The sequence below is a fragment of the Streptomyces sp. NPDC037013 genome (assembly GCF_055607265.1).
In genome coordinates this window covers 676725-788338 of record NZ_JBVJRV010000004.1, presented here as the reverse complement: position 1 = coordinate 788338, position 111614 = coordinate 676725, and the positions used below count along the sequence as shown (strand labels likewise).

General features: G+C 72.6%; 100 protein-coding genes and 1 pseudogene (2 of these 101 cut by a window edge). 51 read left to right on the top strand and 50 right to left on the bottom strand.

Annotation, left to right across the window (positions count from 1 at the left end; translation table 11 throughout):
* Positions 1 to 62, top strand: the final stretch of a protein-coding gene (gene purB / locus ACZ7DY_RS18065; protein ID WP_471136264.1) for an adenylosuccinate lyase. Its footprint begins 1381 nt before the window's first position; only the last 62 of its 1443 coding nucleotides appear in the window; its start codon lies off the left edge, out of view; it ends in the stop codon at positions 60 to 62.
* A 73-nt stretch (positions 63 to 135) separates the two neighbouring features.
* Here the strand turns inward: purB and lysA are convergent, their stop codons facing one another.
* Both lysA and ACZ7DY_RS18055 read right to left on the bottom strand, forming a co-directional pair.
* A complete protein-coding gene (gene lysA, locus ACZ7DY_RS18060; RefSeq protein WP_471136262.1) occupies positions 136 to 1590 on the bottom strand; it encodes a diaminopimelate decarboxylase in 1455 nt (484 codons plus the stop codon).
* A 25-nt stretch (positions 1591 to 1615) separates the two neighbouring features.
* Entirely contained in the window at positions 1616 to 1954 is a 339-nt protein-coding gene (locus ACZ7DY_RS18055; protein WP_471136260.1) for an SAV_915 family protein, read from the bottom strand.
* A gap of 369 nt (positions 1955 to 2323) precedes the next feature.
* Here ACZ7DY_RS18055 and ACZ7DY_RS18050 point away from each other — a divergent pair, with 369 nt between their 5' ends.
* From ACZ7DY_RS18050 to ACZ7DY_RS18030, 5 genes are all read left to right on the top strand, one after another.
* The gene (locus ACZ7DY_RS18050) at positions 2324 to 3112 is read left to right on the top strand and encodes a GNAT family N-acetyltransferase (protein WP_471136258.1); all 789 of its coding nucleotides are present in this window, start codon (positions 2324 to 2326) and stop codon (positions 3110 to 3112) included.
* A gap of 173 nt (positions 3113 to 3285) precedes the next feature.
* A complete protein-coding gene (gene mutA / locus ACZ7DY_RS18045) occupies positions 3286 to 5133 on the top strand; it encodes a methylmalonyl-CoA mutase small subunit (protein WP_471136255.1) in 1848 nt (615 codons plus the stop codon).
* Positions 5133 to 7334, top strand: coding sequence for a methylmalonyl-CoA mutase (gene scpA, locus ACZ7DY_RS18040; protein WP_471136253.1), 2202 nt, complete (start codon positions 5133 to 5135; stop codon positions 7332 to 7334). Before mutA ends, scpA begins: the two co-directional genes overlap by 1 nt.
* Positions 7335 to 7352: 18 nt before the next feature.
* Positions 7353 to 8345, top strand: coding sequence for a methylmalonyl Co-A mutase-associated GTPase MeaB (gene meaB, locus ACZ7DY_RS18035; protein WP_471136250.1), 993 nt, complete (start codon positions 7353 to 7355; stop codon positions 8343 to 8345).
* 42 nt (positions 8346 to 8387) lie between these two features.
* Positions 8388 to 9440: an enoyl-CoA hydratase/isomerase family protein gene (locus tag ACZ7DY_RS18030; protein WP_471136248.1), complete on the top strand. Its 1053-nt coding sequence runs from the start codon at positions 8388 to 8390 to the stop codon at positions 9438 to 9440.
* Between the two features lie 3 nt (positions 9441 to 9443).
* Here ACZ7DY_RS18030 and ACZ7DY_RS18025 read toward each other — a convergent pair whose 3' ends face one another.
* The 3 genes from ACZ7DY_RS18025 to ACZ7DY_RS18015 are packed head-to-tail and all read right to left on the bottom strand — an operon-like array spanning position 9444 to position 11615.
* On the bottom strand, positions 9444 to 9899 hold the full coding sequence (locus ACZ7DY_RS18025) for a hypothetical protein (RefSeq protein WP_471136246.1): 456 nt from the start codon (positions 9897 to 9899) through the stop codon (positions 9444 to 9446).
* 34 nt (positions 9900 to 9933) lie between these two features.
* On the bottom strand, positions 9934 to 10686 hold the full coding sequence (locus ACZ7DY_RS18020; RefSeq protein ID WP_471136700.1) for an ABC transporter permease: 753 nt from the start codon (positions 10684 to 10686) through the stop codon (positions 9934 to 9936).
* On the bottom strand, positions 10683 to 11615 hold the full coding sequence (locus ACZ7DY_RS18015; protein ID WP_471136243.1) for an ATP-binding cassette domain-containing protein: 933 nt from the start codon (positions 11613 to 11615) through the stop codon (positions 10683 to 10685). Before ACZ7DY_RS18015 ends, ACZ7DY_RS18020 begins: the two co-directional genes overlap by 4 nt.
* A gap of 108 nt (positions 11616 to 11723) precedes the next feature.
* Here ACZ7DY_RS18015 and ACZ7DY_RS18010 point away from each other — a divergent pair, with 108 nt between their 5' ends.
* From ACZ7DY_RS18010 to ACZ7DY_RS18000, 3 genes are all read left to right on the top strand, one after another.
* Positions 11724 to 12938: a sensor histidine kinase gene (locus ACZ7DY_RS18010; protein ID WP_471136240.1), complete on the top strand. Its 1215-nt coding sequence runs from the start codon at positions 11724 to 11726 to the stop codon at positions 12936 to 12938.
* Between the two features lie 14 nt (positions 12939 to 12952).
* Entirely contained in the window at positions 12953 to 13615 is a 663-nt protein-coding gene (locus tag ACZ7DY_RS18005; RefSeq protein ID WP_471136237.1) for a response regulator transcription factor, read from the top strand.
* Between the two features lie 97 nt (positions 13616 to 13712).
* Positions 13713 to 14870 (top strand): ROK family transcriptional regulator, encoded by a 1158-nt coding sequence (locus ACZ7DY_RS18000; RefSeq protein WP_471136234.1) that lies wholly within the window; start codon positions 13713 to 13715, stop codon positions 14868 to 14870.
* A 117-nt stretch (positions 14871 to 14987) separates the two neighbouring features.
* Here the strand turns inward: ACZ7DY_RS18000 and ACZ7DY_RS17995 are convergent, their stop codons facing one another.
* Entirely contained in the window at positions 14988 to 15734 is a 747-nt protein-coding gene (locus tag ACZ7DY_RS17995) for a GntR family transcriptional regulator (protein ID WP_471136231.1), read from the bottom strand.
* Between the two features lie 306 nt (positions 15735 to 16040).
* Entirely contained in the window at positions 16041 to 16931 is an 891-nt protein-coding gene (gene sigJ / locus ACZ7DY_RS17990) for an RNA polymerase sigma factor SigJ (protein ID WP_471136228.1), read from the bottom strand.
* Between the two features lie 202 nt (positions 16932 to 17133).
* On the opposite strand from sigJ, the gene ACZ7DY_RS17985 reads away from it, so the two are divergent.
* On the top strand, positions 17134 to 17964 hold the full coding sequence (locus ACZ7DY_RS17985) for an alpha/beta fold hydrolase (protein WP_471136698.1): 831 nt from the start codon (positions 17134 to 17136) through the stop codon (positions 17962 to 17964).
* Between the two features lie 39 nt (positions 17965 to 18003).
* On the opposite strand, the pseudogene ACZ7DY_RS17980 reads toward ACZ7DY_RS17985, so the two are convergent.
* Positions 18004 to 18840: pseudogene (locus ACZ7DY_RS17980) on the bottom strand (DMT family transporter); the annotation flags it as partial.
* A gap of 152 nt (positions 18841 to 18992) precedes the next feature.
* Here ACZ7DY_RS17980 and pdxR point away from each other — a divergent pair.
* Positions 18993 to 20477, top strand: coding sequence for a MocR-like pyridoxine biosynthesis transcription factor PdxR (gene pdxR, locus ACZ7DY_RS17975; RefSeq protein WP_471136226.1), 1485 nt, complete (start codon positions 18993 to 18995; stop codon positions 20475 to 20477).
* Here the strand turns inward: pdxR and ACZ7DY_RS17970 are convergent.
* Positions 20435 to 20845 carry a VOC family protein gene (locus ACZ7DY_RS17970; RefSeq protein ID WP_471136224.1) on the bottom strand — a complete coding sequence of 137 codons (411 nt, stop codon included), beginning with the start codon at positions 20843 to 20845 and terminating at the stop codon, positions 20435 to 20437. The genes pdxR and ACZ7DY_RS17970 overlap by 43 nt on opposite strands.
* 323 nt (positions 20846 to 21168) lie before the next feature.
* Here ACZ7DY_RS17970 and ACZ7DY_RS17965 point away from each other — a divergent pair, with 323 nt between their 5' ends.
* Together ACZ7DY_RS17965 and ACZ7DY_RS17960 are read left to right on the top strand one after the other, a co-directional pair.
* The gene (locus ACZ7DY_RS17965; protein WP_471136222.1) at positions 21169 to 22749 is read left to right on the top strand and encodes an alkaline phosphatase D family protein; all 1581 of its coding nucleotides are present in this window, start codon (positions 21169 to 21171) and stop codon (positions 22747 to 22749) included.
* Positions 22750 to 22856: 107 nt separating this feature from the next.
* Positions 22857 to 24329 carry a GNAT family N-acetyltransferase gene (locus tag ACZ7DY_RS17960; RefSeq protein WP_471136219.1) on the top strand — a complete coding sequence of 491 codons (1473 nt, stop codon included), beginning with the start codon at positions 22857 to 22859 and terminating at the stop codon, positions 24327 to 24329.
* Here ACZ7DY_RS17960 and ACZ7DY_RS17955 read toward each other — a convergent pair.
* A complete protein-coding gene (locus ACZ7DY_RS17955; protein ID WP_471136217.1) occupies positions 24253 to 25542 on the bottom strand; it encodes a trans-sulfuration enzyme family protein in 1290 nt (429 codons plus the stop codon). The two genes, ACZ7DY_RS17960 and ACZ7DY_RS17955, sit on opposite strands and share 77 nt — an antisense overlap.
* Positions 25543 to 25602: 60 nt before the next feature.
* On the opposite strand from ACZ7DY_RS17955, the gene ACZ7DY_RS17950 reads away from it, so the two are divergent.
* Together ACZ7DY_RS17950 and ACZ7DY_RS17945 are read left to right on the top strand one after the other, a co-directional pair.
* Complete coding sequence (locus ACZ7DY_RS17950; RefSeq protein WP_471136214.1) at positions 25603 to 26139, top strand: Lrp/AsnC family transcriptional regulator; 537 nt, start codon at positions 25603 to 25605, stop codon at positions 26137 to 26139.
* A gap of 32 nt (positions 26140 to 26171) precedes the next feature.
* Complete coding sequence (locus tag ACZ7DY_RS17945) at positions 26172 to 27890, top strand: DUF885 domain-containing protein (protein ID WP_471136212.1); 1719 nt, start codon at positions 26172 to 26174, stop codon at positions 27888 to 27890.
* Between the two features lie 105 nt (positions 27891 to 27995).
* Here the strand turns inward: ACZ7DY_RS17945 and ACZ7DY_RS17940 are convergent, their stop codons facing one another.
* A complete protein-coding gene (locus ACZ7DY_RS17940) occupies positions 27996 to 28532 on the bottom strand; it encodes a rhodanese-like domain-containing protein (protein WP_471136210.1) in 537 nt (178 codons plus the stop codon).
* Between the two features lie 603 nt (positions 28533 to 29135).
* On the opposite strand from ACZ7DY_RS17940, the gene ACZ7DY_RS17935 reads away from it, so the two are divergent.
* From ACZ7DY_RS17935 to ACZ7DY_RS17925, 3 genes are all read left to right on the top strand, one after another.
* Positions 29136 to 29873, top strand: a complete 738-nt coding sequence (locus ACZ7DY_RS17935; protein WP_471136207.1) for a S1 family peptidase — start codon at positions 29136 to 29138, stop codon at positions 29871 to 29873.
* A 196-nt stretch (positions 29874 to 30069) separates the two neighbouring features.
* Positions 30070 to 30516, top strand: a complete 447-nt coding sequence (locus ACZ7DY_RS17930) for an Lrp/AsnC family transcriptional regulator (protein ID WP_471136204.1) — start codon at positions 30070 to 30072, stop codon at positions 30514 to 30516.
* A gap of 4 nt (positions 30517 to 30520) precedes the next feature.
* Positions 30521 to 31282 carry an aminoglycoside adenylyltransferase family protein gene (locus tag ACZ7DY_RS17925; protein ID WP_471136202.1) on the top strand — a complete coding sequence of 254 codons (762 nt, stop codon included), beginning with the start codon at positions 30521 to 30523 and terminating at the stop codon, positions 31280 to 31282.
* Here ACZ7DY_RS17925 and ACZ7DY_RS17920 read toward each other — a convergent pair.
* From ACZ7DY_RS17920 to ACZ7DY_RS17905, 4 genes are all read right to left on the bottom strand, one after another.
* Positions 31279 to 31680 (bottom strand): PPOX class F420-dependent oxidoreductase, encoded by a 402-nt coding sequence (locus ACZ7DY_RS17920; protein ID WP_471136200.1) that lies wholly within the window; start codon positions 31678 to 31680, stop codon positions 31279 to 31281. The two genes, ACZ7DY_RS17925 and ACZ7DY_RS17920, sit on opposite strands and share 4 nt — an antisense overlap.
* Positions 31681 to 31820: 140 nt before the next feature.
* Positions 31821 to 32570: a sulfite exporter TauE/SafE family protein gene (locus ACZ7DY_RS17915; RefSeq protein ID WP_471136198.1), complete on the bottom strand. Its 750-nt coding sequence runs from the start codon at positions 32568 to 32570 to the stop codon at positions 31821 to 31823.
* A 144-nt stretch (positions 32571 to 32714) separates the two neighbouring features.
* Complete coding sequence (locus ACZ7DY_RS17910) at positions 32715 to 34106, bottom strand: rhodanese-like domain-containing protein (RefSeq protein WP_471136195.1); 1392 nt, start codon at positions 34104 to 34106, stop codon at positions 32715 to 32717.
* A gap of 84 nt (positions 34107 to 34190) precedes the next feature.
* Positions 34191 to 34883, bottom strand: coding sequence for a rhodanese-like domain-containing protein (locus ACZ7DY_RS17905; RefSeq protein ID WP_471136192.1), 693 nt, complete (start codon positions 34881 to 34883; stop codon positions 34191 to 34193).
* A gap of 206 nt (positions 34884 to 35089) precedes the next feature.
* Between ACZ7DY_RS17905 and ACZ7DY_RS17900 the strand changes: the two genes are divergently transcribed.
* Complete coding sequence (locus tag ACZ7DY_RS17900) at positions 35090 to 35491, top strand: hypothetical protein (protein WP_471136190.1); 402 nt, start codon at positions 35090 to 35092, stop codon at positions 35489 to 35491.
* 26 nt (positions 35492 to 35517) lie between these two features.
* On the opposite strand, the gene ACZ7DY_RS17895 is transcribed toward ACZ7DY_RS17900, so the two are convergent.
* The 3 genes from ACZ7DY_RS17895 to ACZ7DY_RS17885 all read right to left on the bottom strand — a co-directional run bounded on the left by ACZ7DY_RS17895 (position 35518) and on the right by ACZ7DY_RS17885 (position 40575).
* Positions 35518 to 38679 (bottom strand): AAA family ATPase, encoded by a 3162-nt coding sequence (locus ACZ7DY_RS17895; protein ID WP_471136187.1) that lies wholly within the window; start codon positions 38677 to 38679, stop codon positions 35518 to 35520.
* Positions 38676 to 39839: an exonuclease SbcCD subunit D gene (locus ACZ7DY_RS17890; RefSeq protein WP_471136184.1), complete on the bottom strand. Its 1164-nt coding sequence runs from the start codon at positions 39837 to 39839 to the stop codon at positions 38676 to 38678. Before ACZ7DY_RS17890 ends, ACZ7DY_RS17895 begins: the two co-directional genes overlap by 4 nt.
* 109 nt (positions 39840 to 39948) lie before the next feature.
* The gene (locus ACZ7DY_RS17885; RefSeq protein WP_471136181.1) at positions 39949 to 40575 is read right to left on the bottom strand and encodes a YigZ family protein; all 627 of its coding nucleotides are present in this window, start codon (positions 40573 to 40575) and stop codon (positions 39949 to 39951) included.
* 110 nt (positions 40576 to 40685) lie between these two features.
* On the opposite strand from ACZ7DY_RS17885, the gene ACZ7DY_RS17880 reads away from it, so the two are divergent.
* Complete coding sequence (locus ACZ7DY_RS17880; RefSeq protein ID WP_471136178.1) at positions 40686 to 41414, top strand: 4'-phosphopantetheinyl transferase family protein; 729 nt, start codon at positions 40686 to 40688, stop codon at positions 41412 to 41414.
* Positions 41415 to 41427: 13 nt separating this feature from the next.
* Here ACZ7DY_RS17880 and ACZ7DY_RS17875 read toward each other — a convergent pair whose 3' ends face one another.
* Positions 41428 to 42126, bottom strand: coding sequence for a transcriptional regulator (locus tag ACZ7DY_RS17875; protein WP_471136175.1), 699 nt, complete (start codon positions 42124 to 42126; stop codon positions 41428 to 41430).
* A gap of 151 nt (positions 42127 to 42277) precedes the next feature.
* Between ACZ7DY_RS17875 and ACZ7DY_RS17870 the strand changes: the two genes are divergently transcribed.
* Positions 42278 to 42733 carry a tellurite resistance TerB family protein gene (locus ACZ7DY_RS17870; protein ID WP_150182057.1) on the top strand — a complete coding sequence of 152 codons (456 nt, stop codon included), beginning with the start codon at positions 42278 to 42280 and terminating at the stop codon, positions 42731 to 42733.
* Positions 42734 to 42776: 43 nt separating this feature from the next.
* Here the strand turns inward: ACZ7DY_RS17870 and ACZ7DY_RS17865 are convergent, their stop codons facing one another.
* Both ACZ7DY_RS17865 and ACZ7DY_RS17860 read right to left on the bottom strand, forming a co-directional pair.
* Positions 42777 to 43709, bottom strand: coding sequence for a M56 family metallopeptidase (locus ACZ7DY_RS17865; protein WP_471136172.1), 933 nt, complete (start codon positions 43707 to 43709; stop codon positions 42777 to 42779).
* Positions 43710 to 43732: 23 nt separating this feature from the next.
* Positions 43733 to 44140 (bottom strand): BlaI/MecI/CopY family transcriptional regulator, encoded by a 408-nt coding sequence (locus tag ACZ7DY_RS17860; protein WP_471136169.1) that lies wholly within the window; start codon positions 44138 to 44140, stop codon positions 43733 to 43735.
* Positions 44141 to 44289: 149 nt separating this feature from the next.
* Between ACZ7DY_RS17860 and ACZ7DY_RS17855 the strand changes: the two genes are divergently transcribed.
* Both ACZ7DY_RS17855 and ACZ7DY_RS17850 read left to right on the top strand, forming a co-directional pair.
* Positions 44290 to 44865: a TerD family protein gene (locus tag ACZ7DY_RS17855; protein WP_471136166.1), complete on the top strand. Its 576-nt coding sequence runs from the start codon at positions 44290 to 44292 to the stop codon at positions 44863 to 44865.
* Between the two features lie 52 nt (positions 44866 to 44917).
* Positions 44918 to 45325: a CoA-binding protein gene (locus ACZ7DY_RS17850; RefSeq protein WP_471136163.1), complete on the top strand. Its 408-nt coding sequence runs from the start codon at positions 44918 to 44920 to the stop codon at positions 45323 to 45325.
* 54 nt (positions 45326 to 45379) lie between these two features.
* Here the strand turns inward: ACZ7DY_RS17850 and ACZ7DY_RS17845 are convergent, their stop codons facing one another.
* On the bottom strand, positions 45380 to 46456 hold the full coding sequence (locus ACZ7DY_RS17845; RefSeq protein WP_471136160.1) for a PucR family transcriptional regulator: 1077 nt from the start codon (positions 46454 to 46456) through the stop codon (positions 45380 to 45382).
* A gap of 224 nt (positions 46457 to 46680) precedes the next feature.
* Between ACZ7DY_RS17845 and ACZ7DY_RS17840 the strand changes: the two genes are divergently transcribed.
* A complete protein-coding gene (locus tag ACZ7DY_RS17840; protein ID WP_471136157.1) occupies positions 46681 to 47121 on the top strand; it encodes a nitroreductase family deazaflavin-dependent oxidoreductase in 441 nt (146 codons plus the stop codon).
* A 70-nt stretch (positions 47122 to 47191) separates the two neighbouring features.
* Here the strand turns inward: ACZ7DY_RS17840 and ACZ7DY_RS17835 are convergent, their stop codons facing one another.
* The 6 genes from ACZ7DY_RS17835 to ACZ7DY_RS17810 form a co-directional block, all read right to left on the bottom strand.
* Complete coding sequence (locus ACZ7DY_RS17835; protein ID WP_471136154.1) at positions 47192 to 47782, bottom strand: CGNR zinc finger domain-containing protein; 591 nt, start codon at positions 47780 to 47782, stop codon at positions 47192 to 47194.
* 95 nt (positions 47783 to 47877) lie between these two features.
* On the bottom strand, positions 47878 to 49047 hold the full coding sequence (locus ACZ7DY_RS17830; protein ID WP_471136151.1) for an NADH:flavin oxidoreductase: 1170 nt from the start codon (positions 49045 to 49047) through the stop codon (positions 47878 to 47880).
* Between the two features lie 80 nt (positions 49048 to 49127).
* Positions 49128 to 50180 carry an LLM class flavin-dependent oxidoreductase gene (locus tag ACZ7DY_RS17825; protein ID WP_471136148.1) on the bottom strand — a complete coding sequence of 351 codons (1053 nt, stop codon included), beginning with the start codon at positions 50178 to 50180 and terminating at the stop codon, positions 49128 to 49130.
* Positions 50180 to 50716, bottom strand: a complete 537-nt coding sequence (locus ACZ7DY_RS17820) for an SRPBCC family protein (protein WP_471136145.1) — start codon at positions 50714 to 50716, stop codon at positions 50180 to 50182. Before ACZ7DY_RS17820 ends, ACZ7DY_RS17825 begins: the two co-directional genes overlap by 1 nt.
* A 137-nt stretch (positions 50717 to 50853) precedes the next feature.
* Positions 50854 to 51351, bottom strand: a complete 498-nt coding sequence (locus ACZ7DY_RS17815; RefSeq protein ID WP_471136143.1) for a winged helix-turn-helix transcriptional regulator — start codon at positions 51349 to 51351, stop codon at positions 50854 to 50856.
* Between the two features lie 110 nt (positions 51352 to 51461).
* The gene (locus ACZ7DY_RS17810; protein ID WP_471136140.1) at positions 51462 to 51941 is read right to left on the bottom strand and encodes a hypothetical protein; all 480 of its coding nucleotides are present in this window, start codon (positions 51939 to 51941) and stop codon (positions 51462 to 51464) included.
* A 177-nt stretch (positions 51942 to 52118) separates the two neighbouring features.
* Between ACZ7DY_RS17810 and ACZ7DY_RS17805 the strand changes: the two genes are divergently transcribed.
* The 4 genes from ACZ7DY_RS17805 to ACZ7DY_RS17790 all read left to right on the top strand — a co-directional run bounded on the left by ACZ7DY_RS17805 (position 52119) and on the right by ACZ7DY_RS17790 (position 55676).
* Complete coding sequence (locus tag ACZ7DY_RS17805; RefSeq protein WP_471136137.1) at positions 52119 to 52859, top strand: hypothetical protein; 741 nt, start codon at positions 52119 to 52121, stop codon at positions 52857 to 52859.
* 269 nt (positions 52860 to 53128) lie between these two features.
* Positions 53129 to 53263, top strand: coding sequence for a hypothetical protein (locus ACZ7DY_RS17800; RefSeq protein WP_471136134.1), 135 nt, complete (start codon positions 53129 to 53131; stop codon positions 53261 to 53263).
* Between the two features lie 125 nt (positions 53264 to 53388).
* The gene (locus tag ACZ7DY_RS17795; RefSeq protein WP_471136131.1) at positions 53389 to 54258 is read left to right on the top strand and encodes an AAA family ATPase; all 870 of its coding nucleotides are present in this window, start codon (positions 53389 to 53391) and stop codon (positions 54256 to 54258) included.
* Positions 54255 to 55676: a VWA domain-containing protein gene (locus ACZ7DY_RS17790; RefSeq protein WP_471136128.1), complete on the top strand. Its 1422-nt coding sequence runs from the start codon at positions 54255 to 54257 to the stop codon at positions 55674 to 55676. The genes ACZ7DY_RS17795 and ACZ7DY_RS17790 overlap by 4 nt, the downstream gene beginning before the upstream one ends.
* Before the next feature lie 21 nt (positions 55677 to 55697).
* Here ACZ7DY_RS17790 and ACZ7DY_RS17785 read toward each other — a convergent pair whose 3' ends face one another.
* The gene (locus ACZ7DY_RS17785; RefSeq protein ID WP_471136126.1) at positions 55698 to 56642 is read right to left on the bottom strand and encodes a tellurite resistance/C4-dicarboxylate transporter family protein; all 945 of its coding nucleotides are present in this window, start codon (positions 56640 to 56642) and stop codon (positions 55698 to 55700) included.
* A gap of 185 nt (positions 56643 to 56827) precedes the next feature.
* Between ACZ7DY_RS17785 and ACZ7DY_RS17780 the strand changes: the two genes are divergently transcribed.
* From ACZ7DY_RS17780 to ACZ7DY_RS17770, 3 genes are all read left to right on the top strand, one after another.
* Positions 56828 to 58141 carry an ATP-grasp domain-containing protein gene (locus ACZ7DY_RS17780; protein WP_471136123.1) on the top strand — a complete coding sequence of 438 codons (1314 nt, stop codon included), beginning with the start codon at positions 56828 to 56830 and terminating at the stop codon, positions 58139 to 58141.
* Between the two features lie 60 nt (positions 58142 to 58201).
* Complete coding sequence (locus ACZ7DY_RS17775) at positions 58202 to 60250, top strand: CocE/NonD family hydrolase (RefSeq protein ID WP_471136122.1); 2049 nt, start codon at positions 58202 to 58204, stop codon at positions 60248 to 60250.
* 120 nt (positions 60251 to 60370) lie between these two features.
* A complete protein-coding gene (locus ACZ7DY_RS17770; RefSeq protein ID WP_471136120.1) occupies positions 60371 to 61921 on the top strand; it encodes an FAD-dependent oxidoreductase in 1551 nt (516 codons plus the stop codon).
* Here the strand turns inward: ACZ7DY_RS17770 and ACZ7DY_RS17765 are convergent.
* The 8 genes from ACZ7DY_RS17765 to ACZ7DY_RS17730 all read right to left on the bottom strand — a co-directional run bounded on the left by ACZ7DY_RS17765 (position 61916) and on the right by ACZ7DY_RS17730 (position 70481).
* Positions 61916 to 63145: a carboxylesterase family protein gene (locus ACZ7DY_RS17765; RefSeq protein WP_471136118.1), complete on the bottom strand. Its 1230-nt coding sequence runs from the start codon at positions 63143 to 63145 to the stop codon at positions 61916 to 61918. The genes ACZ7DY_RS17770 and ACZ7DY_RS17765 overlap by 6 nt on opposite strands.
* An 88-nt stretch (positions 63146 to 63233) precedes the next feature.
* Positions 63234 to 64205: an anti-sigma factor RsbA family regulatory protein gene (locus ACZ7DY_RS17760; protein ID WP_471136116.1), complete on the bottom strand. Its 972-nt coding sequence runs from the start codon at positions 64203 to 64205 to the stop codon at positions 63234 to 63236.
* Complete coding sequence (locus ACZ7DY_RS17755; protein ID WP_471136113.1) at positions 64202 to 65086, bottom strand: MEDS domain-containing protein; 885 nt, start codon at positions 65084 to 65086, stop codon at positions 64202 to 64204. The genes ACZ7DY_RS17760 and ACZ7DY_RS17755 overlap by 4 nt, the downstream gene beginning before the upstream one ends.
* Before the next feature lie 124 nt (positions 65087 to 65210).
* Positions 65211 to 65585, bottom strand: coding sequence for a VOC family protein (locus tag ACZ7DY_RS17750; RefSeq protein WP_471136110.1), 375 nt, complete (start codon positions 65583 to 65585; stop codon positions 65211 to 65213).
* Between the two features lie 61 nt (positions 65586 to 65646).
* Positions 65647 to 66822 (bottom strand): XdhC family protein, encoded by a 1176-nt coding sequence (locus tag ACZ7DY_RS17745; RefSeq protein WP_471136108.1) that lies wholly within the window; start codon positions 66820 to 66822, stop codon positions 65647 to 65649.
* A complete protein-coding gene (locus tag ACZ7DY_RS17740; protein ID WP_471136105.1) occupies positions 66815 to 68953 on the bottom strand; it encodes a xanthine dehydrogenase family protein molybdopterin-binding subunit in 2139 nt (712 codons plus the stop codon). The genes ACZ7DY_RS17745 and ACZ7DY_RS17740 overlap by 8 nt, the downstream gene beginning before the upstream one ends.
* Positions 68950 to 69942, bottom strand: coding sequence for an FAD binding domain-containing protein (locus tag ACZ7DY_RS17735; RefSeq protein ID WP_471136103.1), 993 nt, complete (start codon positions 69940 to 69942; stop codon positions 68950 to 68952). Before ACZ7DY_RS17735 ends, ACZ7DY_RS17740 begins: the two co-directional genes overlap by 4 nt.
* Positions 69939 to 70481 carry a (2Fe-2S)-binding protein gene (locus ACZ7DY_RS17730; RefSeq protein ID WP_471136100.1) on the bottom strand — a complete coding sequence of 181 codons (543 nt, stop codon included), beginning with the start codon at positions 70479 to 70481 and terminating at the stop codon, positions 69939 to 69941. Before ACZ7DY_RS17730 ends, ACZ7DY_RS17735 begins: the two co-directional genes overlap by 4 nt.
* Before the next feature lie 234 nt (positions 70482 to 70715).
* Between ACZ7DY_RS17730 and ACZ7DY_RS17725 the strand changes: the two genes are divergently transcribed.
* A complete protein-coding gene (locus tag ACZ7DY_RS17725) occupies positions 70716 to 71294 on the top strand; it encodes a TetR/AcrR family transcriptional regulator (protein ID WP_471136098.1) in 579 nt (192 codons plus the stop codon).
* Here the strand turns inward: ACZ7DY_RS17725 and ACZ7DY_RS17720 are convergent.
* On the bottom strand, positions 71257 to 72138 hold the full coding sequence (locus tag ACZ7DY_RS17720; RefSeq protein ID WP_471136096.1) for a DNA-binding protein: 882 nt from the start codon (positions 72136 to 72138) through the stop codon (positions 71257 to 71259). The two genes, ACZ7DY_RS17725 and ACZ7DY_RS17720, sit on opposite strands and share 38 nt — an antisense overlap.
* Positions 72139 to 72379: 241 nt before the next feature.
* On the opposite strand from ACZ7DY_RS17720, the gene ACZ7DY_RS17715 reads away from it, so the two are divergent.
* A complete protein-coding gene (locus ACZ7DY_RS17715) occupies positions 72380 to 73075 on the top strand; it encodes a type 1 glutamine amidotransferase domain-containing protein (protein ID WP_471136093.1) in 696 nt (231 codons plus the stop codon).
* Positions 73076 to 73118: 43 nt separating this feature from the next.
* Here the strand turns inward: ACZ7DY_RS17715 and ACZ7DY_RS17710 are convergent, their stop codons facing one another.
* The 3 genes from ACZ7DY_RS17710 to ACZ7DY_RS17700 form a co-directional block, all read right to left on the bottom strand.
* A complete protein-coding gene (locus ACZ7DY_RS17710; protein WP_471136091.1) occupies positions 73119 to 73781 on the bottom strand; it encodes a M15 family metallopeptidase in 663 nt (220 codons plus the stop codon).
* 287 nt (positions 73782 to 74068) lie between these two features.
* Positions 74069 to 77212 (bottom strand): AfsR/SARP family transcriptional regulator, encoded by a 3144-nt coding sequence (locus ACZ7DY_RS17705; RefSeq protein WP_471136088.1) that lies wholly within the window; start codon positions 77210 to 77212, stop codon positions 74069 to 74071.
* A gap of 247 nt (positions 77213 to 77459) precedes the next feature.
* The gene (locus ACZ7DY_RS17700; protein WP_471136086.1) at positions 77460 to 78824 is read right to left on the bottom strand and encodes an FAD-dependent oxidoreductase; all 1365 of its coding nucleotides are present in this window, start codon (positions 78822 to 78824) and stop codon (positions 77460 to 77462) included.
* Positions 78825 to 79216: 392 nt separating this feature from the next.
* Between ACZ7DY_RS17700 and ACZ7DY_RS17695 the strand changes: the two genes are divergently transcribed.
* The 3 genes from ACZ7DY_RS17695 to ACZ7DY_RS17685 all read left to right on the top strand — a co-directional run bounded on the left by ACZ7DY_RS17695 (position 79217) and on the right by ACZ7DY_RS17685 (position 83286).
* On the top strand, positions 79217 to 80557 hold the full coding sequence (locus ACZ7DY_RS17695; protein ID WP_471136696.1) for a hypothetical protein: 1341 nt from the start codon (positions 79217 to 79219) through the stop codon (positions 80555 to 80557).
* Positions 80558 to 80653: 96 nt separating this feature from the next.
* The gene (locus tag ACZ7DY_RS17690; protein ID WP_471136083.1) at positions 80654 to 81985 is read left to right on the top strand and encodes an AAA family ATPase; all 1332 of its coding nucleotides are present in this window, start codon (positions 80654 to 80656) and stop codon (positions 81983 to 81985) included.
* Positions 81986 to 82050: 65 nt separating this feature from the next.
* Entirely contained in the window at positions 82051 to 83286 is a 1236-nt protein-coding gene (locus tag ACZ7DY_RS17685; RefSeq protein WP_471136694.1) for a vWA domain-containing protein, read from the top strand.
* Between the two features lie 143 nt (positions 83287 to 83429).
* Here the strand turns inward: ACZ7DY_RS17685 and katG are convergent, their stop codons facing one another.
* A complete protein-coding gene (gene katG / locus ACZ7DY_RS17680; protein WP_471136080.1) occupies positions 83430 to 85658 on the bottom strand; it encodes a catalase/peroxidase HPI in 2229 nt (742 codons plus the stop codon).
* A gap of 312 nt (positions 85659 to 85970) precedes the next feature.
* On the opposite strand from katG, the gene ACZ7DY_RS17675 reads away from it, so the two are divergent.
* Complete coding sequence (locus ACZ7DY_RS17675) at positions 85971 to 86387, top strand: Fur family transcriptional regulator (RefSeq protein WP_471136079.1); 417 nt, start codon at positions 85971 to 85973, stop codon at positions 86385 to 86387.
* Between the two features lie 95 nt (positions 86388 to 86482).
* Here the strand turns inward: ACZ7DY_RS17675 and ACZ7DY_RS17670 are convergent, their stop codons facing one another.
* Positions 86483 to 86905, bottom strand: a complete 423-nt coding sequence (locus tag ACZ7DY_RS17670) for a secondary thiamine-phosphate synthase enzyme YjbQ (protein WP_471136076.1) — start codon at positions 86903 to 86905, stop codon at positions 86483 to 86485.
* Between the two features lie 101 nt (positions 86906 to 87006).
* Between ACZ7DY_RS17670 and ACZ7DY_RS17665 the strand changes: the two genes are divergently transcribed.
* From ACZ7DY_RS17665 to ACZ7DY_RS17645, 5 genes are all read left to right on the top strand, one after another.
* Positions 87007 to 87090 (top strand): putative leader peptide, encoded by an 84-nt coding sequence (locus tag ACZ7DY_RS17665; protein WP_362638461.1) that lies wholly within the window; start codon positions 87007 to 87009, stop codon positions 87088 to 87090.
* A 230-nt stretch (positions 87091 to 87320) separates the two neighbouring features.
* A complete protein-coding gene (locus tag ACZ7DY_RS17660; RefSeq protein WP_471136073.1) occupies positions 87321 to 88238 on the top strand; it encodes an ABC transporter permease in 918 nt (305 codons plus the stop codon).
* Positions 88211 to 88972, top strand: coding sequence for an ABC transporter ATP-binding protein (locus ACZ7DY_RS17655; protein ID WP_471136070.1), 762 nt, complete (start codon positions 88211 to 88213; stop codon positions 88970 to 88972). Before ACZ7DY_RS17660 ends, ACZ7DY_RS17655 begins: the two co-directional genes overlap by 28 nt.
* A 47-nt stretch (positions 88973 to 89019) precedes the next feature.
* Positions 89020 to 90060: an ABC transporter substrate-binding protein gene (locus ACZ7DY_RS17650; RefSeq protein WP_471136068.1), complete on the top strand. Its 1041-nt coding sequence runs from the start codon at positions 89020 to 89022 to the stop codon at positions 90058 to 90060.
* A gap of 2 nt (positions 90061 to 90062) precedes the next feature.
* Positions 90063 to 91271 (top strand): LLM class flavin-dependent oxidoreductase, encoded by a 1209-nt coding sequence (locus ACZ7DY_RS17645; RefSeq protein ID WP_471136065.1) that lies wholly within the window; start codon positions 90063 to 90065, stop codon positions 91269 to 91271.
* Between the two features lie 80 nt (positions 91272 to 91351).
* Here the strand turns inward: ACZ7DY_RS17645 and ACZ7DY_RS17640 are convergent, their stop codons facing one another.
* Positions 91352 to 92089, bottom strand: a complete 738-nt coding sequence (locus tag ACZ7DY_RS17640; protein ID WP_471136062.1) for a hypothetical protein — start codon at positions 92087 to 92089, stop codon at positions 91352 to 91354.
* Positions 92090 to 92229: 140 nt separating this feature from the next.
* Here ACZ7DY_RS17640 and ACZ7DY_RS17635 point away from each other — a divergent pair, with 140 nt between their 5' ends.
* On the top strand, positions 92230 to 93339 hold the full coding sequence (locus ACZ7DY_RS17635; RefSeq protein WP_471136060.1) for an NAD(P)-binding domain-containing protein: 1110 nt from the start codon (positions 92230 to 92232) through the stop codon (positions 93337 to 93339).
* A gap of 36 nt (positions 93340 to 93375) precedes the next feature.
* Here ACZ7DY_RS17635 and ACZ7DY_RS17630 read toward each other — a convergent pair whose 3' ends face one another.
* From ACZ7DY_RS17630 to ACZ7DY_RS17615, 4 genes are all read right to left on the bottom strand, one after another.
* Positions 93376 to 94689 (bottom strand): S8 family peptidase, encoded by a 1314-nt coding sequence (locus tag ACZ7DY_RS17630; protein ID WP_471136057.1) that lies wholly within the window; start codon positions 94687 to 94689, stop codon positions 93376 to 93378.
* A 133-nt stretch (positions 94690 to 94822) separates the two neighbouring features.
* A complete protein-coding gene (locus tag ACZ7DY_RS17625; protein ID WP_471136054.1) occupies positions 94823 to 95524 on the bottom strand; it encodes an antibiotic biosynthesis monooxygenase in 702 nt (233 codons plus the stop codon).
* 117 nt (positions 95525 to 95641) lie between these two features.
* Complete coding sequence (gene mltG / locus ACZ7DY_RS17620) at positions 95642 to 96457, bottom strand: endolytic transglycosylase MltG (RefSeq protein WP_471136051.1); 816 nt, start codon at positions 96455 to 96457, stop codon at positions 95642 to 95644.
* A gap of 43 nt (positions 96458 to 96500) precedes the next feature.
* The gene (locus tag ACZ7DY_RS17615) at positions 96501 to 98309 is read right to left on the bottom strand and encodes an ABC transporter ATP-binding protein (RefSeq protein ID WP_471136048.1); all 1809 of its coding nucleotides are present in this window, start codon (positions 98307 to 98309) and stop codon (positions 96501 to 96503) included.
* A gap of 94 nt (positions 98310 to 98403) precedes the next feature.
* Between ACZ7DY_RS17615 and ACZ7DY_RS17610 the strand changes: the two genes are divergently transcribed.
* From ACZ7DY_RS17610 to ACZ7DY_RS17600, 3 genes are all read left to right on the top strand, one after another.
* Entirely contained in the window at positions 98404 to 98847 is a 444-nt protein-coding gene (locus ACZ7DY_RS17610) for a MarR family winged helix-turn-helix transcriptional regulator (RefSeq protein ID WP_471136046.1), read from the top strand.
* Between the two features lie 69 nt (positions 98848 to 98916).
* A complete protein-coding gene (locus ACZ7DY_RS17605) occupies positions 98917 to 101853 on the top strand; it encodes an FAD-binding and (Fe-S)-binding domain-containing protein (protein WP_471136043.1) in 2937 nt (978 codons plus the stop codon).
* Between the two features lie 239 nt (positions 101854 to 102092).
* A complete protein-coding gene (locus ACZ7DY_RS17600) occupies positions 102093 to 103595 on the top strand; it encodes a Gfo/Idh/MocA family protein (RefSeq protein ID WP_471136041.1) in 1503 nt (500 codons plus the stop codon).
* 88 nt (positions 103596 to 103683) lie between these two features.
* On the opposite strand, the gene ACZ7DY_RS17595 is transcribed toward ACZ7DY_RS17600, so the two are convergent.
* Both ACZ7DY_RS17595 and ACZ7DY_RS17590 read right to left on the bottom strand, forming a co-directional pair.
* Positions 103684 to 105342 (bottom strand): peptide-N4-asparagine amidase, encoded by a 1659-nt coding sequence (locus ACZ7DY_RS17595; protein WP_471136038.1) that lies wholly within the window; start codon positions 105340 to 105342, stop codon positions 103684 to 103686.
* A 109-nt stretch (positions 105343 to 105451) separates the two neighbouring features.
* Positions 105452 to 106198 (bottom strand): L,D-transpeptidase family protein, encoded by a 747-nt coding sequence (locus ACZ7DY_RS17590; RefSeq protein WP_471136036.1) that lies wholly within the window; start codon positions 106196 to 106198, stop codon positions 105452 to 105454.
* A 203-nt stretch (positions 106199 to 106401) separates the two neighbouring features.
* Here ACZ7DY_RS17590 and ACZ7DY_RS17585 point away from each other — a divergent pair, with 203 nt between their 5' ends.
* From ACZ7DY_RS17585 to ACZ7DY_RS17565, 5 genes are all read left to right on the top strand, one after another.
* Positions 106402 to 108357 carry an ABC transporter transmembrane domain-containing protein gene (locus ACZ7DY_RS17585; protein ID WP_471136033.1) on the top strand — a complete coding sequence of 652 codons (1956 nt, stop codon included), beginning with the start codon at positions 106402 to 106404 and terminating at the stop codon, positions 108355 to 108357.
* The gene (locus ACZ7DY_RS17580) at positions 108354 to 110135 is read left to right on the top strand and encodes an ABC transporter ATP-binding protein (protein ID WP_471136031.1); all 1782 of its coding nucleotides are present in this window, start codon (positions 108354 to 108356) and stop codon (positions 110133 to 110135) included. The genes ACZ7DY_RS17585 and ACZ7DY_RS17580 overlap by 4 nt, the downstream gene beginning before the upstream one ends.
* Before the next feature lie 119 nt (positions 110136 to 110254).
* On the top strand, positions 110255 to 110974 hold the full coding sequence (locus ACZ7DY_RS17575) for a hypothetical protein (protein ID WP_471136029.1): 720 nt from the start codon (positions 110255 to 110257) through the stop codon (positions 110972 to 110974).
* A 129-nt stretch (positions 110975 to 111103) separates the two neighbouring features.
* Positions 111104 to 111490: a hypothetical protein gene (locus ACZ7DY_RS17570; RefSeq protein ID WP_471136027.1), complete on the top strand. Its 387-nt coding sequence runs from the start codon at positions 111104 to 111106 to the stop codon at positions 111488 to 111490.
* A gap of 114 nt (positions 111491 to 111604) precedes the next feature.
* Positions 111605 to 111614, top strand: partial view of an ABC transporter transmembrane domain-containing protein gene (locus ACZ7DY_RS17565; RefSeq protein ID WP_471136024.1) — the beginning only. 2018 nt of this gene lie beyond the right edge of the window; only the first 10 of its 2028 coding nucleotides appear in the window; it begins with the start codon at positions 111605 to 111607; its stop codon lies beyond the right edge, outside the window.

Here is a 111614-nt window from a genome sequence, read left to right as displayed (position 1 = left end):
TCGAGGCCCTGCTGAAGGAGCACCCCGAGGCCGCCGCCTACACGCCGGGCGCGATTCTCTGACCCTCTGACCTGCGGGAGCGCACGCTCCGCGACGGCCCCGGGGCTCCCCGCCCCGGGGCCGTCGCGCGTGCCCCTACAGGCCGACGTCCCGGCTGCGGAAGTCCTCCAGCGATTCGCGGCGCACCAGCAGCCTGGCGTGCCCGTCGCAGACGGCGACGACCGGCGGCCGGCCCACCAGGTTGTATCCGGAGGCCATCGAGAGGTGGTACGCCCCGGCGGCCGGCACGGCGAGCAGATCCCCCGGCCGTACGTCGCCGGGCAGCGGGACGTCCGAGGCGATGACGTCGCCCGCCTCGCAGTGCCGCCCGACGACCGTCACGGTGGCATCCTCCGCCGTGGAGCGCCGGCCGATCAGGCGGGGCACGTAGCGCACTCCGTAGAGGGCCGGCCGCGGGTTGTCGCTCATGCCGCCGTCCACGGCGACGAAGGTGCGCCCGCCGGTCTGCTTGACCGCGAGGACCCGGTAGAGCGCCACCCCGGCCGGGCCCACGACGGCCCGGCCCGGCTCCACGATCAGGCGCGGCACCCGCAGTCCGGCCGCCGCGCAGCTCTCGGCCAGCTCGGCCCGCACCTTGCGCGCGAGGGTGGTGGCGTCGAGCGCCGCCTCGCCGGGGCGGTACGCGATGCCGTGGCCGCCGCCGAGGTCCAGTTCGGGGAGGGTGACGCCGTGCTGGTCCTTGATCCGGGCCATCAGCCCGACCATGCGGCGCACGGCGGCCAGGAAGGGCTTCTCCGTGCAGATCTGCGAGCCCAGGTGGCAGTGCAGGCCCACCAGTTCGAGCGTCGGCCGGTCGAGTATGCGGGCGATCGCGTGCTGGGCGGAGCCGTCCGTGAGGGAGAGGCCGAACTTCTGGTCCTCGGTGCCCGTCCGGATTTTGGCGTGCCCGCCCGCGGCGATGCCGGGCACCACCCGGACCAGCACCTTCTGACGGCTGCCCGGCGGCACCGCGGCGGCGATCCTGGCGATCTCCCACGCGCTGTCGATGACGATCCTGCCGACCCCGAGCCGGAGGGCAGCCCGCAGGTCCTGCGGGCTCTTCGCGTTGCCGTGCAGCACGATGCGGTCCGCGGGGAAGCCCGTCGTGACGGCGAGTTCCAGCTCGCCGGCCGAGCACACGTCCAGGCCCAGGCCCTCCTGTGCGACCCAGTGCGCCATGGCGCGGCACAGGAACGCCTTGGCCGCGTAGAGGACTTCGCCGTCCGGGAAGGCGCGTACGTAGCCGCGGCACCGGGCACGCACGTCGCCCTCGTCGATGAGGTAGACGGGGGTGCCGAAGCGTTCGGCAATCTCGGTGAGCGGCACTCCCCCGACGGCGAGGTCACCGTGGGCGAGCCGGGCGGTGGAACCGGGCCAGACGGACAGCTCCTGGTCGCGGTCGGGCCGGGCGGCGGGTGCGGCCGGGGTGCTCCGCTGCGGCGGCGCGGCGGGCGTCGGGGCCGAGGAGGGCGGTGGGGCCGGTGCCGCCAAGGGAGCGGGTGCCTCTACGGGTGCCGGTGCCGGGAGGGGTGTTGCGCGCAGTGTGCTCATGGGGGCTTCTCTCTCCGTCCCGGCCTCAGCCGATCCGGTGGGTCGGGGCACTCGTCGGGGCCGCCGGACCGGTGACGACCAGCGCGTGGGGCGGCGGCGGGTCGACGGTGACCTCGCCGACGCCGAGCGGTTCGGTGAGCGACCTGAGCGCCGGCGCGGAGAGCCTGATCCACGCCTGCCGGGCGCCGAGGGCGGCGCTCAGCCGCTGCGGGGAGGTGAAGGCGACGGCGGTGCGGCCGCCCAGGGGTGTCCGGAACAGGCGGGCCACACAGCCCGCGGGTCCCGGCCGGACGGGAACGAACAGCAGCCCGGCCGGGCCGGGTTCACAGGGCTCGGGGTCCTCGCCGTACAGGAGCTCTGCCATGGATTCCTCCGGTGGAGACAGGAGAGGGGGAGGGAAACGAAAGATGGTGGGGCAGGTGGCCGTGGCCGGGGATCCGGTCCGCCGTCCGCGGCATACGGTGACGTTATGCCCGGCACACCGTGCCAACCGACCCTCCATGACGCCACGTTGACGCATCGACGCCGCCCTCTGACGCGATGCCGACGCGGCGGCCGTCCACTCGTATGGGTCGAGTCAGAGTCGACCGGGCGCTCTTGAGCGAGCGGGCGCGGGACAGTTGGATGTTGGACGGAGCGGGAACCCGGGGTCCGGAGTGGTCGGCCGCCGGCTACGGCCCGGCCCGGCGACGTACCCGTTTCACTCGAAGGTCTCACTCCGGAGGAGGGGCTGATGATTGAGCTTCTGCCGCACCACCTGCCCGCCGTGCCCCGCTGGTTCGCCCCCGGGACGCCCGGACCCGGCTCGCTGCCCGACCATGTCGCGGCCACGGGCGTCGGGCAGTGGTGGGCCGACCGCGCGCTCGACCCGCGGGCCGTGGCGGTCTCCTGCGCCGGCCATGTGCTGCTGCGCGGCGACGCCGCCGGTGTCGAGCCGGAGCTGCTGGCCCCCTTCGCGCACAGCCATGTCGAGGCCCCGGCCCGCTTCCTTCCGGTGCTCGGCGCCGCCTTCGACCGGCTCGTGCCGGACGAGCGGATGGTGTACGTCCACCAGGAGGAAGTAGCCCCGCCCCGTACGCCGCGGGGCGTGACCGTCCGCAGGCTGGTGCCGGAGGACGCGCCCGCGCTCGCCGCCCTCTCCCCCGACTCGTCCTGGATCCACGACAGTTGGGGCGGGCCCGACGGTCTCGCCGCCTCCGGGCACGGCTGGGCCGCCGTCGACCGCGGCGGCCGCGTCGCCGCCGTCGCCTGCAGCTACTTCACCGGGCAGGAGTACGAGGACGTGGCCGTGCTCACCGCGCCCGAGCGCCGCCGAGAGCGCCTCGCCCTCGCCTGTGTGACCGCGCTGTGCGGGGACATCGCCGCGCGCGGCCGCACCGCCAGCTGGTCCTGCGGCCGCGACAACCGTCCCAGCCGCCTGCTCGCCTGGACGGCGGGCTTCAGGCTGCGGCACGAGTACGTCCACTACGTCACGGGAAAGCCGCTCGCACGGCCCCGGCAGGCCGGCCGTGCCTCCGCGTGACGGGCCCCCGCCGTGCCGGGACCGGGGCGCCGCCCGGAGCTCGACGCCTGGTGCTCGATGCCCGCGGCAATCACTAGCCGTCCGCTCGTTCGAGATCAAGAGCGATCAGAAGAGGGCAAGGTCACAGCCCTGGATGGCACCGCGTGCCACCGGTTGCGCCCTAGCATCGGGGCATGACGGTCCTGCCTGACGACGGGCTTTCGCTGGCCGCCGAGTTCCCTGATGCGACCCATGAGCAGTGGCACCGCCTTGTGGAAGGCGTGCTGCGCAAGTCGGGTAAGGACGTATCGGGGCCGGCTGTCGAGGAAGCGCTGTCCACCGCCCTCGAGGACGGGCTCACCACCCGCCCTCTGTACACCGCCCACGACACCGCGCCCGATGTCGGACATCCCGGTTTCGCCCCGTTCGTACGGGGTGGCACACCCGGCGGCAGCGCGGCCACGGGGTGGGACGTACGACAGCGCCACGCGAGCACCGACCCCGCCCGGACGAACGAGGCCGTCCTCGCCGACCTGGAGAACGGCGTCACGTCGGTCTGGCTCGGCGTCGGCGCGAACGGCGTCCCGGTCTCCGGTCTCGCGACGGCACTGAAGGGCGTCTATCTCGACCTCGCGCCCGTCGCGCTCGACGCCGGAGCGGAATTCGCCCCCGCCGCCCGCGCGTTGCTCGGTCTGTACGAGACGGCGGGCGTCGCTGCGGAGTCGGCGCGCGGCACCCTCGGCGCCGACGTACTGGGCCACGAGGCCCGTACCGGCGAGGCGTTGGACGCGACCGAGGCCGTGGAGCTGGCCCGGATCTGCGCCGACCGCCACCCCGGGGTGCGCGCGCTCACGGTGGACGCACTCCCCTACCACGAGGCCGGCGGCTCGGCGGCGCAGGAGCTCGGCGCCTCCCTCGCCACCGGCGTCGCGTACCTGCGGGAGCTGACCGCGGCCGGCCTCGGCGTCCACGAGGCGTGTGCGCAGCTGGAGTTCCGTTACGCGGCCACCGCGGACCAGTTCCTGACCATCGCCAAGCTGCGTGCGGCGCGGCGGCTGTGGGCGCGGGTGGCCGAGGTGTGCGGCGCCGCCGACGCGGGCGCGCAGCGCCAGCACGCGGTGACGTCGCCGGTCATGATGACCCGCCGCGACCCGTGGGTGAACATGCTCCGCACGACGGTGGCCTGCATGGCCGCGGGCGTCGGCGGCGCCGACTCCGTCACCGTGCTGCCGTTCGACCACTCGCTGGGCCTGCCGGACGCGTTCGCGCGCCGCATCGCCCGCAACACCTCGACGATCCTCATCGAGGAATCACACCTCGCGCGGGTGATCGACCCGGCCGGCGGCTCCTGGTACGTGGAGCGCCTCACCGACGAACTCGCGCAGGCCGGCTGGGCGTTCTTCCAGGAGATCGAGCGTGCGGGCGGCCAGGCCGCGGCCCTGCGTTCCGGCATGGTCGGCGAACGTCTCGCGGCGACCTGGGCGGAGCGCGGCAAGAAGCTCGCCGCGCGCCGCGAACCCATCACCGGTGTCAGCGAGTTCCCGCTGCTCGCCGAGCGTCCCGTGGAACGCGACCCCGCCCCGGCCGCGCCGTCCGGCGGTCTGCCCCGGGTGCGCCGCGACGAGGCGTACGAAGCGCTGCGCGCCCGCTCGGACGCGCACCTGGCGCGGACCGGGGCGCGGCCGCGGGTCTTCCTCGCGGCGCTCGGTCCCGCCGCCGCCCACACGGCGCGGGCCACCTTCGCCGCCAACCTCTTCCAGGCGGGCGGCATCGAGGCCGTGCACGATCCGGCGACGGTGGATCCGGAGACGGCCGCCGAGGCGTTCCGGGCCAGCGGCGCGACGATCGCGTGCCTGTGCTCCGGCGACGCGCTCTATGCCGAGCAGGCCGAGGCGGTGGCGCGGGCCCTGAAGTCGGCGGGCGCGCGGCGGGTCTTCCTCGCCGGGCGCGGGGAGTACGCCGATGTCGACGCGTACGTCTTCGCGGGCTGCGACGCCGTCGCCGTGCTCTCCTCCACCCTCGACCGCATGGGAGTGGCGTAATGCGCATCCCCGACTTCTCCTCCATCGACCTGAGCGGCGGCGCGGGCGCGGCCGGCTCGCACGAGCAGTGGCGCACCGCCGTGAAGGAGTCCACCGGCAGGTCGGAGAGCGATCTGCTGTGGGAGACGCCCGAGGGCATCGCCGTCAAGCCGCTCTACACCGGCGCCGACGTGGAGGGCCTGGACTTCCTCGGCACGTACCCGGGCGTGGCGCCGTACCTGCGCGGCCCCTACCCGACGATGTACGTGAACCAGCCCTGGACGATCCGGCAGTACGCGGGATTTTCCACCGCCGAGGAGTCCAACGCCTTCTACCGCCGCAACCTCGCGGCCGGTCAGAAGGGGCTCTCGGTCGCCTTCGACCTGCCCACGCACCGCGGTTACGACAGCGACCATCCGCGGGTGACGGGCGACGTCGGCATGGCGGGGGTGGCCATCGACTCCATCTACGACATGCGTCAGCTCTTCGACGGCATCCCGCTGGACAAGATGACCGTGTCGATGACGATGAACGGCGCGGTGCTGCCCGTCCTCGCGCTGTACATCGTGGCCGCCGAGGAGCAGGGCGTACCGCCCGAGAAGCTGGCCGGGACCATTCAGAACGACATCCTCAAGGAGTTCATGGTCCGCAACACCTACATCTATCCGCCGAAGCCCTCGATGCGGATCATCTCCGACATCTTCGCGTACACCTCGCAGAAGATGCCGCGCTACAACTCCATCTCGATCTCCGGCTACCACATCCAGGAGGCGGGGGCCACGGCCGACCTGGAGCTGGCGTACACGCTCGCCGACGGCGTGGAGTATCTGCGGGCCGGTCAGGAAGCGGGCCTGGACGTCGACGCGTTCGCGCCGCGGCTCTCGTTCTTCTGGGCGATCGGCATGAACTTCTTCATGGAGGTCGCCAAGCTCCGCGCGGCGCGCCTGCTCTGGGCGAAGCTGGTCAAGCAGTTCGACCCGAAGAACGCCAAGTCCCTCTCGCTGCGCACCCATTCGCAGACGTCCGGCTGGTCTCTGACCGCGCAGGACGTGTTCAACAACGTCACCCGCACCTGCATCGAGGCGATGGCGGCGACGCAGGGCCACACCCAGTCGCTGCACACGAACGCCCTGGACGAGGCGCTCGCCCTGCCGACCGACTTCTCCGCACGCATCGCCCGCAACACCCAGCTCCTGATCCAGCAGGAGTCGGGCACGACGCGGACCATCGACCCGTGGGGCGGCAGCGCGTACGTCGAGAAGCTCACGTACGACCTGGCACGCCGTGCCTGGCAGCACATCGAGGAGGTCGAGGCGGCGGGCGGCATGGCGCAGGCCATCGACGCCGGCATCCCGAAGCTGCGCGTCGAGGAGGCCGCCGCGCGCACCCAGGCCCGCATCGACTCCGGCCGCCAGCCGGTCATCGGCGTCAACAAGTACCGGGTGGAGACGGACGAGCAGATCGACGTCCTGAAGGTCGACAACTCCTCGGTGCGCGCCCAGCAGATCGCCAAGCTGAAGCGGCTGCGCGAGGAGCGCGACGAGGCGGCCACCCAGGAGGCGCTGCGCGCGCTCACGGCGGCGGCCGAGCGCGGCCCCGGCCAGGGTCTCGAGGGCAACCTGCTCGCGCTCGCGGTCGACGCGGCCCGCGCCAAGGCGACGGTCGGTGAGATCTCCGACGCGTTGGAGAGCGTGTACGGGCGGCACGCGGGCCAGATCCGTACGATCTCCGGTGTGTACCGCACCGAAGCAGGCCAGTCCCCGTCCGTCGAGCGGACCCGTGCGCTCGTGGACGCGTTCGACGAGGCCGAGGGCCGCAGGCCGCGCATCCTGGTCGCCAAAATGGGCCAGGACGGTCACGACCGCGGCCAGAAGGTCATCGCCAGTGCCTTCGCCGACCTGGGCTTCGACGTCGACGTCGGCCCGCTCTTCCAGACCCCGGCGGAGGTCGCGCGCCAGGCCGTCGAGGCGGACGTGCACATCGTCGGCGTCTCCTCGCTGGCGGCGGGGCACCTGACCCTCGTGCCGGCGCTGCGCGAGGAGCTGGCCGCCGAGGGCCGCGAGGACATCATGATCGTGGTGGGCGGGGTGATTCCGCCGCAGGACGTCGACGCCCTGCACGAGGCGGGCGCCACGGCCGTCTTCCCGCCCGGCACGGTGATCCCGGACGCGGCGTACGACCTGGTGAACCGACTGGCGGCCGACCTCGGCCACGACCTGTGAGCCGGTGAGCGCCGACCCATGGCTGTGACGATCGACATCGACACGTATGTGAAGGGCGTGCTCGACGGGAAACGCGCGTACATCGCGCGGGCCATCACCCTCGTCGAGTCGACCCGGCCCCAGCACCGGGCGCTGGCGCAGGAGCTGCTGACTCAGCTGCTCCCGCACAGCGGGCGGGCGCGGCGGGTCGGCATCAGCGGGGTGCCGGGCGTCGGCAAGTCCACGTTCATCGACGCGCTCGGCACGATGCTCACCTCGCTCGGGCACCGGGTGGCGGTGCTCGCCGTCGACCCCTCCTCGACGCGTACGGGCGGTTCCATCCTGGGCGACAAGACCCGGATGGAGCGGCTCTCGCTGGATCCCGCCGCCTTCGTCAGGCCCTCGCCGTCCGCGGGGACGCTCGGTGGGGTGGCCAAGGCGACCCGGGAGTCCATCGTGGTGATGGAGGCCGCGGGGTACGACGTCGTGCTGGTGGAGACCGTGGGGGTCGGGCAGTCGGAGACGGCCGTGGCGAACATGGTCGACACGTTCCTGCTGCTGACCCTCGCCCGCACCGGCGACCAGTTGCAGGGCATCAAGAAGGGCGTCCTGGAACTGGCCGACGTGATCGCCGTGAACAAGGCGGACGGGCCGCACGAACGGGACGCGCGCTCGGCGGCGCGTGAACTGGCGGGCGCGCTGCGCCTGATGCACCCGGCCGACGCCTCGTGGACGCCTCCGGTGCTGACCTGCAGCGCCCGGGAGTCGAGCGGTCTGGACACGCTCTGGGAACGGCTCGATCAGCACCGCACGTTGCTCGACTCGACCGGGCGGCTCGCCGCCAAGCGCCGGGACCAGCAGATCGACTGGACCTGGTCGATGGTGCGCGACGAGCTGCTCGGGCGGCTCCGCGACGACCCCGCGGTGCGCGGTGTCACCCCTGAGCTGGAGCAGCGCGTCCGGGAGGGTACGTTGACGGCCACCTCGGCCGCCGAGCAGATCCTCGACGCGTTCCAGGGCCACCGCCCCTGACGCGTCCTGGCCGCGCCTCACGTGAACGGAGCCACCCCCACCATGAACACCACCCCCGCCGACTCCCCCGTCCTGCTGCGCCGCGAAGGCATCGCCGGGCACATCGTCCTGAACCGGCCCCGGGCCATCAACGCCCTGAACCACGCGATGGTCCGGATCATGGCGGACGCCCTCGAAGCGTGGGAGCACGACGGGGCGGTCTCCACGGTCGTCCTGACCGGCGCCGGGGAGCGCGGGCTGTGCGCGGGCGGCGACATCCGCTCCATCCACGACGACGTCCGCGCGGGGCGCCCGGAGGCGTCGGCCGCCTTCTGGTACGACGAGTACCGGCTCAACGCGCGCATCGCCCGCTTCCCGAAGCCGTACGTCGCGGTCATGGACGGCATCGTGATGGGCGGCGGGGTCGGTGTGTCGGCGCACGGCAGCGTGCGGGTGGTCACCGAACGCTGCCGGGTCGCGATGCCGGAGACCGGCATCGGCTTCGTGCCCGACGTGGGCGGCACCTATCTGCTCACCCGCGCCCCCGGCGAGCTCGGCACGCATCTCGCGCTGACGGGGTCGGCGGTGGGCGCGGGCGACGCGCTGCTGTGCGGGCTCGCCGACCATTACGTACCGTCCGAGCGGCTGCCGGAGCTCACGGCGGCCCTCGCGGGCGCCGACGCCGCCGACGTCGTGCGGGAGTTCGCGCTGCCCGCCCCCGAAGGGGAGCTGGCGGCGCATCGCCCGTGGATCGACTCCTGTTATGCCGCGGACTCCGTCGAGGAGATCGTCGAGCGTCTGCACGCGTCCGGGGACCGGCATGCGAAGGAGGCCGCCGAGACGATCCTCGCGAAGTCCCCGACGTCGCTGAAGGTCACGCTCGCGGCGCTGCGCCGGGCCCGGGAACTGCCCACCCTGGAGGCGGTCCTTGAACAGGAGTACCGGGTGTCCTGTGCCGCGCTCTCCTCGCCCGACCTGGCCGAGGGCATCCGCGCCCAGGTGGTCGACAAGGACCGCAGGCCGCGCTGGTCGCCCGCGGAGCCGGAGCGGGTGACCGAAGCCGATGTGGCCCGCTTCTTCGAGCCGGTCGACGGACAGGCCCTGCGCTTCGGCTGAGCCTCACGGCGGGTCGATCTCCGTGACGACGGCGAGGAGCTGGAAGGGCAGTTCCTTGTCCCACTGGGCGACGCCCAGGGCTATCCAGCGGCCGTCCGCCCGCCACAGATGCAGATCGGGCACGATCGCGCTCAACTGCGCCCACGGCTCCGGTATCTCCTCGGCCGTGTCGCCGTCTTCCGCCGCCAGGGTGCGCTCGAAGAGGCTCGCGAGGCCGAACACCTGCGGCGGGCCGAGGCGGTCGGCGAGGAGCACGCTCAGGCCGTCGCGCTCGGCCTCGTACTGCTCCTCGGTCAGCTCCCGGAGGCCGGCCTCGTCGTCCCAGAAGGTGTCGCTCGTCAGTAACTCGGCGATGTGGTACCCGGGTCCCTCGCTGCCCCACTCCGACCTGCCGTGCTCCGCGGGGAACTGCCGGGAGCGCAGCAGGTCGATGGCGGCGAGATGCTGTGCGGTGCTCATGAGATCCAGTAAAGCGGGCCCCACTGACAATGCGTCATGCGTCCCGGTACCGCACCGCCCACCAGCCGGCGAGCAGCGCGGCCGCCGCCCAGGCCGCCGTCACCCCGAGCCCGGCCCACGGGCCGAGGATGCCCGTCGGGTCCTCGTGCAGCACCTGCCGGCCCGCCTGGTCCGGCAGGAACCCCGCGACGCCGTCCGACAGATCGCCGACCACGAACGACACGATCAGGGTGAACGGGATGAGGATGCTCAGCACCGCGACCCCGCTGCGCAGCACCGCGGTCAGCCCCGCCGCGAGAAGGGCCATCAGCGCGAGGTAGATGCCGCCGCCGACGCAGGCCCGCACGGCTCCGGGATGTCCGAGACCGATGGCATGCTCGCCGAGGAAGGCCTGGCCGATGAGGAACGTGCCGAAGCTGGTGGCGACTCCGACGAGCAGGGCCAGTACGGCGACGACCCCCGTCTTGGCGGCGTAGAAGAGGCCCCGGCGCGGGACTGCGGCGAGGGAGATCCGCAGGGCGCCGCTCGTGTACTCGGACGAGACCGCGGTCGTGCCGAAGCTGATGGCGGCGATCTGGCCGAAGTTGAGGGCGTAGAAGGCGTCGAAGAGCGGCTCGGCGCCGGCCTCGTCCGCCTCGGCCCTGCCGACCGTGGCGAAGACCAGCGTGGTGATGGCGACGGTCGCCACGAAGACGACGATCAGTGAGACGAGGCTCGACCGCAGCGACCTGATTTTGATCCACTCGGACCGGGCGACGGGCAGCAGGGCGGAGTTCGACACGGTCAGACCTCCTGGCGGGACGGGGAAACGGCGGCCGCGAACTGGGTCTCGTCGGCCGTCAGGGCGAGGTAGGCCTGCTCCAGAGAGGCCTGTTCGTCGGCGAGTTCGAGGACCGGGATGCCGGCGCCCGCGGCGATGGCGCCGATCTCCTCGGCCCTGGCCCCGTCCACCGTCCACCGTCCGTCCACCGCCTCACCGAGGACGTAGCCCCGCCCCGTCAGAAGGGCTCGGAGCCGGTACGGGTCGGTCGTGCGCACGCGGGCCCGGGTGTGGCTGTGGTCGGCGATGAATCGGCGCATGGGGGTGTCGGCGAGGAGCCTGCCGCGGCCGAGGACCACGAGGTGCTCGGCGAAGGTGGCGGTCTCGTTCATGAGGTGGCTGGAGACGAGGACGGTCCGGCCCTCGCGGGCCAGCCGCCGCAGCAACTCACGGATCCAGATGATGCCTTCGGGATCGAGGCCGTTGGACGGTTCGTCCAGCATCACCACCTCCGGGTCGCCGAGGAGTGCCGCCGCGATGCCCAGGCGCTGCCGCATGCCCAGCGAGAACGTCTTGATCCGCTTGCCCGCGACGGAGGCCAGTCCGGCTTCGTCGAGGACCTCCTCCACGCGGTGGGCCGGGAGCCGGTTGGCGGCGGCGAGGGCGAGGAGATGGTTGCGGGCGGTGCGCGAACCGTGTGCGGCCTGGGCGTCGAGGAGGGCGCCGACATGGCGCAGCGGTTTCTCCAGCGCGGCGTAGGACCGGCCGCCGAGCGTGGCCGTCCCCGAGGTGGGGCGGTCGAGGCCGAGCACGAGGCGCATGGTCGTGGACTTGCCCGCGCCGTTGGGGCCGAGGAATCCGGTGACCTGGCCCGGGCGGACGCTGAAGGTGAGGGCGTCCACGGCGCGGGTGGTGCCGTACTCCTTGGTGAGCTCTTGGACGTCGATGCTGGTCATGGGCATCAGCCTGGTCTCCGCGCGGTCCGGGTGCCTCCCCCGCGCGGGGAGATCGTCTCCCCCGTGCGGGGGAGCCGAACGGCCGTGCGGGCCTGGCACGATGGCGCCATGCCCGGCCTCCTGAGACCCCTGACGCGTGCGGTGACCTATACGCGATGGCTGCATCTGCTCATCGGGTCGGCCGTCGCCTGGATCTGCGCCGCGATCTACCCGGGGCTCAGCAGTCCCACGACGACCGACTGGCTGCTCGTGCTGGCCGATCCCGTCCCGCTGCTCGTCCTCGCCGCCATGGTGCCGGCCGTGCGGCGGGCCGAGGGGCTCCAGGCACGGATGATGCTGTTCCCCGGCCCGCACGCGCGCGTGGCGCGCGAGGAGGAGGACCCGGGCATCTCGGTGGCCCCGTCCGCGTCGTGGCGCGACCGGGCGAGGACCGCGGCCTGGCTCGTGCTCCGGCTGGAAGCGGGCTGCGCCCTGGTCCTGGTCACCGGGCAGCTCATCGGGGCCGTCTTCGTGTCCTTGGGCGCGACCGATGAGCCCCCGCGGAGCGACGGGCTGCTCCTGCCGGTGCCGCTCCACGGCTGGGCCGGCCTCCCGCTCTGCCTGGCCCTCGTCCTCGCGGAGCTCACGGCGGTCGTGGCGTCGGGCCGGTTCATCACATGGGCGGCCCGCCACCTCCTCGGCCCCTCCCCCGCCGAACGCCTCGCCGCCCTGGAGGAGCGCACCGAGCGGCTCCTCGAACGCAACCGCATCGCACGCGAGTTGCACGACTCCATAGGTCACGCGCTGACCGTCGCCGTGGTCCAGGCCGGGGCCGCGAGGGCCGCGGCCGATCCGGAGTTCACCGACCGTGCCCTGGAGGCCGTGGAGGAGACGGGCCGGACCGCCCTGGAGGACCTCGAGCGCGTCCTGCGGGTGCTGCGCGAGGACGGGCCGCCCGTGGCAGGCCGGCCCACGCTCACCGACGCGGAGCGGCTCCTGGACTCGGCGCGCGCTTCGGGGGCCGAGGTGGCCGTGGAGATCACCGGCCCGGTGGAACGGCTGCCGGGTCCGGTCTCGCGCGAGGGCTACCGCATGCTCCAGGAGTCCCTGACGAACGTGTTGCGGCACTCCGGGCCGGTGCCGGTGCGGCTGCGCATCGCCGTCGACGACGCGCGCCTGGTGATGGAGGTGCGCAACACGCTGCCGGGCGCGACCGGTTCGACGGAGCGCGGCGGCAGCGGTCTGCGGGGCATCAGGGAGCGGGCCACGCTGCTCGGCGGGCGGGCCACGACGGGGCCCCTCGACGGCGAGTGGCAGGTGCACGTCGAGCTTCCCCTCGGGTGATCTACGCTGGCCGGATGCCGGTCACAGTGCTCCTCGTCGACGACGAGCCCCTCGTACGCGCGGGTCTGCGCGCCGTCCTTGAGGCACAGCCCGACATCCGCGTGGTCGGCGAGGCCGCGGACGGCGCCGCGGTGATCCCCCTCGTCCGCGAGCTGCGTCCCGACGTGGTCGCCATGGATGTCCGCATGCCGCTGCTCGACGGCATCGAGGCCACCCGGGCGGTGCTGCGCACGGTCCAGGACCCGCCGAAGATCCTGGTGGTGACGACCTTCGAGAACGACGAGTACGTGTACGAGGCGCTGCGTGCCGGCGCCGACGGGTTCCTGCTGAAGCGGGCCAGACCCGCGGAGATCGTGCACGCCGTCCGGCTCGTCGCCGCCGGGGAGTCTCTCCTCTTTCCCGCGGCGGTGCGGCAACTGGCGGGTGAGCACGGCAGGGAGCGGGGCAACGCCGAGGCGCGGGCCGCGCTGGACCGGGCGGCGCTGACCGAGCGTGAGGCGGAGGTGCTGCGGCTCGTGGCAACCGGTCTTTCGAACGCGGAGATCGCGGCCCGGCTGGTGGTCGGCACGGAGACCGTCAAGTCGCACGTCAGCGCCGTGCTGGCGAAGCTGGGGGCACGCGACCGCACACAGGCGGTCATCGTCGCGTACGAGTCCGGCTTCGTCTCACCGGGATGACGGCCGTACGCAGGGGAAATGCGGGCCCGGCCCTCGCCGCCGCCCCGTGCGGCGAGTACGATCCGGCCATCACGCGCACGAGCTGGGAGGACGTACGTTGGGGCAGCTGACCGGCGGGGACCCCTCTCTGTTGCGGCGTATCAACTCCGCGGTGGTGCTGCACGCACTGCGCGCCGCGGACTTGGCGACGCTCACGGAGATCACCCGCGTGACCGGGCTCTCCCGGCCCACCGTCGAGGGGGTCGTCGAGGGCCTCATCGAGGCCGGGCTCGTGGTGGAGTCCGCGGCCGAGGACAGCGGCACCCGCCGCCAGGGACGTCCCGCGCGCAAGTTCCGCTTCCGTGCGGAGGCGGGCCATCTGCTCGGCCTCGAGATCGGCCCGCACCGGGTGGCCGCCGTCCTCTCGGACCTGGACGGCAAGATCCTCGGCACCGCGTCGAAGGGCGTCAGCGAGGAGGCCTCTGCGGACGACCGGCTGGAGCGCATGCGTACGGTCGTCGCCGATCTGCTGCGGCGCGCCGGGATCGCCCGCAGTTCCCTGCGCGCCGTCGGGGTGGGCAGCCCCGGGATACTGGAGGCGGACGGCACGGTGCGGCTCAGCACGGCGCTGCCCGAGTGGACCGGTCTCCAGCTGGGCGAGCGGCTGCGACGGTCCTTCAAGTGCCCCGTGCTGGTGGAGAACGACGCCAACGCCGCGGCGGTGGCCGAGCACTGGAAGGGCGCGGCGGCGGGCGTCGACGACGTGGTGTTCGTGCTCGCCGGGCTGAGCCCGGGGGCCGGATCGCTGATCGGCGGGCGGCTGCACCGGGGCTACGGCGGCGCGGCCGGTGAGATCGGGGCGCTGCATCTGCTGGGCCGTGAGGTCACTCCGGAGACGCTGCTCTCCACCACCGACCAGCCGCTGCATCCCCTGGACGAGCAGGCCGTCGCCGAGGTCTTCGCCCACGCCCGCGAGGGTGACGAGCGGGCGCGGGCGGCGGTGGAGCGCTTCATCCAGCGGCTCGTGCACGACGTGGCCGCGCTGGTCCTGGCCCTCGATCCCGAGCTGGTCGTGGTGGGCGGCTGGGCCGCGGGTCTGGACGGCGTCCTTGAGCCGCTCCACCGGGAGCTGGCCCGCTACTGTCTGCGTCCGCCGCGGGTCGCTCTGTCGGTGCTCGGTGAGGCGGCGGTGGCGACCGGGGCGCTGCGGCTGGCGCTCGACCATGTCGAGGAGCAGCTGTTCGCCGTCGAGGGGACCGTCACCGCGCGGCGGTGAACGGCGCCCCGAGCTTCCGGGGCCGTCCGGTGAACGCGGCGCGCCCGGCACGTGGTGTGCCGGGCGCGTACGGATGCGTGGCGCGGCGCGCGCGGTGGGGCGCGGCCGCGTCAGGTTCTAGGAGTCGTGGTGGATCTCCACGCCTCCGGAGTCGCCGAAGGTGAGCCGGCAGGTGTCGGCGCGGTAGGTGGCCACGGAGACGGCGGCCGTGCGTCCCTCGGCGAAGAACCGGGTCGTCACGACCAGGACGGGGGCGCCGGGGAGCCGGTCGAGGGCCCTGGCGTCGTCGGCGCGGGCGGAGCCCAGCTCGACGGCGCGGTCCTGGCCCTCGAGGCCGTGCCGGGCCAGCTCGCGCAGGACCACGCGCGCGCGTGCCGCCCCGGAGGGCGCGTCCATGCCGGTCAGCTCGGCCACCGATGACACGGGGACGTAGAGCAGCTCGGCGGCGACGGGCTGGCCGTGCGAGACGCGGGTGCGGCGCACCACGTGCACCTGTTCGTCCGCGGCGGTCTCCAGCATGCGGGCCACGTCCGCCGGCGGCACCGCGGGAGCGCAGTCCGCGGGCTGCCAGGCGTCGCCGACCTCGCCCGGCCACGAGCCGTGCGCCGATCCGACGGCCACGCCCATCCGGGGCGGGGCGACGGTCGTGCCCACTCCGCGGCGGCGCTGGAGCCTGCCTTCGAGTTCCAGTTGTTCCAGGGCCTGCCGGAGCGTGGCACGGGCGACACCGAAGCGGGCGGCGAGATCGCGCTCGTTCGGCAGGATCTCCCCCACCGCGAATTCGGAGTCGAGCGCCTCACTGAGCACGGTCTTCAGATGCCAGTACTTCGGCTCCGGCGCCGTTTCGAGCTGCGTGGTCCCCACCCTGTCCTCCGCAATCGCCGTTGACCGGCGGCGTTTTAGCGCCCTTGTTTATTAAAGGTTCCTGCACTATCTCTGCGACCATAGGGCCGTACCTGACCTTGGTCAAGACCAATCCTCGATCCGTTACAGCCCGCACAGGGACGATGCCACAGAGCATTCATGCGGAGTTCGCATGGGGCCAAGCGTGCGTAATAGGCCACGCGCGCGTGAACGGCCGACACGGATCGCACGCCGGAGCCCCCGCCCTGCCGGACGGGGGCTCCGTGTCACACGGGCGCGCCGCGGCGCGCGATATGAGGCCGGAACTTACCGGGCGAGCGCCGCGAGCTTGTCCGGGTTTCGGATGATGTAGACGCTCTGGATGCGGCCGTCGGCCACGTCGAGCTGGAGGACGCTGTCGGGCTTGCCGTCGACGAGGACGTACACGGACTGGGCGCCGTTCAGTTCGACGAGGCGGAGCTCCAGGTCGCCGACGGTCCGGAACGCCTTCCCGAAGGCGCTGTGCACGAAGCGGCCCACCTTGTCGGCGCTCTCCAGGACGCGCAGCGGCGCCTTGGCCTTGCCGCCGCTGTCGCCGACCAGCCGGACGTCGGGCGCGAGGAGGGACATCAGTCCGTCGAGGTCCCCTTCGGCCGCCGCGGCCAGGAACCGCTCGGTCAGGTCGCGGCGCTCGGCGGGGTCGACCTTGTAGCGGGGCCGGCCCGCGTCGACGTGTTTGCGGGCGCGCCCGGCGAGCTGGCGCACCGCGGCCTCGGTGCGGTCGAGCGTGAGCGCGATCTCGGAGAACGGGAACCCGAAGGCCTCGCGGAGCACGAACACCGCGCGCTCCAGGGGCGAGAGGGACTCCAGGACCACCAGGACCGCCAGGGAGACGGAGTCGGCGAGCACGGCCCGCTCCGCGGTGTCGGGGACGGTCGGCCCGAACTCGGTGACGCAGGGCTCGGGGAGCCATGGCCCCACGTACGCCTCTCGGCGCGACTGCAGGTGGCGCAGGCGGTCGATGGCGAGCCGGGTGGTGACGCGGACCAAGTAGGCGCGGGGTTCGCGCACTTGGTCCCCGTCGGTCGCCGACCAGCGCAGCCAGGCCTCCTGGACGACGTCCTCGGCGTCGACCACGCGGCCGAGCATGCGGTAGGCGACGCCCATCAGGACTGAACGGTGCTCTTCGAAGACGTCGGTCATGCTGTCGGTAGCCACCCTCCCATCCCAGCCCACGCGGCAGCCCGTGTCCAGGCGCGACGGGTGCGGCGCGCGGCACACCTGCCGACGTCCGAGGCCCCTTCCGGGGAAGGACTGCCCGCTGCCCTCTTGAACTGGCGGCTACTGAGCGGTAATTGTTGCTGACAACGTGTCTAACGCAGCTGAGCAGCCGTCGTACGGCGGCAGGGACAGGAGCATCATGGCCGCAGAGGTGTCCTTCGGCGTCGCGTCGCCCGGCGGCCCGCGCACCGTGACGATCTCGTACGAACGGATGGGGGCGGGCGAGCCGTTGCTGCTGCTGCACGGCATCGGCCACCACCGGCAGGCCTGGGACCCGGTACTGGAGATCCTGGCCGCCGAGCACGACGTGATAGCTGTGGACCTGCCCGGCTTCGGCAGGTCGCCGGCGCTGCCGGACGGCTTGCAGCACGACCTCTCCACGGTCGTCCCGGCGCTCGCCGCGCTCTGCGACGCGCTGGAGGTGGAGCGCCCGCATGTGGCGGGCAACTCCCTCGGCGGGCTGCTCGCACTCGAACTGGGCCGCGAGAAGCTGGTCCGCTCCGTCACGGCCCTCTCCCCCGGTGGCTTCTGGTCACCCGCGGAGCGCCGGTACGCCTTCGCCACGCTCCTCGCGATGCGGCAGGGCGCCCGCCTGCTGCCGGTCCCGGCGATCGAGCGGCTCTCCCGCAGTGCGGCCGGGCGCACGGCCCTGACGAGCACCATCTACGCCCGCCCGTGGCGCCGTTCACCGCGGGCCGTCGTCGCCGAGACGCTCGCGCTGCGCGAGGCCACGGGGTTCGACGCCACGCTGGCGGCCGGGCGCGACGTCCTCTTCCAGGACGACGTGCCCGACCTGCCGGTCACCATCGCCTGGGGCACCCGCGACCGCCTGCTCCTGCGCCGCCAGGGGATCCGCGCCAAGCACGCCATCCCGGGTGCCCGGCTGGTCCGGCTGCCCGGCTGCGGCCACGTCCCGATGAACGACGATCCGGCGCTCGTCGCCCGCGTCATCCTCGACACCTGCCGCTGACCGGCGCCCGCCGAGGACACCGGACCCCAGCGCCACCCCGGCACCGACCAGCGCGCTGCCGACGGCCTGGGGCGTTCCGTAGGAGCCCGTCCCGACCAGGGGGGCGGTGCAGGCCGCCGCGACGGGGATGAGGCCGGAGAAGAGCGTGGCGCGTTCGGCGCCGATGCGCTGGAGCCCGATGTACCAGAGGACGAAGCCGACGACGGTGACGATCACCGCCTGCCACAACAGGGCGGCGCCTTCGGTGCGGTCGGGCCACCGCACGAAGCCGCCGCCGTCGGTCAGCATCCCCAGGAGAGCCGACTCGGCGGCGGCCACGGCACACACGGTCGCCGCGAGCAGCCGGGGCCCGAGGGGACGCAGCACCGGTACGGCGAGCACCGCGAAGCCGACCTCGCCGCCGAGCGCGCCGGCCGAGAAGAAGAGGCCCTGGGCATCCGTGCGGCCCCACCCCTGCACCACGAACGCCCCCGCCGCGACGAGGAACGCGCCGTACAGGACCACTCTCTGCGGGGTCTGCCCTTCCGAGAGCGGCACCAGGAGGGCCACGACGATGGGGGCGCATCCTACGAAGACCCCCGGTACGGCGGGTTCCGCCGAGCGTTCCGCGGCGAGGATCGCCATGTTGAAGCCGACCATGCCCACCGCCGCGAGCAGCGCGAGGCGCCCCCACTGGGAGAGCGTCAAGCTGCGCAGCGGCGCGGTGCCGCCCTTGCCGAGCCAGGGCAGGAGGATCAGACAGGCCAGGCCGTACCGGACGAACTGCCCTCCGGTGTAGGGGTAGTCGCCCAGCACGCTGTTCGCGGTGAAGGAGCCGCCGACGAGGAGACAGGCGAGGCCCGCGAGGAGCGCCCCGCGCGTGGAGTACGTGTTCATGCCCCCGACGCTAGGAAGCCGGGCGGCCCCCATTAAGGTCCACTTCCACGGCCTGTTCGGGGACCACTTCCCGTATCCGCGCGAGGGGCCGCCCCGACGGGCGGTGGCCCCGACGGTCCCCGGTGGCCCGCCGACCCAGGAGGTGCGTCGCGTTGCCGGCACAGAGTCCCGAGGACCCCGCGCGGTGGAGCGCCGCCTGGGAGCTGCTCCTGCCGGCCGCCGCCGCTCCCGCGCGCAGCCGCGGCCGCAGCCTCCGCTCCGCGCTGCGCGAGGCCGTCAGGTCGGGGCGGCTCACGGCGGGCACCCGCCTGCCCTCCAGCCGCGAACTCGCCGCCGACCTGGGCGTCTCGCGCGGTCTGATCACGGAGACGTACGAGCAGTTGACGGCGGAGGGGTATCTGCGCAGCGACCGCGGCTCGGGGACCTGGGTGGGCGACGCGGCGCGGGCCGCGGTCCCCGCCGTGCGCGATCGGGCGCCGCGCGACGGCCACGCGCGCGTGGACTTCCTGCCCGGGGTGCCGGACCTGTCGATGTTCCCGCGCGCCGCATGGGCCGCCGCCCACCGCCAGGTGCTCGCCCGGCTGCCGCACCACATGCTGGGTTACCCGGATCCGCGCGGGCTGCCGGGGCTGCGGACGGTCCTCGCCGACCTGCTGGCACGGCGCCGGGGCGTGGTCGCGGAGCCGGAACGCGTGATCGTCTGCTCCGGAGTGGCCCAGGCGATGACGTTGCTGGCCCTGGCGCTCCGCGCGCGCGGGCACACCGCGGTCGGCGTGGAGGACCCCGGCAGCCCCGAGCACGCGACGCTGCTCGCCGCGTCGGGGGTCGCCCCGGTGCCCGTACCGATGGACGGCCAGGGCGTGACGCCCGCGGCGCTCCGGGAGCGGGGCGTGCGGGCGGTCGTGACGACGCCCGCGCACCAGTTCCCCTCGGGCATCGCCTACTCCGCGCCGCGCCGCGCCGAACTCCTCGACTGGGCACGCTCCGTCGACGGACTGCTCGTGGAGGACGACTATGACGGGGACTTCCGTTACGACCGCGCCCCGGTGGGCGCGTTGCAGGGGCTCGACCCCGAACACGTGGCGTACACCGGCTCGGTCAGCAAGTCGCTCGCCCCGGGGCTGCGCCTGGGCTGGCTGCTGGTGCCGGACGGGCTGGCCGAGGAGGTCGTCGAACGCAAGCGCGTCATGGATCTGGGCAATCCTGCCCTCGACCAGGAGCTCCTGGCGCACTTCGTCGAACGGGGCGACTACGACCGGCACCTGCGCCGCTGCCAGCGGGCCTACCGGGAACGCAGGGACGTCCTGGTGGCCGCCCTGGACGAGCACTTCCCGGGCGTGCGGGTCAGTGGTATCGCGGCCGGTCTCCACGTCATCGCGCGGCTGCCGGGGCGGTGGGGGCCGCAGGACGCGTTCCTGGCCCGGGCCGCGGCGGCCGGCATCGCGCTCCGGCCTTTGAGCGACTACCACGCGTCACGTCATCCGGAGGCGACGGCCGGTGGCGCGGCCGGTGACGGGGTGCGTCTCGTCCTCGGTTACGCGCACCTGGCACCGGCCCGGATCACCGAGGGGGTGCGTCTGCTGGCGCGGGCGGTTCAGGAGTTGGACCACGCGCGCGTGCAGAGCACCAGCCGGTAGCCGTCGGGGTCCTCGACGGTGACACCCCACTCGTTCCAGTACGGGTTGGGGGACAGGACGCGCTTCCCGCCGTGCCGCTCCAGCCGCGCCACCAGCTCCTCGGGGACCTCTCCGTCGAGGTAGACGACGAGGAGGTCCTCTTCGGTGGCGCGCGGTTCGACGGGGGCGTAGGCCTCGTGGACGAGTTCGAGGTGCCAGGACGCGTCGGGCCATCCCACCATCAGCAGGTCGTGCTTCCCGGGCACGCCACCGCCCTCGACGCGGTAGACGACGCTCAGCCCGAGTCCGCCGACCCAGAACCGCTCGGCCGCCGCCAGATCGCGGGACGGGCGGGCGACGCGGATGTGACTCTGGCCGGTGAGCGGCACGGGGCTCCTCCTTCGACGTGGCACACCCGGTGGCGTGCGGTGTCCCGAGCGTAGGCAGCCGGGGATCTTGCGGACATCGGCCATATGTCCCCGGACGTCCGCCCCGGTGACGTACGACTGCGGGCCTAGGGCCCGCCTCAAGGACCGAATCGGGGTCCGGGTCCGGATCGGGGCCCGGACCGGTGGAGACGGTGCCCGCGCGGCGGTTCCCCCGCGCCCGCGGTCAGTTGTTCACTTGGGGTTCGTGCGGTCGCTGGGGCCCGGTACCGGCCGGGAACCCGTCACCCGCACACTGGTCGCACCCGTCAACTGGAGGCGCATTCATGTCGCAACGTCAGCCGAGCCCGTCCCCCCGCCGCCGCAGCGTGCTGCGCGGTTCGCTCGCCGTACCGGCGGCGCTCGCCGTGCCCGCCCTGGCCGGGGCGGCTCCTTCGCTCGCCCTCTCGGGACGGCCGAAGGCCGCGTGGGGCGTGCAGGCCGGGGACGTCAGCGCGCACGCGGGGCTCATCTGGGTCCGTTCGGACCGGCCGGCCCGGATGATCGTGGAGACGTCGGCGACCGAGGCGTTCCGCAATCCCCGGCGGTGGCGCGGCCCGTTGCTCGGCCCGGGCACGGACTTCACGGGCCGGACACGGCTGCACGGCCTGCCCGCCGGCGAGCAGATCCACTACCGGGTGGTCCTCGCCGACCCCGACGATCCGCGCCGGACGGGCAAGCCGGTCGAGGGCACGTTCCGTACGACGCCGAAGGGCCGCAAGGAGGACGTACGCTTCCTGTGGTCGGGGGACATCGCGGGGCAGGGCTGGGGCATCAACCCGGACCGCGGCGGCTACCGCATCTTCGAGGAGATGCGCAGGCGCGACCCGGACTTCTTCCTGTGCAGCGGCGACAACATCTACGCCGACGGCCCCATCCTGCCCAGTGTCACGCTGCCCGACGGGACCGTGTGGCGCAACGTCACCACGGAGGAGAAGTCCAAGGTCGCCGAGTCCCTCGCGGAGTTCCGCGGCGCGTTCCGCTACAACCTGCTCGACGAGAACCTGCGGCGGTTCAACGCGCAGGTGCCCTCCATCGTCCAGTGGGACGACCACGAGGTGCACAACAACTGGTACCCGGGGCAGATCCTGGACGACCAGCGGTACACGGAGAAGAACGTCGACGTCCTCGCTGCCCGTTCGCTGCGGGCGTTCAGCGAGTACTTCCCCGTCTCCACGCTGCCGCCGGGCGACGAGGACGGGCGGGTGTACCGGGTGATGCGGCACGGTCCGCTCCTGGACGTGTTCGTCCTCGACATGCGCACCTATCGCAACGCCAACTCGCCCAACAGACAGCCCGACGACGCCACCGGCATCCTCGGCGCGCGGCAGCTCGCCTGGCTCAAGCGCGAGCTGTCCCGCTCCCGGGCCGTGTGGAAGGTCATCGCATCCGACATGCCGCTGGGCATCGTCGTACCGGACGGCAGGGCGAACTTCGAGGCCGTGTCCCAGGGAGACCCCGGCGCCCCGCTCGGCCGCGAGCTGCAGATCGCCGAGCTGCTGCGGCACATCAAGCACCAGAAGATCACCGGCACGCTGTGGCTGACCACCGACGTGCACTACACGTCGGCCCAGCACTACGACCCCGCGCGCGCGGGGTTCAAGGACTTCGCGCCGTTCTGGGAGTTCGTCTCCGGGCCACTGGCCGCCGGCGGCTTTCCCGCGACGAAGCTCGACGGGACGTTCGGCCCCGAGCAGAAGTTCATCAAGGCGCCGAGCCGGGCCAACACCTCGCCGGCCGAGACCCCGCAGTACTTCGGCGAGGTCGACATCGACGGCGGCAGCGGCGAGTTGACGGTACGGCTGCGCCAGGAGGGCGGCACCGTCCTGTTCAAGCAGGTGCTGCGGCCTGGCCGGGTGGGGCAGTAGCACGCCACATGGGCCTCAAGGGGCCGGATGGCCTCTTTACCCATCAGTCACAGGGCGTTCGCGGTCACGCAACACCGGTCCAGCAGAGTGTCCGTATGAGAGCTGACATGTCTGATGTGACACGGACCAAGCACGGCCGGCCCGTTCACCACTGGCGGCGCGATGTGGTGGAGCTGGCGGCCCTGTTCACCGCCGTCGCGGTGGCCGACGCCGTGGCGAACCTGGTGGGGCACGGCCCGGACGGCCCCGGCCTGCTGGTGGTGTCGGCCGTGGTGCTCCTCGCCACGGTCGGCTTCCACACCTGGTGGGCACGGCGCCACGGCCACGCCCCGCCGCCGGCGCCCGATACCGGCGCCCGGCCGCCCGCGGACGCGGAGCAGGCCGGGCCCGGCGCGTCCGCCGTCACGGCACAGGGGCCCGCCGGTCGGGAGGCGGACGCGACGGCGCTGTGGCGGATGCGTACGACCGTGCGGGACGAGCCGGGATCGCTGGCCACCCTGTGCGCTGCGCTCGCCGGACACCGCGTCGACATCCTCAGCCTGCAGGCGCACCCACTGGCGGAGGGCACCGTCGACGAGTTCCTGCTGCGCGCGCCCACCGAGCTGACCGGCGCCGAGATCACCCGGTCGATCGCGGGGGCGGGCGGCACCGGCACCTGGATCGAGCGCGCGGACGCCCACGACCTGGTGGACGCCCCCACCCGCATCCTCGGCCTGGCCACCCGCACCGCGCTCGACGCGGCGGAACTCCCCCTCGCCCTGCGCCATTTGCTGGGCCGCTGCACCATCCGCTCCCTGCCCGCCGCCCCGCGGACCGGATCCCGCCGGGACGAGAGCGCCGCCGAAGGTGCGACCGTCGACGGCGTACTCGAAGGGACGGTGCTGCGCCTGAAGGGACCCGAGGGCGAGGTCATCACCGTGGAGCGGCCCTATCTGCCGTTCACGCCCACGGAATTCGCCCGCGCGCGGGCCCTCGTCGAGCTCGACACCCGGCTCGGCCCCCGCATCCCGCACAGCCAGGACGTCCTGACGCTCCCGGAGGGCAACGCCATCACCGTGCGGCGTGCCGACACCGCCGACATCGAGGCGGCCAAGGCCATGCACGAGCGCTGCTCGTCGCGCACGCTGGACATGCGCTACCACGGCCCGGTGCACGACGCCGACCGCTACCTCAACCACCTGCTCAGCCCGCGCTTCGGCCGCACGCTCGCGGTGCGCACGGCGTCCGGGCGGATCGTCGGCATCGGCCACCTCCTGTGGGACGGCGACGAGACCGAGGTCGCCCTGCTCGTCGAGGACGAGTGGCAGCGCCGCGGCATCGGGAGCCAGCTGCTGGGGCGCCTGGTCACGATGGCGGTCGAGGCCGGCTGCGAGAGCGTGTACGCGGTGACGCGGGCGTCCAACACCGGCATGGTGGCCGCCATGCGCGGGCTCGGCCTGCCGCTCGACTACCAGATCGAGGAGGGCACGCTGGTGATCACGGCCCGCCTCGACGCGACACCGGTCAGTTCGCGGCTGCCGTACGACCACGCGGGCCGCCCCGACGTGCGGGCCGACCGTCCCCAGCGGGCGGAACGCTGACCGCAGCGGGGGCCGGCACGGTGGCGGTGGCGGCCTTCGGGACGGCGCCCAGGGCCCGGTCCAGGTCGCGCCACAGGTCCTCGACGTCCTCCAGGCCGCAGGACATGCGGAGCAGGCGGTCGCTCACACCCGACGAGCGCCGGTCGTCGGGGTCGACCACGCGGTGGCTGATGGAGGCCGGGTGCTGGATGAGCGAGTCGACGCTGCCGAGGCTCACCGCTGGGGTGATCAGCCGTACGCCGGCGATCACCTCGTGCGGGTCGCCGTGCACCTCGAAGGCGACCATCGCGCCGCCGAGACGCGGATAGTGGACGCGGGCCACCCTCGGGTCGCCGGTCAGGCGGCGCGCCAGTTCCGCCGCGGTGGCCGAGGCGGCCCGTACCCGTACCGGCAGCGTGGCCAGGCCGCGCAGCAGCAGATAGCCGGCGAGCGGATGCAGCACCCCGCCGGTGGCGAACCGCACCTGGCGCAGGCCCCGCGCGAACTCCTCGTCGCAGGCGACGACGCCGCCGAGCACGTCGCCGTGGCCGCCCAGGTACTTCGTGGCGCTGTGCAGGACGAGACGGGCGCCGCTCTCGGCGGGCCGCTGCAGCACGGGTGTGGCGAAGGTGTTGTCGGCGAGCAGCGGAACCGTGCCGCAGGCGCGGGCGACCGCGGCGAGGTCCAGTTCGGCGAGGGTCGGGTTGGCGGGCGTCTCGACCATCACAAGGCCGGTCTCGGGACGGATGGCGTCGGCGATGCCGTCCGGGTCGACCCAGGTCACCTCGGTGCCGACCAGGCCCGCGGTGAGCAGGTGATCGCTGCAGCCGTACAGCGGCCTGACGGCCACGACATGGCGCAGGCGGGCGGCGCCGCGCATGAGGAGCACCGCGGTCAGCGCCGCCATGCCGCTCGCGAACGCGACGGCGCTCTCGGTCCCCTCCAGCCGGGCCAGGGCGGTCTCGAAGCGGGCCACGGTCGGATTGCCGAGTCGGGCGTAGACCGGCGGCCCGTCGTCGACGACGCCGTCCGCGGCGAAGGCGTCGATGCGCGCGGCCTCGGTCCGGCTGTCCCGGGAGGGGTACGTGGTGGAGAGGTCGATCGGCGGGGCGTGCAGGCCCATTTCGGCCAGATCGTCCCGGCCCGCGTGCACGGCCTCGGTGGCCAGGGCGCGCGGCGGTGACGCGGTGTCGGCGGCGGACTCGTACGGGGCTGTCCCGGTGTTCGCTTCCATGGCGCCCAGGCTGAACATCCACCGGGGACAAGCGCCGAAAGGCCGTGCTACGTTCGGCCGATGGCCGATTCTGTCGCACTGGACCCGGTGGACCTCCACATATTGCGTCTGCTGCAGAACGACGCCCGGACCACCTACCGCGATCTGGCCACGCAGGTCGGTGTCGCGCCCTCCACGTGTCTGGACCGGGTGACGCGGCTGCGGCGTTCGGGAGTGATTCTCGGACACCAGCTGCGGCTCGACCCGGCCAAGCTCGGCCGCGGTGTCGAAGCGCTCCTCTCGGTGCAGGTCAGGCCGCACCGCAGGGATCTCGTGGGGCCTTTCGTGGAGCGTGTCAGGGCGCTGCCCGAGTCGCTCTCCCTGTTCCACCTCACGGGTCCCGAGGACTTTCTGGTGCACGTGGCGGTGGCGGGTCCGGCGGATCTGCAGCGGTTGGTGCTCGACGAGTTCACGGCACGGCGCGAAGTCGCGCGCGTGGAGACCCGGTTGATCTTCCAGCAGTGGGCGTGCGGCCCGCTGCTGCCGCCCGACGCCGCGCCGGACGGCCCGCCGGGAGCCCGTAAGGAAGCGTCGGGACCCCGTACTGAATCATGGTGACGCGCACCCGTCACTCGTACGAGGATGTCCGCATGTCAGCCACGATGAACCCCCAATCGAACACCGGCCCCCTCCCCCGCGCCGTCGCGGACGCCTACGTCGACGAGCTCATCGCCCTCGACCCGATCACGGGCACCTATCTGGGCGTCGCGGAGAGCAACAGCAAGCTCCCCGACACCTCACCCGAGGGCCAGGAGGCCCTCGCGCGGCTGGCGCGCACGACGCTCGCCCGGCTGGACGAGGCGGAGCGCAGGCCGGGCGCCGAGAGCGAGATAGAGCGCCGCTGCGGCCGGCTGCTGCGCGAGCGGCTCACCGCACAACTGGCCGTGCACGAGGCCGACGAAGGTCTGCGCGCCGTCGGCAATCTGCACACGATGCCGCACCAGGTGCGGGAGATCTTCACCGTCACCCCGATGGAGACCACGGAGGACTGGGCGGCGATCGCCGAGCGCCTGCGGGCCGTGCCTGCCGCCTTCGAGGGGTACCGCGCGTCGCTGGAACTCGGCCTGGAGCGCAAGCTGTTCGGGCCGCCCCGCCCCACCGCCACCTTCATCGAGCAGCTCACCGAGTGGGCGGGCGAGGCCGGCGGGGACAGCGGGCGGCGCGGCTGGTTCGAGGACTTCGCGTCCGGGGGCCCGGACGCCCTGCGCGCCGAGCTGGACGCCGCGGCGGCGCGGGCGACCGCCTCCGTGGTGGCGCTGCGGGACTGGATGCGGGACGTCTATGCCCCGGCGATCCAGGGCGCCCCCGACGTCGTCGGCCGTGAGCGTTACGCGCGCCTGTCCCGCGAGTGCAACGGCACCGACCTGGACCTCGACGAGGCGTACGCGTACGGCTGGTCGGAGTTCCACCGGCTGCTCGGGGAGATGCGGGCCGAGGCCGAGAAGATCCTGCCCGGCGCCGCGACGCCGTGGGTGGCCCTCGCCCATCTCGACGAGCACGGGGCGCACATCGAGGGGGTGGACGAGGTCCGGGACTGGCTGCAGAAGCTGATGGACGAGGCCATCGACGCCCTGGACGGCACGCACTTCGAACTCGCCGAGCGGGTACGGAAGGTGGAGTCGCACATCGCTCCGCCGGGCGGCGCCGCGGCCCCCTACTACACGGCCCCGACCGAGGACTTCTCGCGCCCCGGCCGCACCTGGCTGCCGACGATGGGCGAGACCCGCTTCCCGGTCTACGACCTCGTCTCCACCTGGTACCACGAGGGCGTGCCGGGGCACCACCTCCAGCTGGCCCAGTGGGCACACGTCGCGGAAAACCTCTCGCGCTACCAGGCGACCGTGGGCATCGTCAGCGCCAACGCCGAGGGCTGGGCGCTGTACGCGGAGCGGCTCATGGACGAGCTCGGCTTCCTCACCGACCCCGAGCGCAGGCTCGGTTACCTGGACGCGCAGATGATGCGCGCGCTGCGGGTCATCGTCGACATCGGCATGCACCTGGAACTGGAGATCCCCGCGGACTCGCCCTTCCACCCCAGGGAGCGCTGGACGCCGGACCTCGCGCAGGAGTTCTTCGACGCGCACTGCAGCCGCCCCACGGATTACGTGGCGAGCGAGCTGACGCGCTACCTGACCATCCCCGGCCAGGCGATCGGCTACAAGCTGGGCGAGCGCGCCTGGCTCCTCGGGCGGGAGAACGCGCGACGCCGCCACGGTGACGCCTTCGACGCCAAGGCGTGGCACATGGCCGCCCTCTCGCAGGGTTCGCTGGGCCTGGACGACCTGGTGGACGAGCTCTCGAAGCTGTGACCGTCGGGGGCGGTGGGGCGGCCGGCAGCCGGGCCGCCTCCCCGCCGCCCCGCGCTTCCACTTCCGCTTCCGCCCGCCGACCCTCCTTTTGCGCCTCCCGAGGCCTCAGCAGCCGCAGTCCTCCCCGTCGACCGGCGCCGTCAGGGCGTCCGGGGCGCGCCGCTCCCTGCCCTCCCAGGTCTCGAACTCGAAGCCCTCACGCGCCCAGTACTCGAAGCCGCCCAGCATCTCCTTCACCTGGTACCCGAGTTGGGCGAAGGCGAGCGCCGCACGCGTCGCACCGTTGCAGCCCGGCCCCCAGCAGTACGTGACGACCGGCACGGACTTGTCGAGCAGCGCCCCGGCCTGCTCGGGGATCAGGGCGGTCGGCAGGTGGACGGCGCCCGGAACATGTCCCTGGTCCCAGGACGCGGTGGAGCGGGTGTCGATCACGACGAAGCCGGGGTCGCCACCGTCGGCGAGCGCGGAGGCGACGTCGGAGACGTCGGCGTGGAAGGCGAGGCTCGCCCCGAAGTAGGCGGCGGCCGCGGCGGGAGAGGCGGGCGGGACGCGCAGGACGGGGTTGTCCGCGGATCGCGTGTCCGTGCCGGTCAGGTCGTTGGTGGTGGTGGTCGGGCTGTCCGTGCCCGTGATGTTGTTCATGGCGAAAAATCTACGGGTGGCGGCCGGAACCCTGAAGGGATGATCCCCGGCGTCAGGGCCACCGGACCGTCGAATCCCCGGTGTTGTCCGGACGCGGCCGTCGCACTTCACGGCGGGTCACGGGAGCGGACCACGTGACGGCCACTTGGTGACACCGGCGGTTGCCCTGGTCCGGACCAGGATCGCTTCTCCATGCATCGATTCGCAAGAACACGCGGAAGGCTCCTTGGCGACCGCACCATCGACCGGAGGGTGCCCTGGCCCTCAACAGCCCTTGCGATCCGGCCACATGCCGACGTACGGGGACGAGCCCTCGAGGCCGGAGACTCACACTCGCCGAGCCCGACCGACGGGCCACTCGAAGGCCAACTATCGCCGTCTGTAGGCAAGTCAGCCGTACCGACACCCGCCGGACGCGGCGAAAACGGAATTCCGGCAGCCGACCTCTTGCGCCACCGGCGAGACCTCTGCCACATTCGCCGCAGCCAGAGATGGCATGCGCGCGACAGGAGATACCCGCCTGCTGTCCACGCACCCTCACTGCATACCTATGCAGTTTCGTCCTCATCCAGGACGTTCCACCCCCACACAATGGAGACGAACGTGCGAATATCCAGACTCGTCCCCGCGCTCGCGGCCACCGCACTCGCCGTCCTGGGGCTGGCCCCCACGGCAGCGGCCCAGAGCGCGGCGCGCGCGGACGCACCCGCAGTGGCATCCGTCGACTCCCCCCGGCCGATCATCGGCGGCGGCTACGCAAGCAACGCCCCCTGGGCCGCCAGGCTCTTCTCCAACGGCCAGCAGACGTGCAGCTCCACGATCATCGCCCCGACCTGGATCCTCACCGCCAAGCACTGCGTCAGCGGCGGCGGCCTCTCCTTCCGCATCGGCAGCCTCGACCAGACGTCCGGCGGCACGACGGCCAACGGCGTCGGCGTCCAGACCCACCCGAGCGCGGACCTGGCCCTGGTCAGGCTGGACCGCTCCGTCTCCGGCACCTACGCGCGCCTCGGCAGCCCCGGATCCGTCTCCGTGGGCCAGACCGTGCAGGTGTACGGCTGGGGCGCGACGTCCCGGTGCGGCTCGGAGATCAACTGCCAGTCCCGGCTCCTGAAGGTCGCCGACGTCGTCGTGACCGGCGGCTGCCGTGACGCCTACCAGGGCCAGGCCATCTGCGCCCGGCGCGGCAACGGCATCACGGCGGGCGGCGACTCGGGCGGCCCGATGATGGCCAACGGCTCGCAGGTCGGCGTGGCTTCCACGAGTGACCGCCAGACCACGACCGCGTACACGAACGTGACCGCGTACCGCTCCTGGATCCAGAGCATCGCGGGCGTCTGACACAGGAGGGGAGGCGGTCGGCGGACCGCCCGACCATCCCGGCTCCAAGCGTGCGTGTGTGCATGCGTGTGCGTGCGTGCTCGTCGGACGGAAGTTCCGGCGAGCACGCGCTCGCGCGGTTCAGAGCGGGACTAGTCGGTCACTTCCCCGGCCTCCCCTCTTGATCACCCGGGGATTTCCCTGTTACCTCTCGGACATGACCGGCTATTCCACGGACGCCACCGACTGGCGCATTCTCGAAGTCCTCCAGCGCGAGGGCCGCGCCAGCTACGCCGAACTCGCGCGTGCCGTCTCGATGTCGGCGAGCGCGGTCACCGAACGCGTACGACGCCTGGAGGAAGCGGGGGTCATCCAGGGGTACGCGGCCGTGATCGACCCCGAGCGGCTGGGAATGCCGATCCTGGCTTTCGTGCGACTGCGCTACCCGAACGGCAACTACAAGCCCTTCCACGACCTGGTCGAAGCGACCCCGGAGATCCTGGAGGCGCACCACGTCACGGGGGACGACTGCTTCGTCATCAAGGTCACGGCACGTTCCATGCAGCACCTGGAAGAGGTCTCCGGCAAGATCGGCGCCCTGGGCTCGGTGACGACGAGCGTCGTCTACTCCTCACCCCTCCCCCGCCGCCCCCTGGGCCGCTGACGCGATGAAGCAGCTTCAGGAGGTCTTGGGCTCCGTCGACGACGTGCTGGGGGGGGACGTGATCGGCGTCTACCTCCACGGGTCCTCGGTGGTCGACGGCCTCAGGCCGGCCAGCGACGTGGACGTGCTGGTCGTCTCGCGACGGTCGATGGACGAGCCGGAACGACGGGAGCTCGTCACCGACCTGCTCAGTGTCTCCGGCTCCCGGAACAACGCCCGCCCGGTCGAACTCACCGTGGTCGTCCACTCCGAGGTCCGCCCATGGCGATACCCCCCGACCTGCGACTTTCTGTACGGGGAGTGGCTGCGCGCCGAGTACGAGGCCGGGGAGGTCCCGCGGCCGGAGCCGATGCCCGATCTGGCCTTGCTGATCACAATGGCGCTGGCCGGAGACCACCCGCTCAGGGGCCCGAGCCTGAGAGAGGTCCTCGACCCCGTCCCGCAGGCGGACGTGGTCCGGGCAAGCGTGGCGGGCATCCCCGAACTACTCGAAGACCTCGACGACGACACGCGCAACGTCGTGCTGACCTTCGCACGCATCTGGACCACACTCGCCACCGGCGAGATCAGATCCAAGGACGCCGCCGCCGACTGGGCCCTGGCCCAACTCCCACGCGAACACCGCCCGATCCTGGCCCACGCCAGACACCTCTACCTCAACTGCGGCTACGCCGAGGAAACTTGGCCCGAGGCATTGCAGGCGCGGAAACGCCCGTACGTGACCCACGTGCTGGCCGAGATCGAGCGGTTGCACACCAGCGATTAGCGAGGGATGGAGAAGCCCGTGACCTTCTGCGGGGTCACCCGGACGATCAGCCGGAGCACGTCCGCCGACTCGGCCGGCGGGTCCTCGCCCAGGTACTTCTGCGAGAGCTTGCGCGGCAGCGTCTTCTCCGGGTCCTCGATCAGTTCGGCCGTGCCGCGGATGTCTATGGACTGGTACGGGTTCGCGGTGTCGTAGACCGTGAGGCTGACTCTTGGATCCCGTGCGAGATTGCGCGCCTTCAGGCGGCCGGCCGTCGTGGAAAACACCACCGTGTCCCCCTCCGTGGCGATCCAGACCACCGATGTCTGCGGCCCGCCGTCCCGGTTCAGCGTCGCGACGGTGGCGAAGTTCCTCCCGTCCAGCAACTTGCGCGTCTCCTCGTTGAGCAGCGTTGACACAGTCTCGCCCCTTTGTTCAGCGGTCTTGGGATCACCACATGCGGGATCACTATCTGCGCAGAACAGATGCGAACGCCGATTACTTCCCGCAGCCGACTGGCAAACCGGATCTCCGGCCGACCGCTGCGGGCGGCGTGCCGTCACGTCACGGCGTCGGCGAGCATGAACGCGGCCACGGCCAGCAGGATTACGGCGAAGATGCGTTGCAAGTGGGGCGCGGAGACCTTCGCGGCCAGGCGCTTGCCGTCCCATGCGCCCAGGATCGCGGTTCCGATGAACGGGCCGATCAGCCCCCAGTCGAGCGAGACAGCGGTGCCGGAGCGAGTGGCCAGGGAGGACAGGGAGTTGGCCGTGATGACCAGCAGGCTGGTGCCGACTGCCGCATCCATCTCGAAGGCGAGGACGGTGACCAGGGCAGGGACGGCGAGAAAGCCGCCGCCCACGCCGAGCAGTCCGGTCAGCGTGCCGAGCGCGGCACCGGCCCCGGCTGCCTTGCCCGGCCGTACACCGCCGTCTTTGGTGCGGGCCGTGTCAGCGGGCCAGAGCATTTTGACGGCGGAGATGGCGGCTATGCCGGCGAAGGCAAGAGTGAGGGCGGTTTGGGGCAGGCGGGCGGCAGCGGCTCCCGCGGCGGCCGCCGGAAGGATCCCGGCGGCCGCGAACGCCGATCCGGCCTTCCACCGCACCCGTCCGCCCCGGGCGTGCGCGTACAGAGCGGTCAGAGATGTGGCGGTGACGATGATCAGGGCGGCGGTGGTGGCCGCGGCGGGAGTGAAGCCGAGCAGGTAGATCAGCGCGGGCACCGCCAAGACGCTGCCACCACCGCCGAGGGCGCCGAGCACCAGCCCGACGACGGCTCCTGCGATCAGGGCCAGGATGAGGGCGGTCACGTCGATCGCCCACCGTGTCCGCTGTCGTGGGACCCAGGTCGTTCGATTCCGGTGAAGCGGGGGTGGTCCTGTACGGAGCCGAGGGGGCCAGGACTGCGGCGGGACAGGAACATCGCATGCCTTCTGTGCGGGTGGGACAGGGGGTCAGGGCCGGGTGATGCTCAGGCCTGCGTCGGCGGCGGCCTGGAAGCCGTCGTCTACGGCGATGACCTTTCGTCCGGTCGCGTCCAGGAGGGAGGCGGCGATCGCCGCCCGCATCCCGCCGGCACAGTGCACCCACACCGTGCCCTCCGGTACCTCGCCGGCCCGGCCGTGCAGTTCGTGGAGCGGAATGTGCACGGAGCCCTCGATGAAGCCGTTCGCACGTTCGGAGTCCCGGCGCACATCGAGTACCACCACGTCCTCACCGCACTGGTCGCGCTTACCGCGCTGACCGCGCCCGTGTGCAGCGGCGAGATCGGCGAAGACGGCGCGGGGAAAGGAGGCGAGCCGTTCCCCGTGACGGACCCAGGTGGCGGGGTCCCCGGTGGCGGCGCCGGCCGGGCGGTCGATGCCGACCCGGGTCAGCTCTCGCTGCGCGTCGGCGATCTGCGCCGGGGTGTCGCCGAGCAGGGTGACCGGCTTGCCCCACGGGATCAGCCAGGCGAGGTAGGTGGCCGGCTTGCCGCTGCCCTCGAAGTTGAACGATCCGGCCACATGGCCGTCGGCGAAGGCGACCCGGTCGCGCAGGTCCACCACCCACTCACCCGCCGCCAGTCGTTCGGCGATCTGTGCGGCGTCGGCGGGTTCGGGCGGGGTCAGGTCGACGGGCGCGGGGCCGGCGGCGTTGGCCGGGCCCATGTGCGTGTAGTAGGCGGGCACGTTCTCCAGCCCGGCCAGGATCCGCTTCACGAAGTCGTCGACATTCAGGGTGAATGCGTCGTTGGCGGCGCGTTCCCGACCGATCGTGCTCGCCTCGCCCTCGGCTTGCGAGGCGGAGCAGAAGCTGCCGAACCCGTGCGTGGGCAGCACTGGCACCTCGTCGTCGAGTGTCGACGCCAACCGGTGGACGGAGGCGTGCTGAGCACGGGCCAGTTGCTCGGTCAGCCGCGGGTCCACCAGGTCCGGGCGTCCCACGGAGCCGATCAGCAGCGAGCCGCCCGTGAAGGCAGCCACCGGTCGTCCCTCCTCCGCCAGGACGTACGAGGTGTGGTGCGGGGTGTGGCCCGGCGTGGCTATCGCCCGCAGCACCAGGTGGTCGTCCACCTCGAACACGTCCCCGTCCGCGACAGGAGTGCGGGGGAAGGAGACGCGGGCGGCGGCCGGGACGAGGTAGCGGGCGCCGGTGAGGCGGGCCAGTTCCAGCCCGCCGGAGACGTAGTCGTTGTGCACGTGCGTCTCCGCCACGTAGGCGATGCGCACCCCTCGCCGCCCGGCGAGGGCGATCACCTGATCGACGTCCCGCGGCGGATCGACCGCGACCGCCGCTCTCCGACTCCCCGCCAGATAGCTGCGGTTGCCCAGCCCTTCGAACTCCAGGGTGTCGACGAAAGACATCGTGTACTCCTCTCCGGGACGGCGCATCCGGCCGGCCTCATCCCGGCGGACCTGTGCGACGGTTGTCCGCCGGTCTTGCTTTCGTCAGCCCTCGCGTACCGCGTCTGCCACGCGATCGCCGTCGCTCTCCCTGCTCTTCTCACCCCCGGGAAGGACGACCGGCAGTCCCGCCGCTTCCCACGCCTCAAGGCCGCCCGCCACGCTGTAGACGGAGGACCGGCCGGCGCGGATCGCCTGCGCGCCGCCCTGCGCGCTGCGGTTGCCTGTGCGGCAGACGAAGGCCAGTGGGCCGTCAGGCAGATCCGACAGCGACGCCGACAGTGTGCTGAGAGCGGCGTGGACGGCGCCGGCCGGGTGGCGCACTGCCCATTCATCGTCCTCACGGACATCGACCAGCGTGAGTTGCCCGTCCACGGCACGGCGACGCGCCTCGACAGGAGACAGGTCAGCGGGCAGGCGCCCGTCGCCGGAATTCGCGCTCTGCGGGGGCAGAACCGTCCGGATCGCCTCGTAGTTCGAGGCATGGACGACGGCTATCTGCTGTCCCATCATCGGGCAGACATTCATTGCCTCTTCCCAGTGACGGGTGGACTCCCATTCCGCCACGTTGACAAGAGAGAATCTGCTTCCCGGAACAATCGTGCGGAACATGTACGTCCGGATAAAACCGGGCTGCGCCGCCATCACCTCGGCGGCGTCCTGCCATGCGGCGAGATAAGAGGCTTCCTTCTCCTCATCGATCTCGATGGGAATGATCACGACATGGCGATTTTCCATCTGCTGCTTCCTCAACCAATTCCACTACCGACATGCCCGGCTTTCGGTGGTGCGCCGGAACCGTGTGGACGCAGCTTGCACACACATGTCCCCACGGGACGAACCTTCTTGCCGGACCAGCAAGGAGGCACACCGAGGCAACAGATAGTGTGATCGTGAGCCCGCCTTGAACCTGCAGGACCGAACGCCTCCCAGGAGCACACGAAATGACTTCCCCGATGCCGCAAGACATTCCGAAGGCGAGCGACCTGCTGGATAAGCATGAGGTTGATCTGCTGCGTCGCGCGCTCCTGGAATGGGGCGGGCCGGCACACTGCAGCGATCAGCTCGCCGCCGGCATGGGATTCGTTGACTCCAAGGATCTGGTCGACCAGGCCTTCAGGCTGCGGAATGCACTCGGCGAAGACGTCCCGCTCACGCCGGCGGACTGGGCTCGGACACTCCTGGCCACAGAAATTGTCTTCGCGAGCGACCTCGCCGGGACGGGCGTCGAATGGCCGACGACCACCGGGCGTGACGACGAGGCGACGATCACCTTGCTGCGGGTGATCCAGAGAAAGCTGGCCAGGACCGTCAGCCCGTACTACGGGAAACGGCCGAGCGTATAGCTCGGAGGCAACGAAACCGCCACATCTCAGCCCCCACCCCGCTGCCGCACCACCGACCCGTCCCGGCCCTTCACCACCTCCAACTGCGCGTGTACACGGCGGCGTAGGTCCGCTACATGGCTGACGATTCCCACGCTGCGGTCGCGTTCGCGCAGGGAGTCCAGGACGTCCAGGACCTCGTCGAGGGTCTGGTCGTCCAGGCTGCCGAAGCCCTCGTCGATGAAGAGCGTGTCGAGGCGGACGCCGCCCGCCTCGTCGGTGACCACGTCGGCGAGGCCCAGGGCGAGGGCGAGCGAAGCGAAGAACGTCTCGCCGCCCGACAGGGTCGACGTGTCGCGTTCGCGGCCCGTCCAGGCGTCGACGACGTGCAGACCGAGGCCCGAACGGCCGCGGCCCGTGCGGTCGTCGGAGTGCACCAGCGTGTACCGGCCCGACGACATGCTCCGCAACCGGGCGGTCGCGGCCGCGGCGACCTGTTCGAGGCGGGCGGCGAGTACGTACGACTCCAGGCGCATCCGGCGTTCGTTGTCCGCCGAGGTGCCCGCGGCGAGGCCTGCGAGCCGCGCCACCCTGTCGTACGCGGTCCGCAGGGGCGCCAGTCGGCGCATCGCGGCGAGGGAGCGGGCCGAGAGACGGTCCAGTTCGGCGCAGCGGCGGTCGGCCGCGTCGCGCGCGGAGGCGGCGTCCCGCAGGCGCATGGCCGCGGCCTCGGCGGACGCGCGGGCGGCGGACAGGTCGGCGGGCGGATGCTGCGCCGCGGCGGCCGTGTCCGGCTCGGCGAGGATGGAACGCACCGCGGCCTCTTCGTTCCGCCAGGCGTCGATGCGGTGCTGGATCTCGCGGTACCTGGCGTCGTCGAGCAGGGCTGCGGCCGCCGCCTCCGGCGTGTCGAACCCGGCGCGGTAGGCCGCGTCGGAGAGGCGCGCGTCCGCGTCCTTGAGCCGCTCCGCGGTGTCGGCGGCGGCCCGGGCCGCGTCCGCGGCCTCGGTGAGCAGCTCGGCCTGTCGCTCCAGTTGGGCCGCGCGGTCGGCGACGCTGCCGCTGGCTCCCCGCGCCGACCTCAACTCGGCTTCCAGGGCGTCCTGTTCCCGCTCAAGGGCATCGCGCAGGGTGGCTCGGGAGGCGGCGCGCCGTGCGGCTTCCTGCTGCCCGGTGAGTCTGCGCTCGTACTCGCCCTCGGCCTGTGCGAGCGCCTCCCGGGCGGCGTGCAGTCCGGAGGCCCGGTCGCGCGCCTCCGCGTGGGCGCGTCGCAACGCGTCGACCGCCGTGGTGAGTTCGTCCACCGTAGGGTCCGCGGTGGGGTCCTCGTCGGTCATGGAGGCCGCCTCGGGCGCCGACTTGGGCTCGTGGGCGGCCGGGGTCGGTCCGTCGTCCGCGTCCCCGTCCGTCAGCGGGCCGCCCCGGGCCGCCGCCCTCGCGGCCGCCAGGGATTCCCGTACCTCGGCCAGGGCGCGTTCGGCGGTTGCCCTGGCCTCGTCCGCGCGGTGGTGGTCGGCGAGCGCCGCCTCCTCCGTGTGGCGGTCCACGTGTCCGGCGACCTTCCGGGTGGGGGCAGGGTGCTCGGTCGCGCCGCACACCGCGCACGGTTCCCCGTCGGTCAGGTGGGCGGCCAGTTCGGCGGCGATACCCGTCAGGCGCTGCTCCTTGAGCGCGAGCCAGTGTTCGTGGGCGGCCGCGGCGGCCTCGCGGGCGGCGAGGACACGCCCTTCGGCCGCTTCGGTGTCCCGGGCGAGCAGGTCACGGCGACGTGCCGCGTCCAGGCGGGCCCTGGCCGGTTCGAGGCGGCCCGCGAGCCGCTCCGCGCGGGTCGCGGCTTCCTGGGCGGATTCGATGCGCTCCTGGAGCGCGGCCCTGGTCGTCTCCCAGCCGTCGAGCCAGCCCGACGCGTCCTGGAGCAGCTCGTCGTCGGCGTGCTCCTGCCGGTCCAGCGCGCTCCGTTCAGCGGCGATCCCGGCGATCCGCCGCTCGGCTCGCCGGGCCGAGGCGAGGCCACCCAGTTCCTCGGCCGCAGCACGCGCGGCGGCGGCGAGGCCGGCCGCGCCGGAGGACGCGAACGTCTCGGGCAGGCGGCCACGCGCGTGTGCCTCCGCCCGGGCGGCCCTGCGGTGGTCGGCGTCGGCGGTGTCGCGCAGGCCGAGCGCGGGAGCGACCTGCTCGGCCTTGCGGGCCCGGGCCAGACGCTCTTCGAGCCCGCGCTGTTCGTCTTCGCGCGCGTGCAAGGCGGCCGCGCGGGCCCGCGCTTCGGCGAACCTGCCCTGCAGCCGGTCGAGTTCGCGTACGTCACCGAGGCTGCGTTCCGCGTCGGCGTGGGCGGATTCGGCGGCCGAGAGGGCGCAGCGCGCCACCGTGAGGCGCTCTCGGGCGCCCGCCCGGGCGACGGCGGCCCACGTGAGGACCGCGTCCGCGAGGCCCGGGTCGCCGGGGGCGGCGTCTGGCAGCGGCAGTTCCGCGCCGCTGCCGTCGTCGCCCGCGGCCTGCTGCATGCGGTGCGCGTCGGCGAGGAGCGCGGCGTCCCCTTCCTTGACCTCGGCCTCGGTGGTGCGGCGCTGCTCGGCGAGCCGTTGCTCGACTGCGGCGAACCTGCGGGTGTCGAAGAGCCGCCCGAGCAGCTTGCCGCGGGCCTCCGCGTCCGCGCGCAGGAAGCGGGCGAAATCGCCCTGGGGCAGGAGGACGACCTGGCAGAACTGCTCTTTGCTCATGCCGAGCAGCTGGCCGATCTCCTCGCCGATCTCCTGGTGGGACCGGCTCAGGTCCTTCCAGCCGCCCGCCCCCTCGCCCGGCCCGGCGGCCGTGTCCGTCGCCGGGGCGGCCCCGGCCTCGTACTCGCGCAGCCAGCTCTGCGCCTTCTCCGTCGTCGTGCCCTTGCCGCGCTTCTTGGGGCGCTCCCACGGGGGCTGGCGGGTGACCTCCAGGCGGCGCCCGGCGACGGACAGTTCGAGGCTGACCTCGGTGCGGGTGCCCTGGCGCGCGTGGTCGCTGCGCAGCGTCGCGCCCTGTCCGGCGCTCTGCCGGGCGCCCGGCACCGAGCCGTAGAGGGCGTAGCACACGGCGTCCAGGACGGAGGTCTTGCCCGCGCCGGTCGGGCCGTGCAGCAGGAAGAGTCCGGCGGCGCTGAGGTCGTCGAAGTCGATCTCCTGGGTGGTGCCGAAGGGCCCGAAGGCGGTGATGCGGAGCCGGTGGAGCCTCATCGGGCGACCTCGCGCAGGGTGTCGTCGGTACGGACCGCGTCGAACGCCGAACGCAGCACTTCCCGCTCGTCCTCGTCGGGCCCCGCGCCGCGCACGTGGGTCACGAAGTCGACGGCGATCTGCTGGTCACTGCGTCCCTGGAGCCGCTGGGCATACGAGACGTCGGGGTCGTCCGGGGCCCGGTCCGGGTCGAAGACGAGGCTCAGGGTGTGCGGGAAGCGTGCGCAGAGCCGGGCCATCGGGTCGTCGGGCCGCACCGCGTCGGTGAGGGTCGCCTCGACCCACGCGTCCTCGTGGCGGGCGAGGCGGGGGTCGTCGAGCAGCTCTTCGAGTGTGCCCCTGAGGCGGGCGAGCGGACGCGGCACCGGGCAGTCGACGCGCTCGGCGTCGATCTCCCCCTCCGGCCCGAGGTCGACGAGCCACATGCTCTTGCGGTGGTCGGCCTCGGAGAAGGAGTACGGCAGCGGGGAGCCGGAGTAGCGCACGCGCGGGGTGAGGGTCTGGCTGCCGTGCAGGTGGCCGAGGGCCGCGTAGTCGACGCCGTCGAAGACGCCGGACGGTACGGCGGCGACGCCGCCGACGGTGATGTCCCGCTCGCTGTCGCTGGCCTGGCCGCCGGTGACGAAGGCGTGGGCGAGGACGACGGAGCGGGTGCCGCGCGCGCGGGTGGCGAGGTCGGCGCGGACACGGTCCATGGCGGCCCCGAGGACCGCCTCGTGCCCCGCCTTCTCCACCCCGAACTCGTCCTTCACCAGGGCTGGTTCGAGGTAGGGCAGGCCGTAGAACGCCACGTCCCCGTGGGCGTCGGCGAGGATCACGGGCTCCGCGCAGGCCGCGGGGTCGGTGCGCAGGTGGATGCCGGCGCGGTCGATGAGGCCCGCGCCGACGCCGAGGCGGCGTGCCGAGTCGTGGTTGCCGGAGATCATGACGGTCGGCACGCCGAGCGCCGCGAGCCGGTGCAGGGCGTCGTCGTAGAGCTCGACGGCGGCGAGCGGGGGCACCGCCCTGTCGTACACGTCACCGGCCACCACGACGGCGTCCACCTCGCGCTCGCGCACGGTCGCCACCAGGTGGGCGATGAACGCGGCCTGGGCGTCGAGCATGTTCACGCGGTGGAACGATCGCCCCAGGTGCCAGTCGGACGTGTGCAGCAGCCTCATGATTCACGAGACTAACGGGCGGGTCGGACATCACGGACGGCCACTCCCGCAACGCCACTCGCGCAACGTCTCTCCCCGCGCCCTTCCGGCAGGCTCCGGTGCCGGAGCCTCACGCGTCCCCGTACGCCTCTCCCCCGAGCTCGAGGACCGCGCTGCCAGCCGTGGCGTCGGCGAGCCAGCCCCGGAAGGCGTCCACGTCGGCGTCGGGCAGGCCGATCTCGATGGTGACCGCGTCGCCGTACCGGACGTCGCGCACCTCACGTCCGGCCGTCCGCAGATCGTTCTGGACCTTGCCCGCGCGCTGGTGGTCGACGGTGACGGTGGCGAGGCGGAAGCGGCGCCGGGTGACGGTGCCCAGGGTGTCGAGGGCCTCGCCGACCGCTCCTCCGTAGGCGCGGATGAGACCGCCGGCGCCGAGCTTGACGCCTCCGTAGTAGCGGGTGACGACCGCGGCGACGTACCGCATGTCGCGGCGCATCAGCATCTGCAGCATCGGGACGCCCGCGGTGCCGCCGGGCTCGCCGTCGTCGCTCGCCTTCTGTACGGCGGCGTCGGCCCCGATGACGTAGGCGAAGCAGTTGTGGGTGGCGGCCGGGTGTTCCTTGCGGATGCGGGCGACGAAGTCCTGGGCCTCCTGCTCGGTGGCCGCGGGGGCCAGGGCGCACAGGAAGCGCGAGCGGTTGATCTCGGTCTCGTGCACGCCCTCGCGGGCCACTGTGCGGTATTCGTCCTGCATCACGCCAGCGTAGGCGCTCCTGGAGGGCCGTTCGCACCCGGCGGGCGCCAGGAGGTGGCGTGGGCCACAGCACGCACGCGCGTGCCGGTCGGCCGGTACCGTGATCTCTCGTGACGTCACCCTCGATACCCGAGCGCCAAGTACCGAATCCCGCCGGACCCTTGGCGACCCTGCTCGCCGACGCGCCCGTCACCGTCGTGGAGACCCATGAGGACCCGGCCGACGCCGTCCTCTTCCCCGAAGAGGCGGCGGTGATCGCGAAGGCGGTGGCCAAGCGGCGCGACGAGTTCACCACGGTGCGGCACTGCGCCCGTACGGCGCTCGCCCGGATCGGTGTCCCGCCGGCCCCGATCCTGCCGGGCCAGCGGGGGGCGCCCGGCTGGCCCTCCGGTGTCGTCGGCAGCATGACGCACTGCGCCGGATACCGGGCCGCGGTGGTGGCCCGCGCCGGCGAGGTGATCTCCGTGGGCATCGACGCGGAGCCCGGCGAGCCGCTGCGGGACCCGGACGTCCTCAACCTGGTCGCCGACGAGACGGAACGTGCCGCGCTCGCCTCGCTCGCCGTCCGCCACCCGGCGACGCCCTGGGACCGCCTGCTGTTCAGCGCCAAGGAGTCCGTCTACAAGACGTGGTTCCCGCTCACCGGCCGCTGGCTCGGCTTCGAGGACGCCCATCTGGAGCTCGCCCCGGACGGGACGTTCACCGCGCGGCTGCTCGTCGAGGGGCCGGTGGTGGAGGGCGCCGAGGTGAAGGTGTTCTCCGGTTCGTGGATCGTGCGCGACGGGATCGCCGCCACGGCCATCGTGATGCCGGTGACGTCTGTGGTGCCGGTGGGGTGAGGAGCGCGGGGCTCTAGCCCTCGTTGGCCTTCCCGTCGTCGTCACCCTCCGCCCCCTCCGCGAGCGTCTGCCAGAACATCTCCTCGTACCGCCCGACCAGTCGCCCGTACCGCAGGTGCGCCGCCGTCACCCGCCCCCGGTCGAGCCCCGCCTGCACGGCGGCGAGCGCCTGGCGGTCGAGGTCCGGTGCCGGTTCCGCGAAGAGGTCGAAGAAGCCGCAGGCCTCGTCGGCGAAGCCGTAGCGGTCGCGCAGCGCGCCGGCGATGACCGCGCAACTGCCGCCCCATACGGCGAAGTTGGCGGTGAGCGCGAGGACGACGTCGGCCGGTTCGCCGTTCAGCGCGAGCCAGGCCACATAGGCCGGGAAGGCCTGGCAGCCGGCCCGCGGCTCGTACGTCGCCGCCTCGCTCTTCGTCACCCCGCAGGCGTCGAGCAGCGGCGTCAGCCGTTCCCTGGCGAGGCTCTCGCCGTCGGCGAGGGTGTCGAAGAAGGCGGCGGACTCCAGGTCCCTGCTCCCCGCCGCCCGTCGGGCGAGGTGCTGGAAGGAACGCCGGTCGGCGGGGATCACATGGCGCTGCTCCAGCGCGAGGACGGCGATCGTCCGGCGCGGCGCGGAGCCGTCGGCGATGCGGGGGACGAGGGGGTTCGTGCCGGGTTCCGGGGCGAGGCGGGCGGCCGTGATCCGCAGGAGCTCGTCTGCCGTGGGCGTCATCGCGCGCACCTTCCGCTGGGCGGGAACTTCCCGGCCCTGCTGCTAGTTTCTACTCTGCTGTAGAAATTGGCGGGGACCGGGACCTGCGCGCAGCGTACCGGGACCACGCTCAACACCCCCGATATATCGACACGTTTACGGAGTTTGCCCCATGGCCCTGTGGGACCGCGTCAAGGAATCCGCATCGACGATGCAGACCCAGCTGATGGCGAAGAAGAACGACCTCAAGAGCGGCGCCTTCCGCGACGCGAGCATGGCGATGTGTGCCCTGGTGGCGGCGGCCGACGGCACCGTGGACCCGTCCGAGCGCCAGCGCGTGGCCCAGCTCATCGGCACGAACGAGGTGCTGCAGAACTTCCCGGCGGACGACCTGCGCCGCCGCTTCGACGAGTACGTGGACAAGCTGACCGCCGACTTCGCGTTCGGCAAGGTGAGCGTCCTCCAGGAGGTCGCGAAGGCGAAGAAGAAGCCCGCGGAGGCCCGCGCGGTGATTCAGATCGGCATCGTCATCGGCGGCGCCGACGGCGACTTCGACAAGGACGAGCAGGCCGTCGTGCGCGAGGCGTGCTTCGCGCTGGAGCTGCCGCCGCACGAGTTCGACCTCTAGGGAAAGACCCGGGCGGGCCGGCCCCGTGGCCGGTCCGCCCGGATCAGAGCGGCGTGGCCGCGCGCAGGATGAGCACCATCGTGACGGCGGAGTTGGCCGAGGACATGGCGGAGACCGCGGTGCCGAAGGCCGCCGACCACAGGGCGAGTCCCACCGCCGTGAAGACGGAGTGCCGCGTGCGGGCCGCCGGCGCGGGCGCGAGCAGCGCGGCGACGCGGCGCGGCACGGGCCCCGGCGCCGCGAGCCCCGCCAGGGTCGGCGCGGGCACACCCTTGGAGACCAGGGCGGCCTTGCCGATCGCACGGGCCACGGCCCGCCGGTCGCGCACCGCGCCGGCCGCCGCCTCGTCCGCCCAGCGCTCCGCGGCGTAGGCGACAGAGGTGCGCAGCGGCCGCAGGAAGGGGTTGGCGCGGGCGGCGAGCTGCGTGACGAGCAGGTGCCGGTGGTGCCGTCCGGAGAGGTGGGCCCGCTCGTGGGCGAAGAGTGCGCGGCGTTCGGGGGACGCGAGGCGGGAGAGCATGCCGGTGGTGACGACGACGCGGCCGCCGGCGCGCGTCGGCAGGGCGTAGGCGTACGACGCCTCGTCGGCGAGGACGGCGACGGAGCCGCCGGGCAGCCCTTCGAGGGCGCGCCGCCCCCGTACCCGTACGCGCGCATGGCGCCACAGGGTCCGCGCGCAGGCCGCGCACACGGCGAGCAGGGCGGGGATCGCGGCCCTCCCGGCGACCTCGTCATAGGGGACGGCCGCGCGCACCTGGGGGTCGGACCAGCCGTCGGGCAGCGGGTTTCCCGGCAGTTGGGCGGTGCCGACGACCATCAGAAGCGCCAGGCAGAGCGTGCTGCACACGGCCATCACGCCGGCCACGGCGGTGAGCAGCCGGGTGGCGGTGCGCGGATGGAGGTGCTGCTCGGCGAGGCGCGCGATCGGCCACGCGGTCAGCGGCAGCACGAGCGGGAGAAAGACAAAGACGCCCATCGGCGCGGAACCTCCGTCCGGCGTCAGCCGTCGGCCTCGGCGCCCGCCTGGCCGAGCAGGTCCCGCAGGAGCTGCTCGTCGTCGGGCGTGAGGGTCGTGACGAAGCTGGCGAGCACGGCCTCGCGGTCGCTCTCGCCGTCGAGGACCTTGCGCATCCGGAAGGCGGCGAGCCCGGCCTCGTCCGAGGCGGGCATCCAGGCGAAGGACCGTCCGGCGCGCTCGCGGGTGACGACGTCCTTGGCGAGGAGGCGGGTGAGGATCGTCATGACGGTCGTGTAGGCGAGATCGCCGCCGATGCGCTCCTGCACCCAGGCGGCGCTGACGGGTCCGCGCGCGGCGTGCAGGGCGGCGAGCACCTGTGACTCCAGCTCGCCCTGCGCGCGGCGGCGCAGCCGCGGCGGCCGTTCGTCGCGCTCGTCGTGGTGCGTCATGCCCGGAAACCCTCCAGCCTCTGCGTACTCCACGGCGGACGGGGAGCGCCCTATCGTAACGGGACACCACCGCACGCCCCACTTCTACACTCCTGTAGATTTCGGGGAGCCAGATCCACCATCCAGCATTCGATCCTCAGGAGGACATCGTGGGAGTTTCCCTGGCCAAGGGCGGCAACGTCTCGCTCAGCAAGGAGGCCCCGGGTCTCACCGCCGTCCTGGTCGGCCTGGGATGGGACGTGCGCACCACGACCGGCACGGACTACGACCTCGACGCCAGCGCCCTGCTCTGCGACGAGTCGGGCAAGGTCGTCTCGGACCAGCACTTCGTCTTCTACAACAACCTGACGAGCCCGGACGGTTCGGTGGAGCACACCGGAGACAACCTCACCGGTGAGGGCGAGGGCGACGACGAGGCCGTCAAGGTCAACCTCGCGCAGGTGCCCGCCGAGATCTCGAAGATCGTCTTCCCGGTCTCCATCCACGACGCCGAGAACCGCGGCCAGAGCTTCGGCCAGGTCCGCAACGCGTTCATCCGCGTGGTGAACCAGGCCGACGGCGTGGAGATCGCCCGCTACGACCTGTCCGAGGACGCCTCGACGGAGACGGCCATGGTCTTCGGCGAGCTCTACCGGCACGGGGCGGAGTGGAAATTCCGCGCGGTCGGCCAGGGTTATGCCAGTGGGCTGCGCGGCATCGCCTCGGACTTCGGTGTGAACGTCTGAGACGCTCGCGGCCCTGACGGCATCCGGCCGCGATCTTTCGAGGAGGCAGGTCATGTACGGCGACCAGGAGACGGTGCGCAGGATCCTGACGGAGCTCGGCGACACCTGGGCGGTCGTGGGCCTGTCCGACAATCGGGACCGGGCGGCGTACGGCGTCGCAGCCGTCCTGCAGCGCTTCGGCAAGCGGATCGTGCCGATCCACCCCAAGGCCGAGACGGTCCACGGCGAGCAGGGGTATCCATCCCTGTCCGCCGTGCCGTTCCCGGTCGACGTGGTGGACGTCTTCGTCAACAGCTCGCTGGCGGGCCCGGTCGCGGACGAGGCGGTCGCCGCGGGTGCGCGGGCCGTCTGGTTCCAGCTCGGCGTCGTCGATGAGGCGGCCTACAACCGCACGCGCGCGGCGGGCCTCGAGATGGTCATGGACAAGTGCCCGGCCATCGAGATCCCGCAGCTGGACTAGGACGGCCCAGGGCCCGTACGAGACGTCGCCCGCCGGGCCCGGGCGCGTCCGCGTTCACAGCTGCCGGTCGGGCCAGTCGAGCAGCCGCGCACCGATCACCGCGGTCTGCAGCGCGTAGCGGTGCACCGGGTCGGACGGGTCGGCTCCGGTGAGTTTGCGGATGCGGTCGAGCCGGTAGGTCAGGGCGCGCACGCTCAGCGACAGACGGCGGGCGGCCTCCGCGGCGACGCAGCCCGCTTCGAAGAAGGCGGCGAGCGTGTCGATGAGCGGCTGCGCCCCGCCGCGGGCCTGCCGGAGCGGGCCGAGCGTGTGCACCACCAGGTCGGCCATGGCCTGCCGGTCGCGGGTCAGCACCGGGTAGACGAGCAGGTCGGCGGCGTACAGCACCGGTCCCGCCAGGTCCAGGCGTTCGGCCAGGTCCAGGGCGTTGAGCGCCTCTTCGTACGACTGGACGACACCGCCCGGTCCGGGCTGCGGGCGGCCGATGACGACACGGCCGCCGTCGGTGGCGTCGTACGCGTGCTTCGCGAAGAAGGCGAGGACCTCGCCCTGGTCGCCGGGGGCTATGCAGACGAGCCGGCCGTCCTTGGTGGTGAGCAGAATGCTGCGGTCACCGAAGCGGCCGGTGAGCGCGCGCTCGACCTGCCGGGGCACCTTGTCCCCTTCTTCGTACCCGCCTCTCCCCTCGGCGACGGCGACCGCGTGTTCGTAGGAGAGGCGCAGCCCGAAGCGTTCCGCGCGTTCGGCGAGCAGGCCCAGGTCGCTGCGGCCGTGGAGCAGGTCGTCGATGAACTCCCGCCGGACGGCCTCCTCGCGGCGGACCGCGAGCCGCTGGGCGCGTTCATAGCCCTCGGCGAGCGCGTCCACGGCCTGCTCGGCGGCGGCCAGCACGCTGTCGACGGAGATCGCGCCCGCGCCGGGCCAGTGCGCCCGGGTCGCGGCCAAGTGGGCCCGCACCAGCGCCCGCAGCCCGAGCCCGGCGTCGGCGGCCCGTTCCCCGAGCGCGCGCCGCGAGTCCAGTTCGGCGCGGGTCAGCCGGCGTCCGGTCGCCGCGGCGGCGGCCAGGATGTCGGCGTAGCCGTCGAGGTACTCCTCCGCGCCGCCGTGCCCCGCCACGTCCGCCGACGTCATGTCCGCCCCCGCCCTGTCCGCACCGCCACCGTGGTGAGCCGTCGTCACCTTCGTCCGTCTTTTGATGCCTTTTTATCGCACAAGCGACCGAACGCGGTCAGCAGGGGCACACAACCACGGGATCGCCGGGGTCCGCTGCGGCGGCAGCGCGCGGCACGCGAGGGGAAGCGAACATTCTGTCAGCGGACGGAAACAATCCGCAGTCGTCCCGCGTTGAGAGAGGTATGCCTCTGACTGGTGAATACGAGCCCGGTACGTGGGACTGGGCGAGCAAGCAGGCCGATCTGTACGAGAGCTCCGGCGGGAAGGAGGGGACGACCATGAAGGGCAAGCCGGTCATCCTCCTGACCTCGGTCGGCGCCAAGAGCGGGAAGCTGCGCAAGAATCCGCTGATGCGCGTCGAGCACGCCGGGGAGTATGCGGTGGTCGCGTCGAAGGGCGGCGACCCGGCGAACCCGTCCTGGTACCACAACCTCATCGCCAACCCCCATGTGGAGCTGCAGGACGGCCCGGTGAAGAAGGATTACCGCGCGCGCGTCGTCTCCGGTGCGGAGCGGGAGCTCTGGTGGGAGCGCGCGGTGGCGGTCTGGCCGGAGTACGCGGAGTACCAGAAGAAGACGTCCCGGGAGATCCCGCTCTTCGTGCTGACCCCGTTCGACGCCTGAGCCTGCCGTACGCGGCCGCTGCCCGGTGCGGCACTCGCTCCCCGGGCGGCGGCCGTCGCGGCGTCCGGGCCTACCGCTCCCGCCGCCGGGCGCGGTAGGCCCGCAGATTGGCCGTGTTGCCGCAGGTCCTGACGTCGTGCCAGACACCGCTGTTGTTGCGGGAGCGGTCATAGAAGGCCACGTGACACAGCGGGTTGCGGCAGGACTTCAGCCGCCGTCCGGTATCGGCCTGCTGACCTTCGTACAGCTCCGCCAGGACCAGCGCGACGAGGTGGCGCACGCCGCCGCCGCGAGGTTCGAGGCGTACGACACCGTCCTCGCCGAGCCGCAGTTCCGCGTCGGCCGTGCGCTCCGGGACCGGTGGCGGGTCCCCGGCCTCGGTTCGTGTGGGCCGTGCGGTGAGCTCCCGCAGGGTGTCGCGGAGCGCGCGGAGTTCGTGCAGTCCGTCGGCGTCCAGGACCGGCCGCGGGGCCTGCCGGCCGGTGACGGCCGCCCACTCGGCGGCGGCCTCGTCCGCCCAGGCCTGCGCCTGCACCGGGTCGGCGAGCAGGTCCGGGTGCGGGGACTCGCCCGCGGCGACGGTGTTGAGCAGGTCCTGGACGAGGCCGAGACCGCCGGGCGCGGGCTCGAGGCGGTACCGCTCGGTCGCCGACCAGGTCATGGTGGATCACTCTCCGGGGTTCGTACGGGCGCCCTCCCACTCTTTCACGCCGGTCGGCGCCCTCCTCCGGCGAGCCAACCCCGTCCTGCCGGTCCTCACACCAAGGCGCTCAGCCGCGCCGCGTCGTACGGCACCGCCTCGTCCAGGCGGCCGGTGAGCGCCTTGGCCGGCCATGCGGGATCGGCCAGCACCGCGCGGGCGACGGCGACGAGGTCGAACTCGTCGCGCTCCAGGCGGTCGAGGAGCGGGGCGATGCCGCTGATGCCCGAACGCTGGGTGCGTCCCGGTGCGCCCATGAACTGCTGGGTGAGTCCGACCGAGCCGACGGTGACCGAGGGCTTGCCGGTGAGCTTCTTCGTCCAGCCCGCGAGGTTCAGGTCGCTGCCGTCGAACTCCGGCAGCCAGTAGCGTCGCGTCGACGCGTGGAAGGCGTCCGCGCCCGCCTCGGCCAGCGGCGTGAGCAGCGCCTCCAGCTCCTGCGGGGACTCGGCGATCCGCGCCTCGTAGTGATCGGTCTTCCACTGCGAGAAGCGGAACATGACCGGGAAGCCGGGCGAGACCGCGGCCCGCACGGCCGCCACGATGCCGGCGGCGAACCGGGCGCGCGAGGCGGGGTCGCCGCCGTAGCCGTCGGTGCGGGTGTTGGTGCCGCGCCAGAGGAAGCTGTCGATCAAGTAGCCGTGCGCGCCGTGCAGTTCGACGCCGTCGAAGCCGATGCGCTCGGCGGTGGCCGCGGCCTCGGCGAAGGCTTCGATGACCCTGTCGATGTCGTCGAGCGTCATGGCTCTGCCGTGCGGGCGACCGTCGAGGTCGATGCCGGACGGGCCTTCAGCGGCGACACCGTCCGGCCGACTGTCGCCGGTCCGCAGCACGCCCGTGTGCCAGAGCTGGGGCATGATCTTGCCACCCTCCTCGTGGACCCGTTCGACGACCCGGGCCCAGCCGGCCAGCGCCCGGTCGCCGTAGAAGTGCGGCACGCGGTCGTACGCGGAGGCGGCGTCACGCCGTACGTAGGTGCCCTCGGTGACGATCAGGCCGGCTCCCCCGGCGGCACGTCGCGCGTAGTACGCGGCGACGTCTTCGCCGGGCACGCCGCCCGGGGAGAAGCGCCGGGTCACGGCGGCCATCGCGATGCGGTTGCGCAGCGTCAGGTCGCCGAGGGTGAAGGGCCGGCCCAACAGGCGCGCGGCGCGCGACTCCTGTCCGGCCGGGGCATCACTTCGGTTGTCCTCCGAAGGGGTCCGCGCCGTCTCCACAGTCTCCATGGCAGGGTCCTCTGCTCTCGGGTTCGGGAACTATGAAAGAAGCGTAACCCTTTTACCTCTGTCCTCTTCGGTGAGCTGGATCACCTGCCGTCCGTCTGGCGCACGAGGTCGAGAGCCCGCCCCAGCGTGGTCAGCCGCGCTTCCAGCGTGTCGCCCGCCGGATAGAGGCGGACCGTGTCGACACCCGCCGCGCGCCAGACCCGCAGACGCTCGCGCACCATCTCCTCGGTGCCGATCAGCGTGGTGGCGAGGACCATCTCGTCCGTGACGAGGCCCGCCGCGCCATCACGGTCGCCGGCCTGCCAGCGCTCGCGGACCTCGGCGGCGACCTCGGCCCAGCCCTGCCTGCTGTAGGCACTGTTGTAGTAGTTGGTGGTGGCAGAGCCCATCCCGCCGAGGCTGAAGGCGAGTTCCTTCTTTCGCCCGGCGACCATCGTGCGCAGCGCGTCCTCGTCCTCCACGAACGCCACTTCGGCGCCCTGACAGATGTCGAGGTCGGCGCGGGTGCGGCCGGACGCGGCGAGTCCCGCGTCCAGATGGTCGAAGTAGGCCTCCTTGGCGCCTTCGGGCACGAAGCTGGTGCCGAGCCAGCCGTCCGCGATCTCCCCCGTCAGGCGGAGCATCTTCGGGGAGAGCGTGGCGAGGTAGATCGGCAGGTCGTGTTCGGCGCGCAGCGACAGCCGCATCGGCCTGGCCTCGCCGCCGGGCAGGGGGACGGTGAACTCCCGTCCGCCGTACACGATCTTCTCGCCCGCGACGGCCTGCCGGACGATGTCCACGGTCTCCCGCATCCGGGAGAGCGGGCGCGCGAACGGCACGCCGTGCAGGCCCTCGATCACCTGCGGCCCCGACGGACCGAGCCCGAGCAGGAAGCGCCCCTCGGAGATCCCCGAGAGGGTGAGGGCGGCGCGGGCGATGGCGACGGGGCTGCGGGTGGCGAGCTGGATGATGCCGGAGCCCAGGAGCATCCGTTCGGTGCGTGCCGCGAGGTAGCCGAGGGGCGAGGGTGCCTCGGCGCCCCAGGCCTCCGCCACCCAGCAGATGTCCATGCCGAGCTTCTCCGCCTCGGTGACGAAGTCGACCGTCTCCCGCCAGTCCGCGCCCGATGCCTCGATGGTCGTCGACGTCCGCATCACGCACGCACCTCGTCCACGGTCGCGGTGCCCTCGGCCAGGGCCTTGATCGCCCCGACCGTGGTGGTCATGCTCCGTTCGAACTCCCGCAGCCGTACGAACACGATCTTCTGCTCCTTGTCCGGCATGCGCTCGATCGCGAGGGAGAGTCCCGAGCGGCCGGGTCCCATCCGCACCCACTGGGTCAGGAGCGTGCCGCCGTCCTCCTGCGGCGCGATGCCGAACCGCCAGCAGGCACTGGGCCGTTCGGGATCGCCCACCGCCCAGGCGAACTCGTGCGGGGCCTCGCACGCCACGACGTACGACGTGGTCTCCCACTCCCCCATCGACGCGTGCCGGCTGCGCCCGGTGAAGCGCGCACCGAGCGCGGGTCCGGTCGCCCCGTCCAGCCATGCGACCGACTGCAACTCGGCGCTGAGCGTGGGCATCAGGCCGATGTCGGAGGCCAGTTCCCACACGAGTTCCGGTGAGGCGGCGATCCGCCCGGACACTTCGACCGTCGGTCCGTCCGCGTAGCGCGCACCCGTCCACTCCATCGCCACTGCCCTCCGCTTCTTCGGCAACGCCTGCGTGCCAGGACATTGCATCCCGCTCTGAGCTTGAGAGTTGCGTAGATAGACTCACTCGTCAAGAGCCGGTGCAAGCAGCGCGCGAGCCTCCGGACCGGGCCGGGTCAGCCGCCGAACCGGGCGCGCACGTCCGGGCGTTCGGCGAGCCGGGCGGGGTAGCCGGGGCCGATGCGCGGGCTCGTGTTCGCGGCGGTCATCGGTTCCTTGCAGTGGGCGCAGACGACCTCGGCGTGGCTGTCGTGGCCGCAGCGGTCGTGGTGGAAGACGACGGGGGCGCCCTCGTCGCCGCTCAGCCAGCGGTCGCCCCAGCTGTTCATGGCGGCGAGGACCCCGAAGAAGTCCCGGCCCTTCTCCGTGAGCACGTAGTCGTGGCGTACCGGGTCCTGCTGGTAGGCGCGTTTCTCCAGGAGGCCCTCGTCGACGAGGCGGCGCAGCCGGTCGGTGAGGGTGTTGCGGGCGATCCCGAGCTCGCGCTGGAAGGCGTCGAAGCGCTTGATGCCGTAGAACGCCTCGCGCAGGACGAGCGGCGTCCACCAGTCGCCGAGCAGGTCCATCGTGCGCGCGATGGAGCACGGCCAGTTCGCAAAGGAAGTACGCCTCATGACGCCAGCATACGAACTCGCGCCTCCGCGGCGGGAGTCTCACCTTGAGACCCAGCAGGCCGACACCGGGGGCAGCGCGGTGCAGGGGACTCGAACGCCTCAGGTGGGGGTCACTCGATGCCGAGGGGTCCGATGCCCAGGTCCTCCCGCATGAGGTGACGCATCCGTGCCATGGCCGCGCGCCGCCGCGCTATCAGGGGCGCTTCCTCGGCGGAGCCGACATCCACCCCACGCGCGTAGGCGTCGCGTATCGCACGCAGGCCGTGGAACGCCTCGTTCCCCGCCGCGACGACCTGCGGAGGTCCCACGAGCCAGAGGCGTTCGCTCGCGGTGGGGAGGCCGGTGTTGCGTACCGCTTCCCGTACGGCGGCGTCCCGTGCCGACTCGGACATGCGATCGCCCAGGGCGATGGCCCGTATCTCTTCACCGGCGGCTTTGAGGGCGGTGGCGAACTCGGTGTACGCCTCGCGCCGCACCTCCAACGCGTGCCTGGCCTCCTCCCGTTGCCACCGGCTGCGGTCGGCGATCAGGGTGGCCGCGATGCCGATGACGGCACCGGCCAGTGTGGAGAGCAGGGGTGTCCAGTCCATGGGCAGCAGTGTGGCCGAGCGGACGCGCCGGACACCAGGGAGCCGGGCCCGCGGCCCGACGCCGTGCGGCCTCGGGCGACCTTGCGCGTTCCCCGTACACCGCGCGGGCCCGATGGCTACGCTCGGAGTGCACCGCAATCGCCGGCCATGAACGGTGATCCGAATCGGCGGAGGCGCATGAACTCCAGGTATCGCGAGTACAACAGCGTCAATGAGGGCATCCCTTATCTCTCGCGATTTCGACGTTTCCGCCCGGACCTGATCTCCTGGACCCAGCTTCTCGGCGCCGCGCTCCTCCTGTATCTGGCGAATCGCGATGAGGCGGACATGAAGTTCGCGATTCCGTACTCGATCTTCACCGGCGCCTATGCCGTCTACACCACTTTCTACCTGCGGTATCGGGCTGGTCAGCGCATGCGGGCCGAGTACGCGCATCTGCTGCAGGACATGAGTCCGGCCGGTAGGGCGAGACGGTCCATCCTCCGCCGTGAGTACGCCAAGACGACCGGCCGGCTGCTGCCGGGGGAAGCGGCCGTACGGCTCTGGCAGCGGACGAAATACGGCGAGGCCCGGCCCATGGGTGGGTACGGGCAGGCCAGAAGAGACTTCCAGGACTTCGTCGGGGCCGATCCAGACGGCTACAGACAGCTCTTGGCGGAAGCCGATGACGAGATCGCCGCCGACGAGGCGAAACACGGTATCGAGGAGATCAGCGAAATGCTCGGTGCCGCGAGGGCATACGGCAGTCCGTCGGCCACCGAGGCGCAGCAGGCCGCGGCCTATACGGCCGCGAGCGTGCTGGAGGTCTTCCGCATCATCGGCCCTCCACCGCCCGGTGTGTCCGGCGGGCCGTCAGGCAGCGGTGGAGACGTACCCGATTCCGGCGCAGGCGTGACAGGGGGCGGTCGCCGTGGATAGCCAGGACGGTGAGGGTCTGATCCGCCACGGCGACGACGAAGTGGTGGCCGCCCTGCACGCCTGGAAGGAGCTTCCGGCAGCCCACCTCAAGGTCGCGCTGAACTTCTGGGCCGACCGCATGAGGGCGGAACACGAACTGCGGTTGCTGAAAGAGCGGAATCGGAACCGCCTGGATGTCATGGGGCTGCTGGCCGCGTTCTTCGTCTCCGCCGCCTCTGTGGGGGGGCGCGATCTATTTCGGTACGGGACACGACTACTGGATGGCGGGGATGATGCTGAGCCCCAGCGTCTTCTCCATCATGAAACTCTTCATCACCCGCAAGGCGGAGAAGGCCGACCTCAAGGCCTCCGGGGCGGCCATCGGCCTCCTGGGCCAGCCGGGCGGCCCGGCTCCCCTGCAGTGACGGCCACGTGACGTTCGACGCAAACGGCGCCCGGTTGTTGTGGCTGAGCACCGGCAGCTGATCAGGTACGAGTGCCGGGGCACGGGCACGCCACCGGTCGAGCCGAGCCACCAGGAGAACTCCCCATGACGACCGGGTACTTCACCTCCGTCGACGACGTCACGGCCCGGCTGGCCGCGACCGGCTACCTGGCCTCGCCCGCCGTCGCCACCACGGTCTTCCTGGCGGACCGGCTCGGCAAGCCCCTCCTTGTGGAGGGCCCCGCGGGCGTCGGCAAGACGGAGCTCGCGAAGGCCGTCGCGGAGGTCGCGGGGGCCCGGCTCGTACGGCTGCAGTGTTACGAGGGCGTCGACGAGTCGCGCGCGCTGTACGAGTGGAACCACGCCAAGCAGCTGCTGCGCATCACCGCGGGCCGCGCCGAGTCGTGGGACGAGACGCGGACCGACATCTTCGGCGAGGAGTTCCTGCTCTCACGGCCGCTGCTCACCGCGATCCGCGGCGACGATCCGAAGGTGCTGCTGATCGACGAGACGGACAAGGCCGACGTGGAGGTCGAGGGCCTCCTCCTCGAAGTCCTCGGCGACTTCCAGATCACTGTGCCGGAACTGGGCACCATCACCGCGGAGCGCCGCCCGTTCGTCGTCCTCACCTCCAACGCGAGCCGTGAGCTCTCCGAGGCGCTGCGCCGCCGCTGCCTCTTCCTCCACATCGGCTTCCCCGACGAGGAGTTGGAGCGCCGCATCGTCCGGATGAAGGTGCCGGGTCTCGACGAGGCGCTCGCCGCGTCGGTGGTACGAGTGGTGGGCGCGCTGCGCGCGATGGACCTGCGCAAGGTGCCGTCGGTCGCGGAGACCATCGACTGGGCCCGTACGCTGCTCGCGCTCGGCGCCGGCACACTGGACGAGGCCGTGGTGCGCGACAGTCTCGGAGTCGTCCTCAAGCACCAGGACGACGTGCTGAAGGCCGCCGCCAAGCTCGACCTGGACGCCGTGTGACGGCGCCCTCCGGGCCCGGGACCCGCGGGGACGGGCTGACCGGCCGGCTCACCGGGCTGGTCGCAACGCTCCGCTCGCACGGGCTGCGCATCGGCCCCGGCGAGACCGCCGACGCCGCGGCCGCCCTGGAGGTGCTCGGTCTCACCGACCGGCAGCGGGTCAGGGAAGGACTTGCCGCCGCGCTGCTCCACCAGGAGAGCCAGCGCGCCGTGTTCGACCCCGTCTTCGACCTGTACTTCCCGCTGGGCGTCGGCGGTCCTGGTGGCGACGACCGTACCGGCGCGGAGGCGGGCGAAGCGGACCGGGACGCGCTGCGCGAACGCCTCGTGGCGGCGCTCGCCGCGGACGACCGGGCGCTGCTCGGCCGGTTGGCGGGCGAGGCGGTGGACGGCTTCGGTGGCTACGGCTCCTCGTCGGCCGGCTCGGACGGCTGGTCGTCGTACCAGACCCTGAGCCGGCTGCGCCCGGAGACGCTGCTCGCCCGGGTCCTGGCCGCGCTCCGCGCCGGCGCGACCGGGCAGGGCACCGGCGAGGCCGCGTTCACGGACCGCCTGGAGCCCGACGAGATACGGCGCCGCATCGAGGAGTTCCGTGAACTCGTCCGCACCGAGGCGCGCCGCCGGGTCGCCGAGCGGCGTGGCACGGAGGAGATCGCCCGGCGGGCCGTGGCGACCACCGCCGACCGCGTCGACTTCCTTATCGCGGGCCGCGCCCATCTCGACGAACTGCGCAGAGCCGTGCACCCGTTGGCCCGCAAGCTGGCGACCCGGCTCGCCGCCCGCCGGCGCCGGGCCGCGCGCGGCAGCATCGATCTGCGCCGCACCCTGCGCGGCTCGCTGTCGACCGGTGGCGTGCCGATGCGGCCCATGATGCGCCGTCGCCGTCCCGCCCGTCCCGAGCTGGTGCTGCTCTGCGACGTGTCCGGTTCGGTGGCGGGCTTCGCGAACTTCACGATGCTTCTCGTCCAGGCGTTGCACGATCAGTTCAGCAAGGTGCGGGTGTTCGCCTTCGTCAACCGTGTCGACGAGGTGACGGGGCTGCTCGCTCCCGGTGGCGCGGACCCGGCCGGCCTCGGCGGGCGGATCCTCGGCGAGGCCACGGTCACCGGCTGGCACGGCAGCAGCGATTACGGCACGTCGCTCGGCGAGTTCGCGGAGCGGTATCTCGACGCGGTCGGCCCGCGTTCCACCGTCTTCGTCCTCGGTGACGCGCGGACCAACATGAGCGATCCGAACCTGCCCGCGCTCCGGCAGATCGCCGGGCGGGCCCGCCAGGTGTACTGGCTCAACCCCGAGCAGCGGTCGCAGTGGTCGACGGGGGACTCGGCGGCGTACGCGTATGCCGAACTGGTCGAGATGCACGAATGCCGCAACGCGCGCCAGCTCAGCGGGCTGATCGCGCGGCTGCTGCCGGTCTGAGACCGCACCCGGCCGCCGCCGTCACCTGACCCGGCCCGCCACCGAGCCGATCATGCCCGCGCACACGCAGAGCCAGACCGCCACCGCGATCCACAAGAGCACCCGGCCGGGCCCCTGGAGCCACGGCACGTCGGCCGCGGCGCCCACCGACAGGACGGCGACCGCGGTCATCCCCATCGGGAAGACGGTGGCCCAGCGCCGCACGTCGTAGCGGAGTCGCGGCCGGCGCACCTCGGCGGCGAGCAGGACGAGGTACCAGGCGAGGTCCAGCGCGAGCACGACCAAGGTCACCGTGCGGAGCACGTCGTACCGCGCCCCCGTCGGATGCGCGGCGGCGAGGAGCTTCGCCCCGGCGAGCGCCGAGATCGCCAGGGCGCCGCCCGCCACCCACTGGTCACCCGCGCCCGCACGGACCTCACAGAGGTCGAACCGGCCGAGGGCCGCCGCGTACAGCACCAGGCCCAGGCAGAAGAAGGCGAGCGCGACGCCGGTGAGCGGGCGTGCCGGCAGGACGGGTGCGAGTCCCGCGGAGAGGACCGCGATCCCCTGCGTGGCGACGCAGACGAGGAAGACGGCGCCCGGCATGCGGTGCCCCCAGTGCCGTACGACCGAAGGCAGCAGCACCAGCCAGAGGACGGCCGCGACAACCAGGAGGGCCAGGGCGAGGCGCGCCTGGCCGAGGAGGGTCAGGCGGGTGCCGAGCACACAGGTGGCGGCGACCGCGGTGAGCGCGGGCGGGGTGTCCGCCTCGGACCTCCAGCGGGTCCGCCGGCTCACCAGCCGCAGCGCGAAGTCGGCGGCGAGGGCGAGCCAGGCGACGACCGCGAGGGCCAGCGCCGCGCGGGAGAGCGTCTCGTCTCCGATGAGGTGCAGCCCGACGGAGATGATCCCGGTCGCCATCACCGCGGAACCGGCCGCGGGCGGCAGCCCCGCCCACCAGGCGGCGAGGCGTGCTTCGCGCGTCATCGACGTACCGGGGCCCGGGTCATGGCCCCAGCATCGGCGACCCGGCACGGACACGCCGGTCGGGACATGCCGGTCGGTGCGCCACGGAGCCCGAGGCGGTGCGCCGGATCCTCCTCGCACCCCGCTGACGTGTGCCTTTCCGAGCTACGGGTACACGGCCGCGACGACGAGCTGTAAGGAGCATTGTGGCTGCACATCCCAAGAACGTCTTCGTGATCGGTCTGGACGACGCCAATCTGCCCGCCCTGGGCGACATCCCGCGCGCGGCGGAGTACCGCTTCCACCCCCTGCTCACCGTGGAGGAGCTCCAGGGCGGCGAGGTCTCCGTGCCGGAGCTCCTGGAGAAGGCGCAGGGCATCCTCGACGCCTTCGACGGCACGATCGACGCGATCGTCGGCTACTGGGACTTCCCCGTCAGCACCCTCGTGGCGATCCTCGGCGAGCGCTACGGCACGCACCACACCAGCCTGGAATCGATCGTCAAGTGCGAGCACAAGTACTGGAGCCGGCTGGAGCAGCAGAAGGTCATCGACGAGCATCCGCGCTTCGGCCGCGTCGACCTCGACACGGACGACCCGCGGCCGCCGGAGGGCGTGCGCTTCCCGATGTGGCTCAAGCCCGCCCTGTCGTACTCCTCCGAGCTGGCCTACGGCGTCAAGGACGAGGTGGAGTTCCGCGAGGCCTGCGCCCGCATCAAGGAGGGGATCAGCCGGGTCGGCCGCCCCTTCGAGTACATACTCCAGCAGGTGGAGCTGCCGCCCGAGATGGAGGGCGTCGGCGGTGAGGTGTGCCTCGCGGAGGAGGCGCTCTCGGGCGTCCAGGTCGCCGTGGAGGGTTACGTGTACCGGGGCGAGGTCGTCGTCTACGGCATCCTCGACTCCATCAACTACCCCGACTCGTCCTGCTTCCTGCGCCACCAGTACCCCTCGGCCCTGCCGGAGCCCGTCCAGCAGCGGCTGCGCGACGTGTCGAAGCGGGTGATACGGCAGATCGGCATGGACGCGGCGACGTTCAGCATCGAGTACTTCTACGACCCGAGCTCCGACGCCATCAACCTGCTGGAGATCAACCCCCGGCACTCCCAGGCGCACGCCGAGCTCTTCGCCTACGTCGACGGCGTCCCCAACCACCACTGCATGGTCAGCCTCGCCTTCGACGAGGACCCCGCGCTCCCCTACCGCGAGGGGCCGTACGAGGCGTCCGCGAAGTGGTACTACCGGTGGTTCGCCGACGGGGTGGCGCACAGCGTGCCCTCGCGCGAGGAGATCGACCGGATCGAGAAGGAGATCCCCGGGGTACGGGTGGAGGTCGGTGTCGAGGAGGGCCGGAAGCTCTCCGACGCCACCCACCAGGACAGCTACAGCTTCGAGCTGGCCCACATCAGCACCGGCGGCGACAGCGAAGAGGACCTGCGCCGCAAGTACGACCGCTGCGTGGCGGCGCTCGGTCTCGACTTCGACGGGACCGAGCCCGGCGGACGCGACGTCACCAACGACTGACCGACGGACGGAACCCCCGCCTGCCCGGCGGGAAAGCGACCGAGAGGACGGCACAGCTCCATGCGTTACGTGGACCATCTCCCGTACGCGACGAAAGAAGAAGAACACGTCGTCATCCCCATGTCCGACGGTATCCGGCTGTCGGCCCGCATCTGGCGTCCCACGTCCTCGGACGACGACCCGGTGCCGGCCGTCCTGGAGTACATCCCGTACCGCAAGCGCGATCTCAGCTCTGAGCGCGACTCGATGCACCACCCCTACATCGCGGGGCACGGGTACGCGTGCGTACGGGTCGACCTGCGCGGGACCGGCGAGTCCGAGGGGCTGCTCACGGACGAGTACCTGGAGCAGGAGCAGGCCGACGCCGAGGAGGTGCTGGCCTGGCTGGCGGAGCAGCCCTGGTGCGACGGCCGCACCGGCATGATGGGCATCTCCTGGGGCGCCTTCGCCGCCCTTCAGGTGGCGGCCCGGCGCCCGCCGAGCCTGCGCGCGATCGTCATCTCCTCGTTCACCGACGACCGGTACGCCGACGACATGCACTACATGGGCGGCGCCATGCTGTCGGACAATCTCGCCGAGGCGGGCACCATGTTCGCCTACGCCACCTGTCCCCCGGACCCGGCGGTGGTCGGTGACCGCTGGCGCGACATGTGGCACGAGCGGCTCGACCACGCCAAGCCGTGGGTCCTGGAGTGGCTGCGCCACCAGCGCCGTGACGAATACTGGCGGCACGCGTCGGTCTGCGAGAACTACGAGGACGTGCGCTGTCCCGTCCTCGCCTCCAGCGGCTGGGCGGACGGCTACTCCAACGCCGTCACCCGGCTCCTCGCCCACCTCGACGTGCCCCGCAAGGGCCTCATCGGCCCCTGGTCGCACAAGTACCCGCACCTGGGCGAGCCCGGCCCCGCCATCGGCTACCTCCAGGAAGTCGTGCGCTGGTGGGACCACTGGCTCAAGGGCGAGGAGAACGGCGTGATGGAGGGCCCGATGCTGCGGGCCTGGATGCAGGAGAGCGTGCCGCCCTCCACCTCGTACGAGGAGCGCCCGGGCCGCTGGGTCGGCGAACCGGACTGGCCCTCACCGCACATCGAGCAGGTGAGCCATCCGCTGATGCGGCACCGCATCGTCATGGACGCGCAGGCGGCGGGCGACGCCGCGGACGGCACGGGCGGCGGCGACGCCATGACCGTGCAGTCGCCGCTGTCCGTGGGGCAATTCGCCGGGAAGTGGGCGTCGTACAACGCGCCGCCGGACCTGCCCTACGACCAGCGCGAGGAGGACGGCGGTTCGCTCGTCTTCGACTCCCCCGAGCTGACCGAGACCGTGGAGATCCTCGGCTCGCCCTCCGTGGAGCTCGACCTGTCGGTCAACGAGCCGGTGGCCACCGTCGCCGCCCGCCTCTCCGACGTCGCACCCGACGGGAGCGCCACACGGGTCACCTACGGCGTGCTCAACCTGACGCGCAGGGACGGCACGGGCGAGCCCGAGCCCCTCGAACCGGGCCGCCGCTACCGGGCGACCCTGCAGCTCAACGGCGTCGCCCAGTCGTTCCCGCCCGGCCACCGCATCCGGCTCTCCCTGTCCACCTCGTACTGGCCGCTGGCCTGGCCCCCGCCGCGGCCCGTGCTGCTCAGCGTGTACGAGGGGACGAGCGCGCTGCGCCTGCCGGTGCGCCCGACGGCCGCGCCGGACGAGGTGCCCCAGCGTCCCTTCGGGGAGCCCGAGGGAACCCGGCCGCTCGCCACTACCCGGCTCACCCCGCCGGACCAGCGGTGGGAGGTCAAGCGGGATCTCATCGGCTACGACTGGGCGCTGGAGATCGTCAAGGACCGCGGCACCGTGCGGTACGAGGAGATCGGGCTCGACACGGCCTGCCGCGCCTACGAGCGGTACACCGCGACCGGGGACGACTTCACCTCGGTGGGCGGCGAAACGGACTGGACGATGCGGTTCGCCCGCGGCGACTGGGACGTGAGCGTGCGGACCCGCACGGTGCTCAAGTGCGACGAGGACAACTTCTTCGTCGACGCGACCCTGGACGGGTACGAGGGCGAGCGCCGGGTCTTCTCCCGCACCTGGAACGAGACCCTGCCGCGCGACTGGCTCTGACCCGCCCGCTCCCCCGGCCGGCGGCGCGGCGAGCGGGTTTGCCGCGCGGGCCGGGGGAGACTCGCCCCCACCGGATACCGAGACTTCGGAGGCCGCCATGTCCACCGTCAAGGACCGCACATGACCACAAAGACGCCCGGCGCGCTGCCGGGCCGCCCGGAGTCGTACTGGATGGAGACCAGCGCGGCGACGTCGTACCCGCCGCTGGCCGACGACATCGAGGTGGACGTCGTCGTGGTGGGCGGCGGCGTCGCGGGGCTCAGCACGGCGTGGGAGGTGGCCCGCGGCGGCCGGTCGGTCGCCGTCCTGGAGGCCGACCGGATCGCCGCGGGGGTCACCGGTTACACCACCGCGAAGGTGAGCGCCCTGCACTCCCTGGTGTACGCGCGGCTGCGCCGCACCCGCGGGCCGGAGGGCGCCCGGCTGTACGCGGAGTCCCAGCAGCAGGCGGTGGAGCACGTGGCGGCTCTCACCGCCGAGCTCGGCATCGACTGCGATCTGGAGCGGGCACCGGCCTACACGTACACCACCCGGGCCGCGGACACCGACGAGCTGCGGGAGGAGGCGGCCGCGGCCCGGGAGGCGGGTCTCCCGGCCGAGTACACGGAGGAGACCGGGCTGCCGTTCGCCGTGGCGGGCGCGGTGCGGGTGGCGGACCAGGCGCAGTTCCATCCCCGCGCCTATCTGCTCGCGCTCGCCGCGGATCTGATCGCGCGGGGCGGGGTGATCTTCGAGCGGAGCCGGGTGACCGGGCTGCGTGAGGGCTCCCCGTGCAAGGTGACCACCGAGTCCGGGCGGACGGTCACCGCGGGGTCGGTCGTCGTCGCCACCCACTACCCGGTCTTCGACCGCGCCCTGCTGTTCGCCCGGCTCTCCCCGCGGCGCGAACTCGTCGTCGCCGCGCCGCTGGCCGCCGGAGCGGACCCGGGGGGCATGTACATCACGCAGGAGGAGGGCAAGCGCTCGGTGCGCACGGCGCCGTACGGCGGCGACGGCGGGCGTCTCCTCATCATCACGGGTGACAGCTTCACGCCGGGCACCGGTGACGCGGCCGCCGGTTTCACCGCCCTCGACACGTGGATGCGGGAGCGGTTCGACGTCGGGGCGACCGCCTACCGGTGGGCGGCCCAGGACAACGACGTCACCGACGGCGTGCCGATGGTCGGCCCCTTCCACCCCGGCGCCCGGCACACCTATGTGGCCACCGGATTCGGCGGCTGGGGCATGAGCGGCGGCGTCATGGCCGGGCAGCTGCTCGCCCGGCTGATCGACGGTCAGAAGTCACCGTGGTCGGAGCTGTACGACCCGCGCCGCCTGTGGAGCACGGTGCGCCACGCGCCGGCCCTGCTCGGCCAACAGGCTGAGGTGGCCAAACACTTCATCGGCGACCGGCTGCGCACCAGCCACGTCGACTCCGTGGAAGAGATCCCGGCCGGGTCCGGGGCGGTGGTCCGCGTCGACGGGCGTCGCTGCGCCGTCCACCGGGACGCGTCCGGCGCGCTCCACGCGGTCTCCGCCCGCTGCACCCACCTGGGCTGCCTGGTCGCCTTCAACGAGGCCGAGACGACGTGGGAGTGCCCCTGCCACGGTTCGCGCTTCGCCACGGACGGCTCGGTCCTCCAGGGGCCGGCGACCGATCCGCTGGCGCCGCGGGAGCTGCCGGGCTCATGAGGGGCCGGGCACCGGGACCGTGGCCAGGGGTGCCGGAAGGTCGCCCGGCTCACCCGTGCGGGCGAAGTTGATCCAGGCGGCGCGCAGGCCCCTGCCGATCCGGTCGGTCTCCTCCCAAGGGGTGTCGCCCAGCATCGGGGACGACCGCCAGGCGTCGCGGGTGCCGAGGAGCAGGGGCAGTTCGAGGCAGTGGGTGGCGCCGAAGGGCGATCCGGCGGGGCGCCAGTCCAGGCGGTACGCGTGGACGCGGGCTCCGGCGCGGGCGAGCCGTCGGCCGAAGCGGGACAGGGGCTCCTCGTATACCTCCCGGGTGCGCGCCGCCGGGTCGTCGTCCGTCGTGCCGAACGCCGACATGTCGTCGGCGTTCCAGCCGTAGAGGACATCGAGGCCCCGTACGTTCTCGTCGGGCGCGGCGCCGGTCTCCGGGAGCGGGGCGATGCCGTCCACCGGCATGAACGCGGGTTCCATCACCCGGTCCGTCCTGCTCAGATGTGTCAGCGCCGTCTCGCGCTGCGCCGCCAGGATCGCGGGGACGGGTGCCGTGCGCGGGTCCCCGGCGAGGGCCTCGGCGAAGACCTGTCCGAGGTCGAGGGACTCCTTGTGGGGGCGCGCGGTGATCTCGATCGGGGCGCTCTGCAGGATCGCCCGGCGGAAGAGGCCCCGGGCCTCGGGCAGTCGCATCAGGAGGCGGACGGAGATGCCGCCGGCGGACTGCCCCATCACGGTGACATTGGTGGGGTCCCCGCCGTATTGGGCGATGTGCGTGCGCACCCAGCGCAACGCCTCCAGCTGGTCGCGGAGACCGAGGTTGCCTTCGCTCACGCCGTCGAGGCAGAGGTAACCGAATGCCCCCAGGCGGTAGTTGACGGCGACGACGACCACGTCGCCCTCGGCCGCGAGGGTGCCGCCGTCGTACCAGTCCAGGAGGCCCGCGCCGCTGCTGAAGCCGCCGCCGTGCAGCCAGACGAGGACGGGGCGGGCCGCGGAGTCCCTGGCCGGGGTGGTGACCGACAGGTTGAGGCAGTCCTCGCCCTGGGGGTGGGTGTCCTTGGGCGGGCCCATCACCGCGTCGAGCCGGGAGGGCAGTTGCGGTGGGATCTGGCCGGTGGCCGGGCGGGGGTCGTGTGCGGGGACGGGGCGCGGCGGTGCGAAGCGTTCCGCGGTGGCGTAGCGGATCGGTCCGGTGCGGATGACTTCCGTCCCGGGCGTCGTGGAGTCGGTCATGGTGGACCACCTTCCGTGGCGGATACAACTGCCCGGCGCAGTCTCCGTCACCGGGCGGGCCGCGCGCCAGCCCCGGGGCCCGGGCCGCTCATCGCCGGAAGTACATCCGCACCACCGCTCCGTCGCCGTCGATCCGTTCGGCGACCAGGTCGCTCAACTGTCGTACGACCCACATGCCGTGGCCCTTCGCCGCAGCCGGGTCGGGCGGGATGTGCCCGGGGAAGACGGCGTCCCCGGCCGGGTCGTCGGGTCTCCCGCTCCCGGCGTCGGCGACCTCGCAGACCGCCCAGTCGGCGTCGCACCACAGGCGCAGCACACCGCGGCCGCCGCCGAACCGGACGGCGTTGACCACGGCCTCGTGCACGGCGGCGACCACGTCGCGGGCACGGTCCTCGGTGAGCAGGCAGCGCCGGGCGTACTCGGCGACGGCTATCCGGACGGCCACCGATTCGCCCCGGACGAAGGAGAGCCGGCGGGCCGGCCCGGTCGGCTCGGCCAGGGCCGGAGAGGTGCGCGCGAGGTCGTCGCACCGGGCGTAGAACTCGGCGGGGCCGACGTACCGGCCGCCGTCGTCCGGCACGTCGGCGCCGCCCGTCACCTCCGGGTGGGTGTGCCAGGCGGCCGCCACCACGTCGTCGGGCAGGACGCGCGCGTCGTACGGGCAGACGATCCAGTGGTCCGAGTCGGCGAAGGCCACGTTGATCAGCGACTCGTACCGCATCCACTCCCGGGTCTCGATGGCCGTGCGGCCCGTCCAGACCGGTTCGCCGATGACGCGGACGCGCCGCGCGCCGCCGTCCTCGTGCTCGGTGCAGTAGTCGTTGTACCGGCCCAGGGTGCGGGCCGGGAAGTGGTACCAGTCCAGGGCGTCGACGAAGTCGACCTGGCGGGCGGCGCCGCCCAGGGCGTCCCGCAGCAGCGCGATGTTGCCGGCGGCGGCGACGGCGAGGACGGCGTCCCCCGCGGTCAGGCCGTCCCGGACGAAGCCGACCGTGCCGGCCAGGAACTCGTCGTCCGAGGCGTAGCACAGCGCTTGGTGCACGAAGCCGGTGCGCGTCATGTCTCCTCGTGTCCCTTTCCCAGGTCAAGGCCGGGGATGCGGTCCCAGCCGGTGACGCGCATGACCCGGCGCACGTGCGGGGCGACGCCGTCGAGGACCAGGCCGCCGCCCATCGCGTAGAGGCCGAGGCCCGTGAAGACGAACAGGCGCAGCGCGCACACGTCGATGAAGGTGAGGTCGCGCAGGTCGAGCCGGGCGCGGTGCGGGTCCTCGGACCGCTCGCGGGCGCGTTCGGTCTCGGCGTGCAGGGCGCGGGCCACCGCGGTGACGTTGCTGTCGTCGATCTCGCCGCAGAGGGCGAGGCCGGGCGGGGTGAACGTCCTTGTGATGCGGAGCAGTTCGTCCTGCCACACGTGGTCGGCGACGACGCCGCCGTGGTGCAGGCCGTCGAGCACGGCGAGTTCGCCCGGGTCGAAGAGGCGGCGGTCGTACTGGCACAGGCCGAGCACGGGCAGCGTCGCGAAGACGGGGTGCAGCAGCCGCTCCGCCGTGAGCAGGCCGTCGGTGCCCCACTCCGGTGTCGGTTCCAGGGCGACCCGCAGCCCCAGCAGGCCGTCGTCCACGGCGGAGGCGACCTCGCGGCGCACCAGTCCGTCCAGGCCCAGCGGTCCCCCGGCAGCGCTCAGCGGGGGGCCGGCCCGCAGGCGGCCCTCGGTGAGCGCGCCAGACACATCACACCCCTGGCGCGCCAGGAACCGGAAGAGTACGGACGGTGCCGCGTCGACCGAGGTCAGGAGCAGACCGCGCTGGCCGCAGGCCAGGCCGTCCAGGAGGAACGCGGCGAGCACCGCCTCGCGTTCCTCGTCCGTGCGGTGCCCGAGGAAAAGATGATCCCCGATCCGCATCTGCCCCACGGCCCGCAGGGCAGGAGCCGCGTCCATCTTTACGCACCCCCTCCGCGCAACGTCCGCCGCACCGCTACCCGTTGTGGCTGGACGACTACACAGTACGCATCCCGGGTGCCCTCCGGAACGGAGTCCCTCACCTGCGTGACACCGTGCGCCCTCAGCCGAGGTAGTCCGTACGGCCCTCGTCGTCCAGCTCGAAGGGCCCGCCCGGGATGATGCAGAACTCGTTGCCCTCGGGGTCGGCCATCACCAGGAACCCGCCGTCGTCGTACCCCTGGAGCCTGCGTCCGCCGAGCGCCTCCACCCGCTCCTGTTCGGCGGCCGGGTCGGGCGAGGCGAGGTCGAAGTGCATGCGGTTCTTGCCCGACTTGGGGGCGTCGCTCCGCTGGAACCCCATGCCGAGACCGCCTTCGCGCCGCAGCCAGACGTACGGTCCCGTACGGCCGACGACGGGCCTGCCGAGCAGTTCGGACCAGAAGGCGGCGAGGCGCTCGGGGTCGTTGGCGTCGATGATGAGTGCGTTGATCTCCATGGCTGATCCTCTCAGACCGCCGCTGCCGGAAGTGCCGGAGCGGAAGTGGCGTGCGACCGGGTCAGGCCACCACCCTGGGGCGGGACGGTGCGGTGCCCGGCGTGTCGTGGTGGATCGGCGTTCGCGCTCCGGTGAGCGGACGGCCCGTGCCGCCCTGGCGGGCGGCGATGATCTCCGCCGCGATGGAGAGCGCGGTCTCCTCGGGGGTGCGGGCGCCGAGGTCGAGGCCGATCGGCGAGCGCAGCCTGGCCAGTTCGGACTCGGTGACGCCCTCCTCGCGCAGGCGGCGGTTGCGGTCCTCGTGGGTGCGGCGCGAGCCCATCGCGCCGACGAACGCGACGGGCAGCCGCAGCGCCGCCGAGAGGAGCGGCACGTCGAACTTGGCGTCGTGGGTGAGGACGCACAGCACGGTGCGGCCGTCCGTCGCGGTCTCCGCGAGGTAGCGGTGCGGCCACTCGACCACGACGTCGTCGGCCTCCGGGAAGCGGGCCCGGGTGGCGAAGACGGGCCGGGCGTCGCAGACGGTCACGTGGTAGCCGAGGAACTTGCCGGTGCGGACCAGGGCCGCGGCGAAGTCGATGGCGCCGAAGACGATCATGCGGGGCGGTGGGAGGCTCGACTCGACGAGGACCGTCACCTCGCTCCCGCAGTGCGCCCCGCTCTCCGAGACGACGAACTCCCCGGTGCGGCCGGCCGCCAGCAGGGCGCGGCTCTCCCCCACGGCGGTGCGGTCCAGCTCCGGGTGGCCGCCCAGTGTTCCTTCGTGGGTGCCGTCCCGGCGCTCCTCGCCCCGGTCGGCGAGGGTCACCAGGAGGGGCCTGCCGAGCAGTTCGGCAGGGCCCCTGAACACCCGGGCCAGGGCGGCGGCCTCGCCGCGCGCGGCGGCGGACAGGGCGGCGGCGAACACCGCCCTGTCCGGCGCGTCCGCGGCCACCGGGGTGACGAGGACCTCGATGATCCCGCCGCAGGTCAGCCCCACGGCGAACGCGTCCTCGTCGCTGTAGCCGAACCGCTCGACGGCGGCCTCGCCCTCCTGGAGGGACCGGACGCACAGGTCGTACACCGCTCCCTCCACACAGCCGCCGGAGACCGAACCGATGACGGTGCCCTCACCGTCGACGGCCAGGGCGGCGCCGGGACCGCGCGGGGCGCTGCCGCCGACGCTCACCACCGTGGCGACGGCGAAGTCGCGGCCCTCCCCGATCCACCGGTCGAGGTCGTCGGCGATGTCAAGCACGGGTTACGTCCTCGGCCGCGGCCCCCGCCCGCAGGATGCGGTCGGGACGCAGGGGCAGGCTGCGGTGGCGGACGCCCGTGGCGTGCCAGACCGCGTTGGCGATGGCCGCCGCCGCGCCGACGATGCCGATCTCGCCGATGCCCTTGATGCCGACCGGGTCGTCCGCGTCCGGGTCGTCCACCCAGTCCGCCTCGATGTCCGGCACGTCGGCGTGGGTGGCGACGTGGTAGCCGGCGAGGTCGGGGCCCACCAGCGCGCCGGACGAGAGGTCCCGTACGGCCTCCTCGTGCAGCGCCATGGACAGACCCCAGGTCATGCCGCCGATCAACTGGCTGCGGGCGGTCAGGGGGTTGACGATCCGGCCCGCCGCGAAGATGCCGAGCATGCGCCGTACGCGCACCTCGCCGCTGGTGACGTCGACGGCGACCTCGGCGAACTGCGCGCCGAAGGAGTGCCGTTCCTTCTGCGAGAGCGCGCCGATCGCCTCGCTGGTGTCCGAGCGCGCGGTGATGCCCTCCGCCGGGATCTCGCCGCCGGGGACGAGCTTCTCCCGCAGCTCACGCGCGGCGAGGTTGACCGCCCAGCCCCAGGACCGGGTGCCCATGGAGCCGCCCGCGATCATCGCGAAACCGAAGTCGCTGTCGGCGATCCGCACCCGCACGCGGTCCGTCGGCACTTCGAGGGCGTCCGCGGCGATCAGGGTGAGCGCCGTCCGGGCGCCGGTGCCGACGTCGGCCGCGGTGATGCGCACCGTGAAGGTGCCGTCGGCCTCGGCCGTCACCGCCGCGGTGCTCGGCGCGACGAGCACGGGGAAGGTGGCCGCGGCGGTGCCGGTGCCGAGCAGCCAGCGTCCTTCGCGGCGCAGGCCGGGCCGCGGGTCGCGGTCCGCCCAGCCGAACCTGCGGGCCCCTTCCTCGTAGCACGCCAGGAGGTTCCGGCTGCTGAACGGCAGGCCGGAGACGGGGCCGACGGCCGGTTCGTTGCGGACCCGCAGAGCGATGGGGTCCATGCCGCACTTCTCGGCGAGTTCGTCGAGCGCGGACTCCACGGCGAAGGAGCCGGGTGCCTCACCGGGGGCCCGTACCCAGGTGGGCGTCGGCAGGTCGAGGCGTACGACGCGGTTGACGGTGTGGTGCGCCCGCGCCTCGTACAGCGGGCGCGCGAAGCCCGCGGAGGACTCGACGAACTCGTGGACCGTCGAGGACAGGCTGTGTCCCTGGTGGTCGAAGGCGCGGAGCCGCCCGTCGGGGTCGGCGCCGAGCCGCACGCGCTGTGCGGTGGGGCTGCGGTAGCCGATGAGCGAGAACATCTGACGGCGGGTCAGGACGACGCGGACGGGCCGGTCGAGTGCGGTGGCCGCCATCGCGGCGAGCACCTGGTGTACCCGCAGCCCCTTCGAGCCGAAGGCGCCGCCGACGTGCTCGGAGACGACGCGCACCGACGCCGGGTCGAGGGAGAAGAGCTTGGCCAGCTCGTCCGCGACCCAGGCGCTGCCCTGGTTGGAGTCGACGAGCTCCAGGCGGCCGCCGTCCCAGCGGGCCGTGGCGGCGTGCGGCTCCATCGAGCTGTGGTGCTCTTCGGGCGTGGTGTACTCGGCGTCCACCACGTGGGCGGAGGCGGCGAGTTCGGCGTCCAGGTCGCCCTTCTCCGTGCGCATCCCGTCGGTGTCCGGCGTGTACGTGCCCTCGCGGCCCGCGGAGAAGGCGACGTCGTGCGGCTCCTGGTCGTAGTGGACGACCAGGGCCTCCGCGGCCTCCCTCGCCTGCTCGGACGTCTGGGCGACGACCAGGGCGACCGGCCAGCCCACGAAGGGCACCCGGTCGTGCTGGAAGACCTCGACGACGGGGTCGGGTTTGCCCAGCATGCCCACGTAGTCGCCGTCGACCCGGGGCGCGTTCCCGTGGTGGAGCACGGAGAGCACGCCGGGCATCTCAAGGACCGGCGCGGAGTCGACCGAGCGGACCCGGCCGCGGGCGATCGTGGACAGCACGAGCCAGCCGTGCGCGAGGTTCTCGAAGGGGATCTCCCCGGCGTAGCGGGCGGCGCCGGTCACCTTGTCGCGGCCCTCGATACGGGTGTGCGCGGTGCCGACGGCGCCCGTCACCGCGCTGTTTACCGTGGTCGTGGTCATCGGGCGGCCTCCTCGGTGAGTTCGGTGAGCACGGCCACGACGAGGTTGCGGATGAGCGTCACCTTGTAGCCGTTGTGGGGCAGGGGGCGGGCGGCGGCCAGTTCGGCGTCGGCCGCGGCGGCGTACGCCTCGGCGCTCGCCGGGCCGCCGATCAGCGCCTGCTCCGCGGCGCGGGCCCGCCACGGCCGGGACGCGACCGCTCCGATGCCGATGCGCACGTCCTGCACGACTCCGTCGCGCACGTCGAGGGCCGCGGCGATCGAGCCGATGGCGAACGCGTAGGAGGCGCGCTCGCGCACCTTGCGGTAGCGGGAGACGGCGGCCACCGGCGCGGGCGGCAGGGTGACTGAGGTGATGAGGGCGCCGGCCGGCAGCGCGGTCTCCAGGTGCGGGGTGTCGCCCACGGGCAGGTAGAGGTCGGTGATCGGCAACTCGCCGGGCCCGTCGGCCGATTCGTAGTGGACGACGGCGTCGAAGGCGGTGAGGGCCACGCCCATGTCGGAGGGGTGGACGGCCACGCAGTGGTCGGTGGCGCCGAGGATCGCGCTGTTGTGGTGCTCGCCCTCGACGGCGGAGCAGCCGCTGCCCGGTTCGCGCTTGTTGCAGGGCTTGGCCAGGTCGGTGAAGTAGGCGCAGCGGGTGCGCTGCAGGAGGTTGCCGCCGACCGTCGCCATGTTCCGCAGCTGGCCGGAGGCGCCGGCGAGGACGGCCTGGGTCAGGGCGGGGTAGCGGCGGCGCACGTCGGGGTGGGCGGCGAGGTCGCTGTTGGTGACGGTCGCCCCGACGCGCAGGCCGCCGTCGTCGGTGGACTCGATGCGGTCCAGGGGCAGTTCGCGGACGTCGACGAGGAGCGCGGGCCGCTCGACGCCCGTCTTCATCAGGTCGACGAGGTTGGTTCCGCCACCGAGGTAGCGGGCCTCTGGGTCGGCGCCGAGCACGGCGACCGCGCCCTGTACGTCGTGCACCCGCTGGTAGCCGAAGTCCCTCATACCGCTTCCTCCTCGGCGCGTGCCGCCTCCGCGACGGCCTGCACGATCGACACGTACGCGCCGCAGCGGCACAGGTTGCCGCTCATCCGCTCGCGGATCTCGTCGGCGGTGAGCTCGGGCACGCCCGCCTCGGGCCGCACGTCAGTGGTGGCGGCGCTCGGCCAGCCGTCCGCGTGCTCCTTGAGGGCACCGAGGGCGGAACAGATCTGACCCGGCGTGCAGTAACCGCACTGGAAACCGTCGAGGTCGAGGAAGGCCTGCTGCACGGGGTGCAGCCGGTCACCGTCCGCGACACCCTCGATGGTGGTGATCTCGCGCCCCTCGGCGGCGACCGCCAGCTGCAGGCAGGAGACGGCGCGACGGCCGTCGATCAGGACCGTGCAGGCCCCGCACTGGCCTTGGTCGCAGCCCTTCTTGGTGCCGGTCAGATCCAGTCGCTCGCGCAGCGCGTCGAGCAGGGTGGTGCGGTGGTCGACGGACAGTGTGTGCTTCTCACCGTTGATGTTCAGGGTGACGGCACTGGACGTCGATGGAGCCATGAGCAGCCTTCTTTCGCGAATCGCGTCGAACGAGGCGGTCCCGGCGTGAATGCGGGACGAGATGGCGCTGTACAGGGGAGAGGCCCCCACCACTGTGGCAGTGGGGGTCCACAGCGGCGGCGTGTGCCGCTATGGTGTGGCTAAGCGGACAGATGTCCACTAGCCGTCGAACTTAGCGGACAGTTGTCCGCTCAGCAAGGCTCGACCAAGCCGCCGTGCGCGGGAGGAGAGCGAATGGGGCAGCACCACAACTCCCCCTTGCGCTCGGACGCGCAGCGCAACCGCGAGCGGATCCTCGAGGTCGCCCTGGCGGAGCTGACGCGCTCGAGCGACGTGCCGCTCAGCGCCATCGCCAAGAAGGCGGGCGTCGGCCAGGGGACCTTCTACCGCAATTTCCCCAACCGCGAGTCGCTCGTTCTCGAGGTGTACCGCCACGAGGTGACGCACGTCTGCGACGCCGCCCGCCAGTTGCTCTGCTGCCGTGATCCGGACCGGGCCCTGCGGGAGTGGATGGACCACCTCGTCCGGTTCGGCATGGCCAAGGCGGGGCTGGCCGACGCGATACGCAAGGCCACCAGCACGCTCGGCAGCCTGGCCGGTGTCGGCCACGGCCCCCTCACCGAGGCCATCGGGCTCCTGCTGAGGGCCAACGAGGAGGCCGGCACCATCCGGCCCGGGGTGACGCCCGACGACTTCCTGCTCGCCATCGCCGGTCTCTGGCAGATCGATCCGCACAGCGACTGGGAGGGCCGGGCCGGACGTCTGATGGACCTGGTCATGGACGGTCTGCGGGCGGGCGCTCCCGGACGCTGAGCGCCTCCAGGAGGTGGACCGCCGCGTCGCGGACCCCCGGCGGCGCGTCCGTGCGGCGGCGCAGCAGGGTCGCGGTGGCGCCCAGCGACTGCGTCGCACGCGCCGATCCCATGCGCGCGGCACGCGGCGCGACCCCTCTGACGAGGTCTTCGGCGTCGCGCCAGGCGCCGGCTCCCGCGTACGCCGAGAAGAGCTGTGCCGTGAACAGGTCGCGGTAGGCGGGGCCGCCGGGGGCCGACGCGGCCCGGTGGAGGAGCGGAATCGCGCGGTCCCAGCGGTGCAGGCGGGCCAGGACCCAGCCCTCGTGCCCGACGAGTTCGGTCTCGTCGATCCACCAGGCCCAGGGCGGGTCGTTCGCGGCCACGCCGTCGAGGAAGTGGCTGCGGGCCCGGCCGAGCAGGCGTACGGGAGCGCGGTCCGCGCCCAGCATGGCGAGCGCGTGGGCCTGCCGGATCAGGACGAGGGTGGCGACCCTGGCCGGGAGCGGGCGCGGGCCAGGCACGCGCGAGGCGCTCTCCCACGCGGCGCGGGCGTGTCCGGTGTGGGCCTGCAGCATGCTGTGGTTGAGGAGGGTGAGGCGGGCCGTCCAGCGGTCGCCGCACAGGTCGGCGAGGGCGAGCGCCCGCGTGTTGGCACGGTGGGCCCGGCCGTGGTGCCCGGCGTCGAACAGGATCCAGCCGATGACCTCCCACAACTCGGTGAGCGCGGCCAGCAGTTCCCGGTCCGCGCCGCGCGGGCCGGTGGGCTCGGCGCGCAGTTCCGGGACGCGCCACACGGCCGCCGGGAGTTCGGCCACGGCGGTCCTCGCCCCGTGCCGGGCGTCGAGCTCCAGCAGCCGACGCATGGTGCCGACGACGCGGGGTACGCAGGGTCGGGACCCGTCAGGTCCCCACATGGCCGTCATCGGATGTCCGCCCCCTCCACTCGCCCGCCCCTTTGGTCGGTTCTGTCCCTTCGGTCTACCGTCGAAGGACGTCGCCGCGACGATCTGCCGACAGGACACCGGAACCGCCCGGTCGGTCAGAACGCCGGCGCGCGTCCATCCGTTCCCGGCCCCTTGGCCCCGTCACCCCGGAGAACACCGTATGTCGAAGATCCTTTTCGTAGTCACCGGCGCCGACCACTGGACGCTGGCCGACGGCACACCGCATCCGACCGGCTTCTGGGCCGAGGAGGCCGTCGCCCCGTACGAGGTGTTCAAGGCCGCGGGCCACGAGGTCGTCGTCGCGACCCCGGGCGGCGTCGTCCCCACGGTCGACCGCGGCTCCCTCGCCCCCGAGGCCAACGGCGGCAAGGAGGGCGCGGAGCGGGTCGAGGCCGCGCTCGCCGCGTTCACCGAGCTCCAGGGGCCGGTCGAGCTGGCGGAGGTGGACCTCGACGATTACGACGCCGTGTTCTATCCCGGTGGGCACGGCCCGATGGAGGACCTCGCCGTCGACGCCGACTCCGGCAGGCTGCTGACCCGCGCGCTGGAGACGGGCAAGCCGCTCGGCATCGTCTGCCATGCCCCGGCCGCGCTCCTGGCGGCGGTCTCCGCCGACGGCAGCCCGTCCTTCGCGGGATACCGCCTGACCGGTTTCACCAATGCGGAGGAGCGTCAGGCGGGGCTGGCCGACCGCGCCAAGTGGCTGCTGCAGGACCGTCTGGAGCAGGGTGGCGCCGACTTCCGGGAGGGCGAGCCCTGGGCGCCCCACGTGGTCGTCGACCGCAATCTGGTCACCGGCCAGAACCCCGCGTCGTCCGCCCCGCTCGCCGAGGAGCTGCTGAAGAAGCTGCCCTGACCCGGCCGCGACCCCCGCGAAGTGACGGCCCCGGCGCGCCGGTTCACGGCCGGGCGTGGAACTCCACCGCGCCGTAATGGGCGCGGGGGCTGCTCGTCGCGAGCGCCCAGTAGCGGTCGCCATAGGACCAGTGCCACCACTCCGTGGGGTAGTTGACGAGCCCCGCCGTGGCGAGGGCCGCCGTGAGCGTGCGACGGTTGCGGCGGGCCGTGTCCGAGATGCTGTCGGCCGCGGTGTAGCAGGCGCCGTCGCTCTCCTCGGGCCCGGCGTTCACCGGTGTACCGAGGTCGAGTTCGGCGCCGCCCGTCGTGCACAGGGTGATGTCGACGGCGGCGCCCGCGACGTGCGGGGCCACCTCGGGCGGGGAGAGCGAGCGGCTCGTCTGGCGGCGGAGATGCTCCGAAGACCAGTCGGGATGGGCCCGTCCGAGTTCGGCGGCGTACTCGTCGAAGTACTTGATCTGCAGGTTTACGGGGCGGTAGCCCTCGGTGATCAGCAGGCGCAGCCCGTCGGGCAGCAGCCGGGCGGCGCGGGCGAGCCGCCAGGCGACACCCTCGCGCAGCTGTGCGTAGGCGCCGGCCGGGTCGGCGAGACGGTCGTCGACGTCGACGAAGGGCAGGTTCCGCAGGTCGACGAGGTCCTCGCCGCACTCGTGGACCGGGATGTCGAGGACGCGGGGGTCGCTCATGAGGATGATCGGCGGCATGCTCGGCCCTTCGAGACGGAGGTCCTCGTGGCAGGAGGGGCGGGCACGGCACCGGGGACGGGCCGCCGCCCGCCCCCGGTGTCCCCCGGCCCGTGCGGTGACGCCACGCGACGCACGGCCCATACGGCCGACGTTCCGGTCGTATGGGCCGCGAGAGCGACAGTGGCCTCTCCCCCGTCAGTTCCACCGCCGCTGTCGGCCGCTGCGCCGCCGACATGTCGAGCCTGACGGACCGCGCTGCAATTTCTCTGCAAATCGGCGCCAAGTGGGCTGCCGACGCGCCCGGTTCAGGTGTCCGGCTCGTTCCGTTCGCGTGCCTCGTACGCCGTGAAGACCGCCCGCGCCTCCGTCCGCAGCGCGTGTGCCACCGCCCCTTCGCCCGCCGCCTCCTTGGCCGAGGCGAGATCGCGCAGGGTGCGGGCGCGGGCCAGCGGCAGGTCAAGGACGGCCCAGAGGTCGGCCGCCGCGGCGAGCAGCCCTTCGGCGGCGGCGACGCGCCCGGCGGCGAGCTCACACTCGCCGAGCGTGCGCAGGGCGAGCGCCTCGCCGAAGCGGTCGCGGTGCGCGCGGCAGGTGGCCAGGACCTCCCTGAGTTCGGCCGCCGCCTCGGCCGCTCTGCCGAGCCGCATCCGGCACTTGGCGCGCGCCTGCACCGCGTACGCCGACATCAGGCGGTCCCCGAGGGCGGCGAGGAGCGTCACGGACCGGTCGGCGAGCCGCTCCGCCTCGGCATAGGCGCCGAGCGAACGGTGCACGAGGCTCAGGGAGCGCAGCGTGAGCGCCTCTCCGCGACGGCTGCCGAGTCTGCGGTAGGCCCGCAACGAGGTGTCGAGCAGGGTGAACGCCGCCTCGTGGTCGCCGAGTTCGAGGTGCACGGTGCCCGCGAACCGGCAGGAGAGGCCGAGCCCCGGGTCGTCGCCGAGCTCACGGAAGCCTTCGACGGCCCGGGTCAGCACGTCCAGCGCGGCCCGCAGGCGTCCCGCCTCGCGCAGGGCGCTGCCGAGTCCGGCCAGGGCGGCGGCCCTGCCACGCACGTCACCGAGGTCGGCGCAGAGTTCGGCCGCCTGCCGGAAGTATTCCTGCGACTCGTCGAACCGGTCCTGTTCGTAGCGGAGTTGGCCGAGCCCGATGAGCAGCAGGGCCTCGCCGCAGCGGTCCTCGGCGCGCCGGGCGGCGGCCAGGGCGGCGTCGTGGCTGCGCCACCAGGCCTCGAAACGGTTGCCTACGGCGTACGCGGAGGAGCACAGGGCGGCCGCGGCCTGGCAGGCCAGGGTGTGCAGGTCCAGGGCCGCGGCCCGCTCCACGGCGGCGGCGAACGCGTCGGCCTCCGCCTCGAACCAGGCCGCGGGGTCGGCCAGTGCGCGCCGGGTGACGGCGGGGCCGACCGGCCGCACCAGGCGGCGCGGAGCGCCGGGGGCCGTGGCGTTGTCGCCGCCGGAGTCGAGGTGGCCGCGGTGCAGTTCGACCGCGCCGGACGGGATGGCGGAGGCGACACGGCCGGTGAGCCAGAGCCCGGCGCCGAGGGCCCGGCCGACGGCGGCGGCGCGTTCGGCGGGAGTGTCTTCGGCCTCCGCGCGTTCGGCCGCGTACACCCGTACGAGATCGTGGGGCCGGTAGCGGGGCTGGCCCGCGCGGTCCACGAGGGTGCAGTGCAGCAGTTGGGCGTCGATGAGCTGCTCCACGACACGTTCCGCTTCGGGCTCCGGCACGTCGAGCAGCGCGGCGACCACCCAGGACGCGACGTCGGGCGCGGCGAGCAGGCCGATGCGGCGCAGGGCCGTGCGGGCCCGGGTGCCGAGGGCGCGGTAGCTCAGGCCGAGGCCCGCCCTCACCTCCAGGTCGCCGACGGAGAGCTCGTCCAGGCGGTGGCGCTCGTCGGCGAGCCGGTCGGCGAGCGTGCGCGCCGACCAGTGGCTGCGGGTGGCGAGGCGGGCGCCGGCGATGCGCAGGGCCAGCGGGAGTCCGCCGCAGAGCTCGACGATGCGCCGGGCGGCCCCGGGGTCGTCGCGCACGCGCCGTGCGCCCGCGATCCGGGCGAGCAGCTCGGTCCCCTGTTCCGTCTCGAACACGTCGAGCCCGGTGCGGTGGGTGCAGGGCAGGGCGCCGAGGCGGGCGCGGGCGGTGATCAGCACCCCGCAGGTGGCGCTGCCCGGGAGCAGTGGCCGCACCTGGGCCTCGCTGCCCGCGTCGTCGAGGACGAGCAGGACGCGGCGTCCCGCGACGAGGCTGCGGAAGAGGTCCCTGCGCTCGGCGTCCCCGTCCGGAGGTTCGGCGCCCAGGGCGCGCAGCAGCCGGCCGAGCACCTCGCCGGGCGCCACGGGGTCGGTGGCGCCCCGCAGTTCGGCGTAGAGCTGGCCGTCGGGGTACACGGCGGCGGCCCGGTGCGCGGCCGTGACGCCGAGGACCGACTTGCCGATGCCGCCGGGTCCGGTGATGACGACGACGGGCATGGCCTGGCGGGCGCCGGGCGGGGTCAACGCGGCCGCCACCTCGCGCAGTTGTGCCGCGCGGCCGGTGAAGTCGCCGATGGCCGGCGGCAGGAGCGCGGGGACGGGGGCGGAGGGGATCATGTCCTCCGCGGCGGCGGGGGCGCCGTCGTCCGGTGCGGTCGAGGCGTCCGGCTGCTGGGTGTGCCGCGCCGGGATGGGGGCGGGCGCGCCGGGCCGCCTCTTCTCCGGGGCGGGGAGCAGCGAGTCGTCCGCCCGCAGGATCGCCTCGTGCGTCGAGCGGAGTCCGGGCCCCGGATCGAGTCCCAGTTCCGCGGCGAGCACGTCGCGCCCCTCGGCGTACACGGCGAGCGCGTCGGCCTGGCGGCCCAACCGGTAGAGGGCGAGCATGAGTTGGCAGCGCAGCCGCTCGCGGGTGGGGTGGGTGGCGACCAGCGCGGTCAACTCGCCGACCAGCTCCGTCTCGCGGCCCGGCCGTACGAGGTCGGCGGCGATCCGCTCCTCGAGGACCGCCTGCCGGGTCTCCTCCAGCTGGTCGGCGGAGGCCCGCAGGGCCTCCCCGATGCCGCCGAGGGCCGGACCCCGCCACAGCGCGAGTGCCTCGCCGAGCAGCCGGGCCGCCGTGACGTGATCACCGACGACCGCCGCCTGCCGCCCCTCCGCGGTGAGCCGGTCGAACACCGCGCGGTCGATCCGGTCCGCGTCGGCGTGGATCAGGTAGCCGGGTGGCCGCGTCTCGATGACGTCCGCCGACAGCACGCGGCGCAGTGCGGAGACGTACGACTGGATCAGGGATCGCGCCGTCTCCGGCGGATCGTCGCACCAGATGGCGTCGATCAGGGTCTCGGTGGAGACCACCCGGCCCGGCTGGAGGAGCAGCGCTGCGAGCAACGCCCGCGGTTTCGGTCCGCCGAGGGCGAGCCGACGGCCCGCGCGCCACGCCTCGACCGGCCCGAGCAACCGGTAGTGCATGTCCGTGTCCACGCCCAGCTCCATGGGTCCCTGCCCCGCACCGCCCCCGATCTCCGACCCGCACTCCCGGCCACGGCCTCCGGGCCGCGGGACGGCGTTCCCCGATCGACTGGCCATGCTAGGGCCGGGCGGCTTCGGCCCGCCTCTTCGCATGGGGAATCAGGCCAGCTCGGGCGCGATGGCCGGCACCACGAAAACCGTCGGCCGAGGCGCCCCGAAGGGGGCGGCTCGGCCGACGACCGGAACGAGGGGCTCAGGCTTACGCGCCGCTCGCCTTCAGCATCTCCTCGCGCTCGACGATCTTCACGCGCTCGCGGCCCTGCGGCTCGCCGAGGGACTTCTCCGCCGCGTCCAGCCGGTACCAGCCGTCCCACGTGGTGAAACGGACGTTCCGCTCGCCGAGGAAGGCGTCGACGGCCTCGGGCTCGGGCGAGGCGGGGGTGAGCAGGCGGCCGTTCTCGCGGTCGTCGAGGAGGCTCGCCACCGTCTCGTTGGCGTCGCCCTTGGTGTGTCCGATGAGGCCGATGGGGCCGCGCCGGATCCATCCCGTGACGTAGGTGGACTTCAGGTGCTCGCCGCTCTCCTCGATCACCCGTCCCGCCTCGTCGGGCACCGTGCCGGACGCGATGTCCCAGGGCAGCTTGGGCAGTTCGTCGGAGAGGTAGCCGACGGCCCGGTAGACCGCGCCGAGGTCCCAGTCCTTGAACTCGCCGGTGCCCTTGACGTTGCCGGTGCCGTCGAGGGCGGTGCGCTCCGTGCGCAGGCCGACGACCTTGCCGTCCTCGCCGAGGATCTCGACCGGTGACTCGAAGAAGTGCAGGAACAGCTTGTGCGGCCGGTCGCCGACGTCGCGGATGGCCCAGTTCTCCAGGGTCTTGGCGACCATGTCGGCCTGCTTGTTGCCGCGCCGGGTCGCGATCGAGCCCTCGTCGTAGTCGATGTCCTCGGGGTCGACGATGACCTCGATGTTCGGGGAGTGGTCCAGCTCGCGCAGCTCCATCGGGCTGAACTTCGCCTGCGCGGGGCCGCGACGGCCGAAGACGTGGACCTCCAGGGCCTTGTTGGCCTTGAGGCCCTCGTGGACGTTGGCCGGGATCTCCGTCGGCAGCAGCTCCTCCGCGGTCTTGGCGAGGATGCGCGCCACGTCGAGCGCGACATTGCCGACGCCGAGGACGGCGACCTTCTCCGCCTCCAGCGGCCAGGTCCGCGGCACGTCCGGGTGACCGTCGTACCAGGAGACGAAGTCGGCGGCCCCGTAGGAGCCTTCGAGGTCGATGCCCGGTATGTCGAGCGCGCGGTCGGCCGTCGCGCCCGTGGAGAAGATCACCGCGTCGTAGAAGGTGCGCAGGTCGTCCAGGCTGATGTCGCGCGGGTAGTCGACGTTGCCGAAGAGGCGGATCTGCGGCTTGTCGAGCACCTGGTGCAGGGCGGTGATGATGCCCTTGATGCGCGGGTGGTCCGGGGCGACGCCGTAACGGATCAGGCCGAAGGGCGCCGGCATCCGCTCGAAGAGGTCGATCGACACACCCGGCTCGACCGCCACTGCGGACTTGAGCAGCGCGTCGGCGGCGTAGATCCCGGCGGGGCCGGCTCCGACAATGGCTACCCGCAGAGGGCGAGGCATGTTCAGGTTCCCTTCGAGCGGTGATGGAGTGACTCAAGGGGAAGCCTAAACTAAGGCAAGCCTAAGTAAGTAGGCGGGTCGGCTTTATGACCCCATAAGGCTGCCTTATGGGGTCTGGCGGCCCGATGGGCGGCGAAAAGGCGCCTGACAGATCGGGGCACGGACGTTACGATCAGCGCGATGACGACTCATTCTGTTCACAGATTGGGGGTCCCGTCCGCGCAAGGTGAGTGCTGATGCTCACTCAGATCGCGAACGGCGCTTCCCGCCCTTCCTCCCGGCCTCCGTGGCCCACCCGGTCTTCTCGACCCTCTCGGCCTTCGCCACCTCCGCCGTCCGCCTGGCCGGAGTCTTTCTGGCCGCGTGTACGCGCGTACGCCGTGCCGCCCTCCATGATCGAGACGGCGACCGCGCGCCGGCGCGTCGGCGACTGGGCCGGAGCCTGCGCCGCCGCACACGTCGACGTCGACCTCGTCCCGCGCGCCGTGGCGCGCAGCCACGGCACCAAGGTCGCCCGGCAACTCCGCGACGACCTGCGTCACTTGGCGCCCGACCTGCTGCGCTGGCACATGCCGCGGATCGCTCCCGACGGGCTGCTGCGCCCCGGCCTGACCATCGCCCTGGCCCGTTACGACGCGCCGGAGCGCGGCGGCCGCTCCCGACCGCTGCATCTGGTGGTCCGCACTCCGCCCGCGTGGGCGGACGCGGGCCAGCGGATGAGCCTCGCGGTGTGGGACGGTTCGCACGGCGACGCCGGGGCCGCCCAGCACCCGCATCCGCACCCCCACCGCCGCTTCCGCCTCGACCTGCACCGCCACCTGTGGGACGCGCGCAGGACGGACGAGCTGCGGGCACGCTCCGGCGCCGACCGGGGACTCGGTGGCGGGGACCGTCCCGCGCCGGGCCCGGCCTCGGACCCACCGGACCCCGTGCCCCGCGGGCTTCCGTGCGCGGTCGACCGGTGGGCCGCCGAGTCGGAACTCCTCCTCCGGGCCGACGGCCGGCCCGCAGGTCCGGTCGCCGTGCGGCTCGGCGCGGGGCGGTGGCTGACGCTGGAGCCCGGCGGGCCTCGGGGCGCCCGGGACGGCACCTGCACGGACGGTCCGCGGATCACGGCGGCGGCCGCCGGGGGGGACGTGTCCGCGTTGCCGGTGCTGCCGGACGCGGCGACCTGGGTCCTGCCCGACCTGGGGATGCTCCGGGCCGGGGTTCTCGACGCCGATCAGATGCATCCGCTGGTCGCCTCGGCATTGGTGCCGGGGATCACGTCGGCCGGCCCCTCCCCCGCGGCGGCTCACGGCACGGTCCGCCCGCACCTCGTCGAGTGCCGTGGGGCGCGGCACCAGATCGCCCTGGTCGACGGGAAGCTGACCGCACTGGACCACGCCCCCGACGAGGTCCGCAGGGAGGAGCTGCTCGCCGCGCTCACCGGCACCCCGCTCCCCTGCCTACAGGCCATCGACCGGGCGCACCGCCGCCCCGACTGCCTCGCCGGCGTCCGCGAACGCCTCGCTCACGGCGACGTCTCCGGCGCCCTGGCGGTCGTCGAAGACCTGCTGGGAGCCGAGGCGACCCTCCGGGACGGCCCGCTGCGCGACGAGCTGGACGCGGCGGCGCGCCGGCGCGTCACCTACGGCCTCTACCGGGCGAGGCTGATCGACCCGGCGCCCCGCGTCGCCGCCGCCCACGACCTGCCGAGCCGCCGCGGCGGCCGCCCGCACCCGCGCCCCTGACCACCGACACCCGGCCCTCACACCCCTAGGCCGGGGCCTCTACCTCAGCCATGCCCTCACGCCATCCGGCCGACAGACATCCAAAGGTGATCACTCATGCCCGCGTACGCGCCTTCGACCGCCCTCACCGACCCGACGGACCCCACCGACCCGACCGACCCGACCGCTGCCACCGACGCACCCACCGCCGGCGACCTGCCGCCCACCCAACTCGACGTAGCAGACGCACTGTTGGGCCTGCTTCGTACGTCCGAGACCGAGCCGCGCCCCGACATGCAGCTGGAAGCCCTCACTCTCGCGGTCGCCGCCGACCTTCCCGTACTCCTCTGGGGCGAACCCGGCATCGGCAAGACCGCCGCCCTCAACCAGCTCGCCGACGCCCTCGACCTGTCGCTGACCACCGTCATCGCGAGCGTGCACGAACCGTCCGACTTCTCGGGGCTGCCGATCGTCGGGGACGATCCCGCAAAGCACGGTGTCCCGATGGCCCCGCCGGACTGGGCGGTCCGCCTGGTGCGGGCCGGCCGGGGCCTGCTCTTCCTGGACGAACTGTCCACCGCGCCGCCCGCCGTCCAGGCCGCTCTGCTCCGCCTGGTCCTCGAACGGCGCATCGGCGCGCTCCAACTGCCGCCCGGCGTAAGGATCGTGGCCGCCGCCAACCCCCGCTCGTCGGCGGCCGACGGATGGGAGCTGAGTCCCCCGCTGGCCAACCGGTTCGTCCACCTCCAGTGGGTCCACGACCACGATGTGGTCGTTCGCGGCCTCGGCGGGACCTGGCCGCGGGCGACCCTGCCACGGCTCGACCCGGACAGGCTCGCGGAGGCCGTCGCCCTGGCCCGGCGCGGTGTCTGCGGACTGCTCGCCGCCCGGCCGAAACTCGTCCATCAGCTGCCCAGCAGCGAAGCGCGCCGCGGAGGCGCCTGGCCGTCACCCCGCAGCTGGGAGATGACGCTCCGCCTCATCGCCTTCGCGACCGCCGCCGGCTCGTCCCGCGACGTACTCTCCCTGCTGGTCAGGGGGACGGTGGGCGACGGGCCCGGACTGGAGCTCCTTGCCGCCCTGGACCGGATGGACCTGCCCGATCCCGAAGTGCTGCTCGCCGATCCGGCCCACGCCGTCCTGCCCGAGCGCGGAGATCTGCGGCAGGCCGTCCTCGACGCGGTGGTGGAGGCGGTCCGCAACCGGCCCGACAGGGCTCGGTGGGACGCGGCATGGGCGCTGCTCGTCCGGGCGGTGGAGACCGGCGCCCCGGATCTGGTGGTGGTTCCCGCGACGACGCTCGCCACGCTGCGACGCGAGGACTGGGACGTCCCGGCCTCCATCGAACGGCTCGCCGGGACGATCACGCTGTCCCGCCGGGCCGACCGGTCGGCAGCCCGTGCCAGGGCCGGGGCCGGGATCAAAACTGGGATCGGAGCCGGCCGATGAGCCCCGACACGGTGAGCACCCCGGACGCAACGGACACACCGGACACACCGGACGCCCCAAAGGCCATGGACGCTCTGGACCGCGACAAGCTCTTCGTCGCCCGCCTGCACGCGGCCCGCGCCCGGCCCTATCTGGCCACGGCGCTGTTCGCCCTGCACACGGTGGCGTCACGGCAGGTGCCGACGATGGCCGTCGACCGGCACTGGCGCTGCTACGTCTCGCCGGCCTTCGTGGACCGGACCCCTGTGGAGGACCTGGCGAGCGTCTGGGTGCACGAGGTCTCCCATCTGCTGCGCGACCATCACGGGCGCAGCGACCGGGTCGCCCGTGAGCGCGGGCTGACAGGGCCCGCCGAACGGCTGCGGATGAACATCGCGGCGGACTGCGAGATCAACGACGACGCGTTCGGTGACGGCCTGGTGCGGCCCGAAGGGGCCGTCCTGCCCGAGACGTTGGGGCTCGAAGGGGGCGAGCTCATGGAGGACTACCTGCGCCAGTTCCGGCTGGGACCGAGGACGCAGAGCATGGCCTGGCTGGACTGCGGCAGCGGCGCCGACGGGCGCGAGCGCGCCTGGGACCAGGGGCCGGAGGGCGCGCACGGGCTCAGCGCGCAGGAACGGGACGCGGTACGGTTCCGCGTCGCGCGAGGCATCACCGCCCGGCCGGGCGACGCGCCCGGGGGCTGGCGGCGGTGGGCCGAGGAGGCCTTTCATCCACCGCAGCCGTGGCGGGAGTTGCTGGGGGCCGCGGTCCGCTCGGCGGCCTCCGGTCCGGGCGCGGGGGACGACTACACGTACGGGCGGCCGGCGCGGCGAGCGGCCGGTGTACCCGGTGTGGTCCTGCCGAGCCTGCGGCGCAGGCCGCCCCGGGTCTGCGTGGTCATCGACACGTCCGGCTCGGTCAGCGACACCGAACTGGGCAGTGCGCTCCTGGAGGTGGCCGCCATCTCGCGGGCGGTGGGCGGCCGTCGCGACCTGGTCAGCGCGTTGCCGTGCGACGCGGCGGCCCCGGCCGTACACACGCTCTGCCGCTCGCAGGGGATTCCGTTGACGGGCGGCGGCGGGACGGACCTGCGCGCCGGCTTCGCCAGGGCGCTCCGGTCACGGCCGCGGCCCGACGTCATCGTGGCGTTGACCGACGGCCAGACACCGTGGCCGAGCACACCGCCACCGTGCCGGACGGTGGTGGGCCTGTTCCCCCGGCGGGGCGCGGACGGCACCGCGGACGAGGACGACCCGGATTACGTACCGGACCTGCCGCCGTCATGGGCGCGGGTGGTGGAGATCGGCCAGGGCCCCTGACCGGGCCCCGAGGCCGGGCCGGCCCGCCGAGGCTGGAGTCCTCGGCGGGCCGGCCCGTCGACCTGCCCATCCCTCCGAGTCTGTCGGCCGGACCCGGGGGACCTCGTTCCGCACCGGTTCAGGAAGAACCCGTGCGGGTCAGGTCAGGCCAGGTCGAAGCGGTCCAGGTTCATGACCTTGACCCAGGCCGCGACGAAGTCGTTCACGAACTTCTCCTTCGCGTCGTCACTCGCGTACACCTCGGCGAGCGCACGCAGCTCGGAGTTGGAACCGAACACCAGGTCCGCGCGGGTACCGGTCCACTTGACCTCGCCCGTGGCCGCGTCGCGGCCCTCGAAGGTGTCCTGTGCCTCGGACGTCGACTTCCACTGCGTGCCCAGGTCGAGCAGGTTCACGAAGAAGTCGTTGGTCAGGGTGCCGGGGCTCGTCGTGAGGACGCCGTGCTTCGACCCCTGGTGGTTGGCGCCGAGGACCCGCAGACCGCCCACGAGGACGGTCAGTTCCGGGGCGCTCAGGGTGAGCAGGTTCGCCTTGTCGAGCAGCAGGTACTCGGCCGGCAGGCGGTTGCCCTTGCCGACGTAGTTGCGGAATCCGTCGGCGGACGGCTCGAGCGCCGCGAACGACTCCACGTCGGTCTCGTCCTGCGAGGCGTCGACGCGGCCCGGCGTGAAGGGCACCTCGACGTCGTGGCCGGCGTCCTTGGCCGCCTGCTCTACGGCCGCGCCGCCGGCCAGCACGATCAGGTCCGCGAGCGAGACCTGCTTGCCGTCCGTGCGGCCCGAGTTGAAGGACTCCTGGATGCCCTCCAGGGTGCTCAGGACCGTGGCGAGCTGGTCGGGGTTGTTGACCTCCCAGCCGCGCTGCGGCTCCAGGCGGATGCGGGCGCCGTTGGCGCCGCCGCGCTTGTCGCTGCCGCGGAAGGACGAGGCGGCCGCCCACGCGGTGGAGACGAGCTGGGCCACCGACAGGTCGGAGGCGAGGACCTGCTCCTTCAGCGCTGCGACGTCCGCGGCGTCGATGGTCTCGTACGTCGCCGCGGGCAGCGGGTCCTGCCAGAGCAGCGTCTCGGCGGGGACCTCCGGGCCGAGGTACCGCGCGACCGGGCCCATGTCGCGGTGGGTCAGCTTGAACCAGGCCCGCGCGAAGGCGTCCGCGAACGCCTGGGGGTCGTCCTTGAAGCGGCGCGAGATCGGCTCGTAGACCGGGTCGAACCGGAGCGAGAGGTCGGTCGTCAGCATCGTCGGCGCGTGCTTCTTCGACGCGTCGAAGGCGTCGGGTACGGTGCCCGCCCCCGCCCCGTCCTTGGGCCGCCACTGGTGGGCGCCCGCGGGGCTCTTGAAGAGCTCCCACTCGTATCCGAAGAGGATCTCGAAGAAGCTGTTGTCCCACGTGGTGGGCGTGTCCGTCCAGATGCCCTCGAGCCCGCTGGTGATCGCGTCGGCACCGACACCGGTGCCGTGCGTGCTCTTCCAGCCGAGGCCCATCTGCTCCATGGGGGCGGCCTCGGGGTCGTCGCCGACCGCGTCGGCCGGGCCCGCGCCGTGGGTCTTGCCGAAGGTGTGACCGCCCGCGATCAGGGCGACCGTCTCCTCGTCGTTCATCGCCATCCGGCGGAACGTCTCACGGATGTCGCGTGCGGCGGCGATCGGGTCCGGATTGCCGTTGGGGCCCTCGGGGTTGACGTAGATGAGGCCCATCTGCACGGCGCCGAGCGGGTTCTCCAGCTCGCGGTCGCCGGTGTAGCGCTCGTCGCCGAGCCAGGTGGTCTCGGGGCCCCAGTAGACGTCCTCGTCGGGCTCCCAGACGTCGGCGCGGCCCCCGGCGAAACCGAAGGTCTTGAAGCCCATCGTCTCCAGGGCGACATTGCCGGTGAGGACCAGGAGGTCGGCCCACGACAGGGACTGGCCGTACTTCTTCTTGACCGGCCACAGCAGGCGGCGGGCCTTGTCGAGGCTGGCGTTGTCCGGCCAGCTGTTGAGCGGGGCGAAGCGCTGCTGACCGGCGCCGGCGCCGCCGCGGCCGTCGCTGATCCGGTACGTGCCCGCGCTGTGCCAGGCCATCCGGATCATGAAGGGGCCGTAATTGCCGAAGTCGGCGGGCCACCAGTCCTGGGAGGTGGTCAGCACCTCGGCGATGTCCCGCTTGACGGCCGGGAGGTCGAGGGAGTTGAACGCCTCGGCGTAGTCGAACTCCTCGCCGAGCGGGTTGGCGACGGCGGGGTTCTTCGCCAGGATCTTCAGGTTGAGCCGCTCCGGCCACCACTGCCGGTTCCCGCCGCCCTGCGTCGGGTGTGCGGCGCGCGCGACCGGGCAACCGCCCTGTGTCTCCTCCGGCTTGGGGTCGGTGACGATCGCATCGTGGTTCTCGGTCATGGGAATCCTTCCGGAGGGGGCGGATCACGGTGCTCAGAGCTGAGGGTGGTGGAACAGTCGGGTGCACAGGTCCGACCGACCGCTCGCGATGCGTGCGGTGCGCGAGCCGCGGATCCGGATGCCGGGCCGAGCGGGCCCGTCTCCTGAAGTCACGTGTAGTTCCCTGCTGTTGCCCTGTCCCTTGGCTGTCAGCCGGAACCGATCCTACGATGGACCAAGTCCAAGTCAATACGACAGACAGGCGCACGCGCATTCATTCGGCAGGACTCCGCACACGTTCGTCGGGACTCCGCACAGTGAGGGCTGGTGGTCATGAGTGACCTGCTGCAACGACTTCGCGAGCGCGGCTGGCGGATGACCGCCCAGCGCCGCGTGGTCGCCGAGGTGCTCACGGGCGACCACGTCCACCTGACCGCCGACGAGGTGCTCGCGCGGGCCACCGAACGGCTGCCGGAGATATCCCGCGCCACCGTCTACAACACCCTCGGCGAGCTGGTCTCGCTCGGCGAGGTCGCCGAGGTGGCCACCGACGGCCGCGCCAAGCGGTACGACCCGAACGCCCACCGGCCCCACCAGCATCTGGTCTGCTCTGACTGCGGCGCGATCCGGGACGTCCACCCCGACGGTGACCCGCTGGCCGACCTGCCGCCCGCCGAGCGTTACGGCTTCACCGTCGCCGTGGCCGAGGTGACCTTCCTGGGCCGGTGCCCCGACTGCACAGGGACCTGACCTTCCGCCCCTGCCGCCCGTACGCGCCCGCCGGCTCGAAGCACCGTCCGAAGCGACGCGGGAGGCCGCGAGGCCGCGGGCGCTACGGCGTGCGGTCAGCCCAGGAAGCTCAACCGCACCTTGCGGTGCGGGTTGTCGACGTTGGTGTCGACCAGGCACACCGACTGCCACGTCCCGAGCTCCAGGCTGCCGCCGACGACCGGCAGCGTCGCGTGCGGCGGTACGAGGGCGGGCAGGACGTGGTCCCGGCCGTGCCCCGGGCTGCCGTGGCGGTGCTGCCAGCGGTCGTCGGCGGGCAGCAGGGTGTGCAGCGCGGCGAGCAGGTCGTCGTCGCTGCCCGCTCCCGTCTCCAGGACGGCGATGCCCGCGGTGGCATGGGGGACGAAGACGTTGAGCAGGCCGTCGCGGCCGGCCGCCGCCTCGCGGAGGAAGGCCTCGCAGTCGGCGGTGAGGTCGTGAACGACCTCCGCCGAACCGGTGGTGACCTGCAGGACCCGGGTGGTGAATGCATCGGACATGCCCCCATTGTCCCGCACGCGCCATCCATTCACCGATACCGCCGATCCGTATGTCGAGACGCCATTGACCGTGCGTACGTGATCTGGCTACGTTCAGGCGCATGTTGCGTTCAGCCCTGCTCACCACGCGCGGTCACATCGACCTGCTGCGGGTGGCCTCTTCCGCGTGTCGCCGCGGCCGCTGACGCCCTTTCACCCGCTTTTCCCCTGCCCCTCGCCCGGCCGCGCCGGTAGGCCCCTCGTGCCGCTCGCGCGTGCCCGCAGGGGTGCGAACCCCTGACTCACGGCCCTGACCCACCCGGCCGCCTCGCACCCCTGCCCACGCGCCGCGCCCGAGGACCGCCGCACGCCCCGGCGCTCGGGCGCAGTTCGGCCCCCTGCTCACCCGCCGCCCCTCTGACTCCTCGGAGTGCCCGTGCACATCACCCATGCCCCGCCACACCCCTCGGCGCCCGAAATACCCGATATAGCCAAGTCTGTCACCGGCGGGCCCGAGAAACGGGAGACCGGCCCCCGCCCCGGACCGGACCCCGAACTCGTCGCGCTCGTGCCCTCCTCCCGCCGCCGCGCACGCCTCCCCCGCTGGCTGCGCCGCACCTGCGGACCGCTCGCGCTGCTCGCACTCTGGCAACTCCTCAGCGCCACCGGCGTACTCACCGGCGATGTGCTCGCCTCCCCCGCGACCGTCGCCCGGGTGGCCCGTGACCTCGTCGCGGACGGCTCCCTGCCGAACGCCATGGGCGTCTCCCTCCAACGCGTCGCCCTCGGCCTGCTGTTCGGCACCGTCGTCGGTACGGCCCTCGCCCTCGTGGCAGGCCTCTTCCGCATCGGCGAAGATCTGGTCGACGCCAGCGTGCAGATGCTCCGCACCGTGCCGTTCGTCGGCCTGATCCCGCTCTTCATCATCTGGTTCGGCATCGGCGAGGCGCCCAAGATCGCCATCATCACGCTCGGCGTCTCCTTCCCCCTCTACCTCAACGTGTACGCGGGGATCCGGGGCGTCGACGCCCAGCTGATCGAGGCCGGGGAGTCGCTCGGGCTCTCCCGGTGGGGGCTCGTGCGCCACGTCATCCTGCCCGGCGCGCTGCCCGGAGCCATGACGGGGCTGCGGTACTCCCTGGGCATCTCCTGGCTCGCCCTCGTCTTCGCCGAACAGGTCAACGCCGACGCCGGGCTCGGCTTCCTGATGGTCCAGGCCCGCGACTTCCTGCGCACCGACGTGATCGTCGTCTGCCTGGTCGTCTACGCCTTCCTCGGCCTGACGGCCGACTTCGTCGTCCGTACCCTCGAAAGGCTGCTGCTGCAATGGCGACCGACATTCACCGGCCGGTGACCACGCCCGGCACCACCGCGCCGTCGGCCGTGCGCGTCGAGGGGCTCTCCCGCACCTTCGACGGTCGCGCCGTCATCGACGATCTGCGACTCGACGTCCGCCCCGGCGAGTTCGTGGCACTGCTGGGCCGCAGCGGCTGCGGAAAGTCGACCCTGCTGCGCATCCTCGCCGGGCTCGACCGCGACATCGAGGGCACCGTCCTGGTGCCGCGCCGCAAGGCCGTCGCATTCCAGGCACCCCGGCTGATGCCGTGGAAACGGGTGTGGCGGAACGTCCTGCTCGGGCTGCCGGGCAGGACCGACCGGGCGGTCGCCGAGCGGGTGCTGGCCGAAGTGGGCCTCGGGCACCGCGCCAACGCCTGGCCCAAGACCCTCTCCGGCGGCGAGGCCCAGCGCGCCTCGCTCGCCCGCGCCCTGGTCCGCGAGCCCGATCTGCTCCTGCTCGACGAGCCGTTCGGCGCGCTCGACGCCCTCACCCGCATCAAGGCGCAGCGGCTCGTCGGCGAGGTGTGGCAGCGGCGCGGCTGCGCGGTGCTCCTCGTCACGCACGACGTCGAAGAGGCGGTGCTCCTGGCCGACCGGGTGCTCGTCATGGACGACGGAGTCATCGCGTACGAGACGGAGATCGGTCTGGAGCGGCCGCGCGCCCTCTCCGACCCCCACTTCGGCGAGCTCCGCGCCGAGCTGCTCCACCGGCTCGGCGTCGAGGCGACCGCCGAGCCCTCCGCCGCCTGACCCCCTACCCCCGTCCCCGCGTACGCATCGAAGTGAACGGAACCGTCATGCGACGACCACGCCCGGCCCCCGCCCTCCTCCTGCTCCCCCTCGCCCTGCTGCTCGCCGCCTGCTCGGCCACCTCGTCCGCCGGCACCTCCCTCGGGGGCGGCGGCACCGACGGCAAGGGGTCGCTGACCCTGAACGTCGGTGACCAGAGGGGCGGTTCGGAAGCCGTCCTGCGCGCGGCCGGAGAGCTCGACGACCTCAACTACAAGATCCGCTGGTCCACGTTCACCTCCGGGCCGCCCCTCCTGGAAGCCATCAACGCCAAGGCCGTCGACATCGGTGCCGTCGGCAACACCCCGCCCGTCTTCGCCGCCGGAGCGGGCTCGAAGATCTCCGTGGTGGCCGCGACGCACGGCGCGGCGGCCGGGGACACCATCCTCGTGCCCAAGGGCTCGCCGCTGAAGAAGCCCGGCGACCTGAAGGGCAAGTCCGTGGCCGTGGCGCAGGGTTCGTCGGCGCACTTCCAGCTGATCGCGTCCCTGAAGAAGGCCGGGCTGAGCTTCCACGACGTCCGGGTCAAGTACCTCCAACCCGCCGACGGGCTGGCCGCGTTCACCGGCGGCAAGGTCGACGCCTGGGCCGTCTGGGACCCGTACACCTCGCAGATCCTGCGCGGCGGGAAGGGCCGGGTCCTGACCGACGGCGACGGCGTGGTGAACGGGCTCGGATTCCAGGCGGCGGCACCAGGCGCGCTCGCGGACAAGAAGAAGGCGGCCGCCGTCGCCGACTACCTCAAAAGGCTGCGCAGGGCCCAGAACTGGGTGTACAAGCACCCGGAAGCCTGGGCGAAGGTGTGGGCGAAGGACACCGGCCTGCCCTATGACGTCGCCCTCGACGCGGTGAAGCGCAGCAACGGCACCCGCGTCCCCGTCGCCGTGGACCGTGCCGCCGTCCGCTCCGAGCAAGAAATCGCGGACACCTTCGCGGAGTTGAAGCTCATCCCACGCCGCATCGACTTCGGCGACTTCGTCGACCCCCGTTTCAACGGCGACCTGCCGCCCTCCACCACCGCGCCCCGCACGTACCGCAAGGAGTCCTGACCATGACCGTCCACCTGCACTGGTTCCTGCCGACCGGCGGCGACGGCCGCACCCTCGTCGACCGGCACGCCTACACCGACGGCGGCATCACGCGCTCCCGGGTCACACCGGTGAGCGGCGTGCGCGCCCCCGACATCGAGTATCTGGCCCAGATCGCCAAGGCGGCCGAGCAGTTGGGCTTCGAGGCGGTGCTCACGCCCACCGGGACCTGGTGCGAGGACGCCTGGCTGACGACGGTGGCGCTCGCCCAGCACACCGAGCGGCTGAAGTTCCTCGTCGCCTTCCGGCCCGGCGTGCTCTCCCCCGTGCTCGCCGCGCAGATGGCGGCGACGTATCAGCGCATCACCCGCGGCCGACTGCTGCTCAACGTGGTGACGGGCGGCGATTCCACCGAACAGCGCCGGTTCGGCGACCACTTGGACCACGACCGCCGGTACGCCCGCACCGACGAGTTCCTCTCGGTCGTACGAGGGGTGTGGAGCGGCAAGCCGTACGACTTCACCGGTGAGCACTACCAGGTGGAGGGCGGGCTGACCGCGCTGCCGCCGGACCCGCTGCCGGAGATCTTCTTCGGGGGCTCGTCGCCGGCTGCGGGTCCCGTCGCGGCCCGCCACACGGACGTCTATCTCACCTGGGGCGAACCGCCGGAGCAGGTGAAGCGGAAGATCGACTGGATTCGCGGGCTCGCCGAGCGGGAGGGGCGCACGGTGCGCTTCGGCATCCGGCTGCACACCATCTCCCGTGACTCGTCCGCCGAGGCCTGGGCGACGGCCGACCGGCTGCTCGACGACCTCGATCCGGACACCGTCGCCGCCGCGCAGGAGGCGCTGGGCCGCAGCGAATCGGTGGGCCAGCAGCGGATGCTGGCGCTGCACGGCGGCTCCCGCGACCGGCTGGAGGTCTCGCCGAACCTGTGGGCCGGCGTCGGTCTGGTGCGCGGCGGCGCGGGTACGGCCCTGGTCGGTTCGCACGCCGATGTCGCCGACCGGATCGAGGAGTACCACGCGCTCGGGGTCGAACACTTCGTGCTCTCCGGTTACCCGCACCTGGAGGAGGCGTACTGGTTCGGCGAGGGCGTCATTCCCGAGCTGGCCGCGCGCGGCCTGCTGTCGCGGATCCCGGCGTCACCGCTCACGGGTGTGCCCGCGTCGAACGGCCGCCCGGCATCCGCTCCGGGCGGCGCCCCGCTGCTGGTGGCAGGGGGACGCTGAGCCCACGGTGGTCGCGCCCGTACACGGTTGATCCGGTGCGTGGTTGATCGCACGCCCCTCCCCTCGGTGTTCCGCGACGTCTACTCGCCCTGGCGGGGCCCGCCGAGTGCGGTGGCCAGCGCCTGGGTGTGTTCCGGGGTGATGCCGAGGGCGAGCGGCACGCTCCGGGGGCTGTTCGGGGAGGAGCACACGGCTATCGGGTGCTCGGTGGACGAGGTCCACCGGGCGCCCCCGCCCGGGCCCCGTTCCTTGAGCAGGAGAGCGGCCAGATCGCCGGCCGCTTCCGCACGGATCCCGCAGTGGGAGAGGGCGCGGGCCACGGTGTCAGGGGCGTCGGCGGGCATGTCGGCGTCACCGAGCATGGGCAGCAGGAGCAGGAGGCGCTCGGACGGGTCGGTCAGACCCTCGGCGCCTTCCTGCGTGCTCGAAGCGAGGGTGACGAGCTCCGTCCAGGACAGGCCGGGGCCTGCCTCGTCGGCACCACACTGCCCGAGGTGGCCGAGGCGCCCCCACGCGGGATGGCGGACGAAGAAGTCGACATTGCTCTCGTCCTCCCAGTTGGCGTAGACGGCGTGGACCGTATGCCCACCGTCGAAACAAACCCTGAGGACGGGCCAGGGCTGCTCGGGGTCGCTGAGGCGGTCCACCATGTCGTCGTACGCCGCCGCGTCCACCCCGTAGGGCTCGGTCGGCTCGTCGGGATCCGCCATGGTCAGCAGGGTGTGGGCCAGCCAGAAGGCGGGATCGCGCGCGAGATCCTCACCCACGACCAGCTCGCAGTCCTGCAGGTACTCGGGGATGTGGACGCCAGTGTTCATGGGGGGAGAGTAGAGAACGGCCCGGAGGCGGCCGGGCACCGGCCCCGGGCTCCGCGCACTACGCTCCGCCGAAGATCCTGCACTCGGGCAAGATCCGGCACTCGGGGAAGATCCCGGACCCCGAAGAAGTTAGTAGAAGCGTGAACGACATCGGGGTACGAGACGCGGCCGCCCCCGCGGCGGCACAGGACGTGGACGTGGTCGTCATCGGCGCCGGGCAGGCGGGCCTGTCCAGCGCCTACCACCTGAAGCGCGTCGGCCACGAGCCGGGCCGGGGCTTCGTGGTCCTCGACCACGCGCCCCGGCCCGGTGGCGCCTGGCAGTTCCGGTGGCCCTCCCTCACGTACGGGAAGGTCCACGGCATGCACGCGCTCCCCGGGATGGAGCTGACGGGCGCGGACCCCGCGCGTCCGTCGTCGGAGGTCATCGGCGCGTACTTCGAGGAGTACGAGCGCCGCTTCGACCTGCGGGTGCGGCGGCCCGTCGACGTGGCCGCGGTCCGGCCGGGCGAGGACGGGAAGCTGCTGGTCGAGACCTCGGCGGGTACGTGGGCCGCGCGCGCCCTGATCAACGCGACGGGCACCTGGGACCGGCCGTTCTGGCCGCGCTACCCCGGGCAGGAGACCTTCCGGGGCCGGCAGCTGCACACGGCGATCTACCCGGGGCCCGAGGCGTTCAAGGGGCAGCGGGTCGTCGTGGTGGGCGGCGGCGCCTCCGGCACCCAGCACCTCATGGAGATCGCCCCGTACGCGGCCGCGACGACCTGGGTCACCCGGCGCCCGCCGGTCTTCCGCGAGGGCCCCTTCGACGAGAACTGGGGGCGCGCGGCCGTCGCCATGGTGGAGGAGCGCGTACGTCAGGGGCTGCCGCCGCGGAGCGTGGTCTCCGTGACGGGACTGCCCGTGAACGACGCGATCCGGCAGGCGCGGGCGGACGGCGTCCTCGACCGGCTGCCGATGTTCGACCGGATCACGCCGACCGGCGTCGCGTGGGACGACGGGCGGAGCGTGGACGCGGACGTCATTCTCTGGGCGACGGGCTTCCGCCCGGCGATCGAGCACCTTGCGCCCCTGCGGCTGCGGGAAGCGGGCGGCGGCATCCGCCTCGAAGGCACCCGGGCCGCCCTCGACCCGCGCGTCCACCTGGTGGGGTACGGGCCTTCGGCCAGCACCATCGGCGCCAACCGTGCGGGACGCGCGGCCGTCCGTGACATCCAGCGGCTGTTGGCGGGGGCGCCGGCCGTGGTGTGACGCGGTGGCCGACGCCGTCGCCATGGACCCTAAGCCCTAGGGCAGATACAAGGTGTAGAGGAGCCGGTCGGGCGTGACCGGTGAGGTGCCCTGGAGGACGCCGGGGGTGGCGTTGTCCACGAGGCCCCGCTTCACCTGGGCCGGAGTGTCGGCAGGACGGAACGCGAGGTGCAGCGCGGCCGCGCCCGCCGCGTGCGCGGTCGCCATCGAGGTGCCGCTGAGGGTGGCCGTCGCGGTGTCGGAGCCCTGCCAGGCCGACGGGATCTGCACCCCGGGCGCGAACAGGGAGACACAGGCCCCGTAGTTGGACGAGGACGCCCTGCGGTCGGTCCGGTCACTGGCCCCGATACTGATCGCCTCCGGCACGCGTGCGGGCGAGGTGGCACAGGCGCCGCCCGACTGGCCGGAGCTGCCCGCCGCCACGGTGTACGTGACGCCGGAGCGGATGGACGCCCGTACCGCGCCGTCGAGGACGTCACTGGCGCCGCCGCCGATGCTCATGTTCGCGACGGCCGGTTTCGCGGCGTTCGCGGTCACCCAGTCGACGCCCGCGATCACCCCCGAAGTGGTGCCTGCTCCCTGGCAGTCGAGCACACGCACCGCCACGGGGCGGGCCTGCTTGGCCACCCCGTACGTCGTCCCGGCGGCGATGCCTCCCACGTGGGTGCCGTGGCCGTTGCAGTCCTCGCCGTGCCGGCCGTCTCCCACGGTGTCGGTGCCGACCGATGCGCGGCCGCCGAACTCCGCGTGCGTGATCCGCAGTCCCGTGTCGATGACGTACACGTGCACGTCGGGGGCGGTGGTGCGGTAGGTGTACGTGGTGGACAGCGGGAGACGCCGCTGGTCGATCCGGTCGAGGCCCCAGGGCGCGTCGGGCTGGGTCTGCCGCCGGGTGCTCGCCGCGGCGGCCCGGGACGCTCCGGCCCGTACCTTCTGTCGAGTCCCGATCCGCAGCCGGGTGTCCTGGCGGACGTAGGCCACGCGAGGGTCGGTGGCCAGCTCGGCGGCCTGCGCCCGGCTCATCCGGGCGGAGAATCCGTGCAGCGCCGACCGGTAGACATGGCCGAGCCGGGCTCCTTCGGCCCGGCCGACGAGTTCACGCGCGACGCCCGGCACCGAGGTGGCCGGCCGTCGACTCACGGTGTCCGGGTCGGCCGCGACCGCTGCTCCCGGCTTCTTCAGGACGACGATCCACCCGTCCGGCACGGCGTCCTCGGAGCTGTCGGCGAGCCTCAGGTCGCCGGGAGGGGCGCCGCGTATCGCCCGGTCGGCGGGGGCCGCGCCGAGCAGGGCGGCGGCCGTGAGGGCGACCGAGAGCAGTACCGCCGACCGTCGCCGACGCGAGGGCATTCTCATTCGCGGTGCACCTGAACCTTTCGTCGACCTGGCAGGGGGTCGGGGCATGTGCGGTGCGCGGTGCGGTCGTTGTCGTCCTGTCGTCCGGTTCCGGGCGCTCGGTGGTGCGCGGTGCGGCCCGGCGGTGTCACGGAGCGGCGACGTTCACCAGGCTCTTGTACGGGCGGTAGCGGGGCGCGCTGGGGCGGGTGGGGTCCGGCGTGACGCCGTCCAGGGCGTCGAGCACGTGGTGCAGCGCGTCGGCGCCGCCCTGCTCGATGAAGCGCCGCCAGGCCGCCAGGTCGCTCCACTGGCCGTGGTTGAGGACCCGGCGGCCGTCCTTGCTCACGTGGAAGTGCGCCGCCAGCAGCCCCGGGGGCCTGAGCCGCTCCAGAGCGGCGACGATGCCGTCGACGAACGCGCGCTGGCTCTCCGGCCCCTGGGTGCGGAACGTGGGGGTCACCAGCACGCCTGCCGTACGATCCGCCCGCTCCCCCGGTGTATAGCTGCGGTACAGCGAATAGCGCACCTCACCCGGCCACTCGACGCCGAGCACCATCCGGCCCCCCTTGCTGCCGCCCGGGGAGCGCCGGGCCGCCCGCGCCCACGCGCGGTGGGAGTCGTCGTCCGTCCACTGGGCGTAATTGAGGACCTCACGGCCGTCCTCGCTGAGGAATGTGGTGAACGAGAGCATGGCGGGCGGGCGTTCCTGCTGCTCCCACTCCTCGATCACGAGGTCCGCGGCCTGCTTCTGCACCCCGGGGGCCGGCAGGGGCCAGGAACTGACGAGAATCGTCCCGGCGTCCGCGCGCCGGACGTCAGGGAAGGCACGTGATATCAGTGCGGCCATGGTCGGCTCCTCCTGCCTACTGAGCGGCACGATCGGTCAAAAGCGTTGTACCTGAACCACCGTTGAGGTCAAGGCGAAGCCGGACCGGCACACGAAGGAACTCCCGCAGGCCCACTGCTACTTCGCCTTGTTGAACTCCCCCACGTTCTTCTGGTGTTCCTCGAAGCTCGCCGTGAAACGTGTGTCTCCCGGCTTCACGGTCACGAAGTACAACCAGTTGCCCGGCGTCGGGTTGGCCGCCGCCCGCATCGCCGCTTCCCCGGGATTGCCGATCGGCGTGGGCGGCAGGCCCATGCGCGCGTACGTGTTGTACGGGCTGCCGATCTTGGTGTCACGTTCGCTGGTGGCGAGCGTGGAGCGGTTGAGGGCGTAGTTGATGGTGGAGTCCATCTGGAGCGGCATGCCCCGGTCGAGACGGTTGTAGATCACCCGGGCGACCTTGCCCATCTCCTCCTTGGACCCGGCCTCGGCCTCGATCATGCTGGCGATGGTGACCGTCTGGTACAGGTTCACGGCACCGCTGCCGGCGCCCGCCGCGACCTGTCCGCCGCCGAACTTCTTGTTCGCGGTGTTCACCATGTACGACAGGACGGATGCCGGGGTCGACCGGGAACTGATGGGGTAGGTCGCCGGGAAGAGATACCCCTCGGGGTTGCCGTGGGCCTCTCTGGGCAGTTTGAGGCGGGCCTTCGGGAGGGCCGCCTCGGTCGAGCCGGCGGGCACTTTGAGGGCCTTGTCCACGGCGGCGTACACCTGGCCCGAGCGCCACCCCTCCGGGATGGTGAGGGCATCGGGGGGCCGTGTGCCGTCGTCGGAGAGCAGCAGCGGCACCGCCACGGCGGTGGCCACCGCGGCGGCTCCGGTCGCGATCAGGGCGATCCGGCCCCGCCGCGTCAGTCGAATCGTGCCCCGTCGCGGAGTCTTGGTCTGCATGGAGGCACGGTAACCCGCAAATGCCGACATTCCGGGCATATCTTCATGTCACCGGCTCCAGTTGGGCGTCTCGGCGGACGAGGGCGGCATATCGGCCGTCCCGCTCGAGCAGCTCCTCGTGGGTGCCGCGCTCGACCGTGCGGCCCGCTTCGAGCACCACGATCTGGTCGGCGCCGCGGACGGTGGAGAGCCGGTGGGCGATGGTGAGCGTGGTCCGGTCGGCGGAGAGGGCGTCGATGGCCTCCTGCACCGCCCGCTCCGTACGGGTGTCGAGGGCGCTGGTCGCCTCGTCCAGGATGAGGACCGGGGGGTCCCTCAGGATGGTGCGGGCGATGGCCAGGCGCTGCTTCTCGCCGCCGGAGAAGCGGTGGCCGCGCTCGCCGACGACCGTGTCGTACCCGTCGGGGAGGGAGGCGATGTGGTCGTGGATCTGGGCGGCGCGCGCGGCGGCGACGAGCTCCTCGTCGGTGGCGTCCGGCTTGGCGAAGCGGAGGTTGTCGGCGACCGACGCGTGGAAGAGGTACGTCTCCTGGGAGACCACGCCGACCGCTCGCGCCAGGGTGTCGAAGTCGAGGTCGCGCACGTCGACACCGTCGAGGGTGACGCGGCCGCCCGTGACGTCGTAGAGCCGGGGCACGAGGTGGCTCAGGGTGGACTTCCCGGAACCGGTGGGGCCGACCACGGCGAGGCTGCCCCCTGCGGGTATCGCGATGTCGATGCCCTGGAGGGTGGGGCCGGACTTCTCGTCGTAGCGGAACTCGACGTCCTCGAAGCGGACCTCGCCCTTTATCTCGTCGAGACGCACCGGCTTCTCGGGCTCGGTGATGTCGACGGGCAGGTCGAGATACTCGAAGATCCGCTGGAAGAGCGCGAGCGAGGTCTGGATCTGGACGCCGGTGGAGAGCAGGCTGACGGTCGGCCGGAACAGGCCCTGCTGGAGCGAGACGAAGGCGACGAGCGTGCCGACGGAGACGGTCGGGCCGCCCAGCTGGAAGGCGAGGCCGGCGGCCCAGTAGATGACGGCGGGCATGGCGGCCATGACGATCGAGATGACGGCCATGCGCCAGCGGCCCGCCATGTTCGACCGGATCTCCAGGTCGACCAGCTGCTCGGACTCGGCGGCGAAGGACCGGGTGAGGGAGTCCGCGCGGCCCATCGTGCGGCCGAGGAGGATGCCGCTCACGGAGAGGGACTCCGTGACGGTCGCGGCCATCACGGCCATCTGCTTCTGGCGCTGCGTGGCGATCTTCTTGCGCTCCCGGCCGACGCGACGGCTGATCCAGACGAACACCGGCAGAAGCAACAGCGAGACGACGGTGAGGCGCCAGTCCAGGGCGAGCATCGCGACGACCGTCGCGATGACGCTCGTGAGGTTGGAGACGAGGGAGGTGGCCGTGGAGGTGACCGTCGCCTGCATGCCGCCGATGTCGTTGGCGATGCGGGACTGGACCTCGCCCGTGCGCGTGCGCGTGAAGAAGGCGAGGGACATGCTCTGCAGCCGGCCATAGACCGCGGTGCGCAGGTCGTGCATGACGCGCTGGCCCACCGACGTGCTGATCAGGGTCTGCAGGACGCCGAAGACGCTCGTGACGACCGCGCTGAGGACCATGCCGAGCGCGAGCAGGCTCAGCAGCCCCGTGCGCCCCTGGGGCAGGGCGGTGTCGAGAATCTCCTTGAGCAGGAACGGCGTCGCGACCGAGACGAGCGAGGCGGCGCAGACCAGCAGGCCCACGATCGCGAGGCGGCCTCGGTAGGGACGGAAGAGGCGGAGGATGCGGCGCATCTGGCGCGGCGGCGGCTCCTCGCCGGGGGCAGGGGGCTGCGGCGTCCAGGTGGGTTCGTCGTGGCGCATGGGCTCCTTCGGGATTTCGGACGACGATGACTCGGGGAGCATAGCTCACTGTTACCTATACTCACAATGCACAAGGTCCTGATAATGTTCCCGCATGAACACCCCGGACCCAGACGGCCTGCTCGCCGAACAGTTGCTGCGGCTGACCCGCAGGCTGCAGCGGATCCAGAAGCGCCACCTGGTGCCGATCGGCATCACCCCCGCCCAGTCCCGCCTGCTGCGCACCCTCGCGCACTACGAGACCCCGCCGCGGATGGCGGACCTCGCCGACCGCCTCGAAGTCGTCCCCCGCGCCGTGACCACCCTGGTCGACGGCCTGGAGAGCGCCGATCTCGTACGTCGCGCGCCCGATCCCACCAACCGCCGGGTGATCCGCATCGAGCTCACCGACGCGGGTCTTAAGGCCCTCGGTGAGCTGCGCGGCGCGCGCCGCGCCGCCGCGGAGGACATCCTGGCTCCATTGGACACCGAGCAGCGCGCGCAGCTGGGCGTCCTGCTGAACGCACTGTTCGACATGCCGGACGTCCGCCGCTGCTGACCCAGCCGGCCCGCCGGGCACCACCGCCGACACCGCCGGTACGCCGCCGCACACCGTCGAGGAGAGCTCATGCCGCTGCTGGAGCCCGACCCGGAGACCCTGCGCCCCGATCCCTCCGCACGCACCCGGGGGCCGGCCCACGACCGCGTGCCGGCGCGGCTCGCCGCCGGCACACCGGGGCCGCTGCGCTCCGAACTGACCGCGCTGCTCGGCCCGGAGAAGGTCCTGACGAACATCTCCGACCTGGTGCGGTATGCCTCGGACGCCAGCCCCTACCGCTTCGTGCCGCAGGTCGTCGTCGTGCCCGAGGACATCGACGACGTGTCGGCCGTCCTGTCGTACGCGCACGGCAGGGGCCGCGAGGTCGTCTTCCGCGCGGCGGGCACATCGCTGAACGGCCAGGCCCAGGGCGAGGACATCCTGGTCGACGTACGCAGGCACTGGACGGGCGTCGAGGTGCTCGGCGAGGGCGAGCGGGCCCGCATCGGCCCCGGCACGACGGTCCTGCGCGCCAACGCCACACTGGCCCGGTTCGGCCGGGTGCTCGGGCCCGACCCGGCGAGCGCGATCGCCTGCACCGTCGGCGGCGTCGTCGCCAACAACGCGTCAGGGATGACCGCGGGCATCACCCGCAACTCCTACCGCACCGTGGCCTCCCTGACCTTCGTCCTGCCCTCCGGGACGGTCGTGGACACCGCCGATCCGGACGCCGACGCCTTCCTGGCGCACGCGGAACCGGCCCTGTGCGCGGGCCTGCTGGAGCTCAAGCGCGAGATCGAGGCCGATGCCGCGCTGGTGGCCCGCATCCGCGCCAAGTACGCGATCAAGAACACCAACGGCTACCGCCTCGACGCCTTCCTCGACGGGACGACCCCCGTGGAGATCCTGCGCGGCCTGATGGTCGGTTCCGAGGGCACCTTCGGCTTCATCTCCGAGATCGTCTTCGACACCCTGCCGCTCGACCGGCACACCAGCACCGCCCTCCTCTTCTTTCCCTCACTGCCCGCTGCCGCCGCCGCGGTGCCGCTGTTCAACGCCGCCGGCGCGCTCGCCGTCGAGCTGATGGACGGCAACACCCTGCGCGCCTCGGTGAGCGTCCAGGGCGTGCCCGCCGACTGGGCGGAGCTGCCGAAGTCGACGGCGGCGCTCCTCGTGGAGTTCCACGCTCCGGACGAGGCCACCCAGGAGGCGTACGAGGCGGCCGCCGCCACCGCCCTCGAAGGGCTCGAACTGGCCACGCCCGTCGCGTCGGTCACCAACGCGTTCACCCGCGACGCGAAGACGATCGGCGGCTACTGGAAGGCACGCAAGGCGTTCGTCACCGCGGTCGGCGGCTCCCGTCCCTCCGGCACGACGCTGATCACCGAGGATTTCGCGGTACCGCCCGGCCGGCTCGCCGAGGCCTGCGAGGCCCTCCTCGACCTCCAGACCCGGCACGGCTTCGACGCCGCCGTCGCGGGCCACGCAGCGCACGGCAACCTCCATTTCCTGCTCGCCTTCGACGCGGCGATCCCCTCCGACGTGGCGCGCTACGCCGCCTTCATGGACGACTTCTGCCGGCTGACCGTCGAGCGCTTCGACGGCTCGCTGAAGGCCGAGCACGCGACGGGCCGCAACATCGCGCCCTTCCTGGAGCTGGAGTGGGGCCCCAAGGCGACGGAGTTGATGTGGCGCACGAAGCAGGTCATCGACCCCGACGGGGTCCTCGCGCCGCGCATCGTCCTCGACCGCGACCCGAAGGCGCATCTGCGCGGCCTCAAGACCATCCCCGAGGTGGAGCCGATCGCCGACCCGTGCATCGAGTGCGGCTTCTGCGAACCGACCTGCCCGAGCGAGGACTTGACCACCACACCGCGCCAGCGCATCGTGCTGCGCCGCGAGATGATGCGGCAGCCCGAGGGCTCCCAGGTGGAGGACGGCCTCGTCGAGGCGTACGGCTATGACGCGGTGGACACCTGCGCGGGCGACTCGACCTGCAGGATCGCCTGCCCCGTGGGCATCGACACGGGCGCGCTGATGAAGGAGTTCCGGCACGCGCGGCACTCGCCCCGCGAGGAGCGGACGGCCGCGCTCGCCGCGAAGAACTTCAAGGCCGTCGAGGCGTCCGCGCGGCTCGCGGTGGCCGCCGCCGACCGGATCAGCGACCGGCTGCTGACCGCCGTGACCCGCACCGCCCGCAAGGCCGTGCGGCCCGACCTCGTGCCCGAATGGCTGCCCCGCATCCCCGGGGCGGCGGCGCGCAGGCTGCCGCGCACGGTGCGCACGGGCGCCGCCGCCGTCTACTACCCGGCGTGCGTCAACCGCATCTTCGGCGGCCCCGGCGACCGCTCGCTGGCGCAGGCCGTGGTCGCGGTCTCCGCGCGCGCGGGAAGGCCGGTCTGGATTCCAAACGATGTCGCGGGGACGTGCTGCGCGACGATCTGGCACTCCAAGGGGTACGACGCGGGGAACAGGGTCATGGCCAACCGCATCGTCGAGGCGGCCTGGGGCTGGACCGCCGGCGGCCGGCTGCCGCTGATCGTCGACGCCTCGTCCTGCACGCTCGGCATCGCGCACGAGGTCGTGCCGTATCTGACCGGGGACAACCGCGAGCTGCACCGGGAGCTGACCGTCGTCGACTCCATCGTCTGGGCCGCGGAGGAGCTGCTTCCGCGTCTGACGGTGCACCGCACGGTCGGCTCCGCCGTGCTGCACCCCACCTGTTCCATGCAGCACCTGGGGGACGAGGCGCAGCTGCGCACCGTCGCCGAGGCGTGCGCGGAGGAGGTGGTCGTCCCGGACGACGCGGGTTGCTGCGCCTTCGCGGGCGACCGGGGCATGCTCCACAAGGAGCTCACGGAGTCGGCCACGCGCAAGGAGGCGGCGGAGGTGACCTCCCGCCCCTTCGACGCCCATCTCTCCGCGAACCGCATGTGTGAGGTCGGCATGGACCATGCGACGGGGCGCGGCTACTACTCCGTACTCCTGGAACTGGAACGCGCGACCCGCCCACCGGCGGCCCAATGACCGACCATCGCCGGTCCGGCCGCTTCTCCGCCCCTCCGGGCAACGTCACGCGCGGATGACGCGCACCTTTGAGTCGGGGGAAGGTACTTGGGCCGGGCCTGCCGCTCGGCCGACCCCCCTCCCGCCGCGAGAAGTCCAACTCCCTGGCCACTTCGGTCCCTTGCGTCCCGCTCCGAGCCCCATCAGGGTGGCTTCCGCCCAGTGGTAGAGACCAGCCGCTCTTCAGCTACGGAGGTCCGATGCACGACGAGAACGTGACACCGCCGACACCGACTCCCGACGGCACCGACCGCGACGAGTTCAGCGAGGGATCGAAGAGGGCCGGGCACTCGCGCCGGGCAGTGCTCCGGACGGCAGGCCTCGCCGGCGCCGGGCTCGGGGTCGGCGCCTTCGCGAGCGGCACGGCGCACGCGGACGCCGTGAACGCCGTGGAGGCGGCGGACGCCAACGTCGCCGACACCGCATCGGCCGCCGCCGAAGGCCCCGCCCGCAAGGGCAAGACCATGATCGGCGTGCCGTTCGAGGGGCGTTCGACGGTGCGAGTCGGCATCATCGGGCTCGGCAACCGCGGCGGCAGCATGATCGACCTCTTCCTGGCGATACCCGGCGTCCGCGTCGTCGCGCTCTGCGACCCGGTGAAGGAGAAGACCGCGGCGGCCGCGAAGAAGGTCACGGCCGCGGGGCAGCCCGCCCCGGCCACGTACACCAAGGGCGAGCACGACTACGAGAATCTCTGCGCACGCGGCGACATCGACTTCGTGTACGTGGCGACTCCCTGGGACTTCCACTTCGGGATGGCCAAGTCGGCGATGCTGAACGGCAAGCACGTCGGCGTGGAATGCCCCATCGCCCTGCGCCTGGACGAGCTGTGGGAACTCGTGGACCTGTCCGAACGCACCCGCAGACACTGCATGCAGCTGGAGAACTGCTGTTACGGCAGGAACGAGATGCGCGTCCTGCGAATGGCGCACGCGGGCAAGTTCGGCGACCTGCTGCACGGCGCCGGCGCCTACAACCACGATCTGCGCGGCCTGATGTTCGACCCCGACTACTACGAGGGGCCCTGGCGGCGCCTGTGGCACACCCGGCTGCGCGGCGACCTCTACCCCAACCACGGCTTCGGCCCCGTCGCCAACTACATGGACGTCAACCGCGGCGACCGGGTCACGCACATCTCCAGCTTCGGCACGCCCTCCCTCGGCCTCGCCGCGTACCGCAAGGCGCACATGCCCCCGGGCGACCCCAGCTGGAAAGAGACGTACATCGAGAGCGACCGCACCATCAGTCTCGTGCAGACGGCGAAGGGACGGGTGATCCGCCTCGAACACGACGTGTCGACACCCCATCCGTACAGCCGCATCAACAGTCTGGGCGGTACGCGGGGCGTCTTCGAGGACTACCCGGAGCGCATCTACATCGAGCCGGACCACACGGACGACGAGTGGGGCGACTTCGCCGATTACGCCGACTTCGACCACTGGCTGTGGAAGGAGCACGCCAATCCGCCCGGCGGTCACGGCGGCATGGACTACATCATGATCTTCCGGCTGATGCAGACCATGCGGCTGGGCCTCGTACCGGACTTCGACGTGTACGACGCCGCCACGTGGACCTCTCCCGTGCCGCTGAGCCACCTGTCGATCAAGGCCAAGGGCGCACCGCAGGCGATCCCCGACTTCACCCGCGGCCTGTGGAAGAAGGCGCGGCCGGGCATCGACTCGGCGAAACCGAAGGAGTCTTGAGCAGGGGGGTAACGGCCCGGGGGGCGCTCGGTAGCGGCGCGGACCAGGCCGGTCCGGACCCTTTCGGGGCCCGGACCGGTTCCCTCCCTCAGCAGCGCCGACGGTCCTCCGTCAGGGTTCCCTGGACGGTGGCGAGGGTGCGGTCGTAGCAGCCCGTGTCGCCGGTCAGCCGGTAGCGCTCGCGCGAGGTGCCGACCGCGTGGCGCTGTTCGCGCGGGACGTTGACGGTATATGTCGCGTCGCCGTCGTAACGGTCGTCGAGCACCGACCGGTCGCGGCTCCGGCCGCCACCGGTCGTGACGCTCTCTGAGCGGTCCCCGAGCGATATCTCGGTCCGCAGCCGGTCGTCGGCGCCGAGCGTCGTGGTGCCGTCCATGGTGTACGTCCGGTCGGTGCGCACCGACCGGCGTCCCGTCGTGACCGTCTCGCGGTCGTTCCAGGTGGCCCTGAGCGAGTCCACCGCCTCTCCCTCTGTCCAGCGGTGGACCGACGTGTTCGCGAGGGTGCGGGTGACGGTCGTCGCGACGCGGCCGTGCGAGGTGTTCACGTACCCCGAGACGCTGAGCCGGTGGCCGCCGTCCGTGTCCAGCCGGTGTACCGCGTCGCCGGAACCCGGCTCGTACGTCGTCTCGTTCGCGAGGGCGCCCTCCTTGTGCCGGGTGAGGCGGCCCGTGACGTGGTCGCTCTTCTCGTCCTGCCAGACCAGGACGTTGACCGGGGTGCTCCACCCGGTCTGCGCCTTCGGGACGCCGACAACGGAGACCTCCACCTGGTGCGGGCGGCCGTCGTTGAGGATGCCCGCGAACGGCGTCAGGTCGTACTCGATGGGTTTGACGTCGAAGGCGCGGGGTGCCGGAATCACGTACCAGAGGAAGGGGTTGGACCAGCCGCCGGTCCACACGTTCGGGAACGGCGCGGCGATTCCGGCCAGTTGGCCGTCGACCTTGACCTGGACCTCCCGGTAGGGGCCGTTGTCCGCCTTGCAGGAGTAGGGCGCGGCGTCGGGCACCGTCAGATACCAGAACTCCTCACACCCGCCGCCGGACCCGGTGGCGTAGACCTCGGCGACCACGCGTTCGCTGTTGCGCGGGGCGGTGAGGGTGGTGCCGTCCCCGAGGGGGATGACCCGGTCGGGGGCCGTCCGGGGCGTGGGCCCGTGCTCCTGTGTCGTGGAGCCGTGCTTCCGTGGTGTGGAGTCATGCTTTCGTGGCGCGTAGAAGGTCAGCGTGGCCTTGACGTCGATGACGCCGGTGTAGGTCTCGTCGACCACGTTCCCGATGAGCATCTCGACCCGCTGTTCGCGGGAGAGGGTGTCCGTGTACCGGGTGACGTCCTTCTCCACGGACCAGGTGATGCCGTCGACCGAGGGCTCCGGTGTCGAGGTCCGGAAGACCTCCACTCCGCCGATGCGGAGATAGCCGAGACGGTCGTACTGCCGTCCCTTCACCTTGCCGTCGAGGCGCAGGACCACCTTGCTCCAGTGGCCCTTGCCGCCGCACTTCTCCGGTGGCGCGAAGTCGCCCCTGTACGGGGTGAAGTCCCTGAACTGCGCCTCGGCGACGGTCACTTCACATGACCTGGTGTGCGGCTTCTCGATGGGTGGCGCGGCGGTGACCGGGTCGTGCCAGTCGGTTCCGAACTCCGGGGGCGGCGTACCCGACGGCCCGGCCGCGGCCGGGCCTGCGCCGAGGAGGGTGCTCGCGGCGAGGGCCGCACCCACGAGCATGGACATGACGCGTCTTCTCATGGGGGATTTCTATGGGCCGGCGCCGATCACCGCAATGGTGCCGCTCAACGCAATGGCGCCGACCACCGCCGCAAGGGTGCCACTCGCCGACTCGCGCCGCCCCGCCGGTTCACGCCTCCAGGTTCGACCGGTCCCCCATCACGATGACCGGGTGCTGCTTGGGGTCGAGCGTGCGCAGCAGGTACTCCATGCCCGGCTTGGACAGACTCACGCAGCCCGACGTACCGCTGCCGTGGTCCATGTGCAGCCAGATGCTGCCGCCCTTGGACTGCCCCTGCGGGCGTGTCGGGTCGTTCGGCGGAGTGCCCTTGGCGCGGTTGTAGTCGATGGCGATGACATAGTCGAAGTCGTGCCAGTGCGTCTTGGGCCAGTAGTGCGGGGCCTGCAGGGACGCCGACTTCGTGTAGGGGAACTTGGCACCCGGGTCCGCGAGCACCCCTCCCGCGTCGGTGAGCGTGAAGACTCCGACGGGGCTGCGCTTGTCGTTCTCGTGGTGATTGGTCGTCCAGCCCTTCTTGCCGTTGTGCGCGGGCCAGCTGCGGGCCTTCTCCCACGTCGTGTCCTTCTCCCCCGACTTCGTGTAGAGCACGACGGTCGCCTTGGCCGAATCCACGCCGTCGCCGTACACCGCGACAACCTGGCGGGAATCCTTGGGGATCTTCGACTGCAGACCGTCGCCGACGTCCGGGATGCGCCTCAGGTCGGCCTGGGCGCCCTTGCCTCCCTCGGCCCCGGCACCCTGGCCGTGACCGGCGGTGTCACCCTTGCCCGAGGTGTCCCCGCTTCCGCAGGACGTCAGAAGGACACCGCAGGCCGCTGTCGCGACCACCGCTCGCACCACACCGGCTATACGCATCCGTCCATGGTCGCACCCCGCCCGCGGACTTCCGGCCCGGCCCCACCGCCCGCGCCGGGACCGGGCCGATTCTTTACCCCGCGGCAGAAAACCGTTTGCTTCCGATGAGCGCGCAGGGCGAACCTTTCACGGTTTGTAACCGCCGTCCGCTCCCTCGGTCACCCATCCGGAGCGACGTCCGCCGCACCGAGTTCTGGGACATCATGCAGATTCGCGATCTTCCGTTTCCCGACCCGGGCGTCCCCGACACCCGGTCGGGGCCGCGCTTCCTGCTGTGGCTGGGCCGCAGCCAGCTCGGCGGACAACTCAAGTCACTCGCCTGGGGCCTGCTGCACTTCGGCTCCATCGCGGGCCTCCCCTACATGGTCGGCGTCGCCGTCGAGGCCGTCCTCGACCGCTCCGGCACCCGGCTCGCCCTCGCGGGCTCGCTGATCGTCCTCCTCGGCCTCGCCATCGCGGCGGGCGACACGATGCTCCACCGCACGGCGGTCACCAACTGGATCACCGCGGCCGCCCGCGTCCAGCAGCTGCTGGCCCGCAAGACCGCCGCGCTCGGCTCGGCACTCACCCGACGCGTCGCCGCCGGTGAAGTCGTGGCCGTCTCCACGGGTGACGTCGAGAAGATCGGATGGTTCGTGGAGGCGCTGTCCCGGTTCGCCGCGGCCGCCCTCACCGTCGTCCTGGTCTGCGTCGGGCTTCTCGTGTACCAGCCGGCGCTCGGCATCGTGGTCGCGGTGGGCATCCCGGTGCTCGCGCTCGCCGTGCTCCCACTACTGCCCCGCGCCACGCGCCGGGCCGACTTCCAGCGCGAGAAGGCCGGACGGGCCACCGAACTGGCGTCGGACACCGTCGCCGGCCTACGGGTGCTGCGCGGCATCGGCGGCGAGGAGCTCTTCCTCGACCGCTACCGCCGCGCGTCGCAGGAGGTCCGCACCGCGGCCGTGCGCAGCGCCCGCATGTGGGCGGCCATCTCGGCGATCCAGGTCCTGCTGCCGGGGCTGCTGCTGGTCGCGGTCGTCTGGCACGGGGTGCACCTCGCCCGCGAGGGCCGGATCACCGTCGGCGAACTCGTCACCGTCTACAGCGCGATCATGATGCTCAACTACCCCCTGCGTCACTTCGAAGAGATCGCCATGGCGTACTCCTTCTCCCGCCCTTCCGCGAAACGCGCCGCCCGGGTGCTCGCGCTGGAGCGGGTGGCGGGGGCTTCAGGGGCTGTGGGTGCTGCGGGTGCTGTAGGGGCGTTGGCGAACGATGGGGCTACGGCAGCGGACAGGGGTGGGGGTGCTGCGGAGGCTACGGAGGTTGCGGAGGGCACTGGGCGTACGAGTGCCTTTGGGCGTAATGGTGGCGTTGGGGACGACGAAGGGCGCTTCGAGTCGCGCTCGGCCGGGCCCCTGGGTGACCTGTACGACCCCGTGACGGGACTGTTCGCCCCGGCCGGGCGGTTCACCGCCGTGGTCTGCGGCGACCCGGACGAGGCGGGGCGGCTCGCCGAACGGCTCGGCGGCCACCCGACGTTCGATGAGGCTGCGGGCCTGCCCTCCGTACGGCTCGGTGACGTACCCCTGGACGATGTCCCGCTGGACGTCGCCCGCGCCCGCGTCCTCGTGCAGGACAAGGATCCCGTCCTGCTGTCCGGGACGCTCCGCGCGCTCCTGGACGTGCCGGCCTCGGGTGCTGTCAGCCCCGAGGAGGCGCTGGACGCGGCACAGTGCGCCGACGTTCTCGACGCGCTGGCGCAGGCGTCGGTGGACGACGACCCGATGGCCGCCCACCTCACGGAACGCGGCCGCTCCCTCTCCGGAGGCCAGCGCCAGCGTCTCGCTCTGGCCCGCTCCCTCGTCACCGACCCGGAAGCGCTCGTACTCGACGAGCCGACGTCCGCCGTCGACTCCCACACCGAGGCCCGCGTGGCCGACGGCATCAGGCAACTGCGGCAAGGGCGTACGACCGTGGTGCTCACCTCGTCGCCGCTGCTCCTCGACCGCGCCGAGCGGGTCGTCTTCCTCGCCGACGGCGAGGTCGCGGCGGTCGGCGCGCACCGCGAACTGGTGCACAGCGAGCCGCGGTACCGCGCGGTCGTGACCCGCGAGACCGACGCCGAACGTTTCGCGGCGGAGGCCCTGGAACACTTCGACATCGAGGAGACGGCATGATCGGCCTGGCTCCCCCGGCCTACGATCCGGCAGCCCCCACGACGGCGGACACGCTGCCCGTCGGCTCGGCCACGACCGTGCGCACCTACGTCCGTGAACTGTTCCGGCGCCACCGCCGGTCGTTCCTCCTGCTCATCCTGGTGAACACGCTCGCCGTCGTCGCCTCGATGGCCGGCCCGTACCTGCTCGGCGATCTGGTCGAGAAGGTGTCGGACGGCACCCGTGACCTCCATCTGGAGCTCACCATTGGCCTGTTCGTCGTCGCTCTGCTCGTGCAGGCGTACTTCGTACGCGAGGTGCGGCTGCGTGGTGCGGTGCTCGGCGAGCGGATGCTGGCGGACCTGCGGGAAGACTTCCTCGTGCGCTCGGTCGGCCTGCCGCCCGGCGTCCTGGAACGGGCCGGTACCGGTGACCTGCTCTCCCGCATCACCACGGACATCGACCGACTGGCCGAGGCCATGCGCGAGGCCGTGCCGCAGCTCGCCATCGGCGTGGTGTGGGTGGCGCTCCTGCTCGGCGGCCTCGCGGTGACCGCACCGCCCCTGGCGCCCGCCGTGCTCGTCGCCGTGCCCCTCCTCGTCGTGGGCTGCCGCTGGTACTTCAAACGGGCACCCTCCGCCTACCGTTCGGAAGCCGCCGGTTACGCCGCCGTGGCCGCCGCTCTCACCGAAACGGTCGACGCGGGACGCACGGTGGAGGCCCACCGCCTCGGACCCCGCCGCGTCGAGCTGTCGGAGCGCCGCATCAAGGAGTGGACCGCCTGGGAGCGGTACACCCTCTATCTGCGCTCGGTCCTCTTCCCGGTGATTACGTTCACGCACACGACCGTGCTCTGCTCGACACTGATGATGGGCGGCGTCTTCGTCCTCCAGGGCTGGATCGGCGTGGGCCAGCTGACCACGGGGGTACTCATCGCGCAGATGCTCGTCGATCCGCTCGGCATCATCCTGCGCTGGTACGACGAGCTGCAGGTCGCCCAGGTGTCGCTGGCCCGCCTCGTGGGCGTCCGCGACATCGAACCGGACGCCGGGGATCCGTCCGTCGTCCCGAACGGACGCGACGTCCGCGCCGACAACGTGCACTTCGGGTACCGCGCCGGCGTCGACGTCCTCCGCGAGGTGTCCCTGGCCGTCGAACCCGGCTCGCGGGTGGCCCTGGTCGGCCCGTCGGGTGCGGGCAAGTCGACCCTGGGCAGGCTCCTCGCGGGCATCTACGGACCGCGCACGGGTCATGTCACGCTGGGCGGCGCGGCCTTGTCGGCCATGCCGGCGGAAGAGGTGCGCACGCATGTGGCGCTGGTCAATCAGGAGCACCACGTCTTCGTGGGGTCGCTCCGCGACAACCTCCTCCTGGCCAGGAACAACGCTCGGGACGCCGAACTCTGGGCAGCCCTCGGCGCCGTGGACGCGGCCGACTGGGCACAGGCTCTCGACGACGGCCTGGACACCGAGGTGGGCTCCGGCGGTCATGCGCTGACACCGGCGCAGGCCCAGCAGATCGCCCTGGCCCGCTTGGTCCTGGCCGACCCGCACACGCTGGTCCTGGACGAGGCGACCTCGCTCCTCGACCCTCGCGCGGCCCGCCACCTGGAACGCTCCCTCGCCCGTGTCCTCGAAGGCCGAACGGTCGTCGCGATCGCCCACCGGCTCCACACGGCCCACGACGCGGACGTCATCGTGGTGGTCGAGAGCGGCCGCATCAGCGAACTGGGCAGCCACGACCAGCTGGTGGCGGCGGACGGAGCGTACGCGGCGCTGTGGCGCTCCTGGCACGGATAGGTCCCGCCCCTGTCCTCGCCCCCCTCCCTCGAAGAGGGTCGTCCGGCGAGAAAATCCGCCCGTCGGCCGGACCCCAGCCGTATCGTCGACGCCATCAACACCTCCTGCGAGGAGCCGCCTTGGCGAACGACGCGTTCCCCCACGACCTGTCGCGGCTCAGGGCCTCGATGACCGAACTCTGTGAGGCGCAGGCCGCACTCAACGTTCACGTGCAGGACGTGCTGCGCAGCGTCTCGCCCATCTGCATGGCTCTCCGAGAGATGCGCCTCATGAGCCTCCCGCTCGCCGAACTCAGCCGGGCCGCGCAGTCCGGCCGCTTTCTCGGCGAGAGCATGCCCGACCTGCGCAACTTCGTGGCACCGCCCGTCATTTCTCAGATGCGCAGGCTCGCCGCAGACCTCCAACACACCTATGCCATCCTGAACCTCGATCTCATGACCACCGGGGCCACGGCGCTGCCCGACGACGTCCGGGACGAGCTCGACAGCGACCTGGACGAACTGGAAGAACCCGTCCGCCGTCTGCTCGACGAAGAGAGCCCGGGACTCAAGTGGCCCCAGAAACGCACACTCGTCGCCTGGTACATCACGGCGGTCTTCTTCGTCCTCCTGTTCCAGGCCGTCATCGAGAGCGAGGCGGCCAAAGAGCTCCTCGAAGACATCGACCTCGTCTGGCCCGCCGCAGCCGCGGCGGGACTGGCCGTCCATACCGCGTGGGACAAGTTCCTTCCCGACGCACCTGACGATGCGGCTGAGGACGCGACTGAGGACACGGGCGAGGCCGAGCGCGTCGGCGAGGACGAGGGCGAGGGTGAGGACGACGCCGGCGCCGCCGCCTGACGAACGGCACCAACTCCGTGCACAGCCGGTGGAATCCGGCTCTCGTCGGGACAGAGAAGGACCGGAAGATCGACAAGCGGCCGAATTCCGCCTTCGGACTCGGATCCTCCGCCCACATACTTCTGAGCCATGACTCTTACGAAGCGCATCGCCGCCGTAGCAGCCTCCCTCACGGCCCTCACCAGCGCCGTCCTCGTCATGGCGCCCGGCGCCTCCGCCAACTCCTACAACGGGTGCGTCTACCCCCAGGTCTGCTTCTACCAGAACCAGGCCAGGTGGGACGCCGGGAATCCCAACGCCAGGTACCAGGACATCACCTCGGGCTACCAGAACCTCAGCACCGCCGCTCGCGGAGCGAACCACGTGTGGAACACCCGTAACGACGACCGGGCCTGGCTCCGCTACACCGAATACGGCGAGACGCACTACACGTGCCTGAACCCCAACTCCGGGGACTACTTCGACGGGCTGGAGACGCTTACCGGCATCAAGATCGAAAACGCCTCCCACTGCTGATCGCACCCTGGCCGAGACGCGAGTGACCCGGGCACGCGACTGACGGTCTCCCCATCGTCGAGCAGGGCATGCGGGCTCCGCAGCCGTCCGCCCAGGGGCAGTTAAGCTGCGCGAATGGTTGCAG

Excerpts from the sequence above, each read along its gene's own strand:
- lysA (WP_471136262.1), bottom strand. The coding sequence starts at position 1,590 with ATGAGCACACTGCGCGCAACACCCCTCCCGGCACCGGCACCCGTAGAG.
- ACZ7DY_RS18055 (WP_471136260.1), bottom strand. The coding sequence starts at position 1,954 with ATGGCAGAGCTCCTGTACGGCGAGGACCCCGAGCCCTGTGAACCCGGC.
- ACZ7DY_RS18050 (WP_471136258.1), top strand. The coding sequence starts at position 2,324 with ATGATTGAGCTTCTGCCGCACCACCTGCCCGCCGTGCCCCGCTGGTTC.
- mutA (WP_471136255.1), top strand. The coding sequence starts at position 3,286 with ATGACGGTCCTGCCTGACGACGGGCTTTCGCTGGCCGCCGAGTTCCCT.
- scpA (WP_471136253.1), top strand. The coding sequence starts at position 5,133 with ATGCGCATCCCCGACTTCTCCTCCATCGACCTGAGCGGCGGCGCGGGC.
- meaB (WP_471136250.1), top strand. The coding sequence starts at position 7,353 with ATGGCTGTGACGATCGACATCGACACGTATGTGAAGGGCGTGCTCGAC.
- ACZ7DY_RS18030 (WP_471136248.1), top strand. The coding sequence starts at position 8,388 with ATGAACACCACCCCCGCCGACTCCCCCGTCCTGCTGCGCCGCGAAGGC.
- ACZ7DY_RS18025 (WP_471136246.1), bottom strand. The coding sequence starts at position 9,899 with ATGAGCACCGCACAGCATCTCGCCGCCATCGACCTGCTGCGCTCCCGG.
- ACZ7DY_RS18015 (WP_471136243.1), bottom strand. The coding sequence starts at position 11,615 with ATGACCAGCATCGACGTCCAAGAGCTCACCAAGGAGTACGGCACCACC.
- ACZ7DY_RS18010 (WP_471136240.1), top strand. The coding sequence starts at position 11,724 with ATGCCCGGCCTCCTGAGACCCCTGACGCGTGCGGTGACCTATACGCGA.
- ACZ7DY_RS18005 (WP_471136237.1), top strand. The coding sequence starts at position 12,953 with ATGCCGGTCACAGTGCTCCTCGTCGACGACGAGCCCCTCGTACGCGCG.
- ACZ7DY_RS17985 (WP_471136698.1), top strand. The coding sequence starts at position 17,134 with ATGGCCGCAGAGGTGTCCTTCGGCGTCGCGTCGCCCGGCGGCCCGCGC.
- ACZ7DY_RS17965 (WP_471136222.1), top strand. The coding sequence starts at position 21,169 with ATGTCGCAACGTCAGCCGAGCCCGTCCCCCCGCCGCCGCAGCGTGCTG.
- ACZ7DY_RS17960 (WP_471136219.1), top strand. The coding sequence starts at position 22,857 with ATGTCTGATGTGACACGGACCAAGCACGGCCGGCCCGTTCACCACTGG.
- ACZ7DY_RS17955 (WP_471136217.1), bottom strand. The coding sequence starts at position 25,542 with ATGGAAGCGAACACCGGGACAGCCCCGTACGAGTCCGCCGCCGACACC.
- ACZ7DY_RS17950 (WP_471136214.1), top strand. The coding sequence starts at position 25,603 with ATGGCCGATTCTGTCGCACTGGACCCGGTGGACCTCCACATATTGCGT.
- ACZ7DY_RS17945 (WP_471136212.1), top strand. The coding sequence starts at position 26,172 with ATGTCAGCCACGATGAACCCCCAATCGAACACCGGCCCCCTCCCCCGC.
- ACZ7DY_RS17940 (WP_471136210.1), bottom strand. The coding sequence starts at position 28,532 with ATGAACAACATCACGGGCACGGACAGCCCGACCACCACCACCAACGAC.
- ACZ7DY_RS17930 (WP_471136204.1), top strand. The coding sequence starts at position 30,070 with ATGACCGGCTATTCCACGGACGCCACCGACTGGCGCATTCTCGAAGTC.
- ACZ7DY_RS17925 (WP_471136202.1), top strand. The coding sequence starts at position 30,521 with ATGAAGCAGCTTCAGGAGGTCTTGGGCTCCGTCGACGACGTGCTGGGG.
- ACZ7DY_RS17910 (WP_471136195.1), bottom strand. The coding sequence starts at position 34,106 with ATGTCTTTCGTCGACACCCTGGAGTTCGAAGGGCTGGGCAACCGCAGC.
- ACZ7DY_RS17905 (WP_471136192.1), bottom strand. The coding sequence starts at position 34,883 with ATGGAAAATCGCCATGTCGTGATCATTCCCATCGAGATCGATGAGGAG.
- ACZ7DY_RS17900 (WP_471136190.1), top strand. The coding sequence starts at position 35,090 with ATGACTTCCCCGATGCCGCAAGACATTCCGAAGGCGAGCGACCTGCTG.
- ACZ7DY_RS17895 (WP_471136187.1), bottom strand. The coding sequence starts at position 38,679 with ATGAGGCTCCACCGGCTCCGCATCACCGCCTTCGGGCCCTTCGGCACC.
- ACZ7DY_RS17890 (WP_471136184.1), bottom strand. The coding sequence starts at position 39,839 with ATGAGGCTGCTGCACACGTCCGACTGGCACCTGGGGCGATCGTTCCAC.
- ACZ7DY_RS17885 (WP_471136181.1), bottom strand. The coding sequence starts at position 40,575 with ATGCAGGACGAATACCGCACAGTGGCCCGCGAGGGCGTGCACGAGACC.
- ACZ7DY_RS17875 (WP_471136175.1), bottom strand. The coding sequence starts at position 42,126 with ATGACGCCCACGGCAGACGAGCTCCTGCGGATCACGGCCGCCCGCCTC.
- ACZ7DY_RS17870 (WP_150182057.1), top strand. The coding sequence starts at position 42,278 with ATGGCCCTGTGGGACCGCGTCAAGGAATCCGCATCGACGATGCAGACC.
- ACZ7DY_RS17865 (WP_471136172.1), bottom strand. The coding sequence starts at position 43,709 with ATGGGCGTCTTTGTCTTTCTCCCGCTCGTGCTGCCGCTGACCGCGTGG.
- ACZ7DY_RS17860 (WP_471136169.1), bottom strand. The coding sequence starts at position 44,140 with ATGACGCACCACGACGAGCGCGACGAACGGCCGCCGCGGCTGCGCCGC.
- ACZ7DY_RS17850 (WP_471136163.1), top strand. The coding sequence starts at position 44,918 with ATGTACGGCGACCAGGAGACGGTGCGCAGGATCCTGACGGAGCTCGGC.
- ACZ7DY_RS17845 (WP_471136160.1), bottom strand. The coding sequence starts at position 46,456 with ATGACGTCGGCGGACGTGGCGGGGCACGGCGGCGCGGAGGAGTACCTC.
- ACZ7DY_RS17840 (WP_471136157.1), top strand. The coding sequence starts at position 46,681 with ATGCCTCTGACTGGTGAATACGAGCCCGGTACGTGGGACTGGGCGAGC.
- ACZ7DY_RS17835 (WP_471136154.1), bottom strand. The coding sequence starts at position 47,782 with ATGACCTGGTCGGCGACCGAGCGGTACCGCCTCGAGCCCGCGCCCGGC.
- ACZ7DY_RS17830 (WP_471136151.1), bottom strand. The coding sequence starts at position 49,047 with ATGGAGACTGTGGAGACGGCGCGGACCCCTTCGGAGGACAACCGAAGT.
- ACZ7DY_RS17825 (WP_471136148.1), bottom strand. The coding sequence starts at position 50,180 with ATGCGGACGTCGACGACCATCGAGGCATCGGGCGCGGACTGGCGGGAG.
- ACZ7DY_RS17820 (WP_471136145.1), bottom strand. The coding sequence starts at position 50,716 with ATGGAGTGGACGGGTGCGCGCTACGCGGACGGACCGACGGTCGAAGTG.
- ACZ7DY_RS17815 (WP_471136143.1), bottom strand. The coding sequence starts at position 51,351 with ATGAGGCGTACTTCCTTTGCGAACTGGCCGTGCTCCATCGCGCGCACG.
- ACZ7DY_RS17810 (WP_471136140.1), bottom strand. The coding sequence starts at position 51,941 with ATGGACTGGACACCCCTGCTCTCCACACTGGCCGGTGCCGTCATCGGC.
- ACZ7DY_RS17805 (WP_471136137.1), top strand. The coding sequence starts at position 52,119 with ATGAACTCCAGGTATCGCGAGTACAACAGCGTCAATGAGGGCATCCCT.
- ACZ7DY_RS17800 (WP_471136134.1), top strand. The coding sequence starts at position 53,129 with ATGATGCTGAGCCCCAGCGTCTTCTCCATCATGAAACTCTTCATCACC.
- ACZ7DY_RS17795 (WP_471136131.1), top strand. The coding sequence starts at position 53,389 with ATGACGACCGGGTACTTCACCTCCGTCGACGACGTCACGGCCCGGCTG.
- ACZ7DY_RS17785 (WP_471136126.1), bottom strand. The coding sequence starts at position 56,642 with ATGACGCGCGAAGCACGCCTCGCCGCCTGGTGGGCGGGGCTGCCGCCC.
- ACZ7DY_RS17775 (WP_471136122.1), top strand. The coding sequence starts at position 58,202 with ATGCGTTACGTGGACCATCTCCCGTACGCGACGAAAGAAGAAGAACAC.
- ACZ7DY_RS17770 (WP_471136120.1), top strand. The coding sequence starts at position 60,371 with ATGACCACAAAGACGCCCGGCGCGCTGCCGGGCCGCCCGGAGTCGTAC.
- ACZ7DY_RS17765 (WP_471136118.1), bottom strand. The coding sequence starts at position 63,145 with ATGACCGACTCCACGACGCCCGGGACGGAAGTCATCCGCACCGGACCG.
- ACZ7DY_RS17760 (WP_471136116.1), bottom strand. The coding sequence starts at position 64,205 with ATGACGCGCACCGGCTTCGTGCACCAAGCGCTGTGCTACGCCTCGGAC.
- ACZ7DY_RS17755 (WP_471136113.1), bottom strand. The coding sequence starts at position 65,086 with ATGGACGCGGCTCCTGCCCTGCGGGCCGTGGGGCAGATGCGGATCGGG.
- ACZ7DY_RS17750 (WP_471136110.1), bottom strand. The coding sequence starts at position 65,585 with ATGGAGATCAACGCACTCATCATCGACGCCAACGACCCCGAGCGCCTC.
- ACZ7DY_RS17740 (WP_471136105.1), bottom strand. The coding sequence starts at position 68,953 with ATGACCACGACCACGGTAAACAGCGCGGTGACGGGCGCCGTCGGCACC.
- ACZ7DY_RS17735 (WP_471136103.1), bottom strand. The coding sequence starts at position 69,942 with ATGAGGGACTTCGGCTACCAGCGGGTGCACGACGTACAGGGCGCGGTC.
- ACZ7DY_RS17730 (WP_471136100.1), bottom strand. The coding sequence starts at position 70,481 with ATGGCTCCATCGACGTCCAGTGCCGTCACCCTGAACATCAACGGTGAG.
- ACZ7DY_RS17725 (WP_471136098.1), top strand. The coding sequence starts at position 70,716 with ATGGGGCAGCACCACAACTCCCCCTTGCGCTCGGACGCGCAGCGCAAC.
- ACZ7DY_RS17720 (WP_471136096.1), bottom strand. The coding sequence starts at position 72,138 with ATGCGTCGGCTGCTGGAGCTCGACGCCCGGCACGGGGCGAGGACCGCC.
- ACZ7DY_RS17715 (WP_471136093.1), top strand. The coding sequence starts at position 72,380 with ATGTCGAAGATCCTTTTCGTAGTCACCGGCGCCGACCACTGGACGCTG.
- ACZ7DY_RS17710 (WP_471136091.1), bottom strand. The coding sequence starts at position 73,781 with ATGCCGCCGATCATCCTCATGAGCGACCCCCGCGTCCTCGACATCCCG.
- ACZ7DY_RS17700 (WP_471136086.1), bottom strand. The coding sequence starts at position 78,824 with ATGCCTCGCCCTCTGCGGGTAGCCATTGTCGGAGCCGGCCCCGCCGGG.
- ACZ7DY_RS17695 (WP_471136696.1), top strand. The coding sequence starts at position 79,217 with ATGATCGAGACGGCGACCGCGCGCCGGCGCGTCGGCGACTGGGCCGGA.
- ACZ7DY_RS17690 (WP_471136083.1), top strand. The coding sequence starts at position 80,654 with ATGCCCGCGTACGCGCCTTCGACCGCCCTCACCGACCCGACGGACCCC.
- ACZ7DY_RS17685 (WP_471136694.1), top strand. The coding sequence starts at position 82,051 with ATGGACGCTCTGGACCGCGACAAGCTCTTCGTCGCCCGCCTGCACGCG.
- katG (WP_471136080.1), bottom strand. The coding sequence starts at position 85,658 with ATGACCGAGAACCACGATGCGATCGTCACCGACCCCAAGCCGGAGGAG.
- ACZ7DY_RS17675 (WP_471136079.1), top strand. The coding sequence starts at position 85,971 with ATGAGTGACCTGCTGCAACGACTTCGCGAGCGCGGCTGGCGGATGACC.
- ACZ7DY_RS17670 (WP_471136076.1), bottom strand. The coding sequence starts at position 86,905 with ATGTCCGATGCATTCACCACCCGGGTCCTGCAGGTCACCACCGGTTCG.
- ACZ7DY_RS17665 (WP_362638461.1), top strand. The coding sequence starts at position 87,007 with ATGTTGCGTTCAGCCCTGCTCACCACGCGCGGTCACATCGACCTGCTG.
- ACZ7DY_RS17655 (WP_471136070.1), top strand. The coding sequence starts at position 88,211 with ATGGCGACCGACATTCACCGGCCGGTGACCACGCCCGGCACCACCGCG.
- ACZ7DY_RS17650 (WP_471136068.1), top strand. The coding sequence starts at position 89,020 with ATGCGACGACCACGCCCGGCCCCCGCCCTCCTCCTGCTCCCCCTCGCC.
- ACZ7DY_RS17645 (WP_471136065.1), top strand. The coding sequence starts at position 90,063 with ATGACCGTCCACCTGCACTGGTTCCTGCCGACCGGCGGCGACGGCCGC.
- ACZ7DY_RS17640 (WP_471136062.1), bottom strand. The coding sequence starts at position 92,089 with ATGAACACTGGCGTCCACATCCCCGAGTACCTGCAGGACTGCGAGCTG.
- ACZ7DY_RS17630 (WP_471136057.1), bottom strand. The coding sequence starts at position 94,689 with ATGCCCTCGCGTCGGCGACGGTCGGCGGTACTGCTCTCGGTCGCCCTC.
- ACZ7DY_RS17625 (WP_471136054.1), bottom strand. The coding sequence starts at position 95,524 with ATGGCCGCACTGATATCACGTGCCTTCCCTGACGTCCGGCGCGCGGAC.
- mltG (WP_471136051.1), bottom strand. The coding sequence starts at position 96,457 with ATGCAGACCAAGACTCCGCGACGGGGCACGATTCGACTGACGCGGCGG.
- ACZ7DY_RS17615 (WP_471136048.1), bottom strand. The coding sequence starts at position 98,309 with ATGCGCCACGACGAACCCACCTGGACGCCGCAGCCCCCTGCCCCCGGC.
- ACZ7DY_RS17610 (WP_471136046.1), top strand. The coding sequence starts at position 98,404 with ATGAACACCCCGGACCCAGACGGCCTGCTCGCCGAACAGTTGCTGCGG.
- ACZ7DY_RS17605 (WP_471136043.1), top strand. The coding sequence starts at position 98,917 with ATGCCGCTGCTGGAGCCCGACCCGGAGACCCTGCGCCCCGATCCCTCC.
- ACZ7DY_RS17600 (WP_471136041.1), top strand. The coding sequence starts at position 102,093 with ATGCACGACGAGAACGTGACACCGCCGACACCGACTCCCGACGGCACC.
- ACZ7DY_RS17595 (WP_471136038.1), bottom strand. The coding sequence starts at position 105,342 with ATGAGAAGACGCGTCATGTCCATGCTCGTGGGTGCGGCCCTCGCCGCG.
- ACZ7DY_RS17590 (WP_471136036.1), bottom strand. The coding sequence starts at position 106,198 with ATGCGTATAGCCGGTGTGGTGCGAGCGGTGGTCGCGACAGCGGCCTGC.
- ACZ7DY_RS17585 (WP_471136033.1), top strand. The coding sequence starts at position 106,402 with ATGCAGATTCGCGATCTTCCGTTTCCCGACCCGGGCGTCCCCGACACC.
- ACZ7DY_RS17580 (WP_471136031.1), top strand. The coding sequence starts at position 108,354 with ATGATCGGCCTGGCTCCCCCGGCCTACGATCCGGCAGCCCCCACGACG.
- ACZ7DY_RS17570 (WP_471136027.1), top strand. The coding sequence starts at position 111,104 with ATGACTCTTACGAAGCGCATCGCCGCCGTAGCAGCCTCCCTCACGGCC.